110 protein-coding genes, 1 tRNA gene, 1 other RNA gene, 2 pseudogenes and 1 riboswitch (2 of these 115 running past the window's edge) are annotated in these 115343 nt (G+C 33.4%); of the genes and pseudogenes, 28 read left to right on the plus strand and 86 right to left on the minus strand.

Translation table 11 applies throughout. The annotated features are described in order from the left end of the window. On the plus strand, positions 1–54 hold the 3' portion of the coding sequence (locus tag FH144_RS06565; RefSeq protein ID WP_242314520.1) for a hypothetical protein. Its footprint begins 753 nt before the window's first position; the window shows 54 of its 807 coding nt (coding positions 754–807); the start codon falls outside the window, past its left edge; it ends in the stop codon at positions 52–54. Positions 55–215: 161 nt separating this feature from the next. Then, a complete protein-coding gene (locus tag FH144_RS06570; protein ID WP_167409759.1) occupies positions 216–392 on the plus strand; it encodes a hypothetical protein in 177 nt (58 codons plus the stop codon). Between the two features lie 63 nt (positions 393–455). Here the strand turns inward: FH144_RS06570 and FH144_RS06575 are convergent, their stop codons facing one another. After that, a complete protein-coding gene (locus tag FH144_RS06575) occupies positions 456–1640 on the minus strand; it encodes an MFS transporter (protein ID WP_242314522.1) in 1185 nt (394 codons plus the stop codon). Between the two features lie 127 nt (positions 1641–1767). Between FH144_RS06575 and FH144_RS06580 the strand changes: the two genes are divergently transcribed. Next, entirely contained in the window at positions 1768–2643 is an 876-nt protein-coding gene (locus tag FH144_RS06580) for a LysR family transcriptional regulator (RefSeq protein WP_198610991.1), read from the plus strand. Positions 2644–3044: 401 nt separating this feature from the next. Further along, positions 3045–3446 carry a hypothetical protein gene (locus tag FH144_RS06585; protein ID WP_242314523.1) on the plus strand — a complete coding sequence of 134 codons (402 nt, stop codon included), beginning with the start codon at positions 3045–3047 and terminating at the stop codon, positions 3444–3446. A gap of 717 nt (positions 3447–4163) precedes the next feature. Here the strand turns inward: FH144_RS06585 and FH144_RS06590 are convergent. From FH144_RS06590 to FH144_RS06685, 20 genes and pseudogenes are all read right to left on the minus strand, one after another. Beyond that, positions 4164–6098, minus strand: coding sequence for a CDP-glycerol glycerophosphotransferase family protein (locus tag FH144_RS06590; RefSeq protein ID WP_242314525.1), 1935 nt, complete (start codon positions 6096–6098; stop codon positions 4164–4166). Positions 6099–6327: 229 nt separating this feature from the next. Then, entirely contained in the window at positions 6328–6723 is a 396-nt protein-coding gene (locus tag FH144_RS06595; protein WP_242314527.1) for a Panacea domain-containing protein, read from the minus strand. A gap of 64 nt (positions 6724–6787) precedes the next feature. After that, a complete protein-coding gene (locus FH144_RS06600; RefSeq protein ID WP_242314528.1) occupies positions 6788–7060 on the minus strand; it encodes a hypothetical protein in 273 nt (90 codons plus the stop codon). A gap of 335 nt (positions 7061–7395) precedes the next feature. Continuing rightward, positions 7396–7458, minus strand: a pseudogene (locus FH144_RS06605) (hypothetical protein); the annotation flags it as partial. A 227-nt stretch (positions 7459–7685) separates the two neighbouring features. After that, the gene (locus FH144_RS06610; RefSeq protein ID WP_031464185.1) at positions 7686–7982 is read right to left on the minus strand and encodes a hypothetical protein; all 297 of its coding nucleotides are present in this window, start codon (positions 7980–7982) and stop codon (positions 7686–7688) included. A 545-nt stretch (positions 7983–8527) separates the two neighbouring features. Continuing rightward, positions 8528–8845, minus strand: coding sequence for a phage head closure protein (locus FH144_RS06615; RefSeq protein ID WP_242314531.1), 318 nt, complete (start codon positions 8843–8845; stop codon positions 8528–8530). A gap of 53 nt (positions 8846–8898) precedes the next feature. After that, the gene (locus FH144_RS06620) at positions 8899–10542 is read right to left on the minus strand and encodes a terminase large subunit (RefSeq protein WP_242314533.1); all 1644 of its coding nucleotides are present in this window, start codon (positions 10540–10542) and stop codon (positions 8899–8901) included. Then, positions 10535–10867, minus strand: a complete 333-nt coding sequence (locus FH144_RS06625) for a hypothetical protein (RefSeq protein WP_151366279.1) — start codon at positions 10865–10867, stop codon at positions 10535–10537. Before FH144_RS06625 ends, FH144_RS06620 begins: the two co-directional genes overlap by 8 nt. A gap of 137 nt (positions 10868–11004) precedes the next feature. Continuing rightward, positions 11005–11295 (minus strand): HNH endonuclease, encoded by a 291-nt coding sequence (locus tag FH144_RS06630; protein WP_242314534.1) that lies wholly within the window; start codon positions 11293–11295, stop codon positions 11005–11007. Next, positions 11288–11569 (minus strand): head-tail connector protein, encoded by a 282-nt coding sequence (locus FH144_RS06635; RefSeq protein ID WP_037558410.1) that lies wholly within the window; start codon positions 11567–11569, stop codon positions 11288–11290. The genes FH144_RS06630 and FH144_RS06635 overlap by 8 nt, the downstream gene beginning before the upstream one ends. Before the next feature lie 66 nt (positions 11570–11635). Next, complete coding sequence (locus FH144_RS06640; RefSeq protein WP_242314536.1) at positions 11636–12868, minus strand: phage major capsid protein; 1233 nt, start codon at positions 12866–12868, stop codon at positions 11636–11638. After that, entirely contained in the window at positions 12869–13435 is a 567-nt protein-coding gene (locus FH144_RS06645; RefSeq protein ID WP_242314537.1) for an HK97 family phage prohead protease, read from the minus strand. It lies immediately after the preceding gene. Continuing rightward, a complete protein-coding gene (locus FH144_RS06650; protein ID WP_242314539.1) occupies positions 13422–14621 on the minus strand; it encodes a phage portal protein in 1200 nt (399 codons plus the stop codon). The genes FH144_RS06645 and FH144_RS06650 overlap by 14 nt, the downstream gene beginning before the upstream one ends. 116 nt (positions 14622–14737) lie before the next feature. Continuing rightward, complete coding sequence (locus FH144_RS06655; RefSeq protein WP_070854821.1) at positions 14738–14956, minus strand: hypothetical protein; 219 nt, start codon at positions 14954–14956, stop codon at positions 14738–14740. 395 nt (positions 14957–15351) lie between these two features. Continuing rightward, positions 15352–17685: a phage/plasmid primase, P4 family gene (locus FH144_RS06660; RefSeq protein ID WP_242314541.1), complete on the minus strand. Its 2334-nt coding sequence runs from the start codon at positions 17683–17685 to the stop codon at positions 15352–15354. Between the two features lie 97 nt (positions 17686–17782). After that, positions 17783–18076, minus strand: a complete 294-nt coding sequence (tscT, locus tag FH144_RS06665; protein WP_242314543.1) for a type II toxin-antitoxin system toxin TscT — start codon at positions 18074–18076, stop codon at positions 17783–17785. Further along, positions 18076–18489: a pathogenicity island protein gene (locus tag FH144_RS06670; RefSeq protein WP_240553359.1), complete on the minus strand. Its 414-nt coding sequence runs from the start codon at positions 18487–18489 to the stop codon at positions 18076–18078. The genes tscT and FH144_RS06670 overlap by 1 nt, the downstream gene beginning before the upstream one ends. Next, positions 18479–18637 (minus strand): hypothetical protein, encoded by a 159-nt coding sequence (locus tag FH144_RS06675; RefSeq protein ID WP_242314544.1) that lies wholly within the window; start codon positions 18635–18637, stop codon positions 18479–18481. Before FH144_RS06675 ends, FH144_RS06670 begins: the two co-directional genes overlap by 11 nt. Before the next feature lie 10 nt (positions 18638–18647). After that, positions 18648–18866 carry a helix-turn-helix transcriptional regulator gene (locus FH144_RS06680; protein WP_242314545.1) on the minus strand — a complete coding sequence of 73 codons (219 nt, stop codon included), beginning with the start codon at positions 18864–18866 and terminating at the stop codon, positions 18648–18650. 3 nt (positions 18867–18869) lie between these two features. Next, positions 18870–19031 (minus strand): helix-turn-helix domain-containing protein, encoded by a 162-nt coding sequence (locus tag FH144_RS06685; protein ID WP_242314547.1) that lies wholly within the window; start codon positions 19029–19031, stop codon positions 18870–18872. A 150-nt stretch (positions 19032–19181) separates the two neighbouring features. Between FH144_RS06685 and FH144_RS06690 the strand changes: the two genes are divergently transcribed. Then, positions 19182–19829, plus strand: coding sequence for a helix-turn-helix domain-containing protein (locus FH144_RS06690; protein ID WP_242314550.1), 648 nt, complete (start codon positions 19182–19184; stop codon positions 19827–19829). A gap of 13 nt (positions 19830–19842) precedes the next feature. After that, positions 19843–20931, plus strand: a complete 1089-nt coding sequence (locus tag FH144_RS06695; RefSeq protein WP_242314551.1) for a site-specific integrase — start codon at positions 19843–19845, stop codon at positions 20929–20931. A 106-nt stretch (positions 20932–21037) separates the two neighbouring features. Here the strand turns inward: FH144_RS06695 and ssrA are convergent. The 12 genes from ssrA to FH144_RS06755 form a co-directional block, all read right to left on the minus strand. Continuing rightward, positions 21038–21398, minus strand: a transfer-messenger RNA (tmRNA) gene (gene ssrA, locus FH144_RS06700). An 85-nt stretch (positions 21399–21483) separates the two neighbouring features. Beyond that, positions 21484–21954, minus strand: a complete 471-nt coding sequence (gene smpB, locus FH144_RS06705; RefSeq protein WP_103167568.1) for an SsrA-binding protein SmpB — start codon at positions 21952–21954, stop codon at positions 21484–21486. A 24-nt stretch (positions 21955–21978) separates the two neighbouring features. Continuing rightward, complete coding sequence (rnr, locus tag FH144_RS06710; RefSeq protein ID WP_242314553.1) at positions 21979–24357, minus strand: ribonuclease R; 2379 nt, start codon at positions 24355–24357, stop codon at positions 21979–21981. A 40-nt stretch (positions 24358–24397) separates the two neighbouring features. Then, on the minus strand, positions 24398–25138 hold the full coding sequence (locus tag FH144_RS06715; protein ID WP_242314555.1) for an alpha/beta hydrolase: 741 nt from the start codon (positions 25136–25138) through the stop codon (positions 24398–24400). Positions 25139–25498: 360 nt separating this feature from the next. Then, positions 25499–25732, minus strand: coding sequence for a preprotein translocase subunit SecG (gene secG, locus FH144_RS06720; RefSeq protein ID WP_103167571.1), 234 nt, complete (start codon positions 25730–25732; stop codon positions 25499–25501). 66 nt (positions 25733–25798) lie between these two features. Continuing rightward, positions 25799–26269, minus strand: coding sequence for a hypothetical protein (locus FH144_RS06725; protein ID WP_107507511.1), 471 nt, complete (start codon positions 26267–26269; stop codon positions 25799–25801). Positions 26270–26555: 286 nt separating this feature from the next. Then, the gene (eno, locus tag FH144_RS06730) at positions 26556–27860 is read right to left on the minus strand and encodes a surface-displayed alpha-enolase (RefSeq protein WP_242314558.1); all 1305 of its coding nucleotides are present in this window, start codon (positions 27858–27860) and stop codon (positions 26556–26558) included. A 150-nt stretch (positions 27861–28010) separates the two neighbouring features. Next, on the minus strand, positions 28011–29528 hold the full coding sequence (gene gpmI, locus FH144_RS06735; protein ID WP_242314560.1) for a 2,3-bisphosphoglycerate-independent phosphoglycerate mutase: 1518 nt from the start codon (positions 29526–29528) through the stop codon (positions 28011–28013). A 2-nt stretch (positions 29529–29530) separates the two neighbouring features. Further along, on the minus strand, positions 29531–30292 hold the full coding sequence (gene tpiA, locus FH144_RS06740) for a triose-phosphate isomerase (protein ID WP_242314562.1): 762 nt from the start codon (positions 30290–30292) through the stop codon (positions 29531–29533). A gap of 199 nt (positions 30293–30491) precedes the next feature. After that, positions 30492–31682 (minus strand): phosphoglycerate kinase, encoded by a 1191-nt coding sequence (locus FH144_RS06745; protein WP_198610982.1) that lies wholly within the window; start codon positions 31680–31682, stop codon positions 30492–30494. Positions 31683–31844: 162 nt separating this feature from the next. Continuing rightward, positions 31845–32852, minus strand: a complete 1008-nt coding sequence (gap, locus tag FH144_RS06750) for a type I glyceraldehyde-3-phosphate dehydrogenase (protein ID WP_103167577.1) — start codon at positions 32850–32852, stop codon at positions 31845–31847. A gap of 48 nt (positions 32853–32900) precedes the next feature. Next, on the minus strand, positions 32901–33917 hold the full coding sequence (locus FH144_RS06755) for a sugar-binding transcriptional regulator (protein WP_242314564.1): 1017 nt from the start codon (positions 33915–33917) through the stop codon (positions 32901–32903). A gap of 349 nt (positions 33918–34266) precedes the next feature. Here FH144_RS06755 and FH144_RS06760 point away from each other — a divergent pair, with 349 nt between their 5' ends. Next, positions 34267–34485 (plus strand): hypothetical protein, encoded by a 219-nt coding sequence (locus FH144_RS06760; protein WP_107507505.1) that lies wholly within the window; start codon positions 34267–34269, stop codon positions 34483–34485. A gap of 202 nt (positions 34486–34687) precedes the next feature. Here the strand turns inward: FH144_RS06760 and FH144_RS06765 are convergent, their stop codons facing one another. Continuing rightward, positions 34688–35515, minus strand: coding sequence for a DUF4887 domain-containing protein (locus tag FH144_RS06765; RefSeq protein WP_242314566.1), 828 nt, complete (start codon positions 35513–35515; stop codon positions 34688–34690). Between the two features lie 206 nt (positions 35516–35721). Between FH144_RS06765 and FH144_RS06770 the strand changes: the two genes are divergently transcribed. The 3 genes from FH144_RS06770 (at position 35722) to FH144_RS06780 (ending at position 37309) form a co-directional block, all read left to right on the plus strand. After that, on the plus strand, positions 35722–35901 hold the full coding sequence (locus tag FH144_RS06770; protein ID WP_107507503.1) for a hypothetical protein: 180 nt from the start codon (positions 35722–35724) through the stop codon (positions 35899–35901). A gap of 302 nt (positions 35902–36203) precedes the next feature. Then, positions 36204–37106: a TIGR01777 family oxidoreductase gene (locus tag FH144_RS06775; RefSeq protein WP_242314568.1), complete on the plus strand. Its 903-nt coding sequence runs from the start codon at positions 36204–36206 to the stop codon at positions 37104–37106. Between the two features lie 17 nt (positions 37107–37123). Next, positions 37124–37309: a hypothetical protein gene (locus FH144_RS06780; protein WP_242314570.1), complete on the plus strand. Its 186-nt coding sequence runs from the start codon at positions 37124–37126 to the stop codon at positions 37307–37309. A 54-nt stretch (positions 37310–37363) separates the two neighbouring features. On the opposite strand, the gene clpP is transcribed toward FH144_RS06780, so the two are convergent. Next, positions 37364–37948 (minus strand): ATP-dependent Clp endopeptidase proteolytic subunit ClpP, encoded by a 585-nt coding sequence (gene clpP / locus FH144_RS06785; protein ID WP_103167584.1) that lies wholly within the window; start codon positions 37946–37948, stop codon positions 37364–37366. 188 nt (positions 37949–38136) lie between these two features. Here clpP and FH144_RS06790 point away from each other — a divergent pair. Then, positions 38137–38208: transfer RNA gene (locus FH144_RS06790), tRNA-Arg, on the plus strand. 203 nt (positions 38209–38411) lie between these two features. On the opposite strand, the gene whiA is transcribed toward FH144_RS06790, so the two are convergent. The 19 genes and pseudogenes from whiA to fakB1 form a co-directional block, all read right to left on the minus strand. Then, complete coding sequence (gene whiA, locus FH144_RS06795; protein WP_107507500.1) at positions 38412–39356, minus strand: DNA-binding protein WhiA; 945 nt, start codon at positions 39354–39356, stop codon at positions 38412–38414. A 135-nt stretch (positions 39357–39491) separates the two neighbouring features. Further along, a complete protein-coding gene (locus tag FH144_RS06800) occupies positions 39492–40478 on the minus strand; it encodes a gluconeogenesis factor YvcK family protein (protein WP_242314573.1) in 987 nt (328 codons plus the stop codon). Then, on the minus strand, positions 40475–41389 hold the full coding sequence (gene rapZ / locus FH144_RS06805; protein ID WP_107507498.1) for an RNase adapter RapZ: 915 nt from the start codon (positions 41387–41389) through the stop codon (positions 40475–40477). Before rapZ ends, FH144_RS06800 begins: the two co-directional genes overlap by 4 nt. A gap of 244 nt (positions 41390–41633) precedes the next feature. Beyond that, positions 41634–42575 carry a thioredoxin-disulfide reductase gene (gene trxB, locus FH144_RS06810; protein ID WP_107507497.1) on the minus strand — a complete coding sequence of 314 codons (942 nt, stop codon included), beginning with the start codon at positions 42573–42575 and terminating at the stop codon, positions 41634–41636. Between the two features lie 63 nt (positions 42576–42638). Beyond that, complete coding sequence (locus FH144_RS06815) at positions 42639–44078, minus strand: tetratricopeptide repeat protein (RefSeq protein WP_242314576.1); 1440 nt, start codon at positions 44076–44078, stop codon at positions 42639–42641. Positions 44079–44095: 17 nt separating this feature from the next. Further along, positions 44096–44575 carry an acyltransferase gene (locus FH144_RS06820; RefSeq protein WP_242314578.1) on the minus strand — a complete coding sequence of 160 codons (480 nt, stop codon included), beginning with the start codon at positions 44573–44575 and terminating at the stop codon, positions 44096–44098. Then, positions 44575–45420 carry a prolipoprotein diacylglyceryl transferase gene (gene lgt / locus FH144_RS06825; RefSeq protein WP_242314580.1) on the minus strand — a complete coding sequence of 282 codons (846 nt, stop codon included), beginning with the start codon at positions 45418–45420 and terminating at the stop codon, positions 44575–44577. Before lgt ends, FH144_RS06820 begins: the two co-directional genes overlap by 1 nt. A gap of 3 nt (positions 45421–45423) precedes the next feature. Continuing rightward, complete coding sequence (gene hprK, locus FH144_RS06830; protein WP_107507493.1) at positions 45424–46359, minus strand: HPr(Ser) kinase/phosphatase; 936 nt, start codon at positions 46357–46359, stop codon at positions 45424–45426. Between the two features lie 281 nt (positions 46360–46640). Beyond that, positions 46641–49476 (minus strand): annotated as a pseudogene (gene uvrA / locus FH144_RS06835) (excinuclease ABC subunit UvrA). A 6-nt stretch (positions 49477–49482) separates the two neighbouring features. Further along, the gene (uvrB, locus tag FH144_RS06840) at positions 49483–51468 is read right to left on the minus strand and encodes an excinuclease ABC subunit UvrB (RefSeq protein WP_198610972.1); all 1986 of its coding nucleotides are present in this window, start codon (positions 51466–51468) and stop codon (positions 49483–49485) included. Positions 51469–51757: 289 nt separating this feature from the next. Beyond that, positions 51758–51985 (minus strand): CsbA family protein, encoded by a 228-nt coding sequence (locus FH144_RS06845; RefSeq protein WP_242314584.1) that lies wholly within the window; start codon positions 51983–51985, stop codon positions 51758–51760. Positions 51986–51990: 5 nt separating this feature from the next. Next, on the minus strand, positions 51991–52632 hold the full coding sequence (locus FH144_RS06850) for a YfbR-like 5'-deoxynucleotidase (protein ID WP_103165454.1): 642 nt from the start codon (positions 52630–52632) through the stop codon (positions 51991–51993). A gap of 195 nt (positions 52633–52827) precedes the next feature. Then, on the minus strand, positions 52828–53988 hold the full coding sequence (locus FH144_RS06855; RefSeq protein WP_242314586.1) for a CHAP domain-containing protein: 1161 nt from the start codon (positions 53986–53988) through the stop codon (positions 52828–52830). Positions 53989–54224: 236 nt separating this feature from the next. Then, positions 54225–55341 (minus strand): peptide chain release factor 2 gene (prfB, locus tag FH144_RS06860; protein WP_242314588.1). Its coding sequence is split into 2 segments (ribosomal slippage): positions 54225–55268 and positions 55270–55341, totalling 1116 coding nucleotides; the frame shifts between segments, so codons are not numbered across the junction. Between the two features lie 210 nt (positions 55342–55551). Continuing rightward, entirely contained in the window at positions 55552–58089 is a 2538-nt protein-coding gene (gene secA / locus FH144_RS06865; protein ID WP_242314590.1) for a preprotein translocase subunit SecA, read from the minus strand. A 309-nt stretch (positions 58090–58398) separates the two neighbouring features. Continuing rightward, positions 58399–58977, minus strand: coding sequence for a ribosome hibernation-promoting factor, HPF/YfiA family (hpf, locus tag FH144_RS06870; protein WP_242314592.1), 579 nt, complete (start codon positions 58975–58977; stop codon positions 58399–58401). 62 nt (positions 58978–59039) lie between these two features. Next, positions 59040–59714, minus strand: a complete 675-nt coding sequence (locus FH144_RS06875; RefSeq protein ID WP_242314594.1) for a ComF family protein — start codon at positions 59712–59714, stop codon at positions 59040–59042. Further along, positions 59707–60963 (minus strand): DEAD/DEAH box helicase family protein, encoded by a 1257-nt coding sequence (locus tag FH144_RS06880; protein WP_242314596.1) that lies wholly within the window; start codon positions 60961–60963, stop codon positions 59707–59709. Before FH144_RS06880 ends, FH144_RS06875 begins: the two co-directional genes overlap by 8 nt. A gap of 154 nt (positions 60964–61117) precedes the next feature. After that, on the minus strand, positions 61118–61984 hold the full coding sequence (gene fakB1 / locus FH144_RS06885; RefSeq protein WP_242314598.1) for a fatty acid kinase binding subunit FakB1: 867 nt from the start codon (positions 61982–61984) through the stop codon (positions 61118–61120). Positions 61985–62128: 144 nt separating this feature from the next. Here fakB1 and FH144_RS06890 point away from each other — a divergent pair, with 144 nt between their 5' ends. Next, a complete protein-coding gene (locus tag FH144_RS06890) occupies positions 62129–62770 on the plus strand; it encodes a YigZ family protein (protein ID WP_242314601.1) in 642 nt (213 codons plus the stop codon). Between the two features lie 82 nt (positions 62771–62852). Here FH144_RS06890 and FH144_RS06895 read toward each other — a convergent pair whose 3' ends face one another. After that, entirely contained in the window at positions 62853–63932 is a 1080-nt protein-coding gene (locus tag FH144_RS06895) for a glycosyltransferase family 4 protein (RefSeq protein WP_242314603.1), read from the minus strand. 392 nt (positions 63933–64324) lie between these two features. On the opposite strand from FH144_RS06895, the gene gdpS reads away from it, so the two are divergent. The 4 genes from gdpS to pepT all read left to right on the plus strand — a co-directional run bounded on the left by gdpS (position 64325) and on the right by pepT (position 68123). Beyond that, a complete protein-coding gene (gene gdpS, locus FH144_RS06900; protein ID WP_242314605.1) occupies positions 64325–65395 on the plus strand; it encodes a GGDEF domain-containing protein GdpS in 1071 nt (356 codons plus the stop codon). 212 nt (positions 65396–65607) lie between these two features. Beyond that, a complete protein-coding gene (locus tag FH144_RS06905) occupies positions 65608–66369 on the plus strand; it encodes a threonine/serine exporter family protein (RefSeq protein ID WP_107507480.1) in 762 nt (253 codons plus the stop codon). 15 nt (positions 66370–66384) lie between these two features. Next, on the plus strand, positions 66385–66879 hold the full coding sequence (locus FH144_RS06910; protein ID WP_107507479.1) for a threonine/serine exporter family protein: 495 nt from the start codon (positions 66385–66387) through the stop codon (positions 66877–66879). Positions 66880–66893: 14 nt separating this feature from the next. Then, on the plus strand, positions 66894–68123 hold the full coding sequence (gene pepT / locus FH144_RS06915; RefSeq protein WP_242314607.1) for a peptidase T: 1230 nt from the start codon (positions 66894–66896) through the stop codon (positions 68121–68123). 182 nt (positions 68124–68305) lie between these two features. On the opposite strand, the gene FH144_RS06920 is transcribed toward pepT, so the two are convergent. The 3 genes from FH144_RS06920 to FH144_RS06930 form a co-directional block, all read right to left on the minus strand. Beyond that, entirely contained in the window at positions 68306–69418 is a 1113-nt protein-coding gene (locus FH144_RS06920; protein WP_242314609.1) for a glycerate kinase, read from the minus strand. Between the two features lie 197 nt (positions 69419–69615). Next, complete coding sequence (ytxJ, locus tag FH144_RS06925) at positions 69616–69936, minus strand: bacillithiol system redox-active protein YtxJ (RefSeq protein ID WP_242314611.1); 321 nt, start codon at positions 69934–69936, stop codon at positions 69616–69618. A 135-nt stretch (positions 69937–70071) separates the two neighbouring features. After that, entirely contained in the window at positions 70072–70944 is an 873-nt protein-coding gene (locus tag FH144_RS06930; RefSeq protein WP_242314613.1) for an EMYY motif lipoprotein, read from the minus strand. A 111-nt stretch (positions 70945–71055) separates the two neighbouring features. Here FH144_RS06930 and FH144_RS06935 point away from each other — a divergent pair, with 111 nt between their 5' ends. From FH144_RS06935 to FH144_RS06945, 3 genes are all read left to right on the plus strand, one after another. Beyond that, positions 71056–71571, plus strand: a complete 516-nt coding sequence (locus FH144_RS06935) for a GrpB family protein (protein ID WP_242314614.1) — start codon at positions 71056–71058, stop codon at positions 71569–71571. A gap of 105 nt (positions 71572–71676) precedes the next feature. Next, complete coding sequence (murB, locus tag FH144_RS06940; RefSeq protein WP_107507473.1) at positions 71677–72600, plus strand: UDP-N-acetylmuramate dehydrogenase; 924 nt, start codon at positions 71677–71679, stop codon at positions 72598–72600. 32 nt (positions 72601–72632) lie between these two features. Next, positions 72633–72947 carry a CHY zinc finger protein gene (locus FH144_RS06945; RefSeq protein WP_242314616.1) on the plus strand — a complete coding sequence of 105 codons (315 nt, stop codon included), beginning with the start codon at positions 72633–72635 and terminating at the stop codon, positions 72945–72947. Between the two features lie 205 nt (positions 72948–73152). Here the strand turns inward: FH144_RS06945 and FH144_RS06950 are convergent, their stop codons facing one another. The 7 genes from FH144_RS06950 to nrdI all read right to left on the minus strand — a co-directional run bounded on the left by FH144_RS06950 (position 73153) and on the right by nrdI (position 81050). Further along, complete coding sequence (locus FH144_RS06950; protein ID WP_242314618.1) at positions 73153–74199, minus strand: ferrated catecholamine ABC transporter substrate-binding lipoprotein SstD; 1047 nt, start codon at positions 74197–74199, stop codon at positions 73153–73155. A gap of 125 nt (positions 74200–74324) precedes the next feature. Further along, positions 74325–75095, minus strand: a complete 771-nt coding sequence (locus tag FH144_RS06955; protein ID WP_242314620.1) for an iron ABC transporter ATP-binding protein — start codon at positions 75093–75095, stop codon at positions 74325–74327. Next, positions 75092–76051, minus strand: a complete 960-nt coding sequence (locus tag FH144_RS06960) for an iron chelate uptake ABC transporter family permease subunit (protein WP_242314622.1) — start codon at positions 76049–76051, stop codon at positions 75092–75094. Before FH144_RS06960 ends, FH144_RS06955 begins: the two co-directional genes overlap by 4 nt. Beyond that, positions 76035–77009 carry an ABC transporter permease gene (locus FH144_RS06965; protein ID WP_198610956.1) on the minus strand — a complete coding sequence of 325 codons (975 nt, stop codon included), beginning with the start codon at positions 77007–77009 and terminating at the stop codon, positions 76035–76037. The genes FH144_RS06960 and FH144_RS06965 overlap by 17 nt, the downstream gene beginning before the upstream one ends. A gap of 400 nt (positions 77010–77409) precedes the next feature. Beyond that, positions 77410–78378, minus strand: coding sequence for a class 1b ribonucleoside-diphosphate reductase subunit beta (gene nrdF / locus FH144_RS06970; RefSeq protein ID WP_107507467.1), 969 nt, complete (start codon positions 78376–78378; stop codon positions 77410–77412). A 205-nt stretch (positions 78379–78583) separates the two neighbouring features. Then, the gene (gene nrdE / locus FH144_RS06975; protein WP_242314624.1) at positions 78584–80689 is read right to left on the minus strand and encodes a class 1b ribonucleoside-diphosphate reductase subunit alpha; all 2106 of its coding nucleotides are present in this window, start codon (positions 80687–80689) and stop codon (positions 78584–78586) included. Beyond that, the gene (nrdI, locus tag FH144_RS06980) at positions 80652–81050 is read right to left on the minus strand and encodes a class Ib ribonucleoside-diphosphate reductase assembly flavoprotein NrdI (protein ID WP_107507465.1); all 399 of its coding nucleotides are present in this window, start codon (positions 81048–81050) and stop codon (positions 80652–80654) included. The genes nrdE and nrdI overlap by 38 nt, the downstream gene beginning before the upstream one ends. 787 nt (positions 81051–81837) lie before the next feature. On the opposite strand from nrdI, the gene FH144_RS06985 reads away from it, so the two are divergent. The 4 genes from FH144_RS06985 to FH144_RS07000 all read left to right on the plus strand — a co-directional run bounded on the left by FH144_RS06985 (position 81838) and on the right by FH144_RS07000 (position 86280). Then, positions 81838–82722 (plus strand): DMT family transporter, encoded by an 885-nt coding sequence (locus tag FH144_RS06985; RefSeq protein ID WP_107507464.1) that lies wholly within the window; start codon positions 81838–81840, stop codon positions 82720–82722. 5 nt (positions 82723–82727) lie between these two features. After that, on the plus strand, positions 82728–83228 hold the full coding sequence (queF, locus tag FH144_RS06990; RefSeq protein ID WP_107507463.1) for a preQ(1) synthase: 501 nt from the start codon (positions 82728–82730) through the stop codon (positions 83226–83228). A gap of 311 nt (positions 83229–83539) precedes the next feature. Next, positions 83540–85045 carry an S-Cys-Gly-3M3SH uptake peptide MFS transporter gene (locus FH144_RS06995; protein ID WP_242314626.1) on the plus strand — a complete coding sequence of 502 codons (1506 nt, stop codon included), beginning with the start codon at positions 83540–83542 and terminating at the stop codon, positions 85043–85045. 311 nt (positions 85046–85356) lie between these two features. Continuing rightward, complete coding sequence (locus FH144_RS07000) at positions 85357–86280, plus strand: diacylglycerol/lipid kinase family protein (protein ID WP_242314743.1); 924 nt, start codon at positions 85357–85359, stop codon at positions 86278–86280. 86 nt (positions 86281–86366) lie between these two features. On the opposite strand, the gene FH144_RS07005 is transcribed toward FH144_RS07000, so the two are convergent. The 7 genes from FH144_RS07005 to FH144_RS07035 form a co-directional block, all read right to left on the minus strand. Further along, positions 86367–86903 carry a 5' nucleotidase, NT5C type gene (locus FH144_RS07005; RefSeq protein WP_107507764.1) on the minus strand — a complete coding sequence of 179 codons (537 nt, stop codon included), beginning with the start codon at positions 86901–86903 and terminating at the stop codon, positions 86367–86369. Positions 86904–87076: 173 nt separating this feature from the next. Continuing rightward, complete coding sequence (gene hisC, locus FH144_RS07010; protein WP_242314628.1) at positions 87077–88132, minus strand: histidinol-phosphate transaminase; 1056 nt, start codon at positions 88130–88132, stop codon at positions 87077–87079. A gap of 127 nt (positions 88133–88259) precedes the next feature. After that, positions 88260–89774 carry a peptide MFS transporter gene (locus FH144_RS07015; RefSeq protein WP_242314632.1) on the minus strand — a complete coding sequence of 505 codons (1515 nt, stop codon included), beginning with the start codon at positions 89772–89774 and terminating at the stop codon, positions 88260–88262. Positions 89775–90001: 227 nt separating this feature from the next. Further along, positions 90002–91516 carry an ABC transporter permease/substrate-binding protein gene (locus tag FH144_RS07020; protein WP_242314634.1) on the minus strand — a complete coding sequence of 505 codons (1515 nt, stop codon included), beginning with the start codon at positions 91514–91516 and terminating at the stop codon, positions 90002–90004. Beyond that, a complete protein-coding gene (locus tag FH144_RS07025) occupies positions 91513–92475 on the minus strand; it encodes an ABC transporter ATP-binding protein (protein ID WP_242314637.1) in 963 nt (320 codons plus the stop codon). The genes FH144_RS07020 and FH144_RS07025 overlap by 4 nt, the downstream gene beginning before the upstream one ends. A 185-nt stretch (positions 92476–92660) precedes the next feature. After that, positions 92661–94439: a DNA helicase RecQ gene (gene recQ / locus FH144_RS07030; RefSeq protein WP_198610947.1), complete on the minus strand. Its 1779-nt coding sequence runs from the start codon at positions 94437–94439 to the stop codon at positions 92661–92663. 13 nt (positions 94440–94452) lie between these two features. Next, positions 94453–96333, minus strand: coding sequence for an ABC-F family ATP-binding cassette domain-containing protein (locus tag FH144_RS07035; protein WP_242314639.1), 1881 nt, complete (start codon positions 96331–96333; stop codon positions 94453–94455). 118 nt (positions 96334–96451) lie between these two features. Between FH144_RS07035 and FH144_RS07040 the strand changes: the two genes are divergently transcribed. Beyond that, complete coding sequence (locus FH144_RS07040) at positions 96452–97270, plus strand: ZIP family metal transporter (protein ID WP_107507771.1); 819 nt, start codon at positions 96452–96454, stop codon at positions 97268–97270. Between the two features lie 132 nt (positions 97271–97402). Here the strand turns inward: FH144_RS07040 and ltaS are convergent, their stop codons facing one another. The 7 genes from ltaS to FH144_RS07075 form a co-directional block, all read right to left on the minus strand. After that, a complete protein-coding gene (gene ltaS, locus FH144_RS07045) occupies positions 97403–99340 on the minus strand; it encodes a polyglycerol-phosphate lipoteichoic acid synthase LtaS (RefSeq protein ID WP_107507772.1) in 1938 nt (645 codons plus the stop codon). 533 nt (positions 99341–99873) lie between these two features. Next, on the minus strand, positions 99874–100878 hold the full coding sequence (locus tag FH144_RS07050; protein WP_242314641.1) for a 5-oxoprolinase subunit C family protein: 1005 nt from the start codon (positions 100876–100878) through the stop codon (positions 99874–99876). Beyond that, positions 100875–101582 (minus strand): 5-oxoprolinase subunit B family protein, encoded by a 708-nt coding sequence (locus FH144_RS07055; protein ID WP_107507774.1) that lies wholly within the window; start codon positions 101580–101582, stop codon positions 100875–100877. Before FH144_RS07055 ends, FH144_RS07050 begins: the two co-directional genes overlap by 4 nt. A 52-nt stretch (positions 101583–101634) precedes the next feature. Further along, a complete protein-coding gene (locus FH144_RS07060; RefSeq protein ID WP_242314644.1) occupies positions 101635–101841 on the minus strand; it encodes a hypothetical protein in 207 nt (68 codons plus the stop codon). Positions 101842–101949: 108 nt separating this feature from the next. Then, positions 101950–102558, minus strand: a complete 609-nt coding sequence (locus tag FH144_RS07065) for an aminotransferase class IV (protein ID WP_242314646.1) — start codon at positions 102556–102558, stop codon at positions 101950–101952. Beyond that, a complete protein-coding gene (locus tag FH144_RS07070; RefSeq protein WP_242314648.1) occupies positions 102559–103701 on the minus strand; it encodes a chorismate-binding protein in 1143 nt (380 codons plus the stop codon). Next, positions 103685–104278, minus strand: coding sequence for an anthranilate synthase component II (locus tag FH144_RS07075; RefSeq protein ID WP_242314651.1), 594 nt, complete (start codon positions 104276–104278; stop codon positions 103685–103687). Before FH144_RS07075 ends, FH144_RS07070 begins: the two co-directional genes overlap by 17 nt. 156 nt (positions 104279–104434) lie before the next feature. Further along, a riboswitch (PreQ1 riboswitch) is annotated at positions 104435–104481 on the plus strand. Between the two features lie 163 nt (positions 104482–104644). Between FH144_RS07075 and queC the strand changes: the two genes are divergently transcribed. The 4 genes from queC to FH144_RS07095 all read left to right on the plus strand — a co-directional run bounded on the left by queC (position 104645) and on the right by FH144_RS07095 (position 107168). Next, positions 104645–105316, plus strand: a complete 672-nt coding sequence (queC, locus tag FH144_RS07080) for a 7-cyano-7-deazaguanine synthase QueC (RefSeq protein ID WP_242314653.1) — start codon at positions 104645–104647, stop codon at positions 105314–105316. A 1-nt stretch (position 105317) separates the two neighbouring features. Beyond that, positions 105318–105737, plus strand: a complete 420-nt coding sequence (gene queD / locus FH144_RS07085) for a 6-carboxytetrahydropterin synthase QueD (protein WP_107507780.1) — start codon at positions 105318–105320, stop codon at positions 105735–105737. Next, the gene (gene queE / locus FH144_RS07090; protein ID WP_242314654.1) at positions 105737–106453 is read left to right on the plus strand and encodes a 7-carboxy-7-deazaguanine synthase QueE; all 717 of its coding nucleotides are present in this window, start codon (positions 105737–105739) and stop codon (positions 106451–106453) included. The genes queD and queE overlap by 1 nt, the downstream gene beginning before the upstream one ends. A 103-nt stretch (positions 106454–106556) precedes the next feature. Next, entirely contained in the window at positions 106557–107168 is a 612-nt protein-coding gene (locus tag FH144_RS07095) for a hypothetical protein (protein ID WP_198610938.1), read from the plus strand. 276 nt (positions 107169–107444) lie between these two features. Here FH144_RS07095 and FH144_RS07100 read toward each other — a convergent pair whose 3' ends face one another. From FH144_RS07100 to ybaK, 7 genes are all read right to left on the minus strand, one after another. Further along, positions 107445–108437: a glycosyltransferase family 2 protein gene (locus FH144_RS07100; RefSeq protein WP_198610937.1), complete on the minus strand. Its 993-nt coding sequence runs from the start codon at positions 108435–108437 to the stop codon at positions 107445–107447. Positions 108438–108597: 160 nt separating this feature from the next. Next, positions 108598–109437, minus strand: a complete 840-nt coding sequence (locus FH144_RS07105; RefSeq protein ID WP_242314656.1) for an aldo/keto reductase — start codon at positions 109435–109437, stop codon at positions 108598–108600. Positions 109438–109534: 97 nt separating this feature from the next. Further along, a complete protein-coding gene (locus FH144_RS07110) occupies positions 109535–110911 on the minus strand; it encodes a hemolysin family protein (protein ID WP_107507785.1) in 1377 nt (458 codons plus the stop codon). Between the two features lie 382 nt (positions 110912–111293). Continuing rightward, the gene (locus FH144_RS07115; RefSeq protein WP_242314658.1) at positions 111294–113270 is read right to left on the minus strand and encodes a PTS fructose transporter subunit IIABC; all 1977 of its coding nucleotides are present in this window, start codon (positions 113268–113270) and stop codon (positions 111294–111296) included. 5 nt (positions 113271–113275) lie between these two features. Then, a complete protein-coding gene (gene pfkB, locus FH144_RS07120; RefSeq protein ID WP_242314660.1) occupies positions 113276–114196 on the minus strand; it encodes a 1-phosphofructokinase in 921 nt (306 codons plus the stop codon). Beyond that, positions 114193–114954 (minus strand): DeoR/GlpR family DNA-binding transcription regulator, encoded by a 762-nt coding sequence (locus FH144_RS07125; RefSeq protein ID WP_242314661.1) that lies wholly within the window; start codon positions 114952–114954, stop codon positions 114193–114195. Before FH144_RS07125 ends, pfkB begins: the two co-directional genes overlap by 4 nt. 169 nt (positions 114955–115123) lie before the next feature. Next, on the minus strand, positions 115124–115343 hold the final stretch of the coding sequence (gene ybaK, locus FH144_RS07130; protein WP_242314663.1) for a Cys-tRNA(Pro) deacylase. Its footprint extends 260 nt past the window's final position; only the last 220 of its 480 coding nucleotides appear in the window; its start codon lies off the right edge, out of view — the gene reads right to left on this strand; the stop codon is at positions 115124–115126.

The raw sequence follows: 115343 nt of genomic DNA on the forward strand, positions 1-115343 counted from the left end.
ACTCAGGAAAGTACAACTCCTGAATCTACTCAAAATGGAAATAACGCTAACTAATTAAAGCATGAAAACAGGTAGGCTCACCTACCTGTTTTTTTATGCTTTATGTCTGTTTTTTTAACTTTAATAATAACTATTGAATATTAAATAAAATGTGTCATACTTAAAATATAATTATTTGAATATTCCAATATTATTTTTTAACAAAGGGTGACATTATGAAAAAAGTAGCTTTTATTTTACTTTCAAGTTTTCTATTATTAGGGGCGTGTAGCCACGATAAAGACTCAGTAGAGCCTGTGAAGAAAAGTACACATAAAAAGGATAATCCGAAAGCTCATAAAGATAAGGGCGAAACTGGACGTACTGAAGGTAAAAAAATAAATAACAACTAATTTTAATTAAAAAACAAGCCCATAACCATGCGATTATGGGCTTGTTTGATATATTCAACTTATTTATGCAGTGCGTACATTTTTCCCATGAATTAAATAATATATAAAGAATGTAACTACTAAAACTGCTGCCATAATAAGATACATATTACTAATACCTACTTTATGAACAAAGCTTCCTAATAGATATGGTCCAAAACCTAAACCAAGATCTAAACCAATAAAGAATGTTGAAGTTGCTCGTGCAATTTTTTCTTTAGGCACAACTTTAACAGAAACAGATTGTGATGTAGAAGTAAGGTTACCATAACCTAAACCTAATATTGCACCGCTTAGTAATAACATCCATGATGATTGGGAGTTAGCTAAAACAACAAAGCATATGATATAAAATATGATACTAGGATAAATTACATAGTTTTCATTTTTATTGTCCATTAATCGACCACATATCGGTCTTGAGATAATTGAAATGATAGCATAGACAATAAAGAAATAACTAGAGGCAGTCACTAAATCCCTTTGTGCAGCAAATGGATTCATGAAATTTAAAATTGAAGAGTATGTTAAACCAGAAACGAAAACAACGATAGCAATTGGAATTGCTTCTTTAGCTACGAATTGAGAAATGTGGAAACCTTTCTCTTCTTTAGAAAGTTTAACTGTTTCAAATGGCACTTTCATAATTAATGCAATGATAAGTGATATAGCACTTAAAATTAAATTAAGGCCGAAAATAACTTCAATACTAAAATCTTGTAATAAAAGTAAACCTAAGAATGGCCCAACTGCAGCTCCAAGCACCATACTTAAACTAAATAAACTAATACCTTCCCCTTTTCGTGATTGAGGAGTGATATAACCAGCTATTGAACCGGTAGATGTTGTACAAACACCAAATGAGAACCCGTTTAAGATTCTAACTAATATTAAAAATCCTACTGAAGTTTCTACAAAATAAAAAGCACTTGTTATAGTAAATAACGTTGCCCCAATAATTAATACTGTTTTAGGCCCTAAACTGTTGACATATTTCCCCATGATAAATCTACCAAATAGTGAACCTACGATAAATAATCCAGCTACGAGCCCCGCCGTACTCTCAGACGCGTTGAATTGCTGTTGTGTATATCCAGCTATTATAACTATTAACAAATACATATTTAAATTAACTAGAAAGTTAACTATAAAATTTAATACGAAACTATTCGTCCATATTTTTTCTTTTTCATCTATATTCGTTGCCAAATTATCACCCTTTCTTTTCTTAGAACACTATCAATTTTCTCTCTAAATTGACTAAATGTAAAATTCCTATTATCATATACGAGTTATAATAAATAAGTTATAAGCAGGTGATAATATTAATAAAGAATTGCTTTTTATAGATACGCTTATTAAAGAAGGATCCTTTTCCAAAGCTTCAAATAAACTATACGTTTCTCAACCCTACTACAGCAATTACATAAAAAATATTGAAACCTCTTTAGGCGTAACGCTTTTCAATAGAAAGAAGAAGCCACTCATCTTGACTACTGAAGGTGAAATTTATTATGAATATTTGAAAGATATTGATCTCATGTATTTGAAAATGACTCAAAAACTGACTAATATTTCAAATTACGACTCTGGCTTTTTAAGAATTGGTACTAACCCAACTTTAGCGTCACATGTTTTACATAAAGTGTTGCCTGCATTCACACAAAAATATCCTAAAATTAAAATTGATTTAATTGAGGGAGATACTAAAGATTTAGAAAATAAATTACTAGATAATAAAATTGATATTTGTTTTAACACCTTGCCTTTATGGAATTCAAGTATCGATTATGCCGAGCTTTATGCAGAAAATATATATCTGGTTATCTCGTCACAAAATATATTGTATAAAGATCTCGATAATCTGACGTTAGATCAAATTATGAGTTCAATTAATCATCAAAAGTTTATTATGCTTAAAGATAGGTATGGATTACGGAAGTTGTTTTACAATATCTTGAAATACTATGAGATTAGTCCAAATGTGACTATCGAGACTGTGAGTATAGACACTGCCCATAAGCTCGCATTATACAGTGGCTCATTCACTTTTATTCCAGAAACATCTGTTACAGATACAAGTAATGTTAAATATTTAAAAATGCCTGAGCAATTTAAAAATCGCGTAGTCTTAGCTTTTAAAAACAAAGACTTATTATCAAAAGCTAGCACAAATTTCGTCGATTTTTCTAAAAACCACATTTTTAATTAGTAATTTATGAGGTAAGTATCCGGGTACGCTAATTCGCCTTTTCATTTAAATTAAATACTAAAAAAATAGACGTATTTGTGTTTAAAAATTGCACAAATACGTCTATTTTGTTTGATAAAAACAAATTTATTTTCAACTGTAAATATTGTAAAATACACTTTATTTTTCTCCGATAAATTATATAATAAGATTATAATTTTAAAATTTTAAAAAGTATCATGATTTCTGCTTAGTCCACAGTAGGTAAAAACTATGATCTAAGAGTTAAAGTAATAGGTCTTATAAACCTTTTTATAAGATAAGCTGTAATTTAATAAGTAAATGATATTTACATATAATAAGATAATTCAACGTCTTTTACATATGTTCAAATATAAAATTTAATAAGGAGGATATTAAGGATGAAAAAGTTGCTTTATATTTTGTTAGTAGGAGTTCTAATTTTAGTTGCTTGTGGTAAAAATTATGAAATTAGTGATGTAATAAATAAATTTAAAAGTGAAAGTTTAAGTGTAAAAAATCTAAGAACAATGAAACACAAAGATTTCGGAATGGCTCCTATGAAATCTGAAGATGCAAAAATATTTACAGTGGAAGATAACAAAAATGCTAGAATATTTAAATTTAAAAATAAAAAAGATTTAGAAGAAACGAAGAAATATTATGATGAATTAGGAAAATCTAGTGCAATATTTTATTCATATGTTTATGCTAAAGATAATATGCTAATTCAGATGAATGGCGATATTGATGATAATGTATTTAATAAATATAAAACGGCAATGGACAAAACCTTAAAATAATTTTCAACACTTTTATTAACATCTATATTAATCTAATAAAAAATTACAATGCTAAAGTTATTTTAGATTTGTAATTAAAAACAATGTATTTTATATCGCTTCGTATTTGTAACTAACTTTAGATGCTTTTCTTCAAGTTCATAATTGTAATAGTTCATTAAAAAGGGTAAATAAAACCGTACTTTCTTCTCTAGTCAACATTGGTAAAGAATGACGATAGAAATCTTTGAAATTACATTAGATTTCTGTCGTCATCCCCTATTTTTTATCTCTTGAATTTATTCGCCGAAATTCCTACTTTTGGAGACAGTTTGTCGGTTTTACACTGAATAAATAATCAATGCCTTAGCCTCAATAAACATTAAATATCAGGATTTCCTATATCTTTAACTCTTATGAATATGCATAACGCGAATAAGAGTACTATTGAGAACCAATGAAAAATTAAATAACTCCCTATTAATATAGTTAAGGTAATTACTAATGTAGCTAGTATTGTAGTCATCATTGCTAAAAATAAGTTACTCTCATCGTTTCTAAAAATAGAGACATTAAAAAAAATTTAGCAATATAGGGCGTTATTACAAACCATACAGTTTTATAAATATAAAAAGTAATAAATAAATATATGATAGCACCTAATAATTCCATATTAGACCTCCAATATAATCAGTCTAAAACTATTGTTATCTTGATAAATAAAAACAAACTATCCCTTTAATTCAGGTTAAAATAATTAATCATCGCATCGCTTATTCTTTTACATGCTTTTCTATCAGAATATTTATATAGATGATCTAAATTATTCTTATACTTTTTAGACATTTTAGTAATTAGTAATTCTTTAATTAAATCTTTTTGGTTAGTCATTACTTCTCCCGGCAACAATTTTGTTGATTCTGACATGAAATCGTCGTTTACAATAGTTTCTGGTCTAAAATACACGACTTTTTTATGCATTAATGCAAAATCTAACCCCACACTAGAATAGTCAGTAATTAAAACTTGATATTCAGCTAATAAATCTTTTACATCATGATTTTGATCTGTAAGTACTTCGACAAATTCAGAAGAAAAAAGATGACTAAATACTTGGAAGTTTCTATGTAAATATAAAGATATTTTATACCCTTTTTCCTCGACTAATCTTTGCAATTCAGGATTATTAATTAATTGTTGAAATTCTTTATAATAATTCGTTCCCATAAACCTTTCATCTGAATATATATTTAAACCAGTACGCCACGTTGGCATAATTAAAATTTTCTTCCGATTTTTAAGTTTTTTAATTATATTCTTTCTCTCTTTAATAACATCATCAAATCTCGGCAATCCTGTTAAAATAATTTCATTTCGTTCAAAACCATAATCTTGATGAACTAATTCTTTTTCTCTCTCTGAAGACACGACAAATAAATCTGCCACTTTGTCTTCTCCATTTCTTCCATATAGTTTACTGACATCTTTAGAGCCAATGATCCCGTGTTGTAAAAAGACTCTATTTTTCTGATTAATTATTTTTTCTGCTTTATTTGTTTGAAAAGGTAATAAATAATTGGCACTATGTGAATGACATATGACATCAACACTATTTACAATCTCTATATTCTTTCTCGATTTATAATAAATAATATGTTCCTCGTATCCTTTTAAATTATCTAAATCATTACTACGAGAACTTATTAAATAATAAATATTAAATTTTTGAGAAAGATGTTTCACTAACCATTTAAAATATATTAATCCATTTTCTTGAGCTTTCTCAGGATATTCCATGCAAACAATGTTTTTCTTACCATTATCATTAAGTTTTATGTAATTTTGAGATATGAAATCATTGTAAGTATCTTTAGGTATTGGAATAAGGCGCATTGAGAGATTTCCATAAGTGGTTGGATAAGGTCTACAAAGTAACATAAACTCTTTATCATACGTTAACCAATTTTCATCATTAACGTTATATTTATTTTCTAAAGGAAACTTTAATCTTGTGTAATATTTAGAAATTTGCATTTCTTCTATTTGGTAATTAAAACAAATGTCATAAATATCAGAATTATAAATGTAATCTGGGATGCGATCCATAAATAGTTCTTTCAATTCATCTAACTTGAAAATAAGGTTCGCTGTAACATTATAAATATGATTATTTTTACTAATATCTACTATCTGACCAATTGTCTTAATCTCAGTTTCTTTATTTCTAACTTTAATTTTCCCTTCAATAGAGATAGGCTTGTAAATACTACAGTGGTAATTAATTTGAATAATTAAAGTATTATTTTCTACTTTCGCTTCTTTTATGCATCCATCATTATGATAAAAATTTAATATGCTTGGCTTTTTGTTGTAGATCACGCTAAGTTTATTTTCCTTTGTTACATATATATAGTACATGGACTTGTTATGCTTAATAACCGTACTCTCAAACTTAAATATATCATCGGATAAGATTAAATCTTCCCCATTTTCATTTTTAAAAGTTAAAGGAAAATTTTTTACTTTTAATAATTCTTCTAAATCTTTATATTTAATTACAAACTCATCTTCTTCTCGTGAAAATACTTTTTTACTATGATTGTTTTCTAATATCAATTTAGATTCTTGTAGTTTTTTTATAATAAAACTGTTGTTTTCTACGTTTATTTCCATCCGCTCATCCCCTCCTTTTTGAACATGAATATAAAAGATAATTTTACATTCATTTTAATGTCGGACTATATTCTATAAAAATAATTATACGTCACAGAATTAATTTTTAGTATATTTTATATTGCTTCAATATGTTTATTAGCTATATGATAAAAAAACACCACGCTAAGGTGGCGTTTGATAGAGATTATCTCAAAGTATTAATATGTTTATTATGATTTGAATATTATTATTTTACTGGCTCTGATTGCTTTATCAAATCCAAGGTAATTAATTCATTTCTACCCGAATTATAAGCTTTATCCCAAGCAGTCCCGGTTTCATGAGTCTTTTCGACCATCTCCCAAGCTGTATAGTTATCATACTCATCTATTACACTTTTAATTAATTGACTTATATATTCTCCATCTTTTTCTCTAAAAATTTTATATGTTATAGGTGTAATTGCTTCATCTGTTATTTTATAAATTGATTGACTATCGTTTTCTAAAAGTAACTCTCTTTTACCTTTATATTTTGTATAAACCTCTTTAACGACTGGGCCATAATCAAATGCTAAAAAAGGTTCTTTAAATAACCTTTTTTGTGTTTGTAAAATATATCTTTCATAAATAATGTAAAGCAATTTTTGTAATTTAAGGGGGATGTAGGTTTCAACATTAATATGTATCTAGCTACATCCATTGCACTTAGGTTATATGGGGTATTTGCAATATCTTTGAACTCTGAAAAATGTTCAAAAAAGTAAAATCTTTAAAAAAAGCATCTTTTTGTTTAACGCTTTTTATAGAATCATCCATAGTTGATATTAAGTGGGTATAAAATTTAATTTCCAAATCTTCTAGTTCTTTTTGATAATTTTTAATTGTTTCAAAATCTTTTTGATCACATAATATTTTATGAAATGCAATTCGTTGACCCTTATCATAATCTTCTAAAATTAGCAAAAAATGTTTGTACATTAGATTTCACCGCCTTTATGTTTGTCTAAATTTTTTACATATAATTCCCAATTTAAATAATCTTGTTTATATTTTTCATGAGACTTTTTATTTCTTTTTTGATCTTTAGAAAGCCATACTTGGAGTTCATAAGGAAAGCAAGAATTTTCAATTTTAAAATATAGCTACGAAAGGAAAATAATTTTATTTTAAAACTTTTTTATTTGATGTATTATTTTTCTTATATTTATATTATATCACCACTAAATACAAACGTAAGTTTCCATTTTTTACCAATTTCCTTTTTAATTAATCGACCACATTATTTTTTTATGCATATAGACCAAAAAAAGAGATTAAGCAATGTTTCGTTGCTTAATCTCAGTAATTGAGCCCATTAGTCCGATTTGACAGAGAGCCAAAATAAAAAGCCTACAACCACAAAGGTTATAGGCTTTACTATGGAGACGGCGGGAGTTCATTAAAGCGATTATCAATACATTTAAAAATCGCTTTAAGTATTGTCATATCAACGTTTACATTGCCTTGCTATGTTAGTGTAAAATGTTAAAATTGAAAAAAACAACATATTTTTGGGGCAACATATACGTATTCATTCCCGTATGCGTGAGATAACTATTTCATATTAGTTAGTGAAATGATATTCACATGATTTACAATATAATTCAGTTTTCTTTTCACCACTAGATTTGCTTTTAAGTTTTCTTAAAAGCGTTATGATACCAATAAGTATTAAAATACTAAAAAGTGTACTCAAAGGCGAATTAATAATATTACCAGAAATTATTGCTACCAATATCATAAGTCCCGTGAACACATACATGGCCCCAAGCAAATAACTCAAACAACCGATTCCATATCCACTATCTTTTACTCTAACTGCTCCTGATCCACATCTAGGACAACGACTCCAACCACTCATTCTGATCACTCCTAATACTTTTATTTTTTACATAATATAACAATTTATCTATTATATTTTTTATTGCAATAAACTAATTATACACATTAGAAATAGTTTTGCATACCTTGATTTTAATTAGTACCTGGTGTTAATTTATGTTATAATAAAGATGTGCCGAAAAGGTACACAAACTTAAATTCATCGATTGTATTTTGGGTTTATCCACGGTATCTCGTACATCAGCCAAATAAAAAATATTTGGGTATTTGATGCTATGGTTACCGAATGTATGAAATCACATTATACGAATTGATAGTTTAGTTTATCGTCAGGCTCAGTATAAAGAAATTGTTTTGCAGTATATACGTCTATGTCAGACTTAAAATGACACTTCTTCAGCTTTAAGAGCTTATTAAATTTTCTAAATCAATATTCATGTTGGATAGGTCACTGTACTTTGTACGGTGGCTTTTTTTATGTACACTTGTCTTTAAAACCATTTTTCGATGCAACACAGAGCTTCTCTCAGCATCAAAAAAAGCCCTACTATTACAGTAAGGCTATTATTTATACTTTTTCGCAAATATAGTTAATGTTTGGTTCAGTCCATTGTCATTAGTCACAGATTGGATATTATAATTTTCTCCCTTATATCTTACATGATGATATGTTTCTATACCTTTTCGGTAACGAATGATAAACCTCATAGGTTCTTCGTTAATTGTAAAACCAGTATCAGCATATTCTGAACCTTTTAACGTTTTAACCTCAGCCCACGGCTTTGCTATAACTGTGGTTATCATTCCTTCACCAGGCATAAATGCGTCAGGATCTTCTCTTTCTTCAATGATTTCAATTCTATTATTAAAATGATATGCCATTGTTTATCCTCCTTGTTTTCGACGTCGAAATTTTGAAATGCGAGTGCTCTCTATTACATCGCTCTTAAAAATTGCTCATAGTTATCAAACAAGCCTACATACGCATCTAACATGGAAGCCACGCCATCAATACGACGTTTAGGCGACTGGTTCTTAATAGGGACGATATTACCGTTTCTATCAGTTTCTACACCTGTATTAGTTAAGCACCATTTTAAAATCGGGTTATTATTGTAATTGATTTTATGTTTCTCTAAGTCAGCGCCCATATTTTGCATTGGTAAACTTAACGTTTTAGCACCTTGTGGCGTTCGTACCATGTGAAAGCCATACGCTTCCATTTCATCTACCCAATATCTTGCCGAATAGTTATCGTAATATATCCATAGTGGCGATATGTCATAGTCATTCATCATCTCAATGAACCAGTCCGTAATATCGCTATAATCAATTGTATTGCCACTACATAACCTTAATAGCCCCTGTTCGTGCCATTTGTCATACGGTATTTTGTCCTCATGCACACGTTTATATAAATTATCTTCAGGCAACCAATACATCTGATGAACGAACCTCATTTCAGTTTCAGGGTCTACAAATAATAACGTGGCACAACTTAAATCTGTAGTTATGGAAAGGTCACTCCCTCCTATGGCATACCAACCAGCAAAGTCTTTAATATCAAATGTATCTTCATTATTGATTGCGTCAAATGTAAGCCATGCACTGTTAGTCACTTCACGGATATTGAAGTCTTTGGTTAAGATACCCGTTAAGTCATTCATATTATTTTGCGCTCGTGCCACTTTACGCTCAATATCTTCAACCTTTTTAGATACACCTAGAGCAGGATTAGCTTTCTGCCAACAATCAGGAAGTTTATACTCAGCTTTATGATCTAATTCATACATAATCGGCAGAAAGTTATCATCAGTGAAATTACCATCAACTACATTACACGCATACTCATATAAATCATCAAAGATTGTACCCCTATGAGTTCCAGCTGTTGTTATCATAATGAGTAATGGTTGTGTACGTGCAGATTGAGATTGTTTCATTACTTCATAAAGATTTCTGTCTTGAATTGAATGTAATTCATCAATCACAACAAGATGCGCATTAAGTCCATCTAATGAATTGGAGTTCTTGCCTAGTGACTGCATCTTACTAAAGTTATGTGCAAAGTATAAATCTGATTTTCGCTTACGAATATTTTTATTTAAGTCAGGACTCTGTACAATCATCTCATGCGCTTGATCGAACAGTATATTTGCTTGGTCACGTTTCGATGCAACAGAATACACCTCTGAGCCACTTTCACCATCTGCAATCATCATGTATAAAGCAATCGCTGCTAACATGGTTGTTTTACCATTCTTACGACCAACAAAGAAAAATGATTCAGTGTAACGTCTGTAACCTGTTTCTTTATCCACAAAGCCGAATAGTGCCGAAATATAGGCTTTTTGAAATAAGTCTAATACTAATGGTTTGCCAGCAAGTTCACCTTTAGAATGACGACAGAAATTTTCTATAAATTGAATTGGTCGCATAGCTTTATCTTCATCAAAGATATATTTGTCGTGATGTTCCATATCTTGAATTAATTTCTGATATTGTTTTTTTACACGTTTAGAAGTCACAATTTCGCCATTCTCTATCGCTTTATAATACTGTTCAATATAGTTAGCCATTAGTCACAAAGTCCATGAATGCATCTGATTCTTCAGTGTCTTGTGGCAATAGAGATAATAATTGCTTAAGTGTAGCGTTATACTTCGAAACTGTCGTATTGTATGACTTCATAGCAGGGCTTTCTTTCAGATATTCTTGTTCGCCCTGTTTAAAGATGTATGTTGCGCCATGTGTGCGTACAGTATTTTTCAATTCTTCCATTGTTTCTTTCATGAAATTTAATTCTTCTATTAAATCATATGCAACTGGTTTATTAATATTATTATCTTTATCAATTTGTATTTTAAGTTGTTCTAAATTAATTGATTTATATATCTTATTCATATTTCATCCTCCTTAAAATATTTTTTAGGCACCCCTAAACTTTTAAAATCTCGAATGGAGGAAAAGTTAAGTCCCACGCCGTTCCCTGTCATATCGATTACATTTTTATAAGTGGGGGATATAAATTATTTGTTATATTATATTTTTATTAAATTTCCTTTTTCATCAAATCTTAATCCTTCGCCTGTTGATGGACTTCCAAAATGTTCTTGGTTGTGACACGTCTGACATAAACTTTCTAACAAATCATGGTTCAATGATATATAAGGATTAGTGTAGTTCTCTGAATTTAACCATATTTTGTGATGACAGATTGACGCTACATCTCCACATCGTTCACACATATAATTCTGTGAAGCCATGTAACTATTCTTGCACTTCTGCCATTTAGCTGATTTATAAAACGCTCGCGGTACACTCCTAGCCATCATATTCACTTCCTAATGCATGTAATGCGCCTAATAAGCTATCAATGGTACGTTTTAATCGTTCACTATCTTGTGTTTGAGGGTCAAACCACAATTGTAGTATAAACTTTGCTGTTGTTTGTGCTAATGGCTGCACTGGTTCATCTAACCAATCACGACCAGTAGTAATGTATAAGTAGTTAGGTATCGCCTCAACTAATGGAATGATAATGTCATCGTTAAAATCTCCATCTACTCTTAAAGCATTGCGTGCATCTTCAATAGATAAAATCATTGTGTTCACTCCTTTATGAATAAAGGACACCAGCTAATCACTGATGCCCTCACTGGTTTATATTGTTTATGCGATTGGTTCTGATGTAGTAGATAACTTCACAAACGCTTCATCTACTAATGGCTTGCAGTCTGCTACTGCCATACATCTAAAGTCAATAAGTCCTGAACGGAATGAGCTTTCAGTAGATTTCTCTAATGCGATACCTTGTGGTAAGTTAAAGCCTGCATATTGGAAGTTACCTAATAGAATTGTGCCATCTTCGATATTGTCATCAATGATAACCTCTTTACCAAAGATATGCCCAACATCTTCACGTTGTGCGTCGTGATTGAAGATTGGTCTTTCGTTAGCGTCCATCACACCGTACACTTGGTTGTATAATGTAGCGTTACTCATCGCAAATTTAGCACCTGCTGAATAACCACGTTTTAATAATCCTAACGCTTTTGTGAAGTCTGTATATTTACCTGTTAAGTCTACACTGTTTGTATCGTCCCATGTGATACCTGTTAAGATACCTTGTCCTTGTTCTACACCAGTACCATTCACTAAAGCGTGGTCAATTGTTTCTACAACCGTTTGTGTTAACTCTTGAACTAGATAGCTTTCAAATGCTTGAATACTCATTGTTTGAGCTTTAACAGAGATTGAGAATACTTTTAAGATTTCGTTACCGTCAAACTGAACACTTACAATATCAGGGTGTTCTGCCTCTACTAAAGCCCCCTCAGTATGCCAATTTGCCTTTGATGTAGGTAACGAGATAGGAACTTTAATTTTAGTAGGAATGTTGAAGTTTCTTACATGTCCGATTAGTCCACCTTGTTTACGTGCTTTTGTAATGATTTCATTTAAAGTTGTTTCAGGTAACACGGCTTGTGAATTATTAGATGATGCAAAACCTTCTGCTCGTTGTTCTACTTCTTGAGCCGTATTAAATGCTCGTTGTTCAATGCTTGATAAATCTTGTCCTAACATTGTTTTAAAAAATGCTGAACGATATTCATTTGAACCGAAAACATTATCTTTATTGATTTCTTGTTGTCCTCGTAATTGTGCGCCTGTAATTGGATTATATGAACGTTGTTCTGTGTTATTTTGTTCCACTTGTTGATTCTCCTTATCTTTAATATTTGCTTTCGCTTGGTTTAAGCCTTCGATTTCTACATTTAGCTTTGTTACATCTGCCTCTGGGTCATTTTCGATTGTGCCTCTAATTTCACCAGCACGTGTTTCAATTTCTTCAAGTGTTGCATTACGATAATGATTAAAAGCTTCTTGTACTGTATTAAACATTTATTTAATCTCCTTTATAAATAATTTATTTAAATTTATTTTTACTTGATTGATTGCTTGTTGTCTGAGTTCTGCCTCTTGCATTTCACTTCTAGCTTCAACAGATGTTTCTGAATAAGCTGGAAAATTCACCACAGAAAACTCTAATACTTTATCTATTTTAGTTATTGTGCGGGTTCTAGTTTCTACATCGTACCGACTGCCGTCTGATACAGTAAAACCAAAACTTACGCCTGACATATCACCACGTTTAACCGATTCATATACAGAACGTGATTCGCTAGTGTTTGCCAACTTAGCTCTGAAATGCATACCTGCATCATCTTGCCACACGTCCATTGTTTTAGGTGATTTTGCTAATGGTAGACGATTCTGATCGTGTGACACTAAAAGTCTTGTGTCATTAAACTTTACTCCGTCCAGCGCATTACGTTTGATAATTTCGGTATATGAACCTGTTGGCGTATTAATCAGTGCAGGTTTATCAAATACAATTGCAGTCCCTTCAAGTACCATTTCATCATCTCTCGTTTCTGCTTGTAGTTCTGCACTTCTAATTTCCTTCATCTTGTCCGACCTCCTTATCTCCCATCTGATAATTCTTTGCTAGCGTCTTTTCTATATAGTTAAGGGATTGTATTCTTTCGTCACCATCTTCAACACTTGATAAGTTCATTAAGTCACGTGCTTCATTAATTGTAAGTAAGCCAAGTGGCAACAATTCTTTTATCATATTAGATTTAGATTGATTGCTTGCATACTGTAATTTAGATGATTCAAAAATAATACGATTACTGAAGGCTTGTTCACGTTCAGTAAGTATCTTATCCGTGAGTTCTGATGAAAGCTGTATCGCAAAAGGTTCTATTACAGACTCATAAAACGCCTGCCATGTGTTTTCATCATATTTACCTGTCACAATATCCTCATTGATTCCTAGATAGTCATATATTTTCTTCTTAACAACTTCCATTTGTGATGTATCAATCTGCACATCTGACGTTTTTAATGGAATGTATTCAAGCATGGCATCTAAAGGAATGACGCCGCCGTTATTACTCATAGAAAGATAATCATTCATAAACGCATCTTTCTTTTCCTTAAGTTTGGAATCTGCTAATTTTTGGGTGTATTTCAATATCCCTCTAATTTGCGCTGAGTTTTTAATTGCCGACTCCATACCTAAGTTTTGCGTATGAGCCAGTTCTAACGTATTCATAATGGCTGAATTATCATCACCTAGTAATTCATTAGAATTAAAGTGACGGCGTAATATAGCCACCTCAGCCAGTCTGAAATGAACGATTTCCCCATCTTTGAATAAACATTTTAGAAACATCTCCCCTGCGCCATCGACCACATACTCAACGCTTGTTGGTGTCAGTGGGTACAGTCCTGAAAGATTTCCCTTATTGTCTTTTTGAATAAGGATAAACGCATTATTGAATAAGTAATATTGTGTTGCGATCTTATAAAGAAAATCATAACCACTCATATATGGATTAGGTCTATTTTGTAATAATCGATTAATTTTATAATTATTAAAGTCTTTTGTGTCGTTCACATGCTTGCCTGATAACTTCGCAATATGTCGAGCGATTGCATCAACTGCACTACGAAATATATCGTTAGAATACGCATCACCGTTAAACTGCGAAAATGATTGAAAGCTACCTGAAAGCATTTCAAACTGTCTTGCTGTGGTCTGTTCTATCTTATCCAGTCCCAACATCTTATTAATCCACTTCGGCACATCGTCACCTACTTTTCTTTTTATATTGTACACGCTCTGTTTTAGTACCAGGTACTAATTATTTACTTAAATTATACCACAAAAGGCTCTATAAAGCCAATTGTGGTGGGGTTTATCTATAATTCAACTTTATTAACAATACAATTTTCACATGCTAGTTCTAACGTTTTACCTTCTGCCATTTTACTTATATCATTTCGTAATTCATCATAATCGGTAGAATATAATGTTCCGAAAGCTACACGGTAGTTAGTTGTGAATTTCATTATTGTATAATGTCCGTCGTAAAATTGATTAGCATATTCTTCTAGTAGTTCAAATTTTGATTTTTTCATATTGTAAAATCTCCTTTTATTTTAGTTTGAGGTGTGCACGAAATATTTTAAAAATGTCAGTTCATGCACACCGTGCACAGTTCATGCACACCTTTTTTTCTTACTGCCACAAGGGGTTTGGTGCAAAAGTGTGCACGAGTGCACGAAAAATCTCAACATACACATAAAATTAATTACTTCATGATTTCTACTTAATTTATACTGAGGTTTGTTATTTTTATAATTTCATGCACAGTTTTAGTCTTTATCGTTGATATAACGGTATTTATAGGTGTGCACGAAATATTTCACTTCGTGCACAGTTAGTTTTTAAAATACGCACAAATTGCTTAATAACGGTATTTATAGGTGTGCACGAAATAACATAATAGTTTCAATTTCATGCACACTTTCATTCACACCACTTTTATATAAGATTGTTTCGGTTCTCCATGTGGTAACAATGTCGGTTCAAAATATCCTACTTTACTTTGCAAATCTACTACTGAATAATATCTTGCTCTATCCTTTTTCCATTTTTTACTTAAATGTTGTTCAAATGTTTTGTAGAACTTTCGTTCAGATAACGGACGGTACCCACTATTTTCACAAAATAATTTATATCTATAATAAACAACTGCTTGTGTCACTTTATCTACATTCCATGTATCAAACTCAACTACTTTGAAATCATATACAGGATCGTTATCTTGCTTATATTCCTCTAACATTTCCGCTGATACTTGAGGTATTATGAATTTTTTAAAATCCAAGTTAATAGCTTTATATAATATATATTCAAGCACTTTTTTATCTTTTAAATATTTTTCTTTTATATCTGTATTTTCCTTATCTCCATTAAAATCAGCATTAAATGGTACAATTAACAATCTTCTATTAGTCCCACCAGTTTTATTTTTAAATCTAGGCATACCATTCGTTGATTGTATAACAGTACATCTGTATACAGTTCTAAATGGTTGTTTATTTTTAATATTAACTAACACAGAATCGCCAGTTACCACACTGTTAAAGTTAGAACTATCTTCAACATTTACACCTACAGGAACATCATCACCAATAACTAATGTTTTACCTTCCAATACACCTAATTTGAAATCATGATCGAACTCATTAACTTTCAGACTTGCTACATTATCAAATCCTATTAAATTAGAAAGCATAACTTGAAATGTACCTTTTCCGTTATTTCCATCACCTACAAGAAATATAGCTTTTTTACGTGTATAGTTACCGTTCAAACTATCATTGATAACTTGCCATAGTAGTGTGTACACTTCTCTATCTGCACAAGCAATTTCATATAACCATTCATCAAAAGTCCAACCATCAATAACAGGTGATGATGCATTTGCTACGTAATTTGTAGAAATCTTGGTAGTAAATACATATTTAGGTGTAAATGGTTCAAGCGTTTTTGTCTGCCTGTTGTACACACCATTATTCACAGGTATTAAATCTGGATCATTAGTTCTAGGTGTTACTGGTGCAAAATTGTGAACAAGATGATAAATAACATCATCAGCTTTTCTTTTATTATGTTTGGGTTCCAACCAACTTATGACACGTCTAATATAAGTATAATTTTGTGTATAAATTCCTTCGTTTTCCATATAAAAAGCTAGCTTTGTATCTTCTTCCATATCAAACAAGATAAAATTTAAGTGTTCATTTAATATATATGCACATCTAATAGGCTTAATTGTTTGAGGCGGACGACCAAATGCTTCGCCTTTTTCTTTCTCTTTTTCCCACACTTCGCGCATATGTTGTAGTTCTTCTTTACGTAATTCATTCAGTAATTCTTTTACGTTCTTAGTGGTACTTTTCTTATACACTTCATTCTGATTAGCAATAGCCCTATCAAGCTCTAATTCTCCCCATGTACTATTACTACGCTTGGAATCCCACTTGTCCGTTAAATTGTTATAGTTCAAGAAAATACGTTCCATTTGAGCTTTATTTTTACCAGTATAAAATGCTAGGTAATGCAGTAGACTTTGCACTGCTTCGCTAGGACTATCAAAATACGGCTCGTAATTGCCTTTTAACAAGTCACTAATTTTATCTTTTTGCTTAGATTTAAGCATAAGGTCGATAACTTCATCATCTGACAATTCACTTTTATGATTAGGAGCATAAGTTAAAGTAGTTTCAAAATTTTGTTCTTCTTTGAAGAATCGTTCTACTAAATTATTTAATATTTCTTGTTCTTCACAAATTTCAGATTTTCCTATTGATTCACCTGTGACTGTCATAAATCTTGCATTGTCATATAGCTCTATATCTAGGTCAGAACGCTTTTTCTTACGTTCTGATGGTAACTGTCCTTTGAAGAAACAATGCAAGCCAGTACCACTTGGAGACTTCTCACAGTAGGTGATTTCAGTCATATCCAATGCTAAATCTGAAATGATTTGACCGTGTTCATCAATCGCATTATCAATATCTAACACGATATAATTATCATCATCACTTAACATAAAACCAATTCCATTATAATTTTCATTATCTTCATTAAGTCTATTGATAACATCAAATATCGTCCACGTATCTTTGTTAGTTGAGCTTGCACGGTAACCACTAAAGCTATACGGAACCTTGCTAAATTGTTGTTGTTTTTCGTTCCATTCAGCGCGCCATAATACCCACTGTGGCAATTCTTTTAATTCTTCGGGTATTTCTAGCGCATTAACTTCAATTATTTTATCTTTTTCTTTAATTGCCATTAAATTCCTCCTAAACACTTCTAAAATTCAGCACGGAATGGTAAAATAAAAATGTGTTAAATAAGCCATTCCATGCTTGTTTTTTTATTCCAAATATTTACGCGTTATCAGTTCTGTCTCCAAACTTCGCTGATGACGCTTTTTCTATATCTTCTAACACTGTATCTAGTTCTTTAAGATACATATTCAACAAATCAACGTGTTGTGTGATGTAACAACGGTGTTCGTGGTACTTGTATCCGTGTGTCAATATTTCATCTTTAGTTAACATATGACCACTGTCATGCGTAAAATACTCATCATTAAACCAAACGAACGTGGTTAATACGTCGTTGATTTTTCTTTTAATAATATCTACATCTTCAATTAAAATTTTAGTTTCTCGATTCATTATTCTGCGTCCTCCACTTCAATATTTCCAACAATATAATCCAATGCCCATTCTAAAATGCCGATCACATGTCCTTCTCTATCTGTTGTATATTCATGTTCACCCGTGTTATTTGTAACGGAATAGTAGTAAATTTCTTTATCTTCATTCATAACATCACTTAATGTCATTGTTACTTCATCAAGAATAGAAAACGCCTCATCTTCAAAATCTAATTCAGCAAGAATGTTAAATAACTCTTTATGAACTAGTTTTAAAATATGTTCATAAAATGCTGTATCATCATAGCGGTAATCCGTTATGGAATGAAATCTATCTTTCGCTGATAAAAATACATCTTTATCTTTCTCATACAATACTTTTTCTAATACTTTTACTACTTTTGATAATTGATATTTTTGTTTAATTTTCATTTTTTAATTCCTCCACTTTTTCATAATTTAAGAATGCGATTGTGCTTCCTAATAAATACACTGCAAGCCCTACATGAAATGCAATCAATGCAGTAACTAATAATGTGATTAAACTGATAAACAGTATCTGTAATGCGAATTTAAACATTTTGTACCTCCTATGAACCTACTTTAATGTTCTTACTAAACAAATCATCAATTGACATACCATACATTTCACTCAAAATTTTAGCCTCTGGTAATGTGAAATAAGCTTTGCCACTTTCTTTCAATTGATAGCGTTGTGGAGTTATTCCTAATTTCTGAGCTACTTTCCTTTGAGTATCTCCTTTTTCTTTTCTAGTAATGTATAACATCGGATATGCTAAATTATTCATTGGTTATGCCTCCTTTTCTTGTAACATATTCATAAGTGACTGTTTGGGAACTAAAATCTTACGCCCTAAACGGATACTTGGTATTTCTTTCTCTCTAATCAATTTGTACGTATGGTGTTCGTTCAATCGTAATAATTCAGAAACTTCTTTGACTGTTAAATACATATTGTTTCACCTCCTTGTTCTCAGAACACTATTTTGTGTTCTTTTATCTTATAGTCATTCTACTACTTCCCAAATAATAATGCAATACTAAAGTTAATTTTTTGTTTTCTGTGTGTTCTAAACGTGTTATATTTATATTGAGGTGATAAGATGGAAGATTTTAATCTAGGAAGTTTCTTAAGAGAAAAAAGGGAAGAAAAAGGTTGGACTACTAGAGATTTAGGTGAGAAAATCGGTTATTCGTATAGCTATATCGCTGGTGTAGAAAAAGGTCACAAAGACAACCCTTCAAATGCATTTCTTGAAAATTATATATATGCAATATCGAAAAATGTTCATGAAATAAGCAATATAAAAGAAGAAATATCTAAAGGAACAAAAGGGAAATACTATCCTGATTTTATTAATGTTAAAAAAAATTCAGTACAAGAAATTGAAAGCAATCAAAGTATGATTAAAGCTATACTAAATGAAAGTTCGCCAAACATAATGTTTTATGAAGAAAATGGTTTAATAATTGATAAATACTTTAAATTACCACTAAACGATGTCGCTTTTCATTTAAATGACAAGTACAACGAAAAATACTTCCGTAAAATAAAAATGACAGACGAAGACAGAATATATATAAATAATTTAATCAATGAATATTTTATAAGAAAAGTTCAAATACAACTTGAAGAAATAAGGCATAATAAACAAATTAAAAATATAGATGAAGATGTAGCAGATAATTATATTAAAGAATATGAAATATTGATAAAAAAATTGAATAATCCTAACGATTTAAAATATTAAGTAGGTGTTTTTCATGCAACATGACCTAAAACTATCCCACAATATACACAAGGATAATAAACGTGGTACATATTATTTTAGAATTACCTATTATGATAGAACTAATAAAAGAAAAGAGATAAAGCGCTCTGGCTTTAAGCAGCGTAAAGAGGCTGTGAAAAAATGCAATGAGATTATGGACGAGTTGGAAGGTATAGGACAAATTAATAAATTGCCTTTTGATAAATTAGCTCAGGAATATTTAGATTGGTATTCTGCACGTCGAAAGGCTTCAAGTGTTAAATCCTTAAAGACACATTTAAATAATCATCTAATACCTCATTTTAATTCTATTGATGTTTTTAATCTTACGACACAAGATGTTATGAAGTTTCAAAACAAGAAATTAAAAGAAGGTCATTCTGGGGAATATCTTAAAAAAATGCATGTGTTTTTAGTGTCCTTACTTAACCACGCTATGAAGTACCATGATTTAAAATCAAACGTTGCCTCATTAGTTGGTAACTTTGAAATTGAATCAAACAAACGCCTTAATTATTGGACGCTAGATCAATTTAACCAATTCTATGAAGTGCTACCTACTATTGAACAAAAGTTATTTTTCAAATTACTGTTTTATAGTGGTGCTAGAAAAGGCGAAATACGAGCGTTGACAAGGCAAGATATAAATTTTGATGATAATTATATCCACATAAACAAAACGGACTATCACGGCGATGTGACAGTCCCTAAAACAAAAGCAGCCATACGTGATATTTACTTACCCACACACATGATGGACGACTTAAAAGAATATTTGAATTGGTATCAAAATAATAACATATATAAAAATGAATATGTGCTATTCGGTACATTTTTCAAAGCATTTAGCGAGTCAAAAATAGATCGTTGGTTTACTAACGCCTATAAGTTACTTCCTACCGACTTCCCTAAAATTGTAATTCATGAAATACGCCATAGCCATGCGTCACTTTTAATTAATCATGGTGCTAGTTTAATGGTTATTGCTCAAAGGTTAGGTCACTCTTCAATAGAAGAAGTAAGCACACGGTACGGACATTTATATCCTAGTACACAAAAGGAAATAGTTAAATATTTATGAGACACTACCTGATTAATGGTGGTGTTTTTTTGTATTGTGGCATATCTGTGTCAAAACTGTGGCAACAAAAATAAAAAGCCTACAACCACAAAGGTTATAGGCTTTACTATGGAGACGGCGGGATTCGAACCCGCGTCCAGAGGTCCTGATACACATCTTTCTACGTGTGTAGTCTATTGTTGAATTTCGCATAATAGTAAGCAACAGACAACCAGTATTATGCTAGTTTGATTGAGTTTCATCTAAACAGACTTCAAACGGCAGTGTTTAGCATATCCTACTAAGGTTGAATCGCGTTAACAGCACATAGGAGATGCTGTTAGGCGATGCAGAGTGCTATTACGCAGCTACTGCGAAATTATTGTTTGTTTTGTCAGTTATATTTACTGAATGTGTTGATGACGGAGACAACCCTCCGACACGCTTAATGAGCTCGGGGGGCCCCTGTCGAATCCAAAAACGTCCCCTCGATACTATTTTCAACTGACATATAACTTTAACCACAATACTACTCATTTTATCAAAGAGAGCCCGATTAAACAACAACTGTGCTTAATAACGGGCTTTAACGGCACGATCCACTTCGCGTTTGATTGCTTTATCTTTTAAAGCTTGACGCTTATCATGTAGTTTTTTACCACGAGCTACGCCTAATAATACTTTACATTGCCCATGTTTTAAATACAGTTTCAATGGAATAATTGAATATCCCATTTCTCTAGTACGTTCACCTAATTTAATAATTTCTTTTTTATGAAGTAATAATTTACGTGAACGTAAAGGGTCATGATTGAAGCGATTGCCCTCTTCATAAGGGGCAATATGCATATTATTAATATACATTTCGCCTCGTTTAACTTGGGCGAAACTATCTTTCAAATTGGCACTACCACGTCGAATTGACTTAATTTCAGTACCTTTTAATGCGATCCCCGCTTCAATCGTGTCTTCTATATTAAAATCATGTCTGGCTTTACGGTTTTCAGCTAATGTACCTGGTGATTTTGTTTTTTTCTTAGCCATGAATGTTAGTCACCTCTTTGCTGATTATTTTTTCTTGCGACGTGATTTTTTCTTCACACTTTTATCTTTATAAAATGGTTTGTGTTTAGTATTATCTTTTTGATCACGATTTCGCTGATTTTTACCTTTACGTTGTTTACGCTTTTTCTTCTTATCTTTTTGATTATCATCTTTTGATTTATCTAAAGATTTACCACGCGTTTTAGCTTGAATTGTTTTTCCTCTTGCTGGTCGTTGGCTTCTTTCATTTTTAGGTGTAGGCATACCAACGATTTGGAAATCAATCATACGTTCATCAACGTCTACATGTGTCACTTTTACAGTAACTGTATCTCCAATACGGAACACTTTAGCCTGACGCTCACCAATTAATGCCATTTGACGTTCATCGAAATTATAATAATCGTCAGTCATATTGGAAATATGCACCATACCTTCAATCGTGTTAGGTAATTCAATAAACATACCAAAGTTAGCTACAGAACTTACTATACCTTCAAATTCATCACCAATGTGTTGAATCATGTATTCAGCTTTTTTCAGTTCATCTGTATCACGTTCCGCTTCAATAGCACGACGCTCACGTTGTGATGTGTGTTCAGCTAATTCAGGTAATTTGTCTTCCCACTTATGCAATTCTTTATTATCCATTGAATTTTCAATGAGATATTTGCGAATTAAACGATGCACAGTTAAATCGGGGTAACGTCGAATTGGAGACGTAAAGTGCGTATAATATTCAGCTGACAAGCCGAAGTGACCTAAATTAGTGTCATCATAATGTGCTTGTTGCATTGAACGTAACATCATTGTAGAGATAACCATTTGCTCTGAGCGTCCTTCAACTTCTTCTTGAATAGATTGTAACGTTGAAGGATGGATATCTTCTCCAGTGCCTTTAACCATTATGCCAAAGTTAGTAATAAACTCGAAGAATTGTTTCAATCGATCAGACTTAGGCTGCTCGTGAACACGATAGATAAATGGTACTTCTAATTTATTAAAATGCTCAGCTACTGTTTCGTTAGCAGCCAACATAAATGATTCAATTAGACGTTCACCTTCACCACGTTCACGTATAATTACGTCGGTAGGTAAACCTTCATTATTGACTAATACTTTAGCTTCACTGATATCGAAGTCTATTTCACCACGACGTCTACGCATATGAATTAAACGTTCAGATAGTTCTTGAGCTAAATCAAGCATAGGTGTAATCTCTTGATACTGCTTACGAACTTCCGGATTTTTATCAGTAATAATTTGATTAACTGCATCATACGTCATTCTATAATTAGAGTGGATGACACTATCAAATATTTCATGTTTCACGACTTCGCCACGTTCATTGATTTCCATACGACAACTTAATGTTAAGCGGTCTACTTCCGGATTTAATGAACAAATACCGTTACTTAAACGGTGTGGAATCATTGGAATTACTCGGTCCACAAGATAGACACTTGTCGCTCTATCGTAAGCTTCTTTATCTAAATTTGAGTCTTCTTTGACGTAGTAACTTACGTCAGCGATACTAACCGTTAATTCTGTATGACCGTTTTGAAGTTTTTTCACGCTGATGGCATCATCTAAGTCTTTTGCATCTGCGCCATCAATTGTAATCGTTAATTCATCACGTAAATCCGTACGTCCTTTAATTTCATCAGGTTTAATCTCTTCGGGTACGGCTTCAGCTTCTTTTAAGACATTATCAGGGAATTCAATTTCAATTCCGTGTTGATAAATAATTGATAAGATATCTACACCTGGGTCATTTTTATGACCTAGTATAGCTGAAACTTGCCCTTCAGGGTTATCTGTACCATCTGCGTATTTTGTGATTTGTACAAGTACTTTATGACCATCTACGGCACCAAGACTTTGACCTTTAGGGATGAAAATGTCTTGCATAATACGTTTATCATCTGGAATCACGAATCCGAAATGTCTTGCTTCACTAAACGTACCTACTACTTGTGTGACTGAATGTTTTTCAATAGATTTTACTTCACCTTCAGTTTTACCTTTATGTTCCCCTTTGGATTTTTGAACTTCTACAATTACTGTATCGCCATCTAAAGCACGATTAATTTTTGTAGGTGGAATAAAGATATCGTCCATATCTTGATTTTCTGGTCGTAAGAACGCAAATCCTTTTTTATTTTGACTTAACGTCCCTTTTATTAAATTAGAACCTGTACTTTTACTTGATTGTTTACGTTGGTATCTATCTGTTTTAGTTCGTTCGACTAAACCTGCTTGTTCTAGTTCTACTAGCACCTTTATTAAATCTCTAAATGAGTCAGCACTGTTAAGACCTAAAGCATCTTGAAAATCTGACACCGACATTGGGTTATAATCAGGTTGTTTTACGATTTCTTCAATGGATTGCTTTAAATTCATCATGCCCCTCCTTTCTTCTTTCATTTCTAATTTTTATTTATTATTCAGACCAATCTAAAGTTTCTAAGAAATTGTAGACGTCTTCGAATACTTGTTCTTTTTCTTTATCGATTGTAATGACATGTCCTGAATTTGCATACCATTTAATATCTTTATCATCTGAATCAACATTGTCATATATATAATTTGCTGATTGAGGATTAATCATTTCATCATTTTCAGCTTGTACTACTAATATTGGATCTAACACTTCATCAATTTCATTTCTTACATTATTTAGTGTTTCACTTAAATCTTTTAAAGTTTCAGTTGGATGGAAGTTTTCCATTTCTCTATCAATCGTCGCTTGGTCCTTACCTTCATACTTTTTGAAATTACGTGCGTATTCTAAAAAGCCTTCATATATCGAACCTTGTGTTTTACCTTTAGCGGGTGCACACATAGTTACAATACCCTTTACAGGTCGATTTAAGCTCAATTTTAGGGCAAAGACGCCACCAAGTGACAGACCTGCTACAGCGATATCTTCATAGCCTTTCTCAACTAAATAGTCATAACCGTCAAGTACATCTTTAAACCACACATGAGGACTTGATTCTAATATTTCTTCGGGTGGTGCTGCATGTCCTTCATATTGTGGGGCGTAAGATGTATAGCCCTTTTTCTGTAAGAAACGACCTAATTGTCTTACATCTGATGAGTTACCAGTGAACCCGTGTAAGAGTAAAACAGCTCGTTTACCTTCTTCAAAAAAGAAAGGTTGTGGTAATTTAATTTGCATTTTGAAATCCCTCTCCATCGTAGTATCTATCGTATCTTGTAAATTTAAATATTTTATCTTAAAAACGTTAACGCTACATATTATTATGCAGTGCTAGTTTAACGTCTATATATGTGGTATTTCTCTTTTATTAAAAGCTTTAAAATATATGAGACTGAAACATTAGTATTAAATGCATCAGTTTTAAGTTTGAGCAGTGGTTGACTGAAATAAAGATGCGCTAAATCGCCACTACCTTCATTTCTAATCAACCTTGCTGGGACGAGACTGCAAAATCTTCAAAACTATATTAGACTTCTGTCCCGTTCCTATTCTTTATTTATTATAAATAAAAAAGTCCGACATTGACATCGTCGGACCTTATAAACCAAAGTAACTTATACCAATCATTATTAAGAAGAAAATGATTGCTAAAATAATTGTTAATCTATGCAAGAATAAATCGACGCCACGTTGTTTTTGTTTACCAAATAACTGTTCTGCGCCACCACTAATAGCACCTGAAAGTCCATTACTTTTACCTTCTTGGAGTAAAACAACAGCGATTAATGCAATACAATCAATAATTAATAGTACTATGAAAAGTGTATGCATGAAAATTGTCCTCCATTCATTATATACGTTGGAATTATATCACATATGTTGTTAGCTTATCAATGTCTATCGATTGAATGTACTTTTGCGCATTAATGATATCACTAACATATAAATTGCTAATAATGCTGATCCAATGATAACAATGAATACAGGAACAACAAATAATGGTGATTTAGCACTAATAATCGCATTAGTCACCATTGCAATGTTTACTAATGTAAATAGCACGTTAGAAACATATACAGCGAACATGAACCACCATAAATATTTGTGACGGTTCCACAATGCAATAACGCCTGCTAAATAAGCCAGAATATACATTACACCAGTATACCTAAAGCTATTCAAGATATTATCTACAGCACTATCACTTGCTTTTTGGCCTGCCTGTGATAGTAGCGTTTTTGCGGTTTGTGTGTCTAGCGCAATAAAATTATGAATGATTAATAAGATACAAAATATTAAAGAGCCATAGCCAATTAATTTACCAGCGTTACGTTCCCTTTGGCTTGGCTGATTAGGTACATTCTCCATGTTTAAATCTCCTTCTTTCAATTACACGCTTATTATATCAGTTTGCTTAGGTAAGTTAAATAAGTTCCTATGCTGTGTCTATTGATTCATTCTACCGTCTACTTCCACACTAAAGTATTGGTGTCTTCATGGCGGGATTAGAATTGATTTGGAAAATGTCACTATGTAAGATGAGTGGTCTCCATTTTCCCAAAAAATAAAAAATGCCTGCCACAGTCTCAACTCTGTGACAGGCTATTAGCGTGAACTTTATTTAATTTAAAACTGTATTTTATTTAGCCGAATCTTATTTATCTAAATTGTAGAAAGATTTAATGCCGTCAAATTTAGCAGTTTCGTATAATTCATCTTCGATACGTAATAATTGGTTGTATTTAGCAATACGGTCAGTTCTTGATAATGAACCTGTTTTAATTTGGCCAGCGTTTGTAGCTACTGCGATGTCTGAGATTGTTGTATCTTCAGTTTCACCTGAACGGTGAGAAACTACTGCAGTGTAGCCTGCTTTTTGAGCCATTTCGATTGCGTCAAATGTTTCAGTTAATGTACCGATTTGGTTAACTTTGATAAGGATTGAGTTACCAACACCTTCTTCAATACCTCTTGCAAGAATTTTAGTGTTAGTTACGAATAAATCGTCACCTACTAATTGAACTTTATCGCCGATACGGTCAGTTAATTGTTTCCAACCGTCCCAATCGTTTTCGTCCATACCGTCTTCAATTGTGATGATTGGGTATTTACCAATTAATTCTTCTAGGTAGTCAACTTGTTCAGCTACGCTACGTTTAGCACCGTGTTCACCTTCGAATTTAGTGTAGTCGTATACACCATTTTCGTAGAATTCAGAAGATGCACAGTCAAATCCTAAGAATACATCTTCGCCTGGTTTGTAACCAGCTTTTTCGATAGCTTTGATGATAGTTTCTACCGCATCTTCAGTACCTTCGAATTTAGGTGCGAAACCACCTTCGTCACCTACTGCAGTTTCTAAACCGCGTTCGCTTAGGATTGATTTTAAGTTATGGAAGATTTCAGCACCCCAACGTAATGCTTCTTTAAATGATTCAGCACCAGTTGGTAAGATCATGAACTCTTGGAATGCGATTGGTGCATCTGAGTGAGAACCACCGTTAACGATGTTCATCATAGGTACTGGTAATTGTTTACCATTGAATCCACCTAGGTATTTGTATAATGGTTGGCCTAATAAGTCTGCAGCAGCGCGTGCAACAGCAATTGATACGCCTAAGATAGCGTTGGCACCTAATTTACCTTTGTTAGAAGTACCGTCTAATTGAATCATCATTCTATCAATTGATACTTGATCTAATACTGAAAATTCACCTTCAACGATTTCTGGTGCAATAATTTCATTAACATTTTCAACGGCTTTAGTTACACCTTTACCGCTGTAACGTGATTTGTCTCCATCACGTAATTCAACTGCTTCATGTTCACCAGTAGAAGCTCCTGAAGGTACTAATGCGCGACCGAAAGCTCCACTTTCAGTTAACACTTCAACTTCAACTGTTGGGTTACCACGTGAGTCTAAGACTTCGCGAGCATAAACATCTGTAATAATTGGCATGTTAATAATCTCCTTTAAATTTAGATTCTATAGTTATTATAGCTTGATTTAAGCATTTAATAAAATATTTGTATTAAGTTAAGTTGATTCTATGTTGAGGCTATGAAATCAAGCCTCACATTAGAATCATTTTTAACTTTTCCAACAAAATTAGTGTTTAATTAATGATTCTCCAGTCATTTCGTCTGGTTGTTTTACATTTAATAAATCAAGTAATGTTGGCGCTAAATCACCAAGTCGGCCAGTTTCACGTAAAGTGACGCCTTCTTTAGTAACGATAACTGGAACTGGGTTAGTTGTATGCGTAGTCATTGGTTGATCATCATCTGTTAACACTTGGTCAGAGTTACCGTGGTCAGCTGTGATGATAGCATAACCATTCATGTCTAAGATTTTGTCTACGACTTCACCTAAACATTCATCTACTGCTTCAATTGCTTTAATAGTTGGTTCTAGCATACCACTATGACCTACCATATCAGGGTTAGCAAAGTTTAAGATAATTAAATCTAAATCACCTTGATCTAACTCTTCTAATAGCGCATCTTTCACTTCATACGCACTCATTTCAGGTTTTAAATCATATGTCGCTACTTTAGGTGAATCAATTAAACGACGACGTTCACCTTCGAATTTATCGTTACGACCACCACTCATGAAATAAGTAACGTGTGGATATTTTTCAGTTTCTGCAATACGCAATTGTTTCAAGTTATTATCTTGCGCAACTTCACCAATTGTATTGTTTAAGTCAACTTTTTCAAAGACAACTTCTGCATCAACATTGTCATTATATTTAGTAAATGTAGCGTAGAATAAGTTGCTTACTCTTTCTACTTTAAAGCCATCAAAGGCATTGTTTGTAAATATTTCAGAAAGTTGAGCGGCTCTGTCAGGACGGAAGTTGAAGAAGATAACTGCATCGTTATCATTTACTCCGTTATTTTGACCTTCAACAATAAATGGTTCAACAAATTCATCTGTTAAGTCGTTGGCATAGTTTGCTTCAACACCTTCTTTAGCTGAAGCGTATGAAGGACCATTGAAGTTACGAATTGCGTTGTAAGCTTTTTCTTCACGTTCCCAACGTTTATCGCGGTCCATTGCATAATAACGACCTGAGATAGATGCGAATTGACCTACACCTAATTCTTTGAATTTAGCTTCTGTTTCTTCGATATATTTAAGTGCTGATTTTTGATCAACGTCACGTCCATCTAAAAATGCATGCACATAAACATTCTCAACGCCTTGTTGTTTAGCAAGTTCTAATAATGCGAATAGGTGTTGATAATGACTGTGTACGCCACCATCTGATAGTAAACCAAAAACATGTAAAGCAGAGTTATTATCTTTTACATGTTGTGTAGCTTTACCTAAGACATCATTTTCAAAGAAATCGCCATCTTCAATAGATTTATTGATACGCGTTAAACTTTGGTAAACGATTCGGCCTGCACCGATATTCATATGACCAACTTCTGAGTTACCCATTTGACCTTCAGGTAGACCAACATCTAAACCACTAGCTTCAATTTGAGTTATAGGATATTTGTTGTAATAACGATCGAAGTTAGGTTTGTTCGCTTGTTTTACCGCGTTACCATGTTCGCTTTCACGGTTAGCAAAACCGTCTAAAATAATTAATGCTGTTGGTTGTTTAGCCATAATTATTTAGCACCTTCTAACAATTGTACGAAATCATCAACTTTTAATGATGCGCCTCCAACTAATGCACCATCAATATCTGATTGCGCCATATATTCTTTAACGTTATTAGGTTTAACGCTACCACCGTATTGAATACGTGTTGCATCTGCAACTTCTTGACTTGAAAATTCTGCTACTGTTTTACGTACTTGTGCGCACATTTCATTCGCATCTTCAGAAGTAGCTGATTTACCAGTACCGATTGCCCAGATTGGTTCATAAGCAATAACAACTTCTTTAAGTTGTTCTTCTGATAAACCTTCTAATGCTTTTTTAACTTGGTTACTAACGACTTCATTTGCTTTGCCGTTTTCTCTTTCTTCGTCAGTTTCACCAACACAAATAATTGGTGTCATGCCATGATTAAATACTGCGTGTGCTTTTTTGTTCACATCTTCATCAGTTTCATGGAATAATTCACGACGTTCTGAGTGTCCAATAACAACATATTTAACACCTAAATCAGCTAATGCTACTGGAGAAGTTTCTCCTGTAAAGGCACCATTATCTTCAAAATAAGTGTTTTGAGCACCAATTTTTAATCCTTTTGCTTTGCCACCATTCACTAGAGAAATTAATGCGTCTAATTGAATTGTTGGCGCACAAATTACTGATTCAACTTCTTTTTCATCAGGTAATGTTGGTAAATTATTTACGAAGTCTTTAGCTTCTTGAACTGTTTTATTCATTTTCCAGTTACCAGCTATGATTGGTTTTCTCATTTGTTACACTCCTATTTTTAATATTTTTAACTATTTTTAGTGTTAAATACTTCAAACTGTAGCAAGCTACTACTCATCATTTGTGGCGAATAGTACCTTGTTACAGTATATTTCTTAAAGTTTGTTTAACTATCTTGCTTGTTTATTATATTTTCCCGTGAAAATGCAGACGGAAACGTCCATATTTTCAAAGTAAAAATTATTTATCATTAATAGCTTTAATACCAGGTAATTCAATTCCTTCAAGGTATTCTAATGACGCACCGCCACCAGTTGAGATGTGTGTAAAGTCATCTTCGAAACCTAATGAAATTGCAGCTGCTGCTGAGTCGCCACCACCAATAATAGTAGTCGCATCTTTAAGGTTCGCAATTGCTTTGCATACGCCAATTGTACCTTGAGCAAAGTTACTGAATTCAAATACACCCATAGGTCCGTTCCAAACAACAGTGTGAGCATCTTCTAATTCTTTAGAGAATAATTCAACTGTTTTAGGACCAACATCCATAGCTTCTTGATCAGCTGGAATATCATCAATTGAAACTTCAGTAATTTTAGCATCATTAGAGAATTCTTTAGCTACTTTAGCATCTACTGGTAGAACGATTTGATCGCCGTTACTTTCTAATAATTCTTTCGCAAAGTCGATTTTATCTTCTTCTAAAAGTGATAAACCGATTTCTTTACCTTGTGCTTTTAAGAAAGTATACGCCATACCGCCACCGATAAGGATTTTATCAGCAATGTTTACTAGATTTTTGATTACGCCAATTTTATCTGATACTTTAGCGCCACCTAAAATAGCAACAACTGGTTTTTGTGGGTCATTAACAACGCCACCGATGAATTTAATTTCTTTTTCCATTAAATAACCAGCAGCTGTTTCTAAGTGAGTAGAAATTCCTACGTTTGAAGCATGTTCACGATGAGCTGTACCAAAAGCATCGTTAACGAATACGTCTCCTAATGATGCCCAATATTTACCTAATTCTGGGTCATTTTTAGATTCTTTTTTACCATCTAAATCTTCAAAGCGTGTATTTTCAACTAATAATACATCGCCTTCGTTTAGATTTTTAATGGCAGATTCTAATTTTTCTCCACGTGTTTCAGGAACGAAAGTAACCTCTTTACCTAATTTTTCAGATAAAGCATCAGCAACAGGTTTTAAAGTTAAACCTTCTTTATCACTTTCTTGTTTAACTTTTCCCAAGTGAGAAAATAATACCAATTTACCACCTTGTTCAAGAATATACTTAATAGTAGGTAAAGCTTGAACAATACGGTTGTCATTTGTAATTTGACCATCTTTTAAAGGTACATTGAAATCAGCACGTTCAAGAACAACTTTTCCTTTTAAATCTAAATCAGAAACAATTTTTTTTGCCATTATAATTTCCTCCTCTAATAGGAATGATAAGTATAAAAATAAGCGGAGAAGCGTTAGTGCTCCCCGCTTACTCATAAGCTACCTTATTTTAATGATTTGTACAAGCGTACGAGCCCTTGTACAAACGTACCGAGCACAAGTTTATTTAACTAGGCTTCTGAATTATTTAGATAATTCTGCTAAATATTCTAAAGTACGTACTAATTGAGCAGTGTAAGACATTTCATTGTCATACCAAGCTGCTACTTTAACTAATTGACGGTCGCCTACTGACATTACACGAGTTTGTGTAGCATCGAATAATGAACCGTAAGTCATACCAACTACGTCTGAAGATACAATTTCGTCTTCAGTGTAACCGAATGATTCGTTTGAAGCATTTTTCATTGCATTGTTAACGTCTTCAACTGAAACGTCTTTTTCTAATACAACTGTTACTTCAGTTAATGAACCAGTTGCTACTGGTACACGTTGTGCACCACCGTCTAATTTACCATCGATTTCAGGGATAACTTTACCGATAGCTTTAGCAGCACCTGTTGAGTTAGGTACGATGTTTTGAGCTGCTGCACGCGCACGACGTTTGTCGCCTTTTTTATGAGGACCGTCTTGAGTCATTTGGTCACCAGTGTAAGCGTGAATAGTAGTCATTAAACCTTCAACGATACCGAATTCATCACTTAATACTTTAGCAACTGGTGCTAATGAGTTAGTAGTACATGAAGCACCTGAAACAACTGTTTCTGAACCATCTAAGTCACTGTGGTTAGTGTTGTATACGATTGTTTTAACGTCACCTTTAGCTGGAGCAGAGATTAATACTTTTTTAGCTCCTGCATTAATGTGTGCTTCTGCTTTTTCTTTATCTGTATAGAAACCAGTACATTCTAATACTACGTCGATATCTAAATCGCCCCAAGGTAATTTGCTTGCGTCTGGTTCTTCATATGATTTAACTTCTTTACCATTTACGCGGAAACCACCATCAACGACTTCAACTTCACCAGTGAAGCGTCCTTGCATAGTGTCATATTTTAATAAATGAGCTAACATTTCGTCGTCAGTTAAGTCGTTTACTGCAACTACTTCAATACCTTCTACGTCTTGAATTCTTCTAAATGCTAAACGACCAATTCTACCAAAACCATTAATTGCTACTTTTACTGCCATTATAATGGCCTCCTTTAAAATGATATTTAAAAAGCTATTAACTTTTTATTACTTATTTAATATTGTTTTTGCTGCTGCTTCATCGGTAATTAATACCGTATTTTTAGGGGCAATTTTTAGATAAGCTTTTATTGCTTCTCCTTTAGATTGTCCACCTGCAACAGCGAATATAAACTTCTTAGTTTCTAAATCCTCAAGTTGTAAACCGATTGTCTTAACTTTGTAGACTACGTTACCTTGAGCATCAAAATAGTAACCGAAAGCTTCTGCTACGGCTTGGTGATGTTGAAGTTTCTCAAACACCTCATCAGACGATTGTCTACGACGTGCCATCTTCAGCGCATCACCGATACCGTGAATCGTTATATTTGCCTGTTTAATTTTATCTAATGTATGTGCCACGGAAGGTTCCATCAACAATGTATTATATGTTGATTCACTTACATTATCTGGTACATATAGCGTTGTATAATAACCACCAGTTTGTTGAGCCATGCTAGCCGATATTGTGTTTGCTTGATGCACAACGTTCTCGCCCAAGCCACCTCGTGCCGGAACAAAGAACACATTGAAAGGTAATAAATGCATTGCTCGGCTAACGTTAGCCATTGTCGAGCCACCTGTAACAGATACAATTGCATCTTCATAGAGAATACTTTCGAGCAATTGCCCAGCTTGTCTCCCCATTTCAGATTTAACATTTTCTTGAATATCTGCGTCACCAGGTATGACATGAACTTCTTTAATATTAAATGCGGTTTTAATTTCTTCAGAAAGTTGATTATCATCGGTATACATATTGAAGTACTCGTTAAGTTGGCTTAAAACTTCAGTACCTGTTTCAGTAATCTCCATACCCGTTGATTTAACTTGTATAAGATCCTGCTTTTTCAATATGTTCGTTTCAGATCTTAAAATCCGCTCTGTAATATCCATGTGTTCACTTAAACTTCTTCTACCTACTGGCTGGTTATTTGAGATAGTAGTTAAGATAGAAAAGCGTCGATACATTTTCTCTATTAAATCTGGTATCAGCTTTTGTTGAATTTTAATCAAGTCTTTCACTACTACCTTCCTCCTTTATATCTAAAAGGTAACCAATAGTTTAAAACTTGGCTTGAGTCGGTTTGACTTAAAACGTCCCGGATGGGACAAAATCTAACCTCTTTGCACTTGCAATAGTACTATTGTGTTAATGAAAATGCAAGAGAAAAACTCTAATATTTAAAATTATCTGTAAATTTTTTCTTTTACATTATAATTCACCTATTATAAGATTGCCTACCAGTGTTAAAAGATTCTTATTTTAGAACTTTACCCCTAAAATTAATATGATATGCTTTTTATTAAAATTTTAAGTTTTTTCTAATCTGGGTATACAATTAAATACAAATACTATTGGGAGGTTGAGGAGATGGCTCGTGAAGATAGTAAAGAGGTCGAAGTAATCGATCCTTCCGATCAAAGATATAAAGATGACCGCTATTTTAATCATCATGAAGAGTCAAGAAATGGAAATTATTCTATGAGATATCAATATGGTTGTGGTTGCCCATTTGGTTGCTTCTCTTCTATATTTATTTCAATTTTACTTTCTATCATCTTAACTTTTTTACTTAACTGGATATTCTAATGAATAAATATAAACGGGAGCGGGACAGAAATCTAATGTAATTTCAAAGATTTCGTCGTCCCGCCCCGGCAAGGTTGACTAGAAATAAAGAAAGTGAGGTTCGAACGCATCTTCATTTCAGACAACTACTGCCATAACTAAAGGCTGAACCATTTTTTATATTAATGGCTCAGCCTCTTTAATTTTATATTTTTTCATTTCCTTATTGATTAGAACTGTTGTTATTTTGTGATTGTGTTGAACTATTGTTTGAAGCTTTATTTTGTGATGACTGTTGTGTTGATGATGCTGTAGATCTTTGTTGAGACTGTTGGGTTTGTTGAGTTTGTTGAGTTTGTTGAGTTTGTTGTGTGTTCTTTTGTTGAGTAGATTGAGTACTTTGTGATGACTGTCTTTCATTAGAACTACTACTGTTATTATTGTTATTAGTAGCTTTAGGTGTTTCTTTTGAGTTATTACTTTGATTACTTTGCGAACCTTGAGAGCTTTGATTTCCTTTGTTATTGCTATTATTTTCATCTTTTTCTTCTGTCGCTTGTTCTTGAGTTTGTTTTTCACTTGTTTTAGCTTCTTTTGTTGTTTTTTCTTGAGTAGTAGCCTTTTCTTCAGTTGATGGTTGTTTTGTACGTTGAGGTTCTTGTGATGATTGTTTAGTAGCTTTTTCTTGAGTTGATGGTGTTCGCTGTTGCGTTTGACGTTGTTCTGTTTGAGGTGTTTGTTGTCTTGTCACGTTTTCTTGAGTGGCAGCACTTTCCTCACTATTTTCCTTAGTTTTATCTTCTTTTGTTTTTTTGTCTTCTTTATCTTTATCTTTCTTTTCGCTATCTTTTTTATCTTTATGTTCTTCAGTCGTTTGTTTATTTAACCGTTCGCTTGATCTATTAGAATGATCTACAAATGAAAAGATTGCAAAAGCTAATCCTACAAGTAGAAGAAGTACAATTATTGTACTAACAATTTTAGACATACCGCTCATTTTTTTCTTATCTTGATATTCATAGTCTTCTCTATTTCTATTATTTTTAGACATAAGCTACCTCGCTTTTAGATATTCATTTTTATGGTCCCCTGAATGTAGCATACTATTTTACAGTAAATCTCTTAAAATTAATATTAAAAAGTTTAGGGCGTAAGATGAAATTACTATATAATCACTTATATATGATAACATCATAAGTAATTACAAACACTAATTATCTTAATATATTTTATCCTAATTTTGAGAGTGTGATATAGATGCCAAAAGATATCTCAGAAAAAATAACTGAAGATGAAAAAATACCGCAAAGTAAATTAAGAGAAATGATGTTATATAATGATAATAACGATGATCAAAATACTTCTAAATTTGATTTAACGTTAATTTTAGCAATTTTCATTCCTGCAATCATATTATTCTTAATCTACTTCATTTAGTACTATAATAGATATGTAAAAAGCCCATACGATGCTCGCATGGGCTACTACTAAAGGGAGTCAAAATTGACCTTCGTTTACGTATTTTATGGGGTATACTCATGTTAGTTAAATGTTGTTAAAAACAACTATAGCGAAGGTACATCCCTATTATAACTTAACGATCATAAATTTAAATCCGGTTTACAGCTTAGGAATTGACATATTATTGACTAAACGTTGTACATTTTTTGAACAACAAAAACTAGTCTAAACTATCGCACAATATTTCTTTAATTTACTAAATACAAAGAGGTGTAAAGATGAAAAAATATTTAATTACTGGTGGAACAGGCATGGTAGGTAGCCATTTAGTAAATAAAATAAAAAAACAAGATGCGCATATCATTATTTTAACGCGTAGTGATAAACAAAGTGACGAACCAAAAATTTCTTATATAAATTGGTCAAAAGATGGTTGGGAAGATCAAGTACCTAATGATATAAATATCGTCATTAATTTAGCAGGTGCAACATTAAATAAACGTTGGACACCTTCATACAAGCAACTAATTATGAAGAGTCGTATTGAGTCAACACAGGCTTTAGTCAACTTATTTGCCGAACGTCAACATAAACCTGATGTCCTATTTAATGCAAGTGCCATGGGTTATTACCCTCCAAGCCTTCATCATACCTATACCGAAAAATATCAAACACTTCCATTTGATTTCTTATCAGACGTAGTATATCAATGGGAACGTTTTGCTAAACGCTTTGAGGATTTTGGAACGCGTGTGGTTCTAGGAAGATTTAGTATGATTTTATCTGATGACGGTGGCGCACTACAAACTATGAAATTGCCTTATAAATTCTTTGTAGGCGGTAAGTTAGGTTCTGGTTCTCAATGGTATTCTTGGATTCATATAGATGACCTTGTACAAGCCATTTTATTCACAATTGATAACCAAGCAGCACGTGGACCTTTCAATATGGCTTCTCCTTTACCTGAACGTCAAAATCTATTCGGTTATACTCTTGCTCGCGTAATGCACAAACCTCATGAAACATGGGCACCATCACTTGCAATGAGAGCCGTTCTAGGTGAAATGTCTACCGTTGTGCTAGATACTCAAAAAGTATTACCTAACAAACTCGATGCGTTAGGCTATAACTTTAAATATCCTAATTTAAAACTGGCTCTCGAAGATTTAATTAAAGATTAATACTAGAGGTTCTAATTATGAACGATTCCAAATTAACTTATATATTGCTCATTATTGCAAGCTTATGTCTTATCTTGAATGGTATTTTTGCTTTTGAAAATAATGTAGTAATCAAAATTATGTCTATTACTTTTATTATTGTAGGCATTCTATTACTCGCTGTTTCGATTCAATTATTTTTAAAGCACACTTCGAAAAAATAATAAAAAATAAGAGGGAGCGCATTGATTGCGTTCCCTCTTTTCAATCTTTAATGATTAATCTTCTGGTTGCATAACTCCGTCGATTAAACCGTATTCTTTAGCTTCGTCAGCTGTTAAGAAATTATCACGGTCTGTGTCTTGTTGGATTTTTTCAATGCTTTGGCCAGTACGTTCTGCTAAAATTCTATTTAATTTTTCACGTGTTTTTAGAATGTGATTAGCAGCAATTTCGATTTCAGTAGCTTGACCTTGAGCGCCACCTAATGGTTGGTGAATCATTACTTCAGCATTTGGTAATGCATAACGTTTACCTTTTGCACCAGCAGCTAATAAGAATGAACCCATTGATGCAGCCATACCGATACAAATAGTTTGTACATCAGGTTTAATGTGTTGAATCGTATCATAGATTGCAAAACCAGCTGTGACACTGCCACCTGGAGAATTAATATATAGGTAAATATCTTTTTCAGAATCTTGAGCTTGTAAGAATAATAATTGTGATACAATTGAGTTTGCTACGTTATCATCAATAGCTGAACCTAACATGATGATACGGTCTTTTAATAATCTAGAATAAATATCATATGCGCGTTCACCGCGGTTTGTTGTTTCAATAACTGTAGGAATTAAATTCATTTATATTTCCTCCTCATAATTAACTGTTACATTGTATTTTACATCAAAAGTCAAAAATGGTCAAAAATTTAACCTATCCTTTTTCTCGGACGTTTGACTCAAATTAAAAATATTTTGTACACTATAAACATACATATAAATTGTACTTTTAAATGAATAAATAGTACAGAAATACGTTTTCAAATTAGCTCCTCGTAGTGTAATGGATAGCACGTAAGATTCCGGTTCTTAAGATAGAGGTTCGATTCCTCTCGAGGGGGTTATTATATACTAATTAAATACATTGTTAAAATCAAAAGCCCATAACAATGGGCTTTTTTCTATATCTGCCATTAATAACACGCCATCTAAAACTCATTTTCAGGGACTTTTTAGGGGCTCAAGCTACAATTTAACATTATAATAACAAACACCCAAAACATTGGATTGATACACAACCAAATTTTAGGTGTTTGTAGTTTATCTATAATTCTATTTTCTCGCCACTACGCAATTTATCAGCAAGTTCATTTAGCTTTCTCAAGCGATGATTAACGCCCGATTTCGAGATGGCACCTGTTGATAACATTTCACCGAGTTCTTTTAAAGAAATCTCTTGATGTTCGACGCGTAATTTAGCAATCTCTCTCAAACGATCTGGCAAGTTATCCAAGCCAATTTCTTGATCGATCAATTGGATACTTTGAACTTGTTTCATCGCAGCACTGACGGTCTTATTTAAATTAGCCGTCTCACAATTGACCAAGCGATTAACCGAGTTTCTCATATCTCTAACGATACGTACGTCCTCAAATTTTAATAACGCTTGATAGCCACCTATTAAACTTAAAAATTCAGAGATTTTTTCCGCTTCTTTTAAATAAGCAATACTGCCTTTTTTACGTTCCAAATGTTTAGCATTTAAGCCATAGCTATTCATTAATTTAGTTAAACCTTCTGAGTGATTCTCATATTGTGAGAAAATTTCTAAATGGTACGATGACGTTTCTGGATTATTAACTGAACCACCAGCTAAGAAAGCCCCACGCAGATAGCTTCTACGCATTTCATCGTCCGTAATCATACTGGCATCAATGTCGTGTACAAAAATCCCATTTTTCAAAATACCCAGTTGATCAAGTATTTCCTTAGCGCGAACTTTAGTTCGACAAATATAAATATTGTTTTTCTTCAGTTTCATTTTTTTACGCACTAATATTTCTACTTCGACATTAAATACACGTTTAATTAATGAATAAATTCGTCTTGCCGTTGTCGCATTCTCAGTTTGAACGTTAATTACAAATTGCTGATTAGATAGGCTGAGTGCACCGTTCATGCGTATTAATGCGCTAAGCTCTGCTTTAGCGTTACTTTCATCTACTTCAATACGCGTTAATTCATTTTTCATCTCTGACGCAAAACTCATCACACATTCCTCCCTCTCTAATCATTGTTATAAATACATGTAATTAACATCTCTAATACATTAATTTATGTTAATTCAATTTTAATAGACATATGCTTAATATCTTATCATAATTTACCACGTGAAAAGAAATATTTATTTCTTAGGTTGGAATTGAATTGTGCTTGTTAATTCAAGTGCTAAATCATAAATTAATTGTGCTAGAACTTTCGTGTTGTGACGAACTAAATATTCATCAGATACTTCCACCAAATTGTTAGAAGTAATAATTTTAATATTATTATCGGTTAATTCATCCACGTTCATTTCAACAGGTTTCGCATGACGTTCTTCATAACGTTTTAGGACTTCGTCATCATATTTATCGTCACTGCATATTACGAAATCAACAAAGTCTTTTCCTGCATGGTCGTGAAGAGCTTGAATATGATCTAACACATCATAGTCTGCTGTCTCACCTGGTTGAGTCATTATATTAGATATATATAATTTAGGCGCTTGAGAATTTAAAATTGCATCAGACATCCCTTTTACACATAAATTAGAAATGACACTCGTATATAAAGAGCCAGGTCCTAATACAATTAAATCAGCTTCTTCTAACGCATCAATTGCTTCTTCCATTGGTTCAACATTTGGGGGCTCTAAATACACACGCTCGATTTTTTTATTTTTCTTAGGTATTTTAGATTCGCCACTCACAATTTCGCCGTCTTCTAATACGGCATTAAGCATTACATTGGTATTTGTTGAAGGTATCACTTTACCTTTAATATTTAATATTTTACTTAACTCTTTCACTGCATGACCGAAGTCATCTTTAATGTTAGTTAAGGCTGCTAATAATAAATTACCTAGTGAATGCCCTTCAATTTGGTGCTCTTCAAAACGATATTGGAATAATTCTTCTAAAATTGGTTCAGCATCGCTTAAAGCAGCAATTACATTTCTTATATCTCCAGGAGCAGGTATATCCATTTCACTACGGATTTTACCAGTACTTCCCCCGTCGTCTGCTACTGTCACAATTGTTGTTATATCTATAGGGTATTCTCTTAAACCCCTAGCTAATACTGATAGGCCGGTTCCTCCGCCTATGAGCACAATTTTTAATTGTTTCATTTTTTCACGCCACTTTCGATATGCGCATCTCTATGATGGACATAAACATTATAGTCAAAAATTTCTTCTAACTCTTCGCCAATTCGTTTGGCTAAGGCTACTGAACGGTGTTGACCACCGGTACAGCCTATCGCAATGACTAATTGTGATTTACCCTCTTTTTTATAACCTGGTATCATAAAGTTTAATAAATCCATTAATTTTTCAAAAAATATCTCTGTCTCTCGCCATTTCATTACATAATTATAAACCGCTTCATCTTCCCCCGTCATCGGTCGCAAGTCTTCTACATAATAAGGATTGGGAAGGAATCTAACATCAAACACTAAGTCGGCGTCCATTTGAATGCCATGTTTGAATCCAAAACTTGTAACATTAATGCTAAATGATTTGAAGTTTTCATCTTCAAATTTTTTCTTAATTTTCTCTTTTAAATCTTTGACCTTTATATTCGTTGTATCGATAATATAGTTTGCGATAGTACGGATATTTGAAAGCAATTGTCTTTCTTCAACGATAGAATCGATAAGTGACTGTTGCCCGTTTTCATTCAATGGATGTGCACGTCGTGTTTCTTTGTATCTAGAGATTAATTTTTCAGTATCAGCTTCTAAAAACATTACATCTACAATGACGTCATTACGGCTTTTTATTGCATCAATTTCATCGACTAAAGATTTAAATAACTCTTTACCGCGTAAATCTATGGCAATTGCAACTTTTTGCAGAGAAGGATTCCCTTGTTCCATTAATTCAACAAATTTAGGGAGCAATATAGGTGGTAAGTTATCTACGCAAAAGAAACCGATATCTTCTAAACATTGTATAACGACTGATTTTCCTGCTCCGGACAAGCCAGTTACTACTAATAATTCACTTTTACTCATTTCGTTTTCAGTTTGATTTATCATTATGCCACCGCCTAGTTAGTCTTAAAATTATTATCGTATATGTATCTCTCTTTATTTACTCTCATAATATCATATGTTCAAATCAACGTAATTAGTTACTCTTCGTATTTATTTATTTTCATGAAAAAAGCTAGAATAAATGAGATTGAGACATTTACCATTTATACTCTGGAAAACTGATTAATAGCCTCCCAAAAGCAAGGTTTCTTCGTCCTAACCTCTTTATTCTAGCTCGTATGACGTCTTATGCGTCTTGTTTATCTTTTAATTCTTCAATATAGTCGATAGCACTTTGCGCAGCTATACTACCATCACCTGTAGCAGTTACGATTTGACGTAAGCCTTTGTCTCTTACATCGCCAGCTGCAAAAATACCAGGTACTGATGTACTCATATTATCTTCTGTAAGAATATAACCTGTATCGTTTGTAATACCTAGATTAGTAAATGGCGCAGTTAATGGTTTCATACCAATATAAATGAATACACCGTCAGCATCTAACGTTTGTTCTGATGCATCTTTAGTTGATACTAAAGTAACTGAACCTACTTTACCATCTTTATCATTGATTGATTTTAAAGTATGACTCCAAATGAAATCAATTTTGTCGTTTTTGAAGGCACGATCTTGTAAGATTTTTTGAGCTCTTAATTCGTCTCTTCTGTGTACGATAGTTACTTTTTCTGCGAATTTAGTAAGGAATGCACCTTCCTCTACTGCAGAGTCGCCACCGCCGATAACAAAGATATTTTTATTTTTGAAGAAGGCACCATCACATACTGCACAATAACTTACGCCTCGTCCACCAAGTTCTTGTTCGCCAGGGACACCAATTTTTTTATATTCAGCGCCAGTTGAAATAATCACAGCACGTGCTGTTACTTCTTTATTTCCTAGGTTAATGACTTTATAGTCGCCTTTATCTTCGATTGACTTAATGTCACCATATTGATACTCAGCGCCGAATTTTTTAGCGTGTTCAAACATTTTTGTAGATAAATCTGGACCAGTAATCATTTCAAATCCAGGGAAGTTTTCAACTTCTTCAGTATTAGCCATTTGGCCACCAGGCATGCCTCGTTCAATCATAACAGTGCTTAAATTTGCACGTGATGCATAAACTGCTGCAGTCATACCGGCTGGCCCTGCTCCGATAATCGCAACATCATAATCTATTTCAGTCATTTTTATGCCTCCTACGTTTTTATTATCATGGGCATTATATATTATTCTTAAACATACTTAAATTTATATGCTCAATAGTTGGTCAATCGCACTATCTAATTTGTAACGCGAAACATTAAACAATTCCATAATCTTTTTCTTAGTGATATGACTATTATAGTATCGATGGTACAGGTACGTATGCGCTGCTAAATATCTTTCAACTTCATTTAGATCTATGTCATTAGCAATCAACGCTTCCCCTTTATCAATCCAACTAACGAACAACTCTGTATCTTGTGGTAAGTCTTCCGCTTCATATAATTTAACTAAGCCTCGATGAATAAAATCAAGCTTATTCAAATGTAAACCTTGTACTAAATAAGTTAAATATAGTTTTTCATAATCATTCATATTTTCTAATATGGACCATATTTCTTCAGTCATTAAAATTTCCTTGCCATTCAACTGATTTAATAAAAAGACTCCGTACAATCTATAATGGTTATCGTCATCTTGTAAGAGGGGGAGTATTCTTTGATTAAATGTTGCTTTACTTTCTTCTAAAATCCATGGTGCATAGCCAACATCCACTTTAGAAATTTGTAATAATTTATCCCAGAATACTTTACTTTGTTCTTTATTTCCAAGGTAATAATAGTTAAAACTTAGCGCGTTGAACATTTGAAGGGATGCAAATTTACCTTTTTTATATAAGGGTAATAAGATTTGTTGCGACGCTTCATATTGTTTCAAATAACTTAATACGATACCTAACTTGAAACTTTCATCATCATTCATAGGTACAACTTTACTTAATATTTTTAAATATTTATGGTACTTTTCAGTTTCGTTCGTATTATATAACAATAACGTATAATGACATAATGCATGAACGTCAGAGTTGTCTTCTGCTAATAATTCTTCAAACATTTCTTTCGCAATCGTATATTCGCTTAGGTATAAATAGCACATTGCTAATAAATTGCGAATAACACGATGTTTTTGAATCGTTTCATCTTGGTTCAGAATATAAGTACGTGCGTCTTTTAAACGCCCTTGAGAAAATAAATATTGGAACAGAAGTTGTATACTGAAAAGTTGGGCTTCTAATTCAATCTTTTCTTCACTCATATATGAAACTTCGAAGGTTTTTTCAAGTTCTTCTCTAAATTCTTTATCCCCTGTTAAAATCACATAATTAATACCAAACAAGAATGCCTTGTTTGGCTCATTAAGATCGATGTTCAATTCGCTTAATTGGTAAAAGCTTTCTTCTACATTGTCTTCATTAATAATGCTTTCGTAGAACACTTTTTCAGCTTGTCTACCTAAATTAAGTTTATTTAAACAGTAGGTATATTTTAGTTTTATATCAAAATCATCTGGTGACAAATCAAGCACTTTTCTATAATATTCAGCTGCTTTACTGAAATCTTCTTGTCTATACTTTTGATCTGCCATTTTACGATAGAAATCTTCGTCAAATTTCATTGAAATAATTTTATCGCTATTTTGTGCCATGCTTTGTCACCTCTTTTCTATTTATAATGAATGTGCATTGGATTTCCGTATGCAATCGCGTGGTCTGGAATATCTTTAGAAACTACAGTGCCAGCTTTCACAACAACACTGCTACCTATTTTTATTCCTGGCAAGATAGTCGTATTCGCTCCTATTAAGGTTTGATTTCCTATACTTACTTTACCATAGCGATACTCATCGACTAACACTTCGTGAGTTAATATTGTAGTATTATAACCAATCACGCAATTATTGCCAATTGAAATTAACTGAGGATGAAAAATATCGGGCATAACTTTATAGGCCATCGCAGTGTACTTGCCAATTTTCATTTTCAAAAGGTTGATATACACACAACGTTTGAAACGTAGAGACGGTAAGAAACGACAAATTTCTATAATTAGCGTATTCTTTAAGACTTTTGAAAATCGCACAAAGTGATAAATACGCCATCGAGGATTAATTGACTGATTCCCTACTTTAGATAAACGTCTCATTATTTCGCGTTCCCTTTTGAAGTTGACCATGACAACGGTCCCGCTGTCTTATAAATTGGAGGTTGATATTTCATGCGACGATAAACCATTAAAACAAGTCCGATTATAATTAAAATAACTGAGACTAATTGGGCAACGCGAATATTACTTGTTAACATTAGACTATCTGTTCGTAACCCTTCAATAAAGAAACGTCCTACTGAATACCAGATAAGGTAAAGTGTGAAAGTTTCACCTACTCGAAGGTGTTTTCTCACAGTAATTAAAATAATAAAACCTAAAATATCCCATACAGATTCGTATAGAAATGTAGGGTGATAATAGACCCCTTCAATATACATATTATTGATAATAAAATCTGGGATATGTAAGTTTTCTAAGAAAGATCTTGAAACTGGGCCACCGTGTGCTTCATGATTCATAAAATTACCCCAACGTCCGATACCTTGAGCTAATATAATACTCGGCGCAACGATGTCTCCAATTTGAAATGGATTTAGATTTTTAATTTTACATACAATAATGCCAGTTATAAATCCACCTATTAAACCACCGTGAATCGCTATACCACCATGCCATATTTTCGGTATTTCACCTGGATTCTCCATATAATATGGCCACTGGAAAATAACAAAATAAATACGTGCCATAAGAAAACCAAAGATAGCACTATAAAAAATAATATCGACGAGTGTGTCTTTATGTAAACCTACGTATTTTAAACTTTCTTGAGCGATAAAATAACCGATAAGAATTCCTACGGCGATGATAATCCCGTACCATTTTATTGATAAGGGACCTAAATTAAATGCGGTGGGATCAATATAATTTAAATTAAATATCATTCATTAGTTCTCCTTGCTTTGATGACCTTTTCTTAAAATTTCTTCATTTAGGCGTTGATTAAATTCTTCAGCAGTATTAATACCCATGATATTTAAACGGTAATTCATAGCTGCGACTTCGATGATAACTGCTACATTTCGTCCTGGACGTACTGGAATTGTTTTTTTAGTAATTTCCGTATCAAGTATTTGTAATGTTTCTTCATGAAGTCCAACACGGTCATATAATTTGTTTTTGTCCCAATTTTCCAAATTAATATTTAAACGAATTTGCTTCTGAGTTAAAATTGAGCCCGCGCCAAATAGCGTCATCACATTGATAATACCTAAACCGCGAATTTCAAGTAAATGTTCGATAAGTTTAGGTGGAGTGCCTATAAGCTCATCTTTCGTAATTTGACGGATTTCTACATTGTCATCGGCTACGAGACGATGTCCACGTTTCACTAATTCAAGTGCTGTTTCACTCTTACCAATTCCAGAGTCACCAGTAATTAATACCCCTACGCCGTACACATCGACTAATACACCGTGTAGAGAGGTCGTTTTAGCTAATTCATGCTCTAAGAATGTTGTTAGACGACTCATTAAGCTTGTTGTCGCATCTTTAGAGACGATAAGTGGTGTATCCATTTCTTGAGCAGCATCGATTAATTCTTGCGGTGGCTCTAATCCTCTTGTCACAATAATAGCAGGTGTTTCTGGACGACACAGTTTGCGCATGCGTCCATGTCGTTCTTCGTCAGGTAATAAATTGTAAAATGATAGTTCTGTAGTACCTAATAATTGTATACGGTCTGCCGCATAGTGAGAGAAGTACCCCGCCATTTCCAAACCAGGTCTAGATATATCAGTATTTTTAATAGATTTATGTAGTCCATTTTTACCGGTAAATAATTCTAGATTTAATAAATTAACTAATTTCTCAGTCGTTAACATAAGTTCACCTCAACATTTTCCCTTGAATTCATTCATCTATTATCATATCAAAAATAAACTCATAATTTATATAAAAAAGGTGAATTCATTTTTAATTTGTTTCTCCACCTCTTTGCACACATGAAAAATCGTCTTTTATTTATAACGATTTGCCTTCTCATAAGGCGTTTAAATTAAAAACAGTCTGAAACACTAAATCGTTCCAGACTGCTTAAACAAGATGATTTCATATTTAATGTGCTCGTTCTCTGTAAGTGAGCTATTCATGCATCACAATTCAATTATTCAACCTTGTCACGTTCTAATACTGTTTTTTAAATAGTTGCCAGTATATGATTCTTCTACTTTTGCAATTTCTTCAGGCGTACCAGTAGCCACGATTGTACCGCCACCTTCGCCACCTTCAGGACCTAAATCGATGATATGGTCAGCTGTCTTAATGACATCTAAATTATGCTCGATAATAACTACTGTATCACCATTTTCAACTAGTCGATTAAGCACTTTTAATAAACGACTTATGTCATCAACATGTAAACCAGTAGTAGGCTCATCTAGAATATAAATTGAACGGCCAGTAGAACGTTTGTGCAATTCTGAGGCTAGTTTAACACGTTGAGCCTCACCACCAGATAATGTAGTGGCTTGTTGTCCTAAAGTAATATAACCTAATCCCACATCTACAAGTGTTTGTAATTTGCGGTGAATTTTAGGAATATTTTCAAAGAAATAAGCTGCTTCTTCAACTGTCATATCTAAAACTTCGGCAATATTTTTACCTTTATATGTCACTTCTAGCGTTTCGCGATTATAACGTTTCCCATCACATACTTCACAAGGTACATAAACGTCTGGTAAGAAATGCATTTCAATTTTAATAATACCGTCGCCTTTACACGCTTCACAACGTCCACCTTTAACATTAAAGCTAAAACGTCCTTTTTGATAACCACGAATTTTAGCTTCGTTGGTTTGCGCAAAAACATCTCGAATATTATCAAAAACACCTGTATACGTTGCTGGATTTGAACGTGGTGTTCTTCCGATTGGAGATTGATCAATATCGATTATTTTTTCTAATTGGTCAATACCTTCAATACTGTCATAACTACCAGGTTTAACTTTAGATTTATTGATTTTTTGAGCTAGTGATTTATATAATACTTCATTCACTAGAGAACTTTTACCTGAACCAGACACGCCTGTAACAACTGACATCACAGATAATGGTATATCTACGTCTACACCTTTTAAGTTATTACTACGTGCGCCTTTAATACTAATCTTACGGTCAGTCACTTCACGACGATGTTCAGGAACATTGATACGTTTTTTACCGCTTAAATATTGACCAGTAAGTGAGCTTTTATCTTTCATTACTTTTGTTGGAGTTCCTGCTGATACAATTTCTCCACCGTGGTCTCCTGCACCAGGACCTATATCTACAAGATAATCGGCCGCTCTCATCGTGTCATCATCATGTTCTACTACAATCAAGGTATTACCAAGATCTCTCATTTCTTTAAGCGTGCTAATTAATCGGTCATTATCACGTTGATGCAATCCAATTGATGGTTCATCTAATACGTATAAGACGCCTGTTAGACGAGAGCCAATTTGTGTCGCAAGACGAATACGTTGAGCTTCACCGCCAGATAGCGTGCCTGAAGCACGATTAAGTGTTAAATATTCTAATCCAACGTTATTTAAGAAAGATAAGCGTGAACAAATTTCTTTTAAAATTTGGTTCGCAATCGTCTTATCTTGTTCTGATAATTCGATGCTTTCATAGTACTTCAGGGCGTTACCGATAGAGTATTCAACGACCTCACCGATATTGTAGCCACCCACATATACAGATAACGCTTCTTTACTTAAGCGTTTACCGTGACATGTTTCACATGAAAGTTCTGTCATATATTTACTCATTACTTCACGTGTATATTCTGAAGGTGATTCATGATAACGGCGGTCAATGTTAGGTAGCACACCTTCGAATTTCATTTTTCTACGGCGTGTGCCCCCATTGCGACTATGGAATGAGAATTCTATTTCTTTATCACCAGAGCCGTTCATTAAGATATCTTTTTGTCTATCAGTTAATTTTTTATATGGTTTGTCCATATTGATTTTATATACTTCGCATACGCGTTTTAATAAAGTTGGGTAAAAATCTGAACTAGTAGGCTCCCATGGTTCGATGGCACCTTCATTTAAAGTTTTATTTTGGTCAGGAATAACTAAATCAAGGTCGACCGTCAATCGTTGTCCTAAACCGTCACATGTAGGACATGCGCCAAAAGGACTGTTAAAACTAAACATTCTTGGTTCTAATTCTCCAATTGAAAAACCACAAATCGGGCAGGCATGATTTTCTGAGAATTTAAGATCTTCGCCACCGATAACATCAACGGTGATATTACCTTCAGCTAATTCAAGACCTGTTTCAATTGAATCGGCTAATCGAGTTTCGATACCAGATTTCACTACTAGACGGTCAATAACCACTTCGATAGTGTGATTTTTATTTTTATCCAAATCTGGTACTTCGTTAACATCAACGATTTCTCCATCAACTCTTAAACGTACGTAACCTTTTTTACTTATGTCTTCAATTAATTTCTCATGACTACCTTTTCTATGTGAAATAACTGGTGCTAAAATTTGGATTTTTGTACGTTCTTCTAATTCTAAAATACGATCAACCATTTGTTGAACTGTTTGTGATTCAATTTCAATACCATGGTTTGGACAGTAGGCTTTACCAATACGCGCATAAAGTAAGCGAATATAGTCATAAATTTCTGTAACAGTTGCCACTGTAGAACGTGGATTTTTACTTGTTGTTTTTTGATCAATAGAAATTGCGGGAGATAAACCTTCAATCGTATCTACATCAGGTTTATCCATTTGTCCTAAAAATTGACGCGCATAAGCACTTAATGATTCTACGTAACGACGTTGTCCTTCAGCATAAATCGTATCAAATGCTAAGGAAGATTTCCCTGAACCGGATAACCCCGTCATTACAATTAATTTATTTTTAGGGAGTTCAATATCTACGTCTTTTAAATTATGAGCTCTTGCACCTTTTACTACGATACTTGGTCCTTTCATTCAGCTTCACCCTTCTGCTTTTAATTCAAATAACATATCTCGTAATTCTGTAGCTCGTTCGAAGTCTAAATCTTTCGCTGCTTGTTTCATTTCTTTTTCTATATTTTCAATAGTTTTTTGACGTTCTTTTTTCGTCATTTTCTTAGGTACTTCAGTACGTTGTTTTTCATTTGTTTCGTCATTTTCAACTGTAGCACTGATCACATCGTGAATTTTCTTGTTAATTGTTTTTGGCGTGATGCCATATTTTTCATTATGAGCCATTTGAATTTCACGACGTCTTTGCGTTTCATCTATCGCGTATTGCATAGAATCTGTGATTTTATCTGCATACATAATTACTTCGCCTTTATCGTTACGTGCAGCACGACCAATTGTTTGAATAAGTGAACGGTTTGAACGCAAGAAACCTTCTTTATCCGCATCTAATATAACGACCAATGACACCTCAGGTATATCAATACCCTCTCTAAGTAGGTTAATACCTACTATTGCATCATATGTACCCATACGTAAGTCACGAATAATTTCTATACGCTCTAACGTTTTAATCTCAGAATGGAGGTAATTGACTTTAATGCCAGCCTCTTTCATATAAGTCGTTAAATCTTCACTCATTTTTTTAGTCAACGTGGTTACAAGTACGCGTTCATTTTTATCGATTCTATCTTGAATTTCACTTAACAAGTCATCAATTTGATTTTTCGTTGGTCGAACATCAATCTTAGGATCTAATAATCCTGTAGGACGGATGATTTGTTCAACCATTTCATCAGTATGTTCAAGTTCGTATGGACCTGGCGTTGCTGATACATAAACAAGTTGTTTTGTTTTTTGTTCAAACTCTTCAAATTTAAGCGGACGGTTATCCATCGCACTTGGCAGACGGAACCCATGGTCTACTAATACCTGTTTACGGGCTTGGTCGCCATTAAACATCCCTCTAATTTGTGGTAATGTTACGTGTGATTCATCTATCATTACTAACCAGTCATCACCAAAGTAATCTAATAGCGTATACGGTGTTGAACCAGGTGGTCTTAAAGTTAAATGGACAGAATAGTTCTCAATTCCTGAACAGAATCCCATTTCACGCATCATTTCTAAATCATAATTAGTACGTTGTTCTAGTCGTTGTGCTTCTAGTAATTTATTCTCATCTCTTAACTCTTTAAGACGTTCTTCTAATTCTTTTTCAATTCTTTCAATAGCGACTTTCATTTTCTCTTCTCGAGTTACGAAGTGAGATGCAGGGAAAATCGCAAAATGTTCACGTTCTCGGATAACTTCTCCAGTAAGATAATTGACTTCTCTAATACGGTCAATTTCATCACCGAAAAATTCCACACGAATGCACATTTCTTCACGTGAAGCTGGGAATATTTCTACCACATCTCCACGTACTCTAAATGTCCCACGTTGGAAATCAATATCATTTCTTGAGTATTGTACGTCGACTAATTTTCTAAGGAGCTCACTACGATCCATTTCCATACCAGCACGTACGCTCACTACTAAATCTTTATATTCTTCTGGATTACCTAAACCATAAATACAACTTACACTGGCTATAATAATGACATCATCACGTTCAAATAACGCACTTGTAGCTGAATGTCGTAATTGGTCGATTTCATCATTAATAGAAGCATCTTTCTCAATAAAAGTATCCGTTGAAGGAACATAAGCTTCTGGTTGATAGTAATCATAGTAACTTACGAAATATTCAACTCTGTTCTCTGGAAAGAATTCTTTAAACTCGCTATATAATTGGCCTGCCAATGTTTTGTTATGGGCAATAATTAATGTCGGTTTACCGACTTCTTTGATAACGTTACTCATGGTAAATGTTTTACCTGTACCTGTAGCGCCTAATAGTGTTTGATGACGTTTACCTTCTTTTACGCCTTCAACTATCTTTTCAATCGCTTGAGGTTGGTCCCCTTCTGGATCAAACTCAGAATTCAATTTAAATGGGTAGTGTTCTACCATTCTGACAAGCGCCTCCTCAATGTTAACTTTCTTACTTTATTTCCTATTATTTGAAAAGTATTCTTACTTACAGTTATTTTAGCAAAAATCCAAATAAAAATACAAACGTTTGTTCGCTTACGTTTGTATTTTATGCCTATAATTATTTGGTTGTCTGTACGTTTTATTTAACTTAAATTTTAATATATAGATAGCCTTAGGTTATAGCTATATCTGTTTCACTCTTTCATGTGTATTTACACTATAAATCAACTAATGAAGTAGTTCAATTGTTCTGTTTCTAACCTTATTAGTCTTCTTGTTTATGAAATTTAAGACTATCAACAATGACATAACCTGCTAATAATGACACTACATCGATAAAGATAATCCATTCATTAAAAAAAAATCCTTTATATACTGATGTAGCAATTAAAATTAGTGTTGCTATGACGCCTACCCATTTGCTTCTTGTGATTACACTAAATAAAACAACTAATACACAGGGAAAAAATGCGGCTAAAGCGTACCAGATCATCTGTTTCACCCATTTCTTCGATTTAATATAGCCATCGTAGTTTCACGTAATTCTGCTCTTGGAATAAAGTTCTCAGTTAACATTTCAGGTATAACATAATCGATAAATTCTTGTACCGAACTTAAATGATCAAATTGCATAATCGTTTCTAAACTATGTTCGTATATTTCAAAAAATAGCGATTCTGGGTTACGTTTTTGAATCTCACCGAACGTTTCATATAATAAGTCGATTTTATCTGCTACAGATAAAATTTGTCCTTCTAACGAATCGTCTTTTCCTTCTTGAAGACGTTTGCGATAAGTATCTTGGTAGGGTTCAGGTATCTCTTCATTTATAAACGTGTCCACCATTTCTTCTTCCACTTGAGAAAACAACATTTTTAACTCAGTTCTAGCATACTTTACTGGCGTTTTAATATCACCAGTAAACACCTCTGCAAAGTCATGGTTCAGTGCTTTTTCATATAAACTTTTCCAATCAATTGTATTACCATTATGCTCTTCAACTGTCGCTAAATACTGTGCTATTTTTGTGACCTTGAAAGAATGCGCAGCTACATTATGTTCAAAATATTTAAATTTACCTGGTAACCGAATTAATTTTTCCAAATCTGAAAGTCTTTTAAAATATTGATGAACACCCATATTGCCATACCTCCATACTTTATTAAATAAAAATTATACTTTTATTTATTATATCAATCAACAGTATCATGAAAAATATCAATTTTAGTAATTATTTAGACACAATATCCATTGATATACAAAAAATGGTAATTTCTATCTTTTTTCAATAGAAATTACCATTTCATTTAATACATATCTTAAGCTCTATTTAACCTAGTGAATAAAATTATAGCCAGATGTATTTCTAATTGTTCTATTCGTTACATGATTAAAATGACCGTTCCAGTTCATTTCTGACACGTATACAGAACCATCACGATTAACACGTTCTACTACACCCACGTGACCATAATAACCAGCGTTCGTTTGGAATACAGCGCCAACTTCAGCGCGATGATCGACTGCCAATCCAGCGTGTCTAGCTGAGTGCGCCCAGTTATTCGCGTTACCCCAATAACTACCTACCGAACGTCCTAGTTGTTGACGACGGTTAAATGCATAATATGTACAATTTCCATAGTAGTATTGGTTACCTTGATTCTTAATTGATCTATAGCTGTAAGGACGTGATACCGGTGTACTGCGATGTGCTGTATAATGCTTCGAAACTGTGTGCGTTGAACGGCTTACTGGTGCACTACTACTTGACGCAACATGAGTCACCTTACTTGTAGATGCATGATGTGGATGACTCACTGCTAACGTGCTTGGTGCACTTGGCGCTTTAGGTGCACTTAATGTACTCGGTATTTTTGGTGCACTTGAGGCAACTGATGCATGAGTTACATTTTGTTTATTAGAGCTATTGTCAACTGGCGCTGGTGCTTCAGTCACATCTACTTTATGCCTATCGCTTGTAGCAAGCTGAGCAACTTCACTATGTTCGTCGACATCAGTCACCGCATGTTTCGCTACAGTTTCAACATCTACAGACTTTTCATCTTGATTATCAGTAGTTGAAACAGTAGATGTTGCGACATAATTTACTAAGTTACTGTCTAAACTAGCAGCACCCTTTTCACTTACTGCAATTAAATCTCCAGGATGAATTAATAATGTTAAGCCTGGATTTAAGGCATATAACTGATTTAAAGTAAGGTGATGCGCTGATGCAATTTTATTCAACGTATCACCAGGTTTAACTTCAATAATATCGTTATCTGGTAAGACGACTTGTGTGCCTGATTGGATTTGATTAGTAGTTATATTGTTTAATGAACGAATTTCACTAGTTGTTGTAGCGAATTGATGAGCAAGTTCTTGTACTGAAATTGTATCTTTCACAATGTGTGTTTGTTGTGCATGTGCTAATCCATTAAATCCGGCAAATGCTGCAATAGAAGCCAATGTTACAGTTAAAGTTTTATTTCTCATGCTGTCATTCCTTTGTTGATTGATATACTTGTTTTTTATACTGTATCACAACTCATATCATAAAAGTGCTTTGTTAAAACCTTGTAATATAAAGGTTAAATAACTCGCATGAATGATTTATTATTCGCCCTTTTAGTAACAATAAACTTTGTGCTTTACATTGAAAATTAAATGCCTCCTTTTCAAAGCAATATTAACCGTCAATTACTTAGATTACTGTCCTTCCAACTAGTAAATTATACTTCACTATTGTCCATGGTATGTCTTAAATAAGCTTCAATAAATGGGCCAATATCTCCGTCCATTACTGCATCAACCTTAGCCATTTCTTCATTGGTACGATGATCTTTAACCATTGAATAGGAATGGAAGACATAAGAGCGAATTTGACTGCCCCAACCAATTTCTTTTTGCTCTCCACGAATTTCAGCCATTTCACGCGCTTGTTCTTCTAATTTTAATTGATACAATTTCGCCTTTAACATTTTCATTGCCGCTTCACGGTTCTTAATTTGGGAACGTTCATTTTGGTTATTTACCACTATCCCTGAAGGATGGTGCGTAATACGAATAGCTGATTCAGTTTTATTAATATGCTGACCGCCTGCACCTGATGCTCTGAATGTATCGACAGTAATATCGTCTGGATTAATCTCAATTTCAATTTCATCATTATTAAATTCTGGAATGACATCACAAGAAGCAAATGACGTATGACGTCGTCCAGAAGAATCAAATGGTGATATTCTAACTAAACGATGCACACCTTTCTCAGCTTTCAAGTAGCCATAGGCATTATGTCCTTTAATTAACAATGTCACACTCTTCACCCCAGCTTCATCACCAGGTAAATAGTCCACCGTTTCAACTTTGAAACCTTTTTGTTCACCGTAACGCTGATACATACGTAATAGCATACTCGCCCAGTCTTGTGATTCTGTACCACCAGCCCCTGGGTGTAATTCAAGAATCGCATTATTCGCATCATGAGGCCCGTCTAATAATAGTTGCAACTCAAATTGGTCGACTTTAGCCTTGAAAGCATCAATATCAGCTTCCAAATCAGCTTTCATATCTTCATCAAATTCTTCTCGCAACAACTCCCATGTCGCCATCATATCTTCGACTTCACGTTCTAAATCTCGGTAACCATTCACGACTGACTTTAGCGCGTTATTCTTATCAATAACCTCTTGCGCCTTATTCTGGTCGTCCCAGAAATTTGGTTCCGTCATCATTTCTTCATATTCCTGAATGTTTGTCTCTTTATTTTCTAAGTCAAAGAGACCCCCTAATTTGTGCTAGATTATTATTATATTCGTCAATATTACGTTTGATTTCCGATAATTCCATCGTTTATCTCTCCTATTCATTCGCTATACATGTCATTATAATACACGATAATTTTATGACTTGTCATTTCGTTTGGAAAAGGCCGACCACTTAAGACTATCATTTGTTAAGTTAAGCCCTGCCGTAGGTAGTAGATCTTTCCATGAAATACAGTAAAAGCAGGAGTGTGACTATACTTCACATCTCCCGCTTAGTTTGATTGTCTATCTACTATTCATCTTTACCATGACAATTTTTATATTTCTTACCGCTGCCACATGGACATGGGTCATTACGACCTATTTTGTCCCCTTTAACAACCGGTTGTTTTTTCGCTTTTTCTTTACCGTCTTCAGCAGAGACATGTTGTGCCTTACCAAAGTCAGTTGTTTTCTCACGTTCAATATCGTCATCTACTTGAATGACTGATTTAAGAATGAATTTAGACGTATCTTCTTCGATGTTTTGCATCATCATATCAAATAATTCATGTCCTTCATTTTGATAATCACGAAGCGGATTTTGTTGCGCATATGAACGTAAATGAATACCTTGACGTAACTGATCCATTGTATCGATATGGTCCGTCCAATGTGTATCGATTGAGCGTAAAAGAATCATACGTTCAAACTCAGGCATTTGATCGCCAATTTTTTCTTTTTGACTTGCATATACTTTTTCAATTTTAGCCCAAATTACCTCAAAGATATCTTCAGAATCTTTACCTTTAATATCTTCTTCTGTTAAATCGCCCTCTTGTAAGAAGACATCATTAACGTAGTTGATAAACGGCGCATAATCCGGATTATCGTCTTCTTCATTGATATGATAATTAACGCCACGTTGTAATGTAGAACGTAACATCGCATTAACCAATTGAGAGCTATCTTCTGAATCAATAATATTATTACGTTCATTATAGATAATTTCACGTTGTTTACGTAATACTTCATCATATTCCAAGATACGTTTACGTGCATCGAAGTTGTTACCTTCAACACGTTTTTGTGCTGATTCAACCGCACGAGATACCATTTTAGATTCGATAGGTGTTGAATCATCCATACCTAAACGATTCATCATATTTTGAAGTCTTTCTGAACCGAAACGTACCATCAATTCGTCTTGAAGTGATAAGTAGAAACGACTGTCACCTCTATCACCTTGACGACCAGAACGACCACGTAACTGATCATCGATACGTCGTGATTCATGACGTTCTGTACCGATAACAGCAAGGCCGCCGATTTCTTCTACGCCATCGCCTAGTTTAATATCGGTACCACGACCAGCCATGTTTGTAGCGATAGTTACAGCGCCTTTTTGACCTGCATTTGCTACAATCTCAGCTTCACGTTCATGGTTTTTAGCATTTAATACATCGTGTCGAATACCACGTTTTTTAAGTAAATTAGAGATGTATTCACTTGTTTCTACAGCTACAGTACCTAATAGTACAGGTTGACCTTGTTTATGTTTTTCAACAACATCTTCAACAACCGCATCAAATTTGCCTTTTTGGCTAATGTAGATTAAGTCTGATTTATCAACACGTTGTACCGGTTTATTCGTTGGAATTTGCGTTACTGTCATATTATAAATATTACGGAATTCTTCTTCTTCCGTTTTAGCAGTACCAGTCATACCCGCTAATTTATTATACATACGGAAATAGTTTTGGAACGTAATAGAAGCCATTGTTTTAGATTCGTTTTGAATTTTTACGCCTTCTTTAGCTTCAATTGCTTGGTGTAAACCTTCAGAGAAACGACGTCCTGGCATAGTACGTCCAGTGAATTGGTCAACGATTAATACTTCGCCGTCTACAACCATGTAATCGACATCGCGTTGCAATGTGACATGTGCTTTTAAAGCCGTGTTAATATGGCTGATGACTTCAACGTTTTGTACGTCATATAAATTTTCAATCTTGAACATACGTTCAGCTTTGTCAGCACCTTGTTCAGTTAAATGTACGGCTTTTGTTTTTTCATCATAATTATAATCGTCTTCTGCTTTAAGCATTTTCGCAAATACATTTGCTTGAGTATATAGTGATGTTGATTTTTCAGCTTCTCCTGAAATAATCAACGGCGTTCTTGCTTCATCGATTAAGATTGAGTCAACTTCGTCGATGATTGCAAAATGTAGAGGTCTCATAACACGTTCTTCTGCATAGTTCACCATGTTATCTCTTAAATAGTCGAAACCTAATTCATTATTTGTACTATAAGTGATATCTTGGGCATAAGCTTCACGTTTTTCATCTGTTGATTTACTGTTTAAGTTTAGACCAACTGTTAAACCTAGAAACTCGTATAATTCTGCCATTTCTTCACTTTGAGAACTAGAAAGATATTCATTGACTGTGATAACGTGGACACCACGTCCAGCTAACGCATTTAGATAGGTAGGCATTGTAGCTGTTAATGTTTTACCTTCACCTGTTCTCATTTCGGCAATATCACCTTTATGGATAGCGATACCGCCCATAACTTGTACTCTATATGGTGTCATATTAAACACACGTTTTGACCCTTCACGTACTAAAGCATACGCTTGAGGTAAAATTTTATCTAAGTAATCATTTTGTTTTTTTACATCTTCAATTTCTTGAACTTCTTGTTGAAATTGTTTTGTTTTATTTTTTATTTCTTCATCAGTTAAGATAGCCATATCTTCCTCTAACGCGAGTACTTCATCGGCTATTTTACCTAGACGTTTTGTTTCTTTTTTATTGCCGTCAACAATTTTCGATAAAAATCCCATTACGTCCGCTCCTTTAGCTTAAAAATTGTTTGGCTTACAACAATTTATCATATCATTTATACTTTAGAATTTATACTCAAAAACTCATATAAACACTATTTTTAATTGCGCGCAACTATTATTACTTACTTTGTCTCCCTAAATCACTTTCATTATCTATACGTTTTAATCATAAACTTCTAATTACCTCATTACATTAGCATAGCATCATATAAGCGTCCACGAATTACTATAACGAAATAGTTAGAACGACTAAGAGCGCCCATGTTATATGGACGCCCTAAGTAATTAATCAATATTATAAAACGACTATTCTGTTGTTTCAATTAATCCGTATTTTCCATCTTTACGTTTATAAACAATGCTTGTTCCATCAGTGTCACGATCTGTAAAGATGTAAAAATCATGTCCTAATAAATCCATTTGTAAGACTGCTTCTTCTGAATCCATTGGTTTTAAATTAAATTGTTTAGAACGGATAATTTCAATTTCACTATCAGTCTCTTGATTATCTTCAGTTTGTGCAGTTGGTTCTATAGGAGTCACTTCTGTCTCAGAAACAAAAGCTTCTTGTTCGCTTTGACCTTTGTGTTTACGGTTAACACGCGTTTTATATTTACGGACTTGACGTTCTAATTTGCTAGTAACTAAGTCAATTGCCGCATATAAATCGTCATGGCGTTCTTCCGCTCTTAAAGTAACATTTTTTAAAGGAATTGTTACTTCAATTTTAGTTGTAGAATTTTGGTATGTTTTTACTTTTACGTGCGCTACTGCGTTTGGCACGTCGTTAAAGTAACGTTCAAGCTTACCAATTTTTTCCTCAATATAGTTGCGGATGGCATCTGAAATAGTGAGGTTATCTCCATGAATTTCAAATCTGATCATAGCTATCTCTCCTTTAACCTCTTGTATTGTTAATTCTTAATTTTATAATACCATGTTTTCGCTTATCTTGAAAACGTAAACACTTTGAATTTTCTGATACTTTTCTCGCATAATTTTTCCCCTGCATGATGGACGGTCAAACCGGTTGTATATATGTCATCCACTAGCAATATCTCTTTACCAGCTAGCTCTATATCTTCTTTTATAAAGAAGGGATTAGTTGCTTTCGCTCTTGCTAATTTTCCAAGACTAGATTGTTTAGGACGCAATGAAGTACCTAAGACATTATGATACTTCACTCCCATTTTATCTAAGACGGTTGAAACAGGATTAAATGTCCTTTCCCTATCTCGTTCATAAGGCGATGGAATAGGTATGATTAAATCATAAGTTGTTTCAGGTAACTGAAGCATTGTGGCTAGCAAATCTGCCAAATAGTAATCTCGCATAAATTTATAATTATGGATGGTGTCTTTCATTATTCCATCATATTGGTAATCACAGTAAAGTTGCGTCATCAAAGTAAATGTTTGTGCTAAAAACTGACAGTCTAAGCAAGTGCCTTCTGTGGAGGTACGATAATTCAAACACCTTGAACATCGTTGTTCATCCATCACTAACTCGCTTTGCTTCCACAGTGACAGGCAAGTGTCGCACAATCGAGGACTCGGTCTGTAAAAATTCAATAGAGATAAAGCTTCATGAATAGGTTTTAAACATTGAAGACATTTAGTCATCTAACCACCCACGTTTGATACCTAGTCGATTCATATAAACAATATCTCTTTTTGCTAAAATCATCGCTAGACTTACACCCTCATGTAAGAATAATACCAAGCCTGTAGGGGCTTCCTTCTTGCGACCTACTCTTCCGGCAATTTGGATTAAGGCGGCCTTTTCAAAAGAATCAGAATTAAGCACAATGACATCTAAGCATGCCATAGTAAACCCTCGTTCTAAAATAGTTGTTGTGAATACAATGCGATGTTCTCCTCTGCGTAGCGCCTCAACTTTATCGAAACGTAAGGCATCTTCACTAGACACACATATTAAATCTGGAAAGAAATAATGATAGTGTTTAAAGGCCATTTCCATTATTTCTATATTATTAAAAAAGACTAACGTAAAGCGTTGAGCTTCTAATTGTTGATAAAGTATAGATTTAAGTTTGTGTTGTACGCGATTAGCCTTCAACTTAAAATAAGAAAACTTAGGGATAGGTAAAGTGTGGCGATGAAAGCGAGCAGGAAGTTGGATAATCTGATTGTTAGATAGTTGTTTAGTTAAGCGTTGAGTTGGTGTAGCCGTCATAAAGATATAACTATGTTGGGGTTTCGAAGCAAGATTGATTGCATTAAATAATTGGGGATCCATTGATAATGGGAAAGCATCGACCTCGTCTATAAAAACAACATCGAAATGAGCTTTGAAACGATAAAGTTGATGAATAGTGGCAAGCACAAAATGCCCATTATACTGTTGATGACTAGACTGATGTAAGATATCGATGTCTTCACATATAAATGCTTGCTCTACCCGTTTACTCGTTTCGATGACTACGTCTACCCTTGGGGAAACAATCGCAATATTATAGCCTAATCGACGGGCTATTCGAATACCCTCAAACATCATTTCTGTCTTTCCAGTACCGGTAACTGCATATAATAATAAGTCTTTTTGTTCTCTTATTGCTTGTACTACCTCGGCAGAAGCATACGTTTGTTGCTCAGATAACTCAAATGGCAATTCATATTCTCCAGAAGACGTTTTGCTCACACTCTTCGTTATCTTATACTCTGTAATATTATCTATACGGCCTAATTGAATACATCGTCGACAATATATAATCGTTTGCTTTGAAAATGAACTTTCATACTGGCACCAATAGGCTGGATCTTCATTACCACATTGAAGACAGCGATAGCCATGAGAAGTGGTTAAAATACCTGGGGATACTGAGAGGATGGGTTCGTCACTTAATATCATAGAAGGGAAAACTAACTTTCCATAATGTTTTATTTTGTACCACGCCCTTTTCAAATTATTAATAAAGTTGGAGCGAGATTGCAAAATCTATGACATGACATTAGATTTCAATCTCGCTCCCAACAAGTTTTAACTCATATATAAAATTAATACATTAATTAATGACGATTTTTTTAGGGAAATAACCTAGGCCTAAACCTCCAGAACCTAAATGAGAGGCTACAACAGGGCCAAACTCAGAATATTGAATATTCACATCAGGATACGTTTCTTTTAAATGGTTGTAAAAGGCTTTACCTTCTTCAATCTTATCACCATTTATTACGAAGACGGTTACTTCATCTAACCCTCTAATTTTCTCAAAAATATTTTGTTCTAAAGCGTTAAATGCACGTTTTTTCGTTCTCACTTTTTCAAATGGATAAATTCGACCATCTTCTTCAAAGCGAAGGACTGGTTTCATTTTCAATAATGTACCTACCCAGGCTTGTGCTCCCGTAATACGTCCACTTTTTTGTAGATTCTTCAAATCGTCTACAAATAGATATGCACCAGTATTTTCTCTAATTTCTAACAATTCCTCGATAATTACGTTAGGTGTAAATCCTTTTTCGACAAGCTCTAAAGCATATAATACATAACTACCTTCAATCATTGCAGCTAATTTACTATCGAATGTATAGACATTGACGTCTTCAACCATTTCGCCTGCTTGTGTGGCTGATTGATAACTACCACTTATGCCGCTTGATAGGTTAATTACAATAATATCTGTATAGCCTTTATCTCTAAGTTGTTCGTAATTTTGAAGCCATTCGCCAATTGCTGGTTGACTTGTCGTTGGGAATGTTTTTGATGAGGCCATTTTTTGGTAAAAGTGTTCCATTGGGATATTATCATTCTCAGTAAACGTTTTACCATCATCAAACGCTACACTTAATGGTGCGATAGGTATCTGGTATTTCTCAATCATCTCTTTTGGTAGATACCCAGTGGAATCTGCCATTACTGCGATTTTCATAGTAGTCCTCCTCAATTATACTCATCATCATTATAAATTATTTTAATTAAAAAAGAAATTCATAATCATATATTTAATCATTCAAAAATAAGCGTGTATAATAAAAGTCAAATAACTTTTATAGATATTCGAGGTGACTACTCATTGAGCGATCCTATCGTTACAATTAAACAAGAACATACTATTGAAAATGTAATCAGTAAATCCCGCTTCATTGCGCATATTAAACCTGTGTTTTCAGAAGATAAAGCTAAACAATTTATTAATCAAATCAAACAACAACATAAAGAAGCCACACATAATTGTTCAGCCTATACGATTGGCGATCAAATGAACATTCAAAAAGCTAACGACGATGGTGAACCAAGTGGTACGGCGGGCGTACCTATGCTTGAAATTCTAAAAAAATTAGATGTGCATAATGTATGCGTAGTTGTAACACGTTATTTTGGTGGCATTAAATTAGGTGGCGGTGGCCTAATTCGTGCTTATAGCGGCGCTGTAAGGGATGTAATTTATGCAATTGGACGCGTCGAACTACGCGATGCCATTCCTACTACAGTGACGATTGGTTATGATTTAACTGGAAAATTAGAATACGAATTAGCATCAACTTCTTATTTTTTAAGAGATACGACTTACACTGACAAAGTAAGTTATCAAATTGACGTGGTACAAACCGACTATGAAGAATTTATCGAATTTTTAAATCGCATTACTGCCGGAAATTACGAATTACATGAAAGCGATATTAAAAAACTACCGTTTGATATTCCTACAAATTAAAACCGTATTAATATAAATAACCTTGTGTATGTTTAACTATCTCAATGAATAGATAAAGCTACACAAGGTTATTTACTTTCTTTTATGATTTTTTATTATAATTTTCACGTGGATGGGTTGAGTCATTTTTCTTAGTAATTAAATTAAGAATAGGACGATAGCTATCATCAATCAATCCAGTAAATTCCACGATAAGTTCTATTGTTATCACAATAAGGATAAACATAAGCAAGACACCTAATGGTTGAGATAAATACAAGATTATACTTGATAAACTAAACATAATTGCGATTGAGTATATCAATAGTACTGTTTGTCGGTGACTATACCCTAGCGCTAACAATCTATGATGTAGATGTGATTTATCTGCTTGCATAATGTGTTGCTTATTTTTCATACGTCTAATCATCGCAAATAACGTATCTATAAATGGCACGGCAAGGATGACGATTGGGAAGAACAAGGAAATAAATGTAATGTTCTTAAAGCCTAATAAGGATAAAAATCCTATTATAAAACCAATCATCAATGCCCCGCTATCACCCAAGAATATTTTTGCAGGATGAAAATTGAAACATAAAAATCCTAGTAGTGAGCCGATTAACACACTACAAATCATGATAATAAAAACATTGGCCTGTAAAATTGCAATAAATGCGATTGTGATGAGTCCAATAGCTGACACACCAGAAGCTAAGCCGTCTAGCCCATCAATCAAATTAATCGCGTTTGTAATGGCCACAATCCAAATAATTGTAATTGGTATACTAAATATTCCGAAATGGATGGTCGGTCCCATTGGAAAAGATATAAAATCTATCGTTATATCATAAAAAACAACGATTGAAGCGGCTACAATTTGACCTAATAACTTTAAAATTGGTTTCAAATCGTAAATGTCATCAATCAAACCTACTACATACATTACAATGGCTCCGATAACTAGAGGTCGGACTTCTCTTTCTATTGGATGACCAAGCCATATTCCAATAAGAAAAGAAAGTAAAATGACGGTGCCTCCTAGCACTGAAACGGGCTTTGTATGTATTTTTCTATAATTAGGTCGATCTACTAAATCTAGTTTAATAGAGACCTTAATTACAACAGGTGTTATTATTAAACTGATTACCAAAGTTACAGCAATGAGTAGTAGAGTATACATCAGTTCACCTTCATTAAATCCCTCTTATTTTTTCACATTTGCTTTTTTAATCTTTTATCTTATTTAAACAGTTGTTTTTTCTTTTGACCATTGGACTATAGTACCAAGTGCTCATAAAAAACATTTAGCATTGTGTGTGATTCCTTATCTTATATCTTTTTTATTCTAGAATAGTTTACATCGTTTTGAGTAAAACTGCACTTAAATCTAGTAATTGTAAATATTTCGTAAAGACAAGTTTATTTTTTCTATCATATCATTTCATTATTCTTTTGAATATGAAAGTCCATTTATCTATTAAAATTCTCCTTATTAAAAGATACAACTTAATGACAAATGGTAAGTTTTCACTTACAATAACTAATGGTTAAATTAAAGGAGTCGATTCCAATATGATTGAAGCAATTATTTATAATATTGCGGTCATGGTTGCAGGTATTTACTTATTTCATAGGTTACAATACTCTGAAAACAAGATAATGATTTTTTCTAAAGGATACGTTACAGTTTTAATGACTTTAGTAGCTTTATTATTAGCTGCTTATCCTATCCCCTTTTATGATAAGTACCTGATTCACCTAACTTTTGTTCCACTATTATTCTTGGGACGTTACACGAATATGGGGTATACTTTAATTGCAGCAATTATCGTCGCATTAGTCGATGTGTTTACATTTGGAAACTCAATTTTATACGGCGTAGTACTCATAGTCATTGGTGTAATTGTTAGTATGGTAGGACCTTTCTTAAAGCAGAACGATATTATGTCTCTAGTTATTTTAAATCTTATCAGTGTAATTATTCTGTTTATTTTATCTATCTTCAGTCCACTTTATGATTTATTTGAAGTTGCTTTATTAGTTCCAATTTCATTCGTCTTAACCATTACTTCAGCGATTACATTCGTAGATATGTGGTATTTCTTTTCTCTTGTTACACGCTATGAAAATGAGGACCAATACGATTACCTCACTGGATTAGGAAACGTTAAAGAGTTTGATAGACATTTAAATCATATCTCACAAATTGCTGAAGAAAATAAAGAAAGCCTAGCGTTGCTTTTGATTGATATTGATGGTTTTAAAGATGTAAACGATACTTACTCACACAAATCTGGGGATGCCGTACTAAAACAAATGTCTCAATTACTAAAAAATTATGTTCCTAAACAATTCGAGATTTTCCGTAATGGAGGCGAAGAATTTTCAGTCGTTATCCGTGATTATTCATTAGATCAAAGTGTTAAATTGGCTGAAAATATTAGAACTGGGGTCGAAAAATCATCTTTCCACTTACCTAATAAAGAAGTTATTAAACTCTCTGTATCTATCGGAGTTGGGTATTTAACGCAAGATGATCATAAATCTCAACGTAAAGTCTTTAAAGATGCGGATGATATGGTTCATGCGGCTAAGAATGAAGGTCGAAATCAAGTCATGTTCAACCCAATTATTAAGATATAAATTAAATTTCAACTGTCAATTTGTTATACTAAAGATTAATTTTACTTAGTGAATTTAAGGTATAACATGTTGACAGTTTTATTCATTTTAAGAACTGTTTAAGATATTGTATGAATGCATAACGTACTATTGCAAGTTGAGTGTTCAAGTTGTACACTTCAAATTGTCTAATAAATAAAAATTCTTTATTCAATTATTCGGGGGTGCCGTTTATGTCAGATTCAATCACTATTATCGACGAAAATAAAGTGATTGATGTTGTTTTAATAGCTGGAAGAATTTTACTAGAAGCTGGCGCAGAAACATATCGTGTTGAAGATACCATGAATCGTATTGCCTATAGCTATGGGCTTCATGATACATATAGTTTTGTAACTTCAACGGCCATTATTTTCTCACTAAATGATCGTACGAGTACAAGACTTATTAGAATTCGTGAACGTACTACAGATTTAGAAAAAATTGCGCTTACTAATAGTCTTTCACGTAAAATTGCTAAAAATGAACTCACTATAGATGAAGCGAAATCAGAATTGATTCATTTACGACGTGCTTCATTGCAGTATTCATTTTTATTAAACTTTTTCGCTGCTGCCATTGCCTGTGGATTCTTCCTATTTATGTTTGGAGGCGTAGCTTCCGATTGCTGGATTGCGATCATCGCTGGAGGCGCCGCGTTTCTAACATTTAGCTTAGTACAACGTTTTATTCAAATTAAATTCTTTTCTGAGTTTGTTGCATCCGCCGTCGTCATCACGATAGCTTCAACTTTTACTCAACTAGGAATTGCTACTAATCAGAATATTATTACCATTTCAAGTGTAATGCCACTTGTACCAGGTATTTTAATTTGTAACGCTATTCGAGATTTAATGGCTGGAGAACTGTTAGCGGGCATGTCACGTGGTGTTGAAGCCGCACTTACATCATTCGCTATCGGTGCTGGCGTAGCCATTGTACTACTCATTATTTAAGAAAGGCTGTGCCAAATGTTATTTTATTTATTTCATTTTATAATTAGTTTCATTTCTACAGTACTTTTCTCAATTATATTTAATGCTCCAAAGAGACTCTTAGCTGCCTGTGGCTTTGTTGGTGCCGTAGCTTGGACAATCTATCAATTTACTGTAGATATGGATTTAGGAAAAGTAGGCGCCGCATTTTTAGGTAGTTTCATACTTGGATTACTAAGTCACGTGATGAGCCGTCGTTACAAACGACCCGTGATTATTTTCATCGTGCCAGGTATCATTCCTTTAGTGCCTGGTGGTACTGCTTATGAAGCAACACGCTTTTTAGTGTCGAATGATTATACTCAAGCAGTTAATACATTTTTAGAAGTAACACTTATTTCTGGATCAATTGCGTTTGGTATTTTAGTAGCAGAAATCCTCTACTACATTTATACGCGTATCAAACAATATTATGATAAAATCAAAGGTAAAACATATAGAAAATCATATAATATGAATAATAGAGTTTAAGGGGATGTCTAGCCATGAAAGAACAAATTATAGACAGATTATCACGTTATGTGAAAATTGATACACAATCTAATCCTGAGTCAGAAACTACACCTTCTACTGAGAAACAATGGGATTTATTGCGTTTATTACAACAAGAACTTACAGAATTAGGATTAGATACTGAGCTTGATGACAATGGCTACTTATTTGCCACAGTAGAAAGTAATATCGATGTTGAAGTGCCAACTGTCGGTTTCTTAGCTCATGTGGACACATCACCTGATTTTAATGCGACAAATGTTAACCCTCAAATTGTTGAAAATTATGATGGTAAACCTATTAAATTAGGTGATACTGGTCGCGTCTTAAGCCAAGATACTTTTCCTGAATTAAAAAAATTAAAAGGTCATACGTTAATGATTACTGACGGTACATCATTACTAGGTGCAGATGATAAAGCTGGTATCGTAGAGATTATGGAAGCGGTGCAATACTTAAAAGCACATCCAGAAATCAAACATGGTCGCATTCGTATCGCATTCACACCGGATGAAGAAATTGGACGCGGACCACACAAGTTTGACGTAGAACGCTTTGATGCTGACTTCGCTTATACAATGGATGGTAGTGAATTCGGTGAGCTACAATATGAAAGCTTTAACGCTGCAGAAGCTAAAATTTCTACTCATGGTGTTAACGTGCACCCTGGTTCAGCTAAAAATATTATGGTTAATGCACTTTCTTTAGCCCATCAATTTCACAGTTTATTACCTGCTAGTGAAGTACCAGAGCGTACTGAAGGTTATGAAGGGTTCTATCATTTAATGAAATTTGAAGGTAATGTTGAAAAAGCAACGTTACAATATATTATTCGTGATCATGATAGACAAGAATTTGAGCTACGTAAGAAGAAATTACTAGAAATTCGTGATGATATTAATACACATTATGAAGATTTCCCAGTAAAAGTAGATATCGAAGATCAATATTATAATATGGCTGAAAAAATTGAGCCACATCCATATATTATCGATATTCCTAAAAAAGTGTTTGCTGACTTAGATATTGAACCAAATACTGACCCAATTCGTGGCGGTACAGACGGTTCACAACTTTCATTTAAAGGTCTACCAACACCTAATATATTTACTGGTTGCGGTAATTTCCATGGACCGTTTGAATATGCATCAATTGATGTGATGGAAAAGGCAGTCCAAGTTATTATTGGCATGGCTCAAGAAGTAACACATCATCAAAAATAAACAAGAGTGACCACAAAAATCCGATATAATTTCAAGATTAACTAGTACACTCATTCTTGAAAATAAAAATTAAATAGTATAAAAACAGGCTTGAAAGTGGTTGGTTTCTAAACGAATCAATCACGTTCAAGCCTATAATTATGGGTTGATATTCTCACTGTCTCATTATTAAATTTTAATCTTTATAATGTTGTTTTTAACAATTTAAGTGCTTGCACTGTAAAATGTCTGATTTGGATACCCATTTTAAAATCAGGATATGTGGTAGGCATTTCAGTAAATGTATTGAACATTGCAGTAACGTTATAATTATCAAAAACATCAAATTTGTCTGCAGTAGCACAAATAGCGATTGAAGGCTTATTGTGTTTAGCAGTTAACTCTGCAATAGTTAAAGTGGTCGTTTCAAGTAAGTTATCTTCTTCTTTTAACCCTTCACCGAAAATAATCAAATCTGCTTGAGATATTAAATCATCTAAATGTGTAATTTGATTGACCATTTCGTGACTAGTTAGTATTTCTGCTCCATATAAACCTTTTAATAGCGCAGCAATACCACCGCCAGCTCCGCCACGTTCAATAGGTCCTAAGGCAACTTGTAGTTCATTTTTAACAATTTCACTAAAATACCATACTAAATTATCTAATTCTGCAGCTTTATCTCGACTAATATGGTGTTCTTCATATGTTTTCATGATTTCACTATTTTTACCGTACAGTTTACTTGAAAAGTCTGACATAACTTGAATATTAGCGTCTTTAAAACTTTGCGGAATATTTGATAAATCTATATGTCTAATGTATTTGATAATTTTAGAACCTTCACGCGCATCCAATATATTGCCTTCATCATCATAAAATTGAGCGCCTAATGCTTGTAACATGCCACTACCACCGTCAAAACTATCGATGCCACCAAGTGAAATGACAATATTATCTGCCCCGTTATTTAAAGCATCTACAACCATTTCACCTAAACCATAACTTGAACGTTGGGCAATCGGTTTTTGACCTTTTAAGAATAAATTACCTTCAATGATTGTTAGACCTTGTTCAGTTTGCCCATAGACCGCTTCAATCTCATTCATGTCTGCATCATGGACATTAATTCTATATTTAGTGCCTGATTGCCATAAAAATACTGAATCCATTAATTCATGTCGTCCATTAAACAAAGGAACTTGTACGACATCTGCATCGTCTATTTGACTTGTTACCGCTTCTTCTACGAAGCGGTTAGCTTGATAACTGGAAATAATACCATTAAATTCATCCATGGCTACTAATACTTTCATTCGTTAATCACCTCATGCCATTTTCTGTTATTTTTATAAAGATGCTTTTAGACATTATTACTTCAACTTCACTTTCACATTATACATGGGTTAAGTCGATTTTTCATAATAGGAAGATATCCTAAGGTAGAATTGAAGGCTGAGACTACGCATTCGTGTCCCAGCCTTAGATTACTCTTTTCTTATTTAATTGTATTTTACTCTTCGGCTTGAGCTAGCGAAGACACATTAATATCATTATGACTTGCATTCCACTTCGCTTCTCCGTCTATAAAGTAGAAAGCTTGAGGAGACTCATGTTTTACATTTGTTTTTTCAGCGATATAATCAGAAAGTTTTCTTTCTTCTTGAACGACTAAATAATAGCCATCCATATCTCTTTCATATAAGAATTTTTTAAATTGATCAAATGCAGCCGCTGAGATTGGACAAGTATCACTATGTTTTAATACAAATACATATTTATTATCTTCTAGTACTTGTTCAAACTGGTCAATTGAACTCAGCTTTATAACCATTCTATTCACCTCTAAATTTATTTATGCCCCTATAGTTATTTATGATTACTATAAACTACTTAATGGGTACAATTATACACACTTCATTCTCCAATGTTAACCAGAAATTTAATTTAAGCTCGGTTATATTTACTTTTACTTTTTTAACTTTTTAAAACTATTGTAAAAGTCATTATCGTGTTCACTTAATTCTTTACCCGTTTTTGGCAACTTATCGACATCAATTTTAGAAAGTTTTTTCTCAATATTAACAGTTGTTTCACGTGTATCATAATAATTCAACAGATTATAATACATTTCAATCGCATTTTTACGTGCGGCATTAACGTTAGAATCTGTAATATTTGTCTGATTTAACTCTATAATTTGTCGTTCAATTAACGGTTTAATACGTTGATTAATTGCTTTTTTAGAGTTCGCATGTTCATTTTCCAAATATTTTTGCGCTGTTTCTTTCAATTTCTTATTGTTACTTTCAATCTTCGAAGTTAATTGATTAGCGTCGTCTTGATTACTTGCTTTTTGAATTTTAGACTCTACTTGAGAACGATTGCTTTCGAATAATTTAGTATAATCTAAAATATCTTCATTTGCTTTGATTGATTGATTACATAAGTCTATAAATGATTTAAGCTCATTAATTGATTGTCTTTCTTGCTTAACATTATCTACATACTTTGCTTTCAAATCTTTTGCATCCTGATTATCGGCAGGTAATTTTTTAGCCTCTTTCTCATAAGCCTCAAATGCTGGCATAAGATGATGATTCACATCTTTTTGTAATACTTTAAACTCTTTTTTATTCTTGTCCGTCGTATCTGTCTTACTTAATTGGTCTAATTGTTTTAAATGGATCTTGTCCATTACCGTTTTGACGTCTTTCTTCTTAGCTTCCACTTCATCTAACTGTTTCTCAAATTCTTTCAAATTAGCATGATGTTGGTTACTACAAGAAGATAAGGTTAACACACATATGATTATTATCGAAAGAATTGCTAATTTTTTCATCTTTGCACTCCTATCAACACGTATTATACCTAAAGCTATTTATATTGAAAATAATTTGTGCTATAGTATTTCAGAATTTGTAAAATATCCTAATATTTGAAGGAGACTTATATGTACACGACTGTTCAACCTTTTGTACAAGCACCGTCTACTACAGACTATAATGTATTATATCAAACTACCAAAACATTATTATTCGACTTGCTAGACTCCCCTGTTCAATTTACACAACATATTGGCGGTACAAAGCATTTCAACTATGCCACAGAGCCTATTTTAGATATTTTGGTAGGTGTAAATAACCTTCATGATATTACTTTTTTAGATGAAAAACGACTAAATTATGTTGGCTTTTATCGTTTGCATCATCCTTATAAAAAAAAAGTCATGATGGCAAAATTTAATAATTTGATTGAGCTAAAACAAACAATTCGTTTACATATCGTTCAAATGGAGACACCTTTATTTGAACAATATTTAGCAGTAGACAAGGCACTTGCTTCCGTTCCAGATATTGCCCTTCATTTTTCAGAAAAAAAGAACCAAATTATTAATCATGTAACTACGATAAGAAATTATGAAAATCAAAAACAGCAATACTTCGAAAAATTATACAAACAACTTTAGATGTAAGAGGGATTAATAATAATTCGCGCTTACCTTCTTTCGCAAATCAGTTATAAAGTTGCTATAATAAAGAATAGATTATAGAAGAGAAGAAAGGATGTACTTATGTTAAAACAAGAAGACATCTTACAAGATTTAAAATCCTTAATACCTGAAGACATTATTAAAGTGAATGAACCATTAAAACGATATACATATACTGAAACAGGTGGGAATGCAGATTTCTATTTATCCCCTACTCAGAACGAGCAAGTTCAAACTATTGTACGCTATGCTCAAGATAAAGATATACCTGTAACGTATTTAGGTAATGGTTCTAACATTATCATCCGTGAAGGTGGTATTCGTGGTATCGTCATTAGTTTATTATCACTAAAACATATCAATGTATCAGACGATGCCATTATTGCAGGAAGTGGCGCTGCAATCATTGATGTATCTCGTGCTGCAAGAGACCATGTATTAACAGGTTTAGAATTCGCTTGCGGTATTCCAGGCTCGGTCGGAGGCGCAGTTTATATGAATGCTGGCGCTTATGGTGGGGAGATTAAAGACTGTATTGATTATGCATTATGCGTTAATGAACAAGGTGATTTAATCCAATTAACTAGTAATGAATTAGAACTAGATTATAGAAATAGTATTGTACAACAACAACATTTAGTCGTTTTAGAAGCGGCCTTTACTTTAACACCTGGCCATCTTGATGAAATCCAAGCTAAAATGGACGATTTAACTGAACGTCGTGAAACGAAACAACCACTTGAGTATCCATCTTGTGGCAGTGTCTTCCAACGTCCTCCAGGCCATTTCGCTGGAAAATTAATCCAAGATTCAAATTTACAAGGTTACCGTATAGGTGGCGTTGAAGTATCTAAGAAACATGCTGGTTTCATGGTAAACGTAGATAATGGTACAGCCACAGATTATGAAGATTTAATTCATCATGTACAAAAAGTTGTAAAAGAAAAATTTGATGTAGAACTTCATCGTGAGGTTCGTATTATTGGCGAACATCCTGAACAATAAGTTTCGACTTAGTGAATAAGGAGATGATATAGATGCCAAAAGTTTATGGTTCCATTGTGGATGACGAAACACGTTGCATACACTACCATACTTTTTTAGATGTCGTTGCCATTAAATTTAAATGTTGCAATAAATACTACCCTTGTTATCAGTGCCATGATGAACATGAATCACATCAAATTGTTAGATGGCCTGAAAACGAGTTCGACCAAAAAGCTATTATGTGTGGTGTGTGTAAGCATGAAATGTCTATCCACGACTACATGATGACTGAACGATGTCCAAATTGTCACGCTCATTTTAATAATCGCTGTAAATTTCATTATCATTTATATTTTGAAGTATGATTAAAATTAAAGGGAGTGATTGGCATTGTCTACCGCAATCATAGGTGGCTTTGTTATCGTAATACTCATAGCAATGTTTGATCATTTTTCTAAAAAGAAAAAATAGTATACCAATATTTAATAAGGCTTGCAGGCGATTTCGACTTTGAAATCACCCGCAAGCCATTATTTTTGGAATTCAATTCCAACTTCTTTATTTAATATATTATTTGTCTAATACTTCTTCTAATTCGTCAATTTGTTTCATTGTAGTAGTTGTTGAACCTGAAGAGAAGTACCATAATTTTGGATCTAATTCATAAACTTTATCATTTTTAACTGCTTTAACATTTTTAAGTACATCGTTATCTAATGTGTCTTTAGCTGTTGATTGTCCGCCTACTACTGCACCACGGTCCATTGCAAGAATAACATCTGGGTCTTGCTCAGTGATATATTCATTAGTTACATTTTGACCGTGACGACTGTTATTAACATTTTTATCAACTGGTGTAAAACCTAGAGTATTGTATACTAAACCACCGAAATTACCGCTAGGACCAAATGTAGATAATTCGCCTTCGTTAACTAATAAGTACATTACTTTTTTATCGAATTTCTTAGTTTTGTCTTTCATGTCAGCGATATCTTCATCTAAATCTTTATTAAGTTCTTTCGCTTTATCTTCTTTGTCGTAGATTTTACCTAAGTTTTCAGTGTTTTTCTTCATGTCTTTAACTAGATTTTCTTCATCTGCACCCACATATACAACTTTAGCGTCTGGTGCTGCTTTTTTGAATTCATCTAAATTCTTCTGATTAGCTGTTCTTCCTGAAACGAAGATAACTTCAGGTTTAGCTTCTGCTACTTTATCAAAGTTAACTTCTTTTAAGTTACCTGTATTAAGATATTTGTCATCTTTGAAGTCACTTAAGAAGTCTGGTAAGTTAGAGTTGTTTTCACCTTTTGGTAATGCTTTAACTTTGTCTGCTACACCTAGTTCTTTAAGAACGTCTAATGCACCGTAGTCTAATACGACTGCACTTTTAGGATTTTTCGGAATTTCTACAGTATTGCTAATTTTTTTGGCGTCGCTGCCATCTCGTTCTTGACCGCTTGCTTCAAAATCATTTTTAATTTTTACAGTTTTAGTTTCTTTAGCGTTGTCACTTTCACTCTTAGAGCCTGAATCATTGCTACTATTCGATCCGTTACTACATGCTGATAAAACTAAAACTAAAGTTAATAATAAAAATAAGACAGTTTTCTTCATTCCTATCACTCCTTAAAAAATTTAACCTTGCTGCTGAGTTTCATCTGGACTTTCTCTACTCTATTCCTTCGAATAGCATCACCCCTTTAAAGTAATGCGATTAAATGATTTAGATTTTAATTTAATCAAAAAGTAGTTTCATCATAATAAAGACAAATACGTTGTCCTCTAATTTCTTCGACATGGACATCCATTTCGTATAATTCTTTTAAAATTTCTGATTGAATAACATGATCTCTTGTATCTGCTTTGATGATTGCTCCATCTTTTAAAGCTATAATGTCATCTGAATAGCAAGACGCAAAATTAATATCATGTAAGACAATTACAATCGTCTTGTTCAGTTCTTTACACAATCTACGTAACGTTTGCATAATTTGTACAGAGTGCTTCATGTCTAAATTATTTAACGGCTCATCTAATAGAATATAATCTGTATCTTGAGCTATAGTCATAGCTATATAAGCACGTTGTCTTTGACCACCCGAAAGTGTTTTAATATTTCTACTTCTAATGTCTTGAAGTTGTAGCAAATCTAACGCATATTCTACTTGTTTATAGTCTTCATCTTTCATTCGACCTTTTGAATATGGAAAACGACCAAAACTAACTAATTGTTCTACTGTAATATTCATTTCAGTATGATTCGTTTGTTTTAAAATACTTAATTTTTTAGCTAATTCATCGCTTTTATAATCGAGTACAGGCTTATCTTCAATTTTGATAATTCCATTTTCATATTCAAACAGACGACTTACTGCCGAAAGTAAGGTACTTTTACCAGCACCATTAGGTCCTATAAGAGAAGTCAAAGTTCCTTTTTGAATATCAACGTTAATATCCTTTAAAATAGGTTTATCTTGTATCGACTTATCTAATTTTTTTATTTCAATCAATTTGCACTTCTCCTTTTAACAAGTAAGTAGATGAAATAGCTTCCACCAATTAAATCAATGATTAAACTAAATTCTGTTGTGGCTTCAAATAAGTTTTCAACTATCCACTGTGCTGTAAATAAACTAATCCAACTGATTAAAATCGTTGCTGGTAAAATAAATTTATGTTCATAGGTCTTCATTAATTCATGTGCTAAGTTGACAGTTAAAAGTCCTAAAAATGTGACAGGACCTACTAATGCCGTAGAAATGGACACAAGCAAAGCGACGATAATAAGTAGTAATCGTGTCATTTTTTCATAAGATACACCGAGATTAATTGCTTGCGCTTTTCCAAGTAATAAAACATCTAAATACGGACGAAGTATAATGGTAATAATTATTAATAAAATTAAAAGAATACTAGATACAAATACCAATCGTGAATTAGATGCTTCAAAACTTGCGAACATAGCACTCTGAACTGCTAGGAAAGACTCCGGATCCATGATGAGTTGAATAAAGCTTGTGATACTACGAAAGAATGTTCCAAGTACCACGCCGACAAGTAATATAAAATAAACTGAAAAATTACCTAATTTAAACATGCCTTCGAAAAGTATAAGTGCGAATAACACCATTGTGACTAACGTAATTAAAAAATTTAAATATACATTTGTGACGATAGCAGCTTGCGTTCCGACTAAAAAGACGGGCAATACTTTAACGAACAAGTAGACTGAATCAAGTCCCATAATCGATGGCGTCAATAGTCTATTGGTAGTTATGGCTTGGAAGACAACTACTGAAGTACCAATGGCTCCACCTACAATTAAGATTAAAAATAGCTTTCTCAATCTACTTTGAAATTGATATTCAAAGATTTCGAAATCTAAGCCTACTAATAAATAAAAAATCGCCATACAAACTGTCGCAAAAATTAATATACCTATTTTCATATTAGAACTTATTTGCATATTCTTTTCTGCCTTTCATTAGTAAGATTAGGAAAATAACTGTTCCAAATACACCAATTGTTAAACCAATGTTTATTTCATATGGATAAACAATTAATCTACCTATAATATCAGCTATTAATACAAAGATAGATCCAAGCATAAGTGTATGAGGTAATGCGTGTTTCAAGTGGTCTCCTCTAAAGATAGAAATAATATTAGGAACAATTAGACCTAAGAATGGCAATGTTCCAACAGTAACCACTACTAACGCAGTAAGTGCAGCAGTAATGAATAATGCTATGTTAATGATTTTTTCATAACTTACACCTAAATTATGACTAAAGTCTTTTCCCATTCCTGCAATTGTAAAATGATTGGCGAATACAAATGCCACTATTAAAATTGGGATAACGAGATAAAGCACTTCATAACGTCCACTAGTGATAATCGCAAAATTCCCATTTAGCCAGTTTCCAATACTTTGTAAAGCATTTGTTCTTAGTGCGATAAAAGTTGTGAAACTCGATACTATCCCACCAATCATAATGCCTAGTAAAGGAACAAAAATAACTTCTTTAACACGGATGAAATTAATTAATCTAACAAATAAAAATGTCCCGGCCAAGCTTAGTGTTACCGCGAAAAGCAGTTTAATTAGTATATGTCCGTGAGGAAAGAAGACTAGCGATAATAAAATACCTAACTTTGCCCACTCTACCGTTCCTGCTGTGGTAGGGCTTACAAATTTATTTTGCATCATTTGTTGCATAATCAGTCCAGCTAATGCAAGTGAACTTCCTGAAAGAAGGATACTAACTGTTCTAGGGATACGACTCGAGAACAAAATGTTTCTTTGTTCTTCATTTAAGTGGAATATATCTGCGAGGGAAAGTTGGCTTACCCCTACAAATAAGGAGATAATTGATAAAATCACTAACAAAATGAGTAGAACATAGCCTTTAAATAAAAACTTCATTAGTAATTCCCCTCAATTTAAAATATGTATTTAAAAAGTAATATCCTTTCAACGATAATGATTATCATTGTCGTCACTACTAATATTAAAGATTACTATTACGAATTTCAATAGGTTTCCAGATATTTTTAAAATTATATTAAATTAAATGCTATGTTTTTTGCTGAAACAACTTTAATAATCACAAGGACAAATATTCGAGAAAAGGGTAATGAGTGAAGTGAGAAATTTAGGTGGTAGACGTTCATTCTAAAAAAGCGGAGTGAAACTGACATCTAGCGAGAGACGCTATAATTAAAATATGGTTTCAACGTATCTTAGTTTTAATTAATTATTGTCAAAATTAAAAGGACTGAGACATTTTTATATGAATGTCCCAGTCCCTACTTTAAGGAATATTTTATTTATCAAAAATGAAATCTTCATCTTGTAATGCTTCCACATTAAGCGCTAATGTATAGCCATCGCCTTTAACTGAGAAGAAGTCATGGTTCTTAGTTGAAGTATCTAATGCATTTTCAATAATTGGATTGAATTCTTTTTCTTCAAAGTATGGTTCAAATCCAAGGTTAGATAATGCCTTGTTTCCATTATATTGAACATAATTAAGCACATCTTCAGTTAAACCAATATCATCATATAACATGTGAGTATAAGACACTTCATTGCTATATAACTCTTCTAATAATTTATACATTTCTTTATCAGCTTTTTGTTTTTCATTCTCAGAAAGTTCATTACGTAAACTTTGAGCATCTAAACCAGTAAATACGCCATGAATAGATTCATCAAGTAAAATCTTTCTAATGATTTCACCAGATGTAGTCATTTTACCTTGTCCTGCAAGATATAAAGGATAATAGAAACCTGAATAGAATAAAAATGTTTCTAAGAATACACTAGATACTCTAGCAATATATTGATCAAAGATTGAGGCTTCTTTACCCCATAATTTATGATAGTTTTCAATAATTTTATCAGATTTATATTTTAAATGAGGCTCTTCAATTACCCATGTATCTAATAAATAGTTTGTTTCGCTAGATGGCAGTAACGTTGTGAAAATATGTGAGTAACTCTTGGCATGAATTTGTTCCATCATAGCCATGAAAGAGTAAACTGCTTTTTTACGTAAATCTGTAGTATGTAACATGATTAATGGCATACCGTCATCTGCTTGATGCGTATCTAAACCTGTTAATCCTGCTAACGCACGTTTAAATGTATTTTTTTCATCTTCAGTTAGTGTCTTCCAACTCGCAATATCCTTTGATACTTTAAATTCTGTTTCTACCCACATTTGGGAGATGTTTTGACGCCAGAACATATTTGTCATATCTTCTTGAGTGTTCCAATTGACGGCCTTCATTAAATAAATCCTCCTTTATTATTAAAAACCTAAAATTACATTAATTAAGAGGACAAGGTATGGGCGTAAAACTTAGTTATTAACACTTTGCATTCTAGGAGAGTGTTGAAAACGACTCCATAAAAGCAACCTAGTGACTTAGTCTTAAGCGCTATACCTTCTATCCTCTTCTATTTATTTCTATCTTTAAATGACATTATTCACATTAAATTGAACAGCTTGTACATTCTTCTACACTTAATAATTTATTACGAGTGTAATATAAAGATTTAAGCCCTCTATGATGAGCATATACGTACAATCTAGATAATTCCCGTGTTGAAATTTCAGAGTTAACGTATAGAATAGTTGAAATTCCTTGATCCACATGAGTTTGAATTGTAGCAATCAAATCAATAAGTTTCATTTGATCTGTATTAAACGCTGATTTGTAATACCACATTGTTTCAGGTGATAAGAATGGCATTGGATAAAATGTTTCAGCATTACCATAAGTACGACGTTCAATTTGATCTACAATTGGCATCACTGAACTTGTCGCATTTTGCACATAAGAAATACTTTGAGTTGGTGCAATTGCAAGTCTATAAGCATGATATAAACCATGTTCTTCCACTGCTTGTTGTAATGCTTTCCAATCTTCCGCAGTAGGAATCTCAATGTTTTCAAACAAGCGTTTAACTTTTTCATATTGTGGTGTAAATTCTTGTGATGTATAAAATTCGAAATATTTACCATTAGCATAATCCGATTTATCAAAATCTTGATATACTTCTCCACGCTCTTTTGCAATTTCCATTGAACGTTCAATAGAATAATAGTTCATCATCATAAAGAAGATATTAGCAAAATCTTTTGCCTCTTCTGACTCATAGCCAATTTTGTTTTTAGCTAGATAACCGTGTAAATTCATTACTCCTAAGCCAACTGAATGTAATTCACTGTTCGCTTTTCTTACACCGGGTGCGTTTTGAATATTAGCTTCATCACTTACTACTGTTAGTGCATCCATACCAGTGTGTACTGAATCTTTAAACTTACCAGTTTCCATTACATTAACAATATTTAGTGAACCTAAGTTACAAGAAATATCGCGTTTAATTTCATCTTCAATACCATAGTCATTAATTACTGAAGTTTCTTGTAATTGGAAAATTTCAGTACATAAATTACTCATTTTAATTTGACCAATATTTGAATTAGCATGAACTTTATTCGCATTGTCTTTAAACATTAGATATGGATAACCAGATTGCAATTGAGTTTGAGCAATCATATTTAACATTTCTCTAGCATCTTTTTTCTTTTTACCGATATTAGGATTAGCAACCATATCATCATAGTATTTCTCTAAATCGATATCATCTAGAGTCACACCATACTCTTGTTTTACAGTATGCGGCGCAAACATATAGAAGTCTTTACCTTCTTTAGCTAACTCAAAGAATTTTGAAGGTACAATTAAACCAGTTGAAATAGTAGATAAACGTAAATCTTCATCAGCATTTACTTTTTTAGTATCTAAGAATTCTTCAACATCATAATGGAAGATATTTAAATACACTGCTCCTGCGCCAGGACGTTGTCCTAGTTGATCCGCATAACTGAAACCACCTTCAAGTGCCTTAGCAACTGGTAATACACCTTTAGCAACGCCTTTGATACCTTTAATTGCTTCTCCACGTGCGCGCAATTTAGAAAGATTGATTGCCACACCGCCACCAATTTTACTTAATTGTTTAGCCGTTGAATCGATAAAGTTAATTGAATTCAAGCTATCATCAACTTCTAATAAGAAACATGACACTAATTCACCACGACGTGCACGTCCAGCATTTAAAAATGTAGGCGTAGCTGGTTGATAGCGTTGTTCAACCATTGCTAAAATAAATTGTTTTGCTTGTTGCTTATTACCGCCAGCCAAATATAATGCTACAATCGCTACATGTTGATTGTAGTCTTCTAAAAATTGAGTTTTATCATTAGTTTTTAATGCATAATCTTTATAAAATTTACTTGCTGACATGTAGCTAGCAAACTCGAAATTAATAGATTTAGCGAATTCTGTAATTTCGATTAAGTCCTCTTCACTGTACTTTTCGAAGACATTAAAATAAAAATTATTGTCTACTAAATAGTGTAAACGTTCAATCTCATTGTCGAAATAAATTGTTTTATTACGGATTTCTTCTAAATAGACTTTTAATGCTTCTTGATCTTTTTCTAAATTAAAGAAACCATTATCTTTACGCTTTGTAACTTCATTATTCAACTCAATATGATTGTATTTTTTCTCGTCCATAATCTTCATTAAAATGCCCCACCTTATTTTTAAATTCAATAACATCTTTGTTGGTACCTTGTACTTCAAACTTCATTAATAAAGGCACGTTATACGATTCGGAAATCGTTCGTCCTGCTTTAGCAAAGTTCTGACCCCAATTACGATTACCACTCGCTGCTACGGCACGTAAGTTGAGATGATTAACTTCTAAAAATGATTGCACTTCTTGAGGCACCTCACCAAATCCGATTGTTCCAGTCACTAAAATATAAGGCTCATTAATAACGTCCTTACAATTGTCTTTAGTAATTTCCATTACATCTGTCAGTTCACTTCGTTTTATAAATCTACGTACATTTCCAGAAAAAGAAAAATAAACTACCTTCATTGGAACGCCTTCCTTCGTCAATCTGTATAATTAATTAAAAAGAAGTTCTCTTAGATACATAAGAAAACTGCCCAAAATGAATACGATATATTTTTCGACATTTAAATTTTAGTCGACAAGCTAATAGTTTATTTAGTTAAAATAATTACTCGGATTATTTAACCACTACATATAGTGTTTAAACTAAAATATCTTATCATTTATTTTACGTAGCTCGTTCGTATTAATAGCGTTGATTTAAGGAAAAACTTAGCAAAAAGAGTGTGAAATTTCTTTTAAATTGAATTATTTATACCACCCTTAAAATGTCTAAAAACACAACATATTGTGTTTAATTTCTAAAACCAACACTATATTCTGTGTTTTATTATACAGAATTGCTCCTGCAATTAAAAGCCACTATTTAGTGACAAAAGTTCGTAAAAATCGTAGAACGTGCGTCACCACGAACTTAAATTCATCTAAAAATTTTATTTTATGATTCCGAGTATTTTTACTTGCATTTTAAAAAATAATGTTAACTATTGAGTTATCAACGTTCTTAAAGGTTATCATTTTATTCTGACAATATATTTTGCACCATTCTCCAAAAAGTTTTTAATTTTTAAATAAAAAACACGAATATAATTCGTGGTTTTGATATGAAAGATAAGTTTATATTTATACAGAACGTTTGTTCGTATTAAAATCATAATATAACTTCCTTCTTATTGCAAGTACTTATGCAAGAGTAATTGAAGTGTGCTACTATATATACGGTAATTTTTTAAAAATGAGGCGATAAACCTTGAATCCAAAAGTTAAGGGAATCATTGCCATACTCATTTCAGCTATAGGTTTTAGTTTTATGTCAGTCTTCTTCAGATTAGCTGGAGATTTGCCTGTATTCCAAAAATCCTTAGCGCGAAATTTCGTCGCAATGTTTATTCCATTATTTTTTATATTTAAATATAAACAGCCGATGTTCGGTAAATTAAGCAGTCAACCACTCTTAATTACGCGGTCAACATTAGGGCTTATAGGTGTGTTATTAAATATTTACGCTATTGATCATATGGTGCTAAGTGACGCCGATACCTTAATGAAACTTAATCCCTTTTGGACTATTCTACTCAGTTTAATTTTTCTCAATGAAAAGGTTCGTAAATATCAAATCATCGCAATGATAGTAGCTATATTTGGTATGCTTTTCATCGTTAAGCCAGAATTTTCATCAACTATGATTACCTCTCTATCAGGATTATTTTCAGGTATCTTCGCCGCTTCAGCCTATACTTGTGTTCGTGCATTAAGTACTAGAGAAGCACCTTATACCATCGTATTTTATTTTTCATTATTTTCAGTAGTTGTTTTAATTCCTTTCTCAATCGTGACATTCGAACCAATGTCTTCAATTCAAATGATTTATCTACTAGGTGCCGGCCTTTCAGCCGCAGTTGGTCAAATTGGTATAACTTTAGCTTATAGTTTCGCCCCTGCAAAAGATATTTCTATCTTTACGTATGCGTCTATTATCTTTACAGCTATATTTGGCTTTATACTATTCGGAGAAACGCCTGATTTCTACGCATTAATGGGTTATATCATTATTATTGGAGCTAGTTACTACATGTTTGAAAAGGCACGACGCCAACGTGTATTACCAGAACAACATAACAATACTAAGGAGTGAGTATATTGACTCAAGGACGACAAAAAGAAGATTTACAAGATATTACATTATTAGGCAATCAAAATAATAAATATGAATTTGACTACACACCCGAAGTACTGGAAACTTTTGAGAATAAACATCAAGGACGCGATTACTTTGTGAAATTTAATTGTCCAGAATTCACTTCTCTCTGTCCTATTACGGGTCAACCAGATTTTGCAACAATTTATATTTCATATATTCCAAATGTAAAAATGGTTGAGTCTAAATCATTAAAACTTTATTTATTTAGTTTTAGAAATCATGGTGATTTTCACGAAGATTGCATGAATATAATAATGAATGACTTAATTCAATTGATGGATCCACATTATATTGAAGTTTGGGGTAAATTCACTCCACGTGGTGGTATTTCCATCGACCCATATACAAATTATGGTCGTCCAGATTCTAAATATGAGAAAATGGCTGAACATCGTTTAATGAACCATGATATGTATCCAGAAAAGATCGATAATCGTTAATTGAAAAGTTGTAATTCCACTAAGTTGTTTGACAATTTAGTGGAATTTTTTAATTTTTTAGTTAATTTTCTTAAATTTACTATTGCCTATTAAAGAATTAAAGCGTATTTTATTAATATCCCTAATTTTCTATAAGAATATAGTAAATATAAATAACAAACTTTATTCTTGATAGATAGATTAATATTTAAAGATAGACTGAAAATTCTAAAAATTTCTATTTTTACGAAATCATTTCATTGTTTATGATTCTTAAAAGCTGTATTTTAGTAAAATTTAGTCATTAAGTGAAAGAAAGGGTTGGGAAACTTATGACAACAAACAATACTCATGAACAAGCAGTTCAATCAATTCCTCAGAAAGGATTTTTCGGGCATCCTAGAGGATTAGGCGTTCTTTTCTTTGTAGAGTTCTGGGAAAGATTTAGTTACTACGGCATGCGTGCTATGCTTATCTTCTACATGTACTTTGCAATTAAAGATGGCGGTTTAGGCATCGATCAAACGACTGCAATGTCTATCATGTCAGTTTATGGTGCACTTATCTACATGTCATCAATTCCTGGCGCATGGGTTGCAGATAGACTTGTAGGGACACGTGGCGCTACACTCATAGGTGCAGTAGTGATTATTATAGGTCACATTTGTTTAAGCTTACCTTTTGCAATGTTCGGCTTATTCTCTTCAATGTTCTTTATCATTATCGGTTCAGGACTAATGAAACCTAATATTTCAAATGTCGTTGGTCGTTTATATCCTGAAAATGATACACGTATGGATGCTGGATTTGTTATTTTCTACATGTCAGTTAACTTAGGTGCTTTAATCTCACCTATCATCCTGCAACATTTCATTAATATCAAAAACTTCCACGCTGGTTTCTTAATTGCCGCTATTGGTATGGCACTAGGACTTGTTTGGTACATGCTTTTCAATAAGAAAAATTTAGGCAGCGTAGGTATGAAACCTACAAACCCACTTACTTCTGAAGAAAAAAGAAGATACGGATTAATTGTCGGCATCGTAGTCGCTATTATCATCGTCGTATTATTAGTTACATATTATACTAAAACTTTATCATTCGATTTAATCAGCAACACTGTATTAGTACTTGGTATTGCTTTACCTATCATCTACTTTACAACTATGATTCGTAGTAAAGAAGTGACTGATGTAGAACGTTCTCGAGTTAAAGCGTTCATCCCATTATTTATTCTTGGTATGTTATTCTGGGCTATTCAAGAACAAGGTTCTAACGTCTTAAATATTTACGGATTAGAACGTTCTGACATGCAAATGAACTTATTTGGTTGGAAGACAGGTTTTGGGGAAGCATGGTTCCAATCAATTAACCCATTATTCATTCTATTGTTTGCCCCAGTCGTATCAATGATTTGGTTAAAAATGGGTAAAAGACAACCAAGTTTACCAGTTAAATTTGGTATTGGTACTTTATTAGCCGGTGCTTCTTACATTTTAATCGGACTTATCGGTATGAGTTACGGTAATACACACTTCTCAGTCAACTGGGTCATCTTATCTTATGTGGTATGTGTAGTCGGTGAATTATGTTTATCACCTACTGGTAACAGTGCAGCCGTTAAATTAGCACCTAAAGCATTTAACGCTCAAATGATGAGTATTTGGTTACTAACAAATGCATCAGCCCAAGCACTTAACGGTACGTTAGTTAAATTAATTAAACCATTAGGTCAAACTAATTACTTTATTTTCTTAGGTTCTGTTGCTATTGTCATTACAATCGTTATTCTAGCCTTCACTCCTAAGATTTCTAAAGCCATGAAAGGTATTCATTAATATATTTCATAATTGAAAGAAGCTGAGTCGTTACTATAAAAAATGGCTCAGCTTCTATTTTTGGCAGTAGTTGACTGAGATGAAGATGCGTCCAACCTGGACTTTCTTCATCTCTAGTCAACCTTGCCGGGGCGGGACTACGAAATCTTTGAAATTGCATTAGATTTCTGTCGCCGCTCCCTTTTCTTTGTAACATAAACTAAATAGTGGCATGATAGATACTTAAGGAACTATTAATTTTTAAATTTATCATTAGAAAAAACATATCTAGGGTAAAAATTAGAAGTTAAAAAATGAAAGTAGGCATGAAGATGGATCAAAAATTCAATCATGGCGTTCTCTTTTACCATGAACATAGTGGTATTAAAAATATATATGAAGGTTTAGGAGAAGTTACTAAATCGCTTACTACAATATGTAAACACTTATCTATTCAATTAAGTGAAAATGAAGGCGACATTATTAAATACTGTGAAAAAATTAAAAACCAAGATTATAGTAGCGATGTCGACGTCGTATTTATACTTGGTGGAGACGGTACTGTAAACGAACTCGTAAACGGGGTAATGAAACACGATTTAAACGTCCCTATTGGCGTCATTCCTGGCGGTACATTCAATGACTTTTCTAAAACATTAAATCTAGACCCTGATTTTAAAAAAGCGAGTGAACAACTGAAATCCTCTCGTATAGAGTCTTATGACATAATGAAAGTCAATGATAGCTATGTATTAAACTTTGTTGGTGTTGGTTTAATTGTTCAAAATGCTGAAAATGTTCAAGAAGGTCGTAAAGATATTTTCGGTAAATTAAGCTACATTGGTTCTACCGTTAAAACATTAATGAACCCTGAATATTTTGATTACACATTAAATGTGGATGGCGAAGAATATAATGGCAACATTTCTATGTTAGTTATTGCGAACGGCCCTAACATTGGTGGCGGACGTATTCCTTTAATGGATTTATCTCCACAAGATGGTAAAGTTAATAGCTTTATCTTTGATAGACAGAGCTTTACTATCTTAAATGATGTCTTTAAAAAACGAGACAGTATGGACTGGAATGAAATAACGAATGGCATTGACCACATTGCAGGCTCACACATCACACTCTCTACAGAACCTTCTATGAAAGTAGATATCGATGGTGAAATCAGTTTGGATACACCAATAACTATTGAAGTACTGCCTAAAGCACTTCAAATTCTTACTTTTCCTGTAGACGAAGCATAAACTAACATAATAAGAAGACGCAAAAAGCGATTAAGGTTGATAACACGTGAACGCGTGTAATATTTAACCTTAATCGCTTTCTTTAGTTATTCTTCGCCTAAAAATAAAGCCTCTACATCTTTCCAACCATTCACGCGTTGGAAACGTTCTTCGTTAATATTGTGAGAAGCAGTGAAAATAATTGGCTCACCTTCAAATATTTGTAATTGTCGTGGATTATCATCAATTAAATAATCAGTCTTCACAACATTTTTACGGCCACAAAATACAAAATGTTGTGGATCTAAAAATGGGAAAAATTCTAATAACCATTCATATTTATCATGAAATGATGTAGGCACATCCATTGCTGCTGTTGCAATATATACATCATAATGTTGTGTCAATTTCTCAACCACTTCTTGCGCATGTGGCATTACTGTTAGATTTCTAAAAAAGCCAGGTGCTCTTAAAATATCACGTACAAGTCCATCGTGTTCTGGTATAACATGTTTTAATTTTTGACCGTTTAGCGATTCTACTGTAATACCTAATTCTGTTTTTATATTTACCGCTTCAATAATTGCACCTAACGTATCTGCTAATACTTCATCCATATCTATTGCAATAGATTTTCTAGACATATTATCTCTCCCTTAATCATCACCTATATACTAATAAAGTATAGCAAAAAAATGAAGAGTGGAACATAGAAGCAAAGTGACCATTCAATTATACTTAAAACAATCAATGCGTCCCTTGCCCTAAACTCTTCCACTCTTCACTTATATACTAAACAATTTATTTAGTACATCGTTTAATAGTTAAAATTCTTTAATACTTCAATCATTTTATCGTTTTGTTCTGGGAAACCGACCGTAATACGTAAACCATTTGGGAATGGACGTGTAATACATCCCACATTTAATAATTCTTCATATAATTCTTGCGGTTTGTCCGTTACGACGAACACAAAGTTTGTTTGACTTGGTAAAAAGTGCTCACTTTGCGCAATATCATAAAATTTTTGACGTTCTTGCGCATTTTTTACCGTAATCTCTTTTAGATACGCTTGGTCTTCTAAAGCCGCAAGTGCTGCATATTCTGAAAGACGCGTGATATTAAATGGTGGACGGATAATGTTCCACTTTTCAATAGCAGCATTTGTCGCTACTACATAACCAATACGTAAGCCTGCTAAACCGTATGCTTTTGAAAATGTTCTTAACAAGAATGCATTATCAAAACGTTCTTGTAATTTTAGCGTATCTGGGTAGTCATCCGCCGTTACAAATTCAAAATACGCCTCATCAATCAATACGGGTACATGACTAGGCACACGTTCTAAAAAGTGTTCTAACTCTGCATGGCTGAAATAAGTTCCAGTTGGATTATTTGGATTACACAACCATACTAACGCTGTATCATTATCCACTTGTTTTAGGATTTCTCCTAAATCAAAGCCATAGTCCTTTAATGGAACTTGAACGACCTCTGCAGACTCAACAATTGCGTTATGATAATATTGACCAAATGTACCTTCACTAGTCACAATTTTGTCTCCAGGCGTTAAGACTGCTCTTGAAATCATTAAAATAACTTCATCCAAGCCAGCACCGAATAAAATTCTAGAAGCATCTACATTCAAATGCTCACTAATCGCTTTGCGCAATGAAGGCGATCCTGTTTCTGGATAGTAAAATAATTCATCTAAATGATCTTTAATCGCTGTTTTAACTTTTGGCGAAGGGCCGTATAGATTTTCATTGGAAGCAAGTTTATATAACTCGCCTTCAATACCATGTTTTTCTTTAAGTGCTCGTGGTGACAAGCCCGGTTGATACGCTGATAATTGATTTAACTGTTGTTTCATTTACAACCTCTCCTTCTCTTAAATATTAAACATTTAATTAAATGATATAATACTTGCTCTCCTATGTGAAAATGCCTACCTTTTAGCTCGCCGTGATAATAATCAATCCGCTTAATCCTATCTTACTCTAGTGAACACCGTTCATTGCTTTTTTAACCATTGGTGAAATAGCAACGAGTAGGATACCAATCACTAACGTAAACAATCCTGAATATAAGAAGAATTGCTTCTCGCTAATCATTTTAAATACTACTACAATTTGACTGTTCAAACTTTGAGCCGTGGCATTACTTAACATCCATAATGCCATCATTTGTGCAGAAAATTTTGCAGGTGCTAATTTCGAAGTCACTGATAAGCCCACTGGTGAAATACATAATTCGCCAATTGTAATAAGCAAGAAACTTAACATCAACCATAATGGATGAATTAAATGTGCATGGCCACTCAACGGAATAATCATTACTAAATATGAGAAACCAGCAAAGATAGCACCTAGTGCAAATTTATATACTGTACTAGGATTATGTTTGCCTAATTTAGTCCACAAATTAGCAAATAACGGCGCTAACAGAATGATAAACACGGGATTAATAGACTGGAACCAGGCAGCCGGAATATGGAAGTTAATCAATCCATGTGTGAGTTTACCTAAGCTTAACTGTGTTTTTTGATCGGCAAAGTTAGCTAAAATCGTTGACCCCTGTTCTTGAATCATCCAAAAAGCTACTGACGTAATAAATAATGGTATGTAACTATAGATTCTTGAACGTTCCTCTTTGCGTGTCTTCTGACTTGATAGCATATAGACAAAAATACAAATCGGTAACAAAATACCTACAAATGTGACAATCAAACTAAAGCTTCCTAAGTTAAGGTTGCCAAAAAGATGTAAAATTAATAGCACTATTGCAAATACTGCCACCACTATACCTGTAATCATAGATAATGATTTGATTTCGTCTTTTCTTAATGGATTAGGCACGCTTAAACCAGCAAGTCCTAAACTTTTCTTATTTGTAATTAGATATGTAACTAAGCCGATAAACATACCGATGGCTGCTATCGCAAAACCAAAATGAAATCCGAGTCGTGTTTGTAAGTAGCCAGTTATAAATGGAGATAAAAAGCTTCCTAAGTTAATCCCCATATAAAAGATAGTAAATGCTGCATCTAATCTTCTATCATTATTATCATATAACTCGCCCACCGTTGTAGAGATGTTTGGTTTTAGTAAACCAGTACCAGCTATTAATAATAATAAGGCAATCAAAACTACTGTCAGATTTCCAGGTATGGTCAACATAATATGACCAAACATAATTAATATGCCACCATAAAAGAGCGCATGGCGTGTGCCTATAATTCTATCTGCTATCCATCCTCCGATAGTACCAGACATGTAAATAAGTGCTCCATATAGTGAGACGATTTGTAATGCTGTAGCTTGCGGTAAACCGAAACCACCCTTACTCACTGAGTAATATAAGTAGAAAGCTAAAATGGCTTTCATACCGTAATAACTGAATCGCTCCCAAAATTCAGTAAAAAATAGTGTACTTAGGCCTTTTGGGTGTCCAAAAAAGCCTTTCTGCGGTACACTTTTAACAATTTCTTGTCTCGAATAATTCTTTGTATTCATTTCTCCACCCCTTAAAAATACATATATTTCTTATGTATTTAAATTCTAGTTTAAATAAAATCGTTTCAGATTACAATTCTATCTATATCTTTTTCAAACAATAGTTGCATAAAAATAGGAAGTGGAACCAGAAACCTAAAGAGGTCCACAGATAACGATTACCAAACTAAAAGCTAGGACATTAATATGAAAAATGTCCTAGCTTCTAATCCAAGTTATTTAGTTTTTTACTTTACTAAGTTTTCTTTTTCTAAATATTGCTTAGCCACTTTATATGGGTCTTCGTTCTTCACAGTAACTTTATAATTCATTTCTTGCATTTCTTCATCCGAAATTTTATTTTCCAATTTGTTTAATGGTTTTTTAATTTCTGGATGATCTTTCAAGAATTTTTCTTTAAACATTGGAGCACCTTGGTATGGTGGGAAGACATGTTTATCATCGTCAAGCACGACCATATCATATTGTTTTAATTCAGCATCTGTTGAATAGGCATCTATCAAGTTAATATCACCTTTTTCAACAGCTGTGTAACGTAACTTAGGCTCCATTTGTTTAATATTAGATAAATCTAAATCATAAGCTTTGGCAACCGCTTTATATCCATCAGGGCGGTCTTTAAATTCCATCGTAAAGCCTGGCTTAATTTTATCTTCGACCTTTTGTAAATCGCCAATCGTTTTAATATTATACTTTTTAGCGAAATCTTTTTTCACTGCTAAAGCATACGTGTTATTATATTTCATTGGTTTCAACATCGTCATGTCATATTTCTTTTCAAGACTTTGTTTAGCCTGATTATAAACCGCTGCTTCTTTCTTAGACTTAAGATCCTTTTTCGTTAACTCTCCTAATACCGTGCCTGTAAATTCTAAGTAACCATCAATATCATCCGATTTCAACGCGTTAAAGAGGAATGATGTTTTACCCATGCCATCTTTTACTTCTACCGTATTATCAGTTTCTTCTTCAATCAGTATTTTATACATATTTGTAATAATTGATGGTTCAGAACCTAATTTACCAGCCATTGTAATCGTGTCACCCTTTTTCCCGAAAAGTGGTACTACAATAGCTAATAAAATAATTAATACAATCACGCCAGTAGTAATTAATATCTTCTTATAAGATAACTTCTCAACATAGCGTAGAATCAAATCAAAGATGATTGCTAATAGAGCAGCAGGAATGGCTCCAATGAGAATAAGGGATGTGTTATTTCGATCAATACCGAGTAAAATTAAGTCCCCTAAACCACCAGCACCAATTAATGCTGCTAATGTCGCTGTTCCAATAATTAATACCATGGCTGTACGAATCCCAGCCATAATGACTGGCATCGCTATAGGTAATTCAACTTTAGTTAAACGGCGTATCGGTTTCATACCTATACCTTTTGCCGCTTCAATGAGCGAAGGATCTACTTCTTGAATACCTGTGTATGTATTTCTCAGAATTGGTAATAACGCATAGACAACTAATGCAATAATTGCTGGAACTCTTCCAATACCAAAAATAGGAATCATTAACCCTAATAATGCTAATGATGGGATAGTTTGTAGTATTGCTGCGATATTCATGACAATTTCGGATAATTTCTTAGTCTTAGTTAAGGCAATACCTAGAGGTACTGCAATTAAAATAGCTATGAATAGCGCTATAAATGAAATTTGAATATGTTCAAATATCGTTCGAAGTACTTCGCCTTTACGATCATTAAGTGTGGTTAATAGTTCATTCATGCTTTAACCTCCTTATCAGTCTCAGATAAATATTTAAAGATATCTTCACGCTTTAATAATGACTGAGTTGAGGTTTTAGTATCTTCAACAATCACGGCTTCATGTTGTGCCATTAATGAATAGACATTAGAAAGTTTGGTATTATTTTTTACTACTGGATAATTATGCTGAGTGCTATTTTCTGTCACAGGTGTAATGATATCTAAATCTTTTAATTGTAAATGATCTTTATCTTGAATTAAGTGACTTCCCATGAATGTTTCGACAAAGTCATTTTTAGGATGTTCACGGAAACCTTGAGGCGTATCAATTTGTTCTACATGGCCTTTATTAAGTAAGCAAATGCGATCTCCTAATTTCATTGCTTCCTGAATATCATGTGTTACAAATATAATTGTCTTTTTAATCTTAGTTTGTAAATCTAACAAATCGTCTTGGAGTTTTTCACGACTAATAGGATCAAGCGCACTGAATGGCTCATCCATTAATATAACCGGTGGATCTGCAGCCAAAGCTCGGATAACGCCTACTCTTTGTCGTTGCCCTCCTGATAATTCATCCGGTTTACGATCACGATATTTTTCCGGTTCTAAGCCAACCATATCGAGTAATTCATCTACACGTTGATCTATATCACTGTCTTTCCACTTTTTCATTTGTGGAACTTGTGCAATATTCTCTTTGATTGACATATGGGGAAATAATGCAATCTGTTGTAAGACATATCCTATGTCCCAACGCATTTCATAGACCGGATAATCACTAATTGGCTTGTCTTTAAAGTAGATATACCCCTCGCTTAATGGTATGAGACGATTAATCATTTTTAACGTTGTCGTTTTGCCACAACCTGACGGGCCTATAAATACGAAGAATTCCCCTTCATTTATTTTAAAACTCATATTATCGACCGCTATATTTTCACCGTAATACTTTGATACATTTTTAAATTCAATCATCTAGTCACCTTCATTTATCCTGCCTAGGCAGACTTTTCCATTCATATTCCCTATTAAAACATGTTTAATGCTAAATTCATATTTAATTGATTTTATTACTCAAATTAATTTTGCTATTTAAAATTTATAATTAAAAAAAGATAAGACTCAATACAACAGTGTGTACTAATTCTTACCCTTATCGACTAAATACTTGTCTTATATGATTGAATTTTCTCTAGGAATTTCGGACAATAGTGTTTTAACTTATAGCTACCTACGCCATCAATAGAAATCATTTCTTGTTTTGATTCAGGCTTACGCTTAGCAAACTCTTCTAATGTATAATCCGAGAAGATACTGACCGGAGCGATATCTAATTTCTCACTTAATTTACGACGCACCTCAACGAGCTCGCTATACAATGCACGATCCACGCCTTCAAGTGTATTGATATAAACTTTTTCCTTCGTTTTTTGCTTGAACGGTGTCGTATATACCTTTTTATCGTTATTGAGTAATTGTTTAACACTCTCATCACACGTTAAGATTTCTTCATATTCATTTAAAAAGCCTTTAAAACGTAACTCATCAATTAAGTGGCTTAATTCTGATGTCGTATAGTCTTTCATCAAACCGTGTGTCGTCAATTTATCATAGTCGTTATATTTTATGTAGTCGCTCATTTCACCACGTAGCACTTGAATAATAACACTGTAATTTTCTTGTTGACGCATACGCGCGATACAACTAATAATCATTTTCGCTTCTTTAGTCATATCATATGTTTTATTTTGTTGAATACAACTACTACATTGACCACATTCTTCTAATTTTTCATTTGGTTCAAAATAGTGCACAATCGTAGCTTCTAAACATTTTTTAGTCTTAGTATATTGAAGCATTTTAGTGAGCTTTTCGCCCATTTTATCTTTATAGTCATCGTCTGCTTGTGAGACCGTAATAAAGTATTCATGTAAGCCTTTATCTCGTTCACTAAATAATAAAATACATTCACTATCTAATCCATCACGGCCTGCACGCCCCGCTTCTTGATAATAAGATTCAAGGTCTCCTGGCATATTATAATGAATGACATATCTTACGTTTGATTTATCAATCCCCATACCAAATGCATTTGTCGCTATAACAACTTTGATACGATCATAAACAAAATCATTTTGCGCTGCCTCACGTTCTTTATTTGAAAGACCAGCATGATAAATTGCAGCTTTAACATTAATGGAATCTAACGCCTCTTGTAATTCTTCAACTTGTTTACGTGTAGAACAATAAATAATCCCAGCTTGTTCTTTATGTTTTTGGACATAATCAATAACAAATTTTTGACGTTGATAAGTTGGATTTACTTTGAAAATAAGATTTCGTCGTTTTGTACTCGTCTTCACTTCATCATATTTATCAATATTTAACTTGTCCATAATATCCTGCTGAACTTCGGCAGTAGCTGTGGCTGTTAAAGCGACAATCGTAAAATCTTGTGGTAAAGCAAATACTTTGTGAATGACACTTTGATAGCTTGGTCTAAAATCGTGTCCCCATTTAGAAATACAGTGTGCTTCATCAAACGCAATCAGATGAATATTAATTCTACTTAATAAATTTAAAAAATATTTATTATCGAAACGTTCAGGTGCAACATATAAAAACTGAATGTCCCCTGAGAGTAAGTCGCTTTCAATATCTTTTTGTTGTTTTTTACTTAAGCTACTATTTAAATAAGTCGCTTTAATCCCCATCGCCTTCAATTGATCTACTTGGTCTTTCATTAAAGAAATCAAAGGACTTATTACAATGGTTGTCCCACCTAGCATTAAACCAGGCACTTGATAACATATCGATTTACCTCCGCCTGTAGGTAAGACCCCTAAGACATTACGATGTTCCATTATTTTAGTTATAATTTCTTTTTGTCCAGGTCTAAACGTGTCATAACCAAAATAATGCGATAATGTTGCTTCCATACACACATTCCCCTTATTGCTCTTTTAGTTCTTCCAGTTCACTCCATCTCGTGATGTCTATATCATATGTTTGTTCCAGTTGTTCTTTTTCTTCATTTAATTCTTTGATTTTTGCATAATCAGCGCTCGCTTCTACCATTTCTTCCTCGATTTGTTCTAAACGTTGTTCAGTTGTTTCAATTCGAGTCATTAATGTTTCATATTCACGCTTTTCTTTATAAGATAAACCAGATTTTTTACGTGTTGGTGTTTTAGATTTAGGTTGTTGCGCTTGTTTTTCAAGCACTTGTTGTTTATCTTGTTCTTTTTTATAAGCTTCATAATCCTCGAATGCGCCTACGATTCGTTCCATTTTCCCATCATGAATATACCAATATTCTTGAGCAACTTTATTTAAGAAATAGCGATCATGGCTCACCGTAATAACCGCGCCACCGAATGTGCTAATATAATCTTCTAGAATAGTTAATGTTTCAGTATCTAAATCATTCGTAGGCTCATCAAGTAATAATACATTAGGTTGGTGAACTAACAATCTTAGTAAATAAAGACGTTTTTGTTCGCCACCAGATAATTTATAAATTTTCTTTCCATGTGTTGAACTAGGAAATAGAAAACGTTCTAATAATTGCGTAACTGAAATTGACGTCCCATCTTTTTCTTTCGCAACTTCACTTTCTTCTCTTAAGTAGTCAATCATCCGAATATCTCTATCGAGTGTATCTTCAGTTTGTTTAAAATAGGCTACTTTAACCGTTTGCCCTGTTTTTAGTACACCTGAATAGTCAGTATCTTCTCCACTCAAAATGTTGAGTAATGTGGTCTTACCAGCGCCGTTGGGTCCTACAATCCCAATACGTTGACCACTTTGTATAATTTCAGTCACATCTTCAAATAACGTTTTATGGTTAATTGCTTTAGTCAAATGTTCAAATTCAAAGACTTGTTTGCCTAATCTTGAATGCGCAAAATTCAATTGTCCCTTATCTTGAGTTTGTTGAGATTGAACTTCAGACTCTAAATTATTAAAACGATTAATTCGAGCTTGTTGTTTAGTTGTTCTAGCTTTTGCGCCCGCTCGCATCCATGCTAGTTCTTGTTTATATAGTGCTTTTTGCTTTTCTTGTTGCTTTTGTTCAATTATTTCATTCTCTGCTCTCATCGCAATATAATCTTCGTAATTCCCTGGATATGAGGTTAACTTCCCTCTATCTAATTCAATTATTCGACTTGCTACTTCATTTAAAAAGTAACGGTCATGGGTTACGAATAATACAGTGTGAGGATATTGCTTAACATAATTGATTAACCAATTAATCGATTCAAAATCAAGATGGTTTGTTGGCTCATCCAATAAGAGTAAATCGGGTTGCTCAATAAGTGTTTTAGCTAACACTACACGCTTTTGCTGTCCGCCAGAGAGTTCGCTTATCTTCTTGGTCGTATCATTGATACCTAATTTAGATAGAATTGTTTTAATTTCAGCATTATAATCCCATGCGTTATGATGATCCATAGCTTCTTGTGCTTCCATCATTTTTTGAAAATGATGGTCATCTTGTTGTAGCGCATATGTATTTACCGCTTCTTCATACGCTTTAATAATACGTAAGGTTGTCGTCTCTGAACTTAATACGGCTTGGAATACTGTCATTTCTCCATCTAAATCTTGCTTTTGAGAAGAATAACGAATGCGGTACTGATTAGGGTGGGTAATATCAGCAGTGTAGTCATCGTCAATGTTACCAATCACTTTTAGCAAAGTACTCTTCCCTGTACCATTAATGCCAACTAGTCCTATTTTCTCGTGTTCAGAAATAGAGAGACTTAAATCATCAAAAATGATTTTATCTGCATACGATTTATTTAAATGCTCAATTTTATACGCTTCCATTCTTCTACTTCCTTTTTGTATCGAAATATCGAAATTTCAAAATATTTCTGATAAGCTTAAATCAGTTCTATATATTATACACCTTTTTAAGGCTAAATGATACAAGGAGAATAGAGATATGATAGACTTTTTTGAACATTTACCCCCTTATTTACAGGCACTAATTGCCGGCATAATTACCTGGCTTTTAACTGCTTTAGGTGCGGCAGGCGTGTTTGTATTTAAATCTGTAAATGAAAAGATTTTAACTTCTATGCAAGGCTTTGCTGCAGGTATTATGATTGCTGCCAGTTTCTGGTCTTTATTACAACCCTCTCTTGAATATAGTAAAGATGGCCCACTTCCTGCTTGGTTACCCACTGCTATCGGCTTTTTATTCGGCGGTATCTTTATTCGTGTACTTGATTCAGTCATTCCACATATTCACCAAAAAATTGGTGATAAGAGTCAGTATCGAGAAGGCGTTAAAACGTCCTTGAATAAAAATACTCTACTCGTTTTAGCTATCACGTTACACAATATTCCAGAAGGTTTATCTATTGGTGTAGCATTCGGTGGTATCGCAACTGGAAATGATCAGGCGACATTTTTAGGTGCCTTAGGTTTAGCTATAGGTATTGGTATACAAAACATTCCTGAAGGCGCAGCATTATCTATGCCAATTCGAGCTGCCGGCGCTTCTCGTTGGAAAGCCTTTAACTATGGCCAAGCTTCAGCCATTGTCGAGCCCATCTTCGCGACAATTGGTGCGGCATTAATTATATTTATCACGCCTGTCTTGCCTTATGCTTTAGCATTTGCAGCTGGCGCTATGATATTCGTTGTCGTCGAAGAGCTTATACCAGATTCACAATCAGGGGACAATACAGATTTAGCCACTTTAAGCTTAATGCTAGGTTTTACTATTATGATGATTTTAGATGTAGCACTAGGCTAAACTAGAAAATTGAGTTAATCATATTTCAATTTCAATAAATCAATTTTTAAAATTCTAAAATAAAAAATCTCCCTTCAAAGTTTTCATCTTTCAATGTCTACTTTGAAGGGAGTTTCTTTTTATTTCGTTATTCTATTTTTGGTTACCATTAGGACCAGTTTTATATTCATATTTAGATGGATTTACTTTTTTGAAATCAGGATTATTGTAGAATCTGAATAAGTCCCCGTTTAGAACGTTGTCACTCATTTCTAAATCTTTTTCCACCTGTTTTTTATTCTTTTCAAGATCTTTTGGTGGTGTTTCTAATAATTCATTTGTTTTATTAGAATATGCCTTACCATTAACGTATTTATATCCTTTCGTAATGAAATCTCCATTACGGAATGGAACAACATCGTTATGATCTTTAGATAACATGTCTGTACCAAACATTAAGTAATTTTTAGAGTCAATACCTGCTAAATGTAAAATTGTTGGCATGACGTCCATTTGGCCAGCATACGTTTTATCTACAGTACCTTCTTTACCAGGAATTTTTAGCCAGAAACCAGTACGGTTTAAGTCCATAAATTTAGCTGGAGTAATCTTTTCACCTAATAATTTTTCCATTGCATTATTATGATTTTCAGAAATACCATAATGGTCACCATAAATCATAATAACTGAGTCATCATATAGACCTTTTTTCTTAAGATCAGTCACATATTCTTCCAATGCTTGGTCTAGATAATGTGCAGTTTGAATATATCCGTCCACTGTTGAATCACCAGTATTTGGTTTATCAATATCCGCATCTTTCGCGTCTAATGTGAATGGATAATGGTTAGTTAATGTAATCATGTGTGAGTAGAATGGTTCTTTCATCTTAGATTGATAATCAGCAGATGCTTTAAAGAATGGTTTATCTTTTAAACCTAAGTTAACGATATTGTCGTCTGACATGTCGTAGTAAGTCGCATCATAGAATTTATCAATACCAAATTGTTTGTAAATTTGGTCACGATTCCAGAATGTTTTATAGTCACCATGCATCACATTAGATGTGTAACCTTGTTTTTGATCTAAGATGGCAGGTAGTGATTGATATGTATTGTCACCTTTTAATGAGTAAGCAGAGCCTTGTGGTAAACCATAAAGACTGTTATCCATTGTAAATTCGGCATCAGATGTTTTACCTTGTCCAGTTTGGTGGAAGAAGTTTGGATAGTATCTAAACTCTTCATTACCAGTTGATAACTTATTTAAGAAAGGTGTAACTTCTTTACCATTTACTTTTTTATTAATTAAGAAAGTTTGGAAACTTTCTAAATGTATTTTGATGATATTTTTCTTCTTACCTGCACCATAATATTCTGGATTAGGTGTCGTGTTTTTCTGTTTTGTATAATTTAATACTTTAGTTAAATCATCTTCTGAAGCTAATGCTTTCTGTTGATTATTTTGAATGGTTTTAACGCCATCATAAACTGTGAAATTGTATGGTCCTAAGTATTTAACTAAGTATTTATGATCAAATGTACGTGTTAATAATTCAGGACGATCTGTTTCAGCAAATGCTAAATTCAAGAAGAATAAAGCTACAGATGCCGCCATTACGACTGGCACAAACTTTTTACTAAATACACGTTTGTCTAACCAGCTACTTTTGAAAATTAAAATAAATAGATAAACGATAGTATCTAAGAAATAAACAAAGTCATACCATTTGAAAGATGCGCCTAAAGCGCCTCCCATTGATTCAACGTTGCTCGCTTGATTAAGCGTGCTAAATGTTAAAAAGTCTGAGAAAAATCTAAAATAAACTACATTCGCATATAGTAAAAAGGTAAGTAAAAATCCCCCAATAAAGATAAACCAATATGCTTTTTTACCTTTGAAAAATAGGAATACACTTAAAATAAGTGCAATTAAACTATATGGATTCATCAGTAGGATTAAGTTTTGAACTAGTCCTTTAACACCCAAAGAAAAATCAACATAGTATGAAAAATACGTCTTAAGTGTAACTGTGATAACAGTTAATAAGAAGAACGCAAAAAGACTTATTTTCTTTTTGTGTAAACTCATGTATGTTTCCTCCGTTTATAGTTATTCAACTTTGAAGAAATGTTAAAGACTTTATAGACTTGAACACTTACTCAAATATGACCGTTATGCAAGTACTAAATAATAATTTTTTATTTTTATATTAAAATTTGCTCGAGAAGTAATTACATACATAAACATAGGATGAACTATCATTCTTGAACAATTGCTTGATTTAATCAATAAACTAGTGCTAGTGCTATCTTATGTATGATAGATTGAATACTATTCTTTTCAATTACTAATTAATTATTAAGAAATAATTAAATTTGTAATGTTACTGTAATAATTTCTCATAGTTCAATATATAAATATATAGTATTTTTACTCATTTATCAAGAAAAAGCACTGCCTATAACTCAATAATTGCTTTTTTAACTACGTGATAAGTGCTTTAAACTTTATAGTTTGATTAATATATTATATCTTGTTACAACTACAATTTAATCAGACTATAGTCCCACGCTAGACATTAATAATCATTCAACGTATTCACTGTTCTTCGTGATATTTAACTATTTCATCATTTCTAACTGCATTCTGAATTCAATCCCATGAAATAATTGATTCGTCCAGTTACTAAATTTAACTAAATTCTTTTCAGCAGTTTCAATATCAATGAACTGAAACTTTAAGCGAGAGCCTTGAGGCTTTTGCGCCAACTTAGTTAAATGGTAACTGGCTATAGTACCAATCTGCGGGTAGCTTCCAATGGTATAATGATCATTTAATAGCACAATAGGTGTGCCATCACGCTTAACTTGAATTGTCCCTTTTTTTACGGGTTGATGAGCTGGCATATCTTCGTAATAAGCTTTAATTTTTTCACCATCTAATAACATGCCCACGCGGTTAGATTTATTAGTCACCTTATAATCGCCTCTTATAAAATGAGCTTTCGTTTCCTCATCAAAATCTTCAGTACCTTTGTTCTCTATAACATGAAAGACATCTGAAATATAATTGAATGATAGCGCGTAGCCATCAATTCCCCAATCAGTAGTATGTTTATCTGCCAAGTTCTTAAACAATTTATGATGACGTTCTGTATAATCCCGTTTCATTTCAACTACATCACCATTATTTAATTTACGTCCACGAAAACCACCAATTCCAACTTTTAAATCGGTTGAAGTGGAATCGAGCCAAGTGTCTAATTTGAATCCCCCGCCTACAGCAAGATAAACACGAGACGTTTTATTTGTTTCTTTGAAAGATAAAACATCTCCTTCTTCTACTAAGTATAATTTATATGGCTTGATTTTCATATTTTGAGTAGAAGCTTTAAAATTACTTCCCGTTAGTGCGATTAACGTTGGTTCAGTAAATCGAATTTTAGCCATAATATGGGTCATTTCGAGTGTGGCTTCATTTTTATCATTCGCTACCAGTCGATTAGCGATTTCGTGACCTAACGTATCTAACGCACCGCAAGGAATCACTCCAGTGTATGCATACCCATGACGTCCGAAATCTTGAAAGCTACTAAATAATCCTGCTCTTTCTATTATGATAGTCATGATTTATAATCTCCTAGTTCAATATCTTTTCGCTCTTGAGGTTTAAAATTAACACTATCCCCTAATTTTAATAAGTTGAATTTTTCTTTTTCAGGTGAGAATAGTTTTAAAGGCGTATAACCTATAACTAACCAATCATTATATGTATCAGTTGTTACGATACCACACTTTTTCCCTTCGATAATTACCGACCCAGCAGGAACTAACTTCTTCTCGTCGCACGTATGATTAACGTAAAGCTTGTCATTCATACCAGTTAAATATGGAAATCCTGGTAAATAGCCCATCATAGAGACAAAATAAGACGTTTCCGAATGTAATTGAATAAATGCTTCTTTCGTTAGTTGATAGTAGTCTAGAAGTTGCTCTAAATCAGGTCCAAATTCATCACCATAGACGATTGGAATGTCATAAGTCGTACTATCTTCTTCAACTACATCTTGGTTACGTAATTCTTGATACATTGAATGGATTAAATCCTTCATATATTGAAAAGGTGACGTAATATGATGATGTTTAATCATGTCTCTCGCATTATAGGTAATCATCATATCTGATTCAGTTGGCACAATTTCAGTAATAAATGGTAAATCTTTGTTTAATAAATGAGAACGTAAAGCAATTAAATCTCTTGTGACATTTTTCGAAACATCTTTTTCCATCGAAATAATGATTGCTTTGTCTCCTTGGCTATAAATCTTCATAACGCCACCTCATAAATTCCCTTATTTTAATGCATCTACAAACTTTAACTGTTTAGTGATGATAAAATATATTTAAAAATTCAACAACATACGGCATTGTTGAGCTTATTAAGACATATACTAATACACATTGAATAAGTACGATCATCGTCGTAATAATACGTGCTTTTACAAGCTTATCTTTCTTCAAGCATCCTTTTGCTAGGCGCTTACCTAAATAATTCACTATAATGATAATAATTAGCCATAGTATCGCCATAACCCGCTCCGTTAGTTGTTTGTTTTATATGAGGCTGAGACACCAAAATATTGTGTTTTGGGGAAATTGATAAATAGTGACCCAACCTCCTATTCTTCCAACTATATTTTAAAGATAAATAGCTACATCGGCAACCTCTCGTAAACTATTTAAAAGATAAACTTGTATCTCGCCCTTCTTCAGCTTCTCAATTAATTCATCTTTACTATAGTCTTTGATTTCTAATTTACCTTGTTCTATAAGGCTTTCACGCATACATCCAAGTAAGAAATCGTGTTGATAACTTGGCGTATAATAATGACCTTGTTCCTCAATCATAATATTTCCAATATCAAATTCGAGGATTTTCCCTTCATTATTGTACAACAACACTAAATCTGTAACGTGATTATGTTCTAAGTGCTGACGTTCACTCGTTTTATTTATAATAAATGATTGTGAGCACGTTGTATCCATAAGCTTTAATTTAGCCGTAAAGTGTGTTTTTTCAGGTAACGGTTTTATAACATGCGTAAAATTTCCATTGTCATCTAATATGACTTTTAATCGATATATTTCATCGCTGTAATGATGCTTGAGTTGTTCCACGTATTGAACCCATTGTTCTTTTGAAAATGAATACCCTAAACGTTGAGATGAACGTTGTAGGCGTTTCGTGTGATATTCAAATCTTGGTATCACTCCATGATCAAGACGCATTGTTTCAAATAATTCCATTTATAGCATCTCCAATATCTTTGTTTTATCGCGAAATTCTTGGACTTCATTTTCAGGAATTGAATCAATAGTGATACCAGCGCCTACGCCATAAAACACTTTATTATCGCGATACTCCAATGTGCGAATCGGAATGTTGAAAATCATCTTCTGGTCAGGCAGTAAAAGTCCAATAGTGCCACAATATATATGCCGAGGTCCGATTTCAAGTTGTTTTATATAAGACATAGTATTTAGCTTAGGCGCCCCGGTAATAGAACCACACGGAAATAGCGCTTGTAAGATGTTATTCAATGACGTTGCTGTCGGTAATTGACCGGTAACCATGCTCGTCATTTGATAAACCGTTTTATACGTTTCGATAAAAAACGGTTTATAGACTTTTACCGTACCACTGTGAGAAATTCTTGAAATATCGTTACGCAACAAATCTACTATCATGACATTTTCAGCACGATCTTTTAAAGAGTGCTGTAATGCTTTATAATTCTCGACATCTTCTTGAACATCATTACTTCGTGGCATCGTTCCTTTCATTGGTTTACTTACAATAACGTTCGCTTTGTTATCGAAGTCCCCTTTTTGGAAGAAGAGTTCAGGTGACACGGAAGCAACATTCACTTCCTCGGTGTCTAATAGCGCCGTATACCCACCATTATTCGTTTGAGTTAAATAATCGTAGAGTATTGATATAGGATAATAGATCTCACTTTCTAAACGCGTCGTATAATTGACCTGATACGTTTCACCTTCCACAATTGCCGCTTGTACTTTTTTAATTTTCTCAATCATTTGTGCATCACTTTCTTGAAACTGAAAATAATGTTGTGGTACATAATCCGTTACATATTTTTTATTAGGAGTGGAAGCCATATGTGTCTCAAAGCTATAGGCTACTGCAATTAAACTGTTATGATTATTATGTATTTGCATATCTTCATTAAAATATGATGCCGCTTCATATGTCAGATACAACGCTACGTAACGACCCTTTTTTTGTTCATTTTGCGCAAAATAAACAACATCTCCCACTTGTTCAAGTGAATATGCTACAGATTTCGCATAATAGTTATTAAAGGCGAAGTGATACGTTTGGTAGTCATCAGGCGTCGTGTAATATCGATAATTAAACGTGATATTCATTTACTTCCCCAACTTTCGTTAAAAAATGTCTTAATTGTTCATGTCCATATTCACTCAATATCGATTCAGGATGATATTGCACACCGTAAATAGGAAGGCTTTCATGTTCAACTGCCATAATAATATCTTCAGTGTTACGTGCCGTTACGCGTAACGACGTTGGCAAACTTTTACTGTCAGCCATTAAAGAATGGTAACGCATAACTTCAAAACTTTGCGGTAAATTTTTAAAGATTCCCATTTCATTATGTATTAAAGGAGTCGTATGACCGTGAACTGGCTTCTTACCATGAATAATCTTGCCACCATAATATTCATATATAAGTTGGAAGCCTAGACATACTCCTAAAATAGGAACTTTCGTAGCATACTCACTCATAATCTCACTTAATATCGGATAATCACTCGGCTTACCAGGCCCCGGTGAAATAACAATGGCATCAATATCTAGCCCATTCAACTCTTTAATAGTAATACCATCTACATCAAAGACTTGAATTGGCTGTGTCGTCTCGGTTTTTATGTAATCTATTAAATTATATGTAAACGAATCTTTATTATCTATAACTATAATCATTCTAGGACGCTCCAAATCTCATTTAATTACATCTTCTCTAACAATATTATAATAATTATTAATTTGAAAATGTAAGGGTTTACCTTTTCAAACCCTTGATATAACACTTGATTTTATAGGGTTATTGTATTACTCTAACAGACGTACAAAAATTAATCGAAAGAGGTTCCTAGCTGAAACCCTCTATAAAAAACTAGACAACTATTGAAATTTGTAAAACATTGACGTCGTACATCTATAGTACAACTTATTACAATATTTCCAAGTCTATCTTTTTTATAGAGATAGGCTTTTTTATTTTGATAACAGCTAGGTTAAATATCGGCATAGTTCTATAAATCAACCTTTTTCAAAAGGAGAATAACAATGACAAATAGTGCCTTAAATAAGGATAAAGCACTCGTAGTATTTAGTGGTGGACAAGATAGCACAACATGTTTATTTTACGCTAAAAAACATTTTAAAGAAGTAGAACTTGTAACGTTTAATTATGGACAACGTCATGATACAGAAATTGAAGTTGCGACTAAAATCGCTAAAGAGCAGAATTTAAAACATCATGTTTTAGATATGTCATTATTATCACAATTAACACCAAATGCATTAACACAACATGATATGGATATTGAAACGGACGACGACGGTATTCCAAACACTTTCGTACCTGCACGTAATTTACTTTTCTTATCATTTGCCGGAGCTTTAGCATATCAACTTAATGCAAAACATATTATTACCGGCGTGTGTGAAACAGATTTTTCAGGTTATCCAGATTGTCGTGATAGTTTCATTAAATCTATGAATGTCACACTCAGTCTATCTATGGATAAAGACTTTGTGATTCATACCCCACTGATGTGGCTAGACAAAGCACAAACTTGGGAACTAAGTGATGAATTAGGCGTATTAGATTATATTCGTCATAATACATTAACATGTTACAACGGCGTTATTGGTGATGGTTGTGGAGAATGCCCTGCTTGTAAGTTACGCCAACGTGGCCTTGAGAATTATTTAGAATCTAAAGGAGCGAATTAAAATGATGCAACAAATTTATCCGTCCGTAAGCCATCCTTATATTTTCGAATTAAATAAAGACTTTAATTTTTCAGCTGCTCACTATATTCCAAGTGAAGATGCAGGCAAATGTATGCGTACGCATGGTCACACTTACTTTGTAAATTTAACGATTGCAGGAGATACACTTGATCACAACGGTTTCTTGATTAATTTTAGTGAATTAAAAAAATTAATTCATGATCAATTCGACCACTATCTATTAAATGACCTTCCTCATTTCAAAGGTAAAAGTCCTTCAACTGAAATTGTTGCACAAACAATCTATGAACTTGTTCAATCGCATCTAGAAACTTACGATAACCAACCTCAATGTGTTCAAGTTTATTTACGAGAAACGCCTACTAGTTACGTCGTGTACCGTCCTAAGGAGTTTAAATAATGGCGCCTAAAATTCCAGTACTCGAAATATTTGGTCCTACCATTCAAGGTGAAGGGCGTGTCATTGGACGTAAAACTATGTTTGTTAGAACGGCAGGCTGTGACTATAGATGTAGCTGGTGTGACTCTGCTTTCACATGGGATGGCAGCGCGAAAGACGATATTCAACTCATGACTGCTGAAGACATTTATCATCAATTACGTGAAGTGGGTGGCGACCAATTCGATCACGTTACGATTTCAGGAGGTAATCCCGCATTAATCAAAGGGATTCAAGATTTAGTAGACTTATTTGAGGAAAAGAATATCTATACTGCGCTAGAAACGCAAGGAAGTAAATTCCAACCTTGGATGACTCAAATCAATGACTTAACAATAAGTCCTAAACCACCAAGTTCTAATATGAAACCTAACTTAGAAATATTAGATTCCGTTATAGAACAATGTGTTCAAGATTCGCTTAATTTAAAAGTTGTAATTTTTAATGACGAAGATTATGAATTTGCTAAAATGATCCATCATCGTTACCCTCACCTACCTTTTTACTTACAGGTTGGGAATCCTTACTTAGATGATAGCGTGGCTAATCATACTGAAAAATTATTGGCTCGATATGAATCATTGGTAGATACAGTGATGCAAAGTAGCGATATGAATCATGTATATGTGCTACCTCAATTACACACTTTATTATGGAGTAATAAAAAAGGAGTTTAACTGTATAGTATAGTAGAAAAATATTTGTTAAGTGTTTTGAAATGATTAAGTTTGTTTTAATTGCTATAATATTCTAATGAACTAAGTGTGATAGGAGTACAACATGATTATATATGTATTAATAAATATTGCCGTTGTACTAGGCATTCTCGGGTTTGACCTATATCGACAGCGTTTCAAGCAACTTAAGTTTAGCTCCGTACTAATCGCTATTACAATTAATGCTATTATTAACATTATAGTAATAGAGAAATTTGATTTTATAACTATGTCTTCAATCGCGTTTTTCATATGTTGGTTAGGACTTCAATACTATTTAAATATTAAAAACTATTCATTTATCATTTCAGAATATAAATCAATCGCCATTATTTTCGCGATTATTATTAGTTGTTCCTTGTTTATTACTTTTGGTTTTAGTGATCAATCCGTCTATATGTCTATCCCTTATCTTACTCCTTCTATCTTTATTTTAGGGGCTAGCATTATATTTTTAGGTACTTTCACTAATAATGAACTTGAGAACTTTAAATTGATGAGAAAAATCAAGCATCCTATTATTATAGGACATCTAATTATTATTATTTCTATTGTTCTTTTAACCATTTTAACGCCATTTTGGTATGTTTTTTTAACAATTTATTTCTTGTTTAGCATATACATCGTATGGCAATTAAAACCAAAGAACATCCATCGCAAATACCATATTAAATAAGAGTATGACGTCAGAATCCTAACGATGTCATACTCTTATTTTAGTCATATTGACTATAGATAATTGATACTATGAGTTGAATCATATTAAACTTTGTATACGAACTCTTATTAATTAGTTCAGTACGCCTTAAACAAGGTAAAAAAGCTTGCATCACAGTAAGAACGCGCAGCCAAACAATACATAGTGTTGATAAAAACAGGAGTAAAGATGATTCCTAATCGAATCACCTTTACTCCTGTATTTTAGGATTTGTATGCCCAAACTTCTCAACAATTAATTAATAAATTTTTCATTTTCTTGCTCTACTATTTTAAGATCGTGTTTAGGTTCTTCTAAGTTCGATGCTTGTACGATATACTTAGGACGTTCTTTCACTTCATAATAAATACGACCAATGTATTCTCCTACGACGCCGATAGACATTAATTGAATGCCACCTAATAATAACACTGCTGCTATAGTAGTGAAATAACCTGGGTTATTAATACCATTTACCATGATACCTATCAATAAATAAAGAATATATATAATACTTAAACTAAAGATAAACATCCCAAGATAAATCATGGCACGCAATGGTTTATTATTAAATGAAATTAATCCATCAATCCCGTAATTTAATAATTTAGTAAACGTCCATTTAGATTGCCCTGCTTCACGTTCCACATTTTTATAAGTAAATATTTTCGTATTATAACCAATCCACTCAAATAACCCTTTAGAAAAACGATTATACTCTTTTAATGATGCCATCGCCTTAACGGCACGTTGACTCAATAGTCTAAAATCGCCTACACCATCGACAAATTTAATATCTTCTACAAAGCTGTTAATTAATTTGTAATATAATTTAGTCATCGTTTTTCGCGCAAAATTCTCGCCCGTACGATCACGTTTTGCGATGACTTGATCATAGCCTTGTTGATATTCGTCAATCATTTGAGGAATAAACTCGGGTGGATGTTGTAAATCTCCGTCTATCATCACCACAGCATCGCAAGCGACACTATGTTGAAAACCAGCAATCATTGCTGATTCTTTTCCGAAATTTCGACTGAAAGAAATATATTTTACATGTTGGTCGACAGTAGCTAAACTTTGGATATGTTCAATTGTATTATCTTTACTACCATCATCCACAAATAAGAGGTCATAGTCGTAACCCTTAACTTTGCTATCTTTCATTAAAATTTCAGTCAATTTGTCGTAAGTCTTCCTTACAACTTCACCTTCGTTAAAACAAGGCACAATGACTCTGATTTTCATTCAATTACATCCTTTTCTACATTCTTACTATTATTTTATCAATAAATTTAATAACTATTCTACTTAAAACTATAGAATTAACAAATAATTAATATTTACTAAATAAATATACCACAATATTTTTTAATTATTCACTCTACCTTACACCCATTGACAGTAATTATTTTAAATCCCCAATATTCACTTTATCTGGGTCCTTACCTTGACGAGCATTACGATTTAAACTATCAATTTCGGCTATTTCTGTTAACTCTAAATTAAAATCTAGGATATCGAAATTTTCACGAATACGAGATGGCGTTTTAGATTTAGGAATCACAATGCGATTGTGTGCAAGGTGCCAACGTAACACGATTTGAGCTGATGTTTTTTCATAGCGTTCGGTTAACTTTGTAATCACTGGATTATCTAACAAGCCTCGATTACGCATCAAGGGCATCCAAGCGGTAACTACAATGTCATGTTTATCGCAATAGTCTTGCATCTCTTGTTGATTGAAGTAGGGATGAACTTCAATTTGATTAACTTGAGGAACAATGTCTGTAGCATCCATTAATTTTTCTAAATGATGCTCTTTAAAATTACATACACCAATTGCTTTAACTTTGCCTTCATGGTAAAGCTGTTCTAATGCTTTATATGACTCAATATATAAATCATCTTTCTCACAAGGCCAGTGGATTAAATACAAATCGATATAGTCGAGGCCTAAACGTTCAAGTGAAGCATTAAAATAAGCTAGAGTATTGTTATACCCTTGAAAGTCATTCCATAACTTAGATGTGATAAATAAATCTTCACGAGGTATGTCACTATTTCTCAAAGCTTTGCCTAACGCTTGCTCATTACCATAAAAGTAAGCCGTGTCAAAAGCACGATAACCTGCTTCTAGAGCAGTTTGGACGGTGGTTTCCATTTCTTCATCTGTGATTTTATATACACCTAGCCCAATATTAGGCATAGGGTAGCCATTATTTAAAATTTGAGTATCGTTTACCATGTTTCTCTCTCCTTATTACAAGTTAGTTCTACTGCAAACTTTATTTATATGTACAAAACAAAGGCACTGAGGTTAAAGTACCCAAGTGCCCTTAATGTTATTCATTCGAGTCATTTTTATGTTTATTATCATTATCATCTTCTTCATCTTCATCAATAAATGTCGGTCTTGTTTCGATAAATTGATGTTTAAGAACAACCCAAACTAATTGATGATTATCCATTTCAGATACAATCCAACGATCATATTGAGTATCAATATGGTCTTCTACTTGTAAGTTTGTATTGTGTGCTTGTAACCAACCACCAATTGTATCAATGTCTTCAGAATCTTCAAATTCGATTCCAAATTGTTCATTTAAATCATCTAATAAAACACGTCCATTAATTTGGTACGTATCTTCATCTAGTTTAACGATGTCATTAACTTCGTCATCGTCAAATTCGTCACGAATTTCACCAACGATTTCTTCTAAAATATCTTCCATAGTTAAAATGCCGGCAGTACCGCCATACTCGTCAATGATTAAACTGATGTGAACGTGTTCGCGTTGCATTCTGACTAATGCATCACTAATACGTGTTGTTTCAGAAATCATTGGTAATTCATGTATATAGTTACCAACTTTTATCGGTATACCTGAAGCATATTCAGTTAAAAATTCTTTAACATTAATAAACCCTTTAATATGGTCTTTATCGCCATCTTCAGTAATTGGATAACGTGTAAATTGATGTTCTTTAATTGTGTCAAGTAATTCGTCAACGTTAAATGGTTCGTTTAGCGTTACCATTTGCGTACGTGGAACCATGATGTCTTTAGCATGTCTTTCATCAAATGAGAAGATATTTTGCATATAGTTAAGTTCAGTTTGGTTAATCTCCCCACCGTTATAACTATTATTAATGATAATTTTAATTTCTTCTTCTGACATGGCATCAGTTTGAGCATCAGGATCAACGCCTAGTACTCTAATAATTACACGTGCTGAACCATTCATTAACCAAATTAATGGTTTCATAATATTACCGAAGTAATATAATGGTCGTGCATAAGCGAGCGCTAGCTTTTCAGTATGTTGAATAGCCAGTGATTTAGGCGCTAACTCACCTAATACTACATGTAAATATGTCACTACGATGAAAGAAATCACAAATGAAATAGTTGTCGTTAAAGCTGCAGGTAAATGTAACAAGTCAAAGATAGGATGTAATAACTTTTCAAAGGTAGGTTCACCTAACCAACCTAATCCTAAAGATGTTACTGTGATACCTAACTGACAAGCTGATAAGTAGTAGTCCAGATTGGCAATCATTCTCTTAACGATTTTAGCTCCGCCGTTACCTTCTTCAGCTAATTGTTCAATTCGAGTTGAACGAACTTTTACTAATGCGAATTCCGAACCTACGAATACTGTAGTTAAAGCAATTAATAGAAAGAATATTACTAAGTTTATTATGGTCGCTGTTTCCAATTAATTCCCTATTTCTAGGGATTCACCTCCAAATATATTGTGCCCCATATGGGTAACACGAATTTAATTCGTAATGCTTACTAACGATATAAATGCATGTTATGGCCTTCCCATTGCGACACCCCCGGAAAAATGTATTACTTTTATTTTATCATACATTAATTATAAATAGTTGAATGTAACTCTTTTAATTTAGAAGTTACAAATTAACATTTAAAACTAAGAAAGCGTATTAGTCAAGTAAGGCACAAATTCATTTCGAATAATAATACGTTCATTATACTACCCATTTTTCTAGTTTAATAACTCATTTTCATTAAATCAAAAGAGAGAGATAAGACATCTTAATATCAATGTCTTACCTCTCTAATATAAGTGCTAATTATTCGTCCATAGCTTCTGAAGCTTGTATTTCTTCTTTAGTAACTTTAGGTTTTAAGAAACCGTATATAAGTGCTGACACGATTGTACCTACGACTAAAGCGAGTAAAGTTTGTAAAATGTGGCTAAAGTCAGTAGCGAGTATTACAATAATACCTCCGTGAGGTGCATTAATACTTGATCCAAGTCCTAATGCGATGGCGCCACCAATACCTGAACCTATCATCATTGAAGGAATCACACGAAGTGGATCGGCTGCTGCGAATGGAATCGCACCTTCTGTAATAAATGATAGTCCCATGACATAGTTAGGAACGATTGAACCACGTTGCTCTTTCGTAAATTTACGTTTAAAGATTAACATAGCTGTCGCAATGGCTAATGGTGGAATCATACCACCTATCATAGCTGCAGTAATTGGTGCTGCATTACCTTCAGTTAAAGCTGCAGTGGCAAATACATAAGCTGCTTTATTGAAAGGACCACCCATATCAATGGCCATCATAGCTCCGATAACTAAACCTAATAACATAATGTTAGAGCCTGATAGACTGTTTAATCCATTTAATAATAGATTATTCAACCATGCTGCTGGTGGATTAAATGCGTATATCATTAATAATCCTGTAATTGTTACACTTAATAATGGATAAATTAATGTTGGTTTTAATCCTTCAAGCGCTTGTGGTAAACCACGTGTAATATATTTAATACCTTGTGTTAAGTAACCTGCTAAGAAACCTGCAATAATACCACCAATAAATCCTGAACCACCAGAGATAGCTAACATACCGCCTACTAGACCAGCTGCGAAACCTGGTTTATCAGCAATACTACGTGCAATGAAACCAGATAGAATAGGTATAATTAATGCAAAGGCACTTTTATTACCAATATTCCATAATTGTTCTGCAAAGGCGTTATGTTCAGAACTTTTAGGGTCAAATGAGTTAGCACCGAATAAGAAGACGATAGCCATTAAGATACCACCAGCAATAACGAGTGGTAACATATTTGAAACACCGTTCATTAAGTGTTTATAGAATGCTTTACCAAAATTTTGTTTTTCATTACTTTGGCTATCTGTTGATTTTGTATGGCCTCCACGTGCTACAAATGGTTTACGACTCGTATCAAGTGCAGTATTAATTAATTCTTCAGGTCGTTTAATCCCATCTGCCACTGGAACTTCTACTACGTTTTTACCATCGAAGCGATCAGTTTCAACGTGGACGTCTGCTGCAACAATAACGCCTGTGGCACGGTCAATATCTTGTTGTGTTATGTGGTTTTTAATACCACCTGAGCCGTTGGTTTCAACTTTCATTTTAACGCCCATTTTATCTGCTTGTTTTTTCAAAGCGTCACGTGCCATATACGTATGCGCAATACCTGTTGGACAAGCAGTTACCGCAAGTACATATGGCTCATTTGAATTTGTAGCGTCTGTAGAATCGTTAGCTACGGCGCCTGAAGCACTAGCTTCTTGTTCTTGAGCTTCTTTTTCTTCTTCCTTAGTAGCTTCATCATCGGCATTATCGATAATTTGAAGTACTTCTTCAGGAGAAGTAGCATGTAATAAGCTTTCTCTCACTTTATCATCCATTAAGATACCAGATAATTTAGCTAAGGCATCTAAATGAGTTTGAGCGCCGCCTTCTGGAGCCGCAATCATAAAGAATAAATGTGCGGGTTGGCCATCTAAACTTTGATAGTCAACGCCTTCTTTAGATTTACCAAATGCAATAGCTGGTGACTTCACGGCAGCTACTTTCGCGTGTGGAATTGCAATACCTTCACCAATACCTGTTGTACTTTGTGATTCACGATTATGAATCGCTTCTTTAAATTGTGCGATATCGCTTAATTTACCTGCTTTATCTAATTGGTAAACCAATTCATCAATAACACTGTTTTTATCAGAAGCTGATAGATCCATTGCGATTGTATCTTTAGTCAATAATTCTGTTATTCTCATTCATTTCACTCCCCATCAAGTACTGTAATCGTAACTTGTGATTTGATTTCTTCTATATCTTCACGCGTCGCTAAATCCTCAGTGAAAGCCGTTGCCGTACCTGATGCTACGGCTTGGCAAAATGCATCTTCAAGCGATAATCCTGCCTCAAGTCCAGCTACCATACCAGCAACTGTGCTATCCCCTGAACCAACTGTATTAATCACTTTGCCTTGTGGATTTTGAGCTTTAATACTACGATTTGCATCGATATAAATGGCACCTTCTCCACCTAATGAAATAATGACGGATTGTGCACCTTCCGTTAAAATTTGGCGACCGTATGTGACCACATCTTGATCCGTTTGAACTGTAATATCGAACATTTCTTCTAATTCATCTTTATTAGGTTTAATAAATAATGGTTGATATTTTAATACCGTATTAACTAAGTCTTTTTCCGCATCGACAACTAATTTAGCACCTGTTTGATGCGTAATTTCCGCAATTTGTGCATAAGAGTCACTTGGAATACTTTTCGGAACGCTACCGGCTACAATGACAGTATCTTTGTCAGTCGTTTGTTTAATCTGATCAAGTAACGATTCAAATTGAGACGCTGTTACGCTTGGCCCAGGCGCATTGATTTCAGTTTCTTCGCCAGACTTAAGCTTAACGTTAATTCTTGTATCTTCATCTACTTTAATGAAATCCGTTTGAATATCGCTTTGTTCTAATGCATTGGTGATAAAGTCGCCAGGGAAGCCACCAACGAAGCCTAGCGCAGTAGATTGCACGCCTAATTCGTTTAATACTCGTGAAACGTTGATACCTTTCCCACCTGCGAATTTGTATGTAACGGTTGCTCTATTTAACCCTTTAAGTTCAAACCCATCAGTGAACATGATGTAATCGATGGATGGATTGAATGTCACTGTATATATCATGACTCTCCTCCTAAAAATTGATATTTTTCTTGATATTTATTGAAAAGTTTATGTGTCGTTGCTTGTTTAGAGGTGATTATTTCCACGTGATGGTCACCAATTGGTACATGTGCAAAATAGACTTCGTCTAATTTTGTATGGTCTAATAGCACATACGAACGATTAGCTTGAACGATAGCTTTCTCTTTAATCAAAGCTTCTTTTTCATCGGGGGTCGTTAGGCCATAATTTAAATCCAATCCATTCATTCCTAGAAATGCTTTATCAAAACAATAACGATTCATTGTAGTCAGTGCACTTGCTCCCACCGTCGCAAAGGTCGTTTCTTTAACTTGACCACCTATCATGAGCGTTTTTATACCTTGGGCAAGCAATTTTTCAACATGTGTTAAACCGTTTGTAACGACTACAATATCTTGTGCTTCAATAAATGGAATCATTTCAATGGTTGAGGAACCTGCATCCATAAAAATACAATCATGGTCTTGGGTTAATTGTGCTGCTTTTTTACCAATCACTTTCTTTTCTTTCAAGTTCTTTGTTAGTTTATCTGACAGGATTGGTTCGCTATGACGATTGCTATTTAACGTCGCCCCTCCGTGCACCCGTTGAAGACGTCCTAGTTGTTGAAGTTTTGATAAGTCCCTCCTGATGGTTGAGGCACTACACCCTGTTCGTTCTATTAATTCTTGGAGCGTTAAAAACTCCTTTCGTTTTAACTCTTGAAGAATCAAATCATAACGTTTTTCTGAAATCATATAACCACCCCACTTCACTCCATATTATAATGTGTACGCTTACATTTTTCAATCATAAATTACCAAAAACATTCAAAAACAATCAATATTCTGAAAAAGAGAGCGAGACAGCAACCTTTATAAAACTTCAAAGGTTTCGTAGTCCCGCCCTTGTAAAATTGACTGTTGCTTATTTTTGAATGATATCCGCCGTTTGTGCTTGAGTAATGTCGATTAAATCATTAACATCCAATACAATTTGCATGCCACGTTGACCACCACTTACTATAATTTGATTAAGCACTAATGCCGAATCATTGATGGTAGTTTTAAATAAATGTTTCATTCCTACTGGTGAACATCCACCTCTAATATAACCCGTCACTTGTTTCAAATTATCTAGAGGCATT

This window comes from Staphylococcus sp. acrmy (assembly GCF_022690565.1).
Taxonomy (GTDB): Bacteria; Bacillota; Bacilli; order Staphylococcales; family Staphylococcaceae; genus Staphylococcus; species Staphylococcus caledonicus.

What these genes read in the sequence shown, in the direction of transcription:
- FH144_RS06570 (WP_167409759.1), top strand. Translation starts at nt 216, where the DNA reads ATGAAAAAAGTAGCTTTTATTTTACTTTCAAGTTTTCTATTATTAGGG.
- FH144_RS06585 (WP_242314523.1), top strand. Translation starts at nt 3,045, where the DNA reads ATGAAAAAGTTGCTTTATATTTTGTTAGTAGGAGTTCTAATTTTAGTT.
- FH144_RS06590 (WP_242314525.1), bottom strand. Translation starts at nt 6,098, where the DNA reads ATGGAAATAAACGTAGAAAACAACAGTTTTATTATAAAAAAACTACAA.
- FH144_RS06600 (WP_242314528.1), bottom strand. Translation starts at nt 7,060, where the DNA reads ATGTACAAACATTTTTTGCTAATTTTAGAAGATTATGATAAGGGTCAA.
- FH144_RS06610 (WP_031464185.1), bottom strand. Translation starts at nt 7,982, where the DNA reads ATGAGTGGTTGGAGTCGTTGTCCTAGATGTGGATCAGGAGCAGTTAGA.
- FH144_RS06615 (WP_242314531.1), bottom strand. Translation starts at nt 8,845, where the DNA reads ATGGCATATCATTTTAATAATAGAATTGAAATCATTGAAGAAAGAGAA.
- FH144_RS06620 (WP_242314533.1), bottom strand. Translation starts at nt 10,542, where the DNA reads ATGGCTAACTATATTGAACAGTATTATAAAGCGATAGAGAATGGCGAA.
- FH144_RS06625 (WP_151366279.1), bottom strand. Translation starts at nt 10,867, where the DNA reads ATGAATAAGATATATAAATCAATTAATTTAGAACAACTTAAAATACAA.
- FH144_RS06630 (WP_242314534.1), bottom strand. Translation starts at nt 11,295, where the DNA reads ATGGCTAGGAGTGTACCGCGAGCGTTTTATAAATCAGCTAAATGGCAG.
- FH144_RS06635 (WP_037558410.1), bottom strand. Translation starts at nt 11,569, where the DNA reads ATGATTTTATCTATTGAAGATGCACGCAATGCTTTAAGAGTAGATGGA.
- FH144_RS06640 (WP_242314536.1), bottom strand. Translation starts at nt 12,868, where the DNA reads ATGTTTAATACAGTACAAGAAGCTTTTAATCATTATCGTAATGCAACA.
- FH144_RS06645 (WP_242314537.1), bottom strand. Translation starts at nt 13,435, where the DNA reads ATGAAGGAAATTAGAAGTGCAGAACTACAAGCAGAAACGAGAGATGAT.
- FH144_RS06655 (WP_070854821.1), bottom strand. Translation starts at nt 14,956, where the DNA reads ATGAAAAAATCAAAATTTGAACTACTAGAAGAATATGCTAATCAATTT.
- FH144_RS06660 (WP_242314541.1), bottom strand. Translation starts at nt 17,685, where the DNA reads ATGGCAATTAAAGAAAAAGATAAAATAATTGAAGTTAATGCGCTAGAA.
- tscT (WP_242314543.1), bottom strand. Translation starts at nt 18,076, where the DNA reads ATGAATCGAGAAACTAAAATTTTAATTGAAGATGTAGATATTATTAAA.
- FH144_RS06670 (WP_240553359.1), bottom strand. Translation starts at nt 18,489, where the DNA reads ATGAAAATTAAACAAAAATATCAATTATCAAAAGTAGTAAAAGTATTA.
- FH144_RS06675 (WP_242314544.1), bottom strand. Translation starts at nt 18,637, where the DNA reads ATGTTTAAATTCGCATTACAGATACTGTTTATCAGTTTAATCACATTA.
- FH144_RS06680 (WP_242314545.1), bottom strand. Translation starts at nt 18,866, where the DNA reads ATGAATAATTTAGCATATCCGATGTTATACATTACTAGAAAAGAAAAA.
- FH144_RS06685 (WP_242314547.1), bottom strand. Translation starts at nt 19,031, where the DNA reads ATGTATTTAACAGTCAAAGAAGTTTCTGAATTATTACGATTGAACGAA.
- FH144_RS06690 (WP_242314550.1), top strand. Translation starts at nt 19,182, where the DNA reads ATGGAAGATTTTAATCTAGGAAGTTTCTTAAGAGAAAAAAGGGAAGAA.
- FH144_RS06695 (WP_242314551.1), top strand. Translation starts at nt 19,843, where the DNA reads ATGCAACATGACCTAAAACTATCCCACAATATACACAAGGATAATAAA.
- smpB (WP_103167568.1), bottom strand. Translation starts at nt 21,954, where the DNA reads ATGGCTAAGAAAAAAACAAAATCACCAGGTACATTAGCTGAAAACCGT.
- rnr (WP_242314553.1), bottom strand. Translation starts at nt 24,357, where the DNA reads ATGAATTTAAAGCAATCCATTGAAGAAATCGTAAAACAACCTGATTAT.
- FH144_RS06715 (WP_242314555.1), bottom strand. Translation starts at nt 25,138, where the DNA reads ATGCAAATTAAATTACCACAACCTTTCTTTTTTGAAGAAGGTAAACGA.
- secG (WP_103167571.1), bottom strand. Translation starts at nt 25,732, where the DNA reads ATGCATACACTTTTCATAGTACTATTAATTATTGATTGTATTGCATTA.
- FH144_RS06725 (WP_107507511.1), bottom strand. Translation starts at nt 26,269, where the DNA reads ATGGAGAATGTACCTAATCAGCCAAGCCAAAGGGAACGTAACGCTGGT.
- eno (WP_242314558.1), bottom strand. Translation starts at nt 27,860, where the DNA reads ATGCCAATTATTACAGATGTTTATGCTCGCGAAGTCTTAGACTCACGT.
- gpmI (WP_242314560.1), bottom strand. Translation starts at nt 29,528, where the DNA reads ATGGCTAAACAACCAACAGCATTAATTATTTTAGACGGTTTTGCTAAC.
- tpiA (WP_242314562.1), bottom strand. Translation starts at nt 30,292, where the DNA reads ATGAGAAAACCAATCATAGCTGGTAACTGGAAAATGAATAAAACAGTT.
- FH144_RS06745 (WP_198610982.1), bottom strand. Translation starts at nt 31,682, where the DNA reads ATGGCAAAAAAAATTGTTTCTGATTTAGATTTAAAAGGAAAAGTTGTT.
- gap (WP_103167577.1), bottom strand. Translation starts at nt 32,852, where the DNA reads ATGGCAGTAAAAGTAGCAATTAATGGTTTTGGTAGAATTGGTCGTTTA.
- FH144_RS06760 (WP_107507505.1), top strand. Translation starts at nt 34,267, where the DNA reads ATGGCTCGTGAAGATAGTAAAGAGGTCGAAGTAATCGATCCTTCCGAT.
- FH144_RS06765 (WP_242314566.1), bottom strand. Translation starts at nt 35,515, where the DNA reads ATGTCTAAAAATAATAGAAATAGAGAAGACTATGAATATCAAGATAAG.
- FH144_RS06770 (WP_107507503.1), top strand. Translation starts at nt 35,722, where the DNA reads ATGCCAAAAGATATCTCAGAAAAAATAACTGAAGATGAAAAAATACCG.
- FH144_RS06775 (WP_242314568.1), top strand. Translation starts at nt 36,204, where the DNA reads ATGAAAAAATATTTAATTACTGGTGGAACAGGCATGGTAGGTAGCCAT.
- FH144_RS06780 (WP_242314570.1), top strand. Translation starts at nt 37,124, where the DNA reads ATGAACGATTCCAAATTAACTTATATATTGCTCATTATTGCAAGCTTA.
- clpP (WP_103167584.1), bottom strand. Translation starts at nt 37,948, where the DNA reads ATGAATTTAATTCCTACAGTTATTGAAACAACAAACCGCGGTGAACGC.
- whiA (WP_107507500.1), bottom strand. Translation starts at nt 39,356, where the DNA reads ATGAGTTTTGCGTCAGAGATGAAAAATGAATTAACGCGTATTGAAGTA.
- FH144_RS06800 (WP_242314573.1), bottom strand. Translation starts at nt 40,478, where the DNA reads ATGAAACAATTAAAAATTGTGCTCATAGGCGGAGGAACCGGCCTATCA.
- rapZ (WP_107507498.1), bottom strand. Translation starts at nt 41,389, where the DNA reads ATGATAAATCAAACTGAAAACGAAATGAGTAAAAGTGAATTATTAGTA.
- trxB (WP_107507497.1), bottom strand. Translation starts at nt 42,575, where the DNA reads ATGACTGAAATAGATTATGATGTTGCGATTATCGGAGCAGGGCCAGCC.
- FH144_RS06815 (WP_242314576.1), bottom strand. Translation starts at nt 44,078, where the DNA reads ATGGCACAAAATAGCGATAAAATTATTTCAATGAAATTTGACGAAGAT.
- FH144_RS06820 (WP_242314578.1), bottom strand. Translation starts at nt 44,575, where the DNA reads ATGAGACGTTTATCTAAAGTAGGGAATCAGTCAATTAATCCTCGATGG.
- lgt (WP_242314580.1), bottom strand. Translation starts at nt 45,420, where the DNA reads ATGATATTTAATTTAAATTATATTGATCCCACCGCATTTAATTTAGGT.
- hprK (WP_107507493.1), bottom strand. Translation starts at nt 46,359, where the DNA reads ATGTTAACGACTGAGAAATTAGTTAATTTATTAAATCTAGAATTATTT.
- uvrB (WP_198610972.1), bottom strand. Translation starts at nt 51,468, where the DNA reads ATGGTAGAACACTACCCATTTAAATTGAATTCTGAGTTTGATCCAGAA.
- FH144_RS06845 (WP_242314584.1), bottom strand. Translation starts at nt 51,985, where the DNA reads ATGATCTGGTACGCTTTAGCCGCATTTTTTCCCTGTGTATTAGTTGTT.
- FH144_RS06850 (WP_103165454.1), bottom strand. Translation starts at nt 52,632, where the DNA reads ATGGGTGTTCATCAATATTTTAAAAGACTTTCAGATTTGGAAAAATTA.
- FH144_RS06855 (WP_242314586.1), bottom strand. Translation starts at nt 53,988, where the DNA reads ATGAGAAATAAAACTTTAACTGTAACATTGGCTTCTATTGCAGCATTT.
- secA (WP_242314590.1), bottom strand. Translation starts at nt 58,089, where the DNA reads ATGGGATTTTTATCGAAAATTGTTGACGGCAATAAAAAAGAAACAAAA.
- hpf (WP_242314592.1), bottom strand. Translation starts at nt 58,977, where the DNA reads ATGATCAGATTTGAAATTCATGGAGATAACCTCACTATTTCAGATGCC.
- FH144_RS06875 (WP_242314594.1), bottom strand. Translation starts at nt 59,714, where the DNA reads ATGACTAAATGTCTTCAATGTTTAAAACCTATTCATGAAGCTTTATCT.
- FH144_RS06880 (WP_242314596.1), bottom strand. Translation starts at nt 60,963, where the DNA reads ATGATATTAAGTGACGAACCCATCCTCTCAGTATCCCCAGGTATTTTA.
- fakB1 (WP_242314598.1), bottom strand. Translation starts at nt 61,984, where the DNA reads ATGAAAATCGCAGTAATGGCAGATTCCACTGGGTATCTACCAAAAGAG.
- FH144_RS06895 (WP_242314603.1), bottom strand. Translation starts at nt 63,932, where the DNA reads ATGTATACTCTACTACTCATTGCTGTAACTTTGGTAATCAGTTTAATA.
- gdpS (WP_242314605.1), top strand. Translation starts at nt 64,325, where the DNA reads ATGATTGAAGCAATTATTTATAATATTGCGGTCATGGTTGCAGGTATT.
- FH144_RS06905 (WP_107507480.1), top strand. Translation starts at nt 65,608, where the DNA reads ATGTCAGATTCAATCACTATTATCGACGAAAATAAAGTGATTGATGTT.
- FH144_RS06910 (WP_107507479.1), top strand. Translation starts at nt 66,385, where the DNA reads ATGTTATTTTATTTATTTCATTTTATAATTAGTTTCATTTCTACAGTA.
- pepT (WP_242314607.1), top strand. Translation starts at nt 66,894, where the DNA reads ATGAAAGAACAAATTATAGACAGATTATCACGTTATGTGAAAATTGAT.
- FH144_RS06920 (WP_242314609.1), bottom strand. Translation starts at nt 69,418, where the DNA reads ATGAAAGTATTAGTAGCCATGGATGAATTTAATGGTATTATTTCCAGT.
- ytxJ (WP_242314611.1), bottom strand. Translation starts at nt 69,936, where the DNA reads ATGGTTATAAAGCTGAGTTCAATTGACCAGTTTGAACAAGTACTAGAA.
- FH144_RS06930 (WP_242314613.1), bottom strand. Translation starts at nt 70,944, where the DNA reads ATGAAAAAATTAGCAATTCTTTCGATAATAATCATATGTGTGTTAACC.
- FH144_RS06935 (WP_242314614.1), top strand. Translation starts at nt 71,056, where the DNA reads ATGTACACGACTGTTCAACCTTTTGTACAAGCACCGTCTACTACAGAC.
- murB (WP_107507473.1), top strand. Translation starts at nt 71,677, where the DNA reads ATGTTAAAACAAGAAGACATCTTACAAGATTTAAAATCCTTAATACCT.
- FH144_RS06945 (WP_242314616.1), top strand. Translation starts at nt 72,633, where the DNA reads ATGCCAAAAGTTTATGGTTCCATTGTGGATGACGAAACACGTTGCATA.
- FH144_RS06950 (WP_242314618.1), bottom strand. Translation starts at nt 74,199, where the DNA reads ATGAAGAAAACTGTCTTATTTTTATTATTAACTTTAGTTTTAGTTTTA.
- FH144_RS06960 (WP_242314622.1), bottom strand. Translation starts at nt 76,051, where the DNA reads ATGCAAATAAGTTCTAATATGAAAATAGGTATATTAATTTTTGCGACA.
- FH144_RS06965 (WP_198610956.1), bottom strand. Translation starts at nt 77,009, where the DNA reads ATGAAGTTTTTATTTAAAGGCTATGTTCTACTCATTTTGTTAGTGATT.
- nrdF (WP_107507467.1), bottom strand. Translation starts at nt 78,378, where the DNA reads ATGAAGGCCGTCAATTGGAACACTCAAGAAGATATGACAAATATGTTC.
- nrdE (WP_242314624.1), bottom strand. Translation starts at nt 80,689, where the DNA reads ATGAAGATTATGGACGAGAAAAAATACAATCATATTGAGTTGAATAAT.
- nrdI (WP_107507465.1), bottom strand. Translation starts at nt 81,050, where the DNA reads ATGAAGGTAGTTTATTTTTCTTTTTCTGGAAATGTACGTAGATTTATA.
- FH144_RS06995 (WP_242314626.1), top strand. Translation starts at nt 83,540, where the DNA reads ATGACAACAAACAATACTCATGAACAAGCAGTTCAATCAATTCCTCAG.
- FH144_RS07000 (WP_242314743.1), top strand. Translation starts at nt 85,357, where the DNA reads ATGGATCAAAAATTCAATCATGGCGTTCTCTTTTACCATGAACATAGT.
- FH144_RS07005 (WP_107507764.1), bottom strand. Translation starts at nt 86,903, where the DNA reads ATGTCTAGAAAATCTATTGCAATAGATATGGATGAAGTATTAGCAGAT.
- hisC (WP_242314628.1), bottom strand. Translation starts at nt 88,132, where the DNA reads ATGAAACAACAGTTAAATCAATTATCAGCGTATCAACCGGGCTTGTCA.
- FH144_RS07015 (WP_242314632.1), bottom strand. Translation starts at nt 89,774, where the DNA reads ATGAATACAAAGAATTATTCGAGACAAGAAATTGTTAAAAGTGTACCG.
- FH144_RS07020 (WP_242314634.1), bottom strand. Translation starts at nt 91,516, where the DNA reads ATGAATGAACTATTAACCACACTTAATGATCGTAAAGGCGAAGTACTT.
- FH144_RS07025 (WP_242314637.1), bottom strand. Translation starts at nt 92,475, where the DNA reads ATGATTGAATTTAAAAATGTATCAAAGTATTACGGTGAAAATATAGCG.
- recQ (WP_198610947.1), bottom strand. Translation starts at nt 94,439, where the DNA reads ATGGAAGCAACATTATCGCATTATTTTGGTTATGACACGTTTAGACCT.
- FH144_RS07035 (WP_242314639.1), bottom strand. Translation starts at nt 96,333, where the DNA reads ATGGAAGCGTATAAAATTGAGCATTTAAATAAATCGTATGCAGATAAA.
- FH144_RS07040 (WP_107507771.1), top strand. Translation starts at nt 96,452, where the DNA reads ATGATAGACTTTTTTGAACATTTACCCCCTTATTTACAGGCACTAATT.
- ltaS (WP_107507772.1), bottom strand. Translation starts at nt 99,340, where the DNA reads ATGAGTTTACACAAAAAGAAAATAAGTCTTTTTGCGTTCTTCTTATTA.
- FH144_RS07050 (WP_242314641.1), bottom strand. Translation starts at nt 100,878, where the DNA reads ATGACTATCATAATAGAAAGAGCAGGATTATTTAGTAGCTTTCAAGAT.
- FH144_RS07055 (WP_107507774.1), bottom strand. Translation starts at nt 101,582, where the DNA reads ATGAAGATTTATAGCCAAGGAGACAAAGCAATCATTATTTCGATGGAA.
- FH144_RS07060 (WP_242314644.1), bottom strand. Translation starts at nt 101,841, where the DNA reads ATGGCGATACTATGGCTAATTATTATCATTATAGTGAATTATTTAGGT.
- FH144_RS07065 (WP_242314646.1), bottom strand. Translation starts at nt 102,558, where the DNA reads ATGGAATTATTTGAAACAATGCGTCTTGATCATGGAGTGATACCAAGA.
- FH144_RS07070 (WP_242314648.1), bottom strand. Translation starts at nt 103,701, where the DNA reads ATGAATATCACGTTTAATTATCGATATTACACGACGCCTGATGACTAC.
- FH144_RS07075 (WP_242314651.1), bottom strand. Translation starts at nt 104,278, where the DNA reads ATGATTATAGTTATAGATAATAAAGATTCGTTTACATATAATTTAATA.
- queC (WP_242314653.1), top strand. Translation starts at nt 104,645, where the DNA reads ATGACAAATAGTGCCTTAAATAAGGATAAAGCACTCGTAGTATTTAGT.
- queD (WP_107507780.1), top strand. Translation starts at nt 105,318, where the DNA reads ATGATGCAACAAATTTATCCGTCCGTAAGCCATCCTTATATTTTCGAA.
- queE (WP_242314654.1), top strand. Translation starts at nt 105,737, where the DNA reads ATGGCGCCTAAAATTCCAGTACTCGAAATATTTGGTCCTACCATTCAA.
- FH144_RS07095 (WP_198610938.1), top strand. Translation starts at nt 106,557, where the DNA reads ATGATTATATATGTATTAATAAATATTGCCGTTGTACTAGGCATTCTC.
- FH144_RS07100 (WP_198610937.1), bottom strand. Translation starts at nt 108,437, where the DNA reads ATGAAAATCAGAGTCATTGTGCCTTGTTTTAACGAAGGTGAAGTTGTA.
- FH144_RS07105 (WP_242314656.1), bottom strand. Translation starts at nt 109,437, where the DNA reads ATGGTAAACGATACTCAAATTTTAAATAATGGCTACCCTATGCCTAAT.
- FH144_RS07115 (WP_242314658.1), bottom strand. Translation starts at nt 113,270, where the DNA reads ATGAGAATAACAGAATTATTGACTAAAGATACAATCGCAATGGATCTA.
- pfkB (WP_242314660.1), bottom strand. Translation starts at nt 114,196, where the DNA reads ATGATATATACAGTGACATTCAATCCATCCATCGATTACATCATGTTC.
- FH144_RS07125 (WP_242314661.1), bottom strand. Translation starts at nt 114,954, where the DNA reads ATGATTTCAGAAAAACGTTATGATTTGATTCTTCAAGAGTTAAAACGA.